This is a genomic window from Ruegeria sp. P10, from assembly GCF_056534925.1.
The window spans coordinates 224734-335972 of sequence record NZ_JBQERJ010000003.1 but is presented as its reverse complement, the minus strand read 5'-3'; the positions used below and the strand labels follow the sequence as shown (position 1 = coordinate 335972).

Here is a 111239-nt window from a genome sequence, read left to right as displayed (position 1 = left end):
GTATGGCGGCGGGTTTTATGACCGAACGCTGGAAGGTCTGCGCGCCAAACGCCCGACGCTTGCCATCGGTTTTGCTTTTGATGCGCAAGAGGCTGCGGACCTGCCGCTCGAGCCAACCGACCAACCGCTGGACATGGTTGTCACGGAAAGCCGCGTGCTGACCTTCTAGCTGCTACTGTTCGAAATGGCTGCGCAAGTAATCCCAGGCATCCACCTCGGTGCCGTCCTTCAGGATGCAGACGCCATAGACACTGCCGTCTTCGTTTTTACGAAGCTGGTAGGTCCCGTCGTTTTCAATGCAAAAGGTCGCAGCGGGGTTGGGCATGGATGTCTTGGTGCCTTCAGCAGCGGCAGCAGTTGCCGCCAAAAGGCAGCCGGTCAGAACAATTGACGACTTCACGAAGAATTCCTTCTGTATTCAAGAGACGTATCGAAACATTGCCACGGCAGAATTTGATTTCAACCCCCAAGTCTGCCGTTAATTTCACGCTTCCGCCTTGTTATTGCCCAGTACAGCCCCTACGACCCGGATCATGAGGATTCTGTTTCTTGGTGATGTCATGGGGCGCGCGGGACGCGCTGCCGTTCAGCAGCATTTGCCGCGCCTGCGCGACGAATGGCGGCTGGATTTTGTCGTGGTCAATGGCGAAAACGCGTCGAACGGCATGGGGCTGACCGGAGATCACGCCAGGCTGTTGCTCGACGCCGGAGCGGATTGCCTGACGCTGGGCGATCATGCGTTCGACCAGAAAGACATGCTGCAATTCATCGAGAAGGAACAGCGCATCATACGACCCATCAATTTCGCCAAAGGCGCGCCGGGGCGGGGTCATCGGCTGTTCACGGCCCCGGGGGGGCGCAAGGTTCTGGTGGTTCAGGTGCTGGGTCAGGTCTTTATGAAACGCCCGTTCGACGATCCGTTCTCGGCTATCGAACCGATCCTGAAATCTCATCCCAGAGGCGGGCAGGCGCAGGCGATCATCGTGGACATGCATTGCGAGGCCACGTCCGAGAAGATGGCGATGGGGCACTACTGCGACAAACGTGCAAGCCTTGTGGTAGGAACGCATACCCATGTCCCGACGGCGGATTCCCAGATTCTGCCGGGGGGCACTGCGTATTTGACCGATGCGGGCATGTGCGGAGATTACGATTCGGTCATCGGCATGGACAAGCAGGAGCCCATGCGCCGGTTCATCACCGGCATGCCCAAGGCGCGCTTTACCCCTGCAAACGGCGAAGCCACACTAAGCGGCGTGTTCGTGGAAACCGATGATCGTGACGGACAAGCCAAAACCGTGCGCATGGTGCGCGTCGGAGGGCGCCTGGAACAAGCCGGGCCCGAATAGTCATCGTCAGGCTTGCTCTGTCGGGCGCAATGCGTGAAACTGCATGTCATCAGGCGCTTGGGCCCGGGTTCGGACAGAATACCACGAATGAATTTCCTTTCACTGACAGACACAGGAAGCGCAGTTCTGGCGCTGGTCATCGTTGCGGGCATGTTCATCATGTTCCTGCGCGAGGTTTATCCGACCGAAGTCGTGGCCATTGGCGGTGTCTCACTGATGCTTGTAACCGGCATTCTGCCCTATCAGAGTGCGCTTGCAGTTCTGTCCAACCCGGCACCCTGGACGATTGCCGCGATGTTCATCATCATGGGGGCTTTGGTGCGGACCGGAGCCCTGGATTCGTTCACCTCGACCGCGCAAAAGCAAGCTCAGGTGAACCCGCGTGTCGCAATCGCTTTGCTCATGGGGTTTGTCGTGCTGGCCTCGGCGGTGGTTTCGAATACGCCAGTAGTCGTGGTGATGATACCGGTCTTTGTGCAAATCGCCCGCACCCTGAATGTTCCCGCGTCCAAATTGCTGATTCCGCTGAGTTATGCGGCCATTCTGGGCGGCACGCTGACATTGATTGGCACGTCCACTAACCTGCTGGTCGATGGTGTGGCCCGCGCGCAGGGGATGAAACCCTTTACGATTTTCGAAGTCACGCCGCTGGGGATCGCGCTGGTGATCTACGGCATGATCTATTTGCGGTTCATCGCGCCGAAACTGTTGCCCGAGCGGGACAGCATGGCGTCGCTGCTCAGCGACCGGTCCAAGATGAAGTTCTTTACCGAGGCCGTCATTCCGCCGGACAGCAACCTGATCGGGCGCGAAGTGACCGGCGTGCAGTTGTTCAAACGCCCCGGCGTGCGTCTGATCGATGTCATCCGGGGGGATGAGTCGTTGCGGCGCAACCTGAAAGGCGTCGAACTTAAGGTCGGCGACCGGGTGGTTCTACGCACCGAGATGACCGAGCTTCTGAGCCTTCAGCGCAACAGGGAACTCAAACGCGTGGATCAGGTATCGGCCGTTGAAACCAAGACGGTTGAGGTGTTGATCACGCCCGGATGCCGTCTGGTGGGTCGGACCCTTGGGATGATGCGGCTTCGGCGTCGTTATGGCGTTTACGTGCTGGCGGTGCACCGCCGCAACCAGAATATCGGTCGTCAACTGGATGACTTGGTGGTCAGGGTTGGGGATACGCTGCTTTTGGAAGGTGCCCCGGCGGATATCCAGCGGCTGGCGGCGGAAATGGACATGGTGGACGTCACCCAGCCATCGGCTCGTGCCTTCCGTCGCAGCCACGCACCGATTGCGATTGGGGCTCTTGTAGGGATTGTTGCCCTTGCCGCGCTGGGCATTGCGCCCATCCTGTTGTTGTCGATTGTGGCCTGCGCCGTGGTTCTGCTGACCCGTTGTATCGATGCGGATGAGGCGTTTTCTTTTGTGGAAGGTCGCCTGTTGGCGTTGATCTTTGCGATGCTGGGCATAGGGGCTGCGCTTGACAGCTCGGGCGCGGTTTCTCTGATCGTCGAGGCCGTTGCGCCGGGGCTCAGTGTCTTGCCGCCATTCCTCATTATCTGGGCGATTTACCTGCTGACCTCGGTGCTGACGGAACTGGTTTCCAACAACGCCGTGGCGGTTGTGGTCACCCCGATCGCCATCGGTTTGGCGCAGGCGGTCGGAATAGACCCGCGTCCGCTGGTCGTCGCGGTCATGGTGGCGGCCTCGGCATCTTTTGCAACTCCGATCGGATACCAGACGAACATGATGGTCTATGGCCCCGGAGGCTACAGGTTCACCGACTTCATGAAGGTGGGTGTGCCGCTGAACCTGACGGTCGGATTGTTGGCGTCTCTGCTGATCCCGTTGATCTGGCCGTTATGACATCGGCGCAGATTTGCCGCTTTATCCGCGGCGTACTTGTAAATGTCAGATGAACAGCAATCTTTTGTAGAAATATTACTTTAAGGGGTACTGCCATGCTGACATTCGGCCGCACCATGTTTCCTGCGGTTGCTTTCGCCACCGTTTTGAGCGGCGCATCGCTTGCCGGAACCGTCGAAGGAACTGCAACCTACCGAGAGCGTATTGCGCTTCCGCCTGACACGACCTTGTTCGTCGAGCTTCAGGATATCTCATTGGCGGATGCGCCGGCCGAAACGCTTGCCGCGCAGAGATATGCTCTGACCGGAGTTCCGGCGCAGTTCGAACTGACTTATGATGACGCATTGATTCAGGACGGGCGCAGATACGCCGTGCGTGCTTCGGTCATGCAGGGGCAAAAGCTGTTGTTCACCACGGATACCGTTTATCCGGTTCTGACACATGGGGCCGAGAATTCAGCTGACCTGCTGATGATACAGGTGCAACACCAAGATGCTGCGATGCTGGAAAACACCGAATGGGTCGCTTCGGGCCTCAATGGTGCGGCTGTCGAGACAGAGAAACGTCCTGAACTTGCTTTTGGGCAGGGAGGGGCATTTTCAGGCAGCGGAGGTTGCAACCGGTTCAGTGGCCAGGCCGAGATTTCTGACAATCGGATTGCGTTCCCGGACAATATGGCTGCAACGCTCATGGCTTGCCCGCCCCCGCTGGATGAGGTCGAGCGGCAGTTTCTCAAGGCGATGCAAAGTGTCACGACCTTCGCGATGCAAGGCAACGCGCTGGCCTTGCTGGATGCTCAGGGTGAGTCGGTGATCAAAATGATGCGCAAGTAATAGGGCAGGGCTGTCACGCGATGGCCCTCGATCGTCCGGCGTTGCGACCCGAAAAGATGCAGCCGCCCAGGAAAGTTCCCTCAAGCGCGTTGTAGCCGTGATAGCCACCGCCTCCGAACCCGGCGACTTCGCCGGCTGCGAACAGGCCCGGCACAACCTGACCGTCGGCGCCGATCATCTGACTGTCCAGATTGGTCTGCAAACCGCCCAGTGTCTTGCGGGTCAGCACGTGCAGCTTGACCGCGATCAGCGGGCCATTCCTGGGGTCCAGGAACTTGTGCGGTTTGGCGGTGCGGATCAGCTTGTCGCCGCGATAGTTGCGCGCCGCCAGGATCGCCATCATCTGCGCGTCTTTTGAGAACGGATTGTCCACCTGTGAATCCCGTGCTTCGATCTGGGCGCGCAGATGCGCCTCGTCGATCAGACCCCTGCCCAGGTGGTTCATGCCACTCACCAGTTCGGTCAACGTGTTGGCGACGACAAAATCCTCGCCCTTTTCCTTGAACGCCTCGACCGGGCCGGTGGCTTTCGACCCCGACAGGATGCGCTGCCGGATCACTTCCTTCCAGCTGCCTGATGTGAAATCGGGGTTCTGTTCAGACCCGGACAGGGCGAATTCTTTCTTGATCACCTTCTGTGTCAGGACGAACCAACTGTATTCATAGCCGGTGTTCAGGATTTCGCGCAGGGTGCCCAGCGTGTCGAACCCGGGCAGGCAGGGGGGCTGCAACCGGTTTCCGCGCGCGTCGAACCACATCGAGCTGGGACCGGGCAGAATGCGAATGCCATGGTCGGGCCAGATCGGATCCCAGTTGCGCACGCCTTCGGTGTAATGCCACATGCGGTCTCCGTTGATGACATGGCCACCGGCCTTTTCGCTGATGGCGATCATCCGACCATCCACATGGAAGGGCACACCCGCCACCATGTCCTTGGGCGGTTCGCCCAGGCGGTCGCGGGGCCAGTTCTGGCGCACCATCTCGAAATTGCCACCGATCCCGCCCGAGGTGACGATGACGGATGGTGCATAGACCTCGAACTCGCCCACCTCGTCACGGTTGGTCTTGCCGCCGCGTGGGGCCGCATCATCGGCCAGAACCTCGCCCGAGACGCCCTTGGCCTCGCCGTTCTGCATGATGATATGGCTGACCTGATGGCGGAACTTCAGCTGGATCAGGCCGGCGCTGACATGGTCGCGGACCCGGCGGATGAAGTGTTCCAGTACGCCGGGTCCGGTGCCCCAGGTGATGTGAAAGCGCGGGACGGAATTGCCATGCCCGTTTGCATAAGACCCGCCACGTTCAGCCCAACCCACGACCGGAAACCAGCGCAGGCCCATGTCATGCAGCCAGGGGCGCATTTCACCGGCGGCGAACTCGATATACGCCTCGGCCCATTTGCGGGGCCAGGTGTCTTCTTCGCGGTCAAACTGCGCGCTTCCGATCCAGTCGCGCAATGCCAGATCGTGGCTGTCGCGGATACCCATGCGGCGTTGTTCCGGCGTGTCGACCATGAACAAGCCGCCCAGGCTCCAGAAGGCCTGGCCGCCCAGAAAACCTTCTGGTTCCTGATCGAGTATGATTACCTTCTTACCTCGGTCGCCCAGTTCGGCGGCGGCGGCCAATCCGGCCAGACCAGCACCGATTACGATCGCATCAGCAGTGTTGTTTGTCATAACGGTCCTTTCAGCGCCTGCGGAACCAGACAAGAAACGGCAGAACCACGGCGTACATCGTAATGCCATAAACTGCCGAGGGCAGGGCCAGCGGGCTGAACCCGCTTTCGGTATTCGTGATCAGCGCCGCCAGTGTAATGCCCAGCGTGGAGTTTTGAATTCCGGTTTCGATCGAGATCGTCTTGCACTCATTCCAGGACAGGTTTGATATCCGCGCCAGCCCGAGCCCGATGAACAGCAGGGCGATATTCAAAGAAATCAAACCTGCGCCCATGATGCCAAGATTGTCGACGAACAATTGCCAGTTCCCGGCCAGTGCCGCGGCAACGATCAGCACGAACAAAACGGTCGCGAGCGTCGACAATCCCGGCTCTACGCGGTTTGCAAACCCTGTTGCAAAGTTGCGAATTCCGACCCCGATGGCCACGGGCAGCGTTGTTATCAGAAACAATGCAACAGCCAGACCGGTGATCGAAACCTCGGGGGCTTCGTCGCCCATGAAGTGCCTGATCGACCACGCGGCCAGTATTGGCACGGTCACCATCGACAAAAGGCTGATCACGGCGGTCAGGCTGACCGAAAGCGCGACATCGGCTTTGGCGAGCTTGGAGAGGATGTTGCTGGTTACGCCGCCCGGGCAAAAACTGAGCAGCATGAAACCAACCGCGATCTCGGGGGGCAATGCAAAGATTTTGACCGTCACAAAGGCCGCGACTGGCAAGAGAACAATCTGGCTTGCCGCCCCGATGGCAAAGGCGCGTCGTCGGCTCAGGACACGACGGAAGTCTGCCACCTCCAGCCCGATGCCCAGAGACAACATGATAATGGCAAGCGACACCGGCAAGCCGACATTCAAAAGCAAATCCAAGGACAACTCCTCCCAAAGTTGCGTCAGATCAGCCTATGCGAGGGGGCAAGGCGCAGGCAACCGCGCCGTTGGGTCATTCGTATCGCCGAACGAACCGGCGCAGGATCTCGCCCGGCTGCGTGACATCGGCCGAATGGCAGTGGTCGATTAGTTTTTGCGCGTCTTCAGGCGGGAAATAGCCGTGGTTCTTGTAGATATTGATGCGCTGTTCAAAATCCCTGGCGTCGGCTTCTGGGTGGAACTGCGTGGCGTATACGTTCTGCCCCCAACGGATCATCTGGAACGGGCAGGGGTCTGACGCGACAAGGTGCACGCATCCCTCTGGCAGAGCCTGAACCGCTTCCTTGTGGCCAACGAAAGCGTCGAAGGTGGGTTCCAACCCGGCGGTCAACGGATCCTGCCGCCCCTCCGGGGTCAGGTGGCACGTGGATGGTCCGACGGGTTCGCCATACCGGGCCTTGCTGACGTCGCCGTCCAGGTAAGCCGCCAGAATGCCAAGGCCATAGCAGCAGCCCATGAATGGGTGATCCTGTGCGATGATCTGCGGCATCAATCCCATGATCGCAGCCTCGATCCGGGCATCCAGCGGGGATTTGGTCGCCGGGTCGTCACTGACGCATCCCGGTCCGCCGCCTACGATGACACCGGCATACTCCGTGACATCCAGCCCTTCTGGCAGGTCGTCGCAATCCAAACGGATGCGATGCGCCCGTTCCTGAGGCATCCCGCTTCGGTTCAGGATCGAGGCATATTCGGCGTCGGACGCATCTGTTTCGGGGCGCAGTTGCAGGATCAAAAAGGGTTTCATGCGCAGCCTTTACCGGTCATAGCGGCCAGAATACAAGAATGGCGGGAACAGAAACGGCTATGATCAGCACTTCCAGCGGCAATCCCATGCGCCAGTAATCTCCGAACCGATAGCCGCCGGGACCCAGAACCAGCGTGTTGTTCTTGTGCCCGATGGGGGTCAGGAATGCAGCCGAGGCCGCAACGGCCACGGTCATCAGGAACGGGTCGGGTGACACCTCGAGCGTGCGTGCCATCTGTATCCCGACCGGCGCGGCGACAATGGCGGTGGCGGTGTTGTTCAACACGTCCGACAAAGTCATCGTGACAACCATCAATACGGTCAGAATGGCCCAGGCGGGCAGACCATCGGTCAGCTGGATCAGGGCGTTTGCGATCAGTTCGGTACCGCCCGAGGTCTCCAAAGCGCTGCCCAGAGGGATCATAGACCCCAGCAGTACGACCACCGGCCATTCGATGTGATTGTAAATGTCGGTGATCGGCATGATCTTGGTCAATACATAGGCAATCACGACCAGCCCCAAAGCAATGGGCAGATAGATCAACCCTACACTTGCGGCCAAAACAGCGGCGGCAAACAGACCGATGGCCAACCCTGCCTTGTCGTTTGCAGTAACGTTCAGCCCGCGTCCGGCAAGGGGCAGGCAACCCAGCCATTCCGTAACATCCGCAGCGCGGTCGCGGGGGCAGAGCAGCAGTAGGATATCGCCCGGTTCCACCTCGGTCTTGCGGACCTGTTGAGTGATCCTGCGCCCCTGGCGTGAGATGCCCATCAGAACGGTGCTTTGCCGCCAGGCCAGCCCAAGCCCTTGTGCCGTGCGACCTGTGATACGCGCGCTTTCCGGCACGACGACTTCGATCACTTCCAGCCCGTCACCCTCAGCTGTCAGCAATTCCTGCCGGCGCGTGTCCGAGAAGTTGAGATTGAGCGCCGCGCGAAACTCGTCCAGCGCTTCGGGTCCGGCTTCCAGAACCAGCGCGTCACCTTCTTGTAAAACAGCGTGTGCCGACCGGCCATAACGACGCTTGCCATCCCGGATTAATCCGATGATGGCCACGTCCGATTTCTCGGCCACCTCATAAAGCTCGCTGACCCGTTTGCCGATATGGGCGGATTCCGGGGGAACGGTCAGCTCGGCGATGTACTCGGCCAAGGTTTCCGATGTCTCGGCCTGCGGTCCGCGATTGGGGATCAGGCGCCAGCCTACCAGTGCGACAAAGGCAAGACCGGCGATCGCGGCCAGCCCACCGACCGGGGCAAAATCGAACATGTGAAACGGCTCGCCCAGTGTTTCGGCCCGGATCGACGCGATGATGATGTTCGGAGGTGTGCCGATCAGCGTCGCCATCCCCCCCAGAATAGTGGCAAAGCTCAGCGGCATCAGCGACAGGCCCACTGATCGTCCGGCCTTGCGTGCGGTCTGAATGTCCACGGGCATCAGCAGCGCCAGCGCCGCTACGTTGTTCATGAAGGCCGACAGAACCGCACCGATCCCACCCATCAGGGCGATATGCGCGCCCAGACCCCGCGAGGCATCCACCAGCGTGCGGGTGATCAGGAACACTGCTCCGGACCGGACCAAACCGGCAGAAACCACCAAAACCAGCGCCACGATGATGGTGGCCGGGTGTCCGAACCCGGCAAAGGCGTCATCCACCGGCACGACGCCCAGCACGACGCCGATCATCAGCGCGGCAAAGGCCACAAGGTCGTATCGAAACCGGCCCCACAGCAGCATTCCGAAGACGGTGATGAAAAGCGCAAAAAGAATGATCTGGTCTGTCGTCATGCCGTCACCATACTAGTCGGTGAAGCCGTCGCAAGCCGCTCTCTTGATCCTGCCCCCTGCAAACGTCTATATGAGCGCCGAACACGCAATCACGATGACGAGGACGCATTATGGCAGGCCACTCAAAATGGGCCAACATCCAGCACCGCAAGGGGCGTCAGGACGCCGCGCGGTCCAAACTGTTTTCCAAACTGTCGAAAGAGATCACCGTTGCCGCCAAGATGGGCGACCCCGATCCCGACAAGAACCCGCGCTTGCGTCTGGCCGTGAAAGAGGCCAAGTCGAACTCGGTTCCCAAGGATGTGATTGACCGCGCGATCAAAAAGTCCACCGCCGGTGAAGGCGACGATTACGAAGAAATCCGCTACGAGGGCTATGGCCCCAACGGCGTGGCCGTGATTGTTGAAACCATGACGGACAACCGCAACCGCACTGCGTCGACCGTGCGTTCGACCTTTTCCAAGAACGGCGGCAATCTGGGCGAGACGGGCTCGGTCGGGTTTATGTTTGAACGCAAGGGCGAAGTGATTTACCCGGCAACGGCGGGTGACGCAGACACCATTTTCGAAGCCGCTATCGAGGCCGGCGCGGAAGATGTCGAAAGTTCAGAGGATGGCCACATCATCTGGTGTGCGGATACGGATCTGAACGACGTTTCGAACGCGTTGGAAGCCGCGCTGGGTGAATCGGAATCCACCAAATTGGTCTGGAAGCCGACCACCACGACCGAGCTGGGTCTGGAAGACATGCAAAAGCTGATGAAGCTGGTGGACGCGCTGGAAGACGATGACGACGTGCAGCGTGTCACGACCAATTTCGAAGCCTCGGATGAGGTGATGGCACAGCTCTGAGTTGTTGCGGATGTTGACGGCGAAACCCGGCTCAACGGCCGGGTTTTTTCGTTTCCGGACAGTTTTGAAGAGTTGTTGGCTGAACCCTTCGAAACGCATAGGCTGGAAAAACCCGGAATTTCCGGGACAACACCACCGAAAGATCCGCGATGGATGCGACTGCTGAAAAGGCCAAGCGAAACGTGCCGGTTCTTGCTGGGCAGAGTATCGTGTCTCAGGTTGCGTGGACTCTGGGCAGCCCATCGGTGGTTTTGCCGTTTCTGGCCGTGTCATTCGAATTGCCGATGTTCGTGGCGGGCGCGCTGGTTTCGGTGCGAATGATTGGCAGCATGATTTCCGATTTCTTTCTGGCGCAATCCGTCGCGGCGAAATCGCAAAAGAAACGCGCCATTGCCCTGACCGAAGCGATCATCGGATCCTGTCTGGTTTTGGCGATGGTGGCCGCCGCGACCGGGATCGTTCCGTTGATCGCAGTGGTGTTCGTGGCGGTATTTTTCGTGATCGGTCTTGTGGACGAGGTTCAGAACCTGATGTTCACCGATCTGCTGGGCGATCATGTCCACTCGCGTTCGCGCATGGTCCTGCATTACCTGCAACTTGGGGGCGGAGGCCTGTGTGCCATCGGTCTTGCCATGCTTGTGCATCAGATCACCAGGGAAAACCCACCTTTTTCCCGCCACTCAACCATGATCGGTGTATCGGTTGCGTTCTTCATGCTGTCAGGGCTTTTGATGCTGGCCATGACAGAGAATGCCCGCTCGGCGGAGTCGGCAAACAAGACCGGACCCACGGCAAAGCTGTCGTTCAAGGCCAATGCCCGGGGTATTCTGGGCATGTTCGAATACTCGTGGTTTCGGCGTTACATGGTCATGCGAATGCTCTTGGTGGCTGTTTCGCTCTCTGTCCCGTTCTTCGCGCTGATCGCGGCCGAGGCGCATCACAGCTCGGCCAAGGGACTGACCGCGATGATTGTTTCATCTGCTTCGGGCTATCTTGTGTCCGGGCCTTTGTGGCAGGTCGTGAACATGAAATCTCATCGTGCCGTCATGGTGGTCGGGACACTGATGGTGGCCGCAACCGGTGGCGTTCTTCTGGCATTTCACGACTTGGGTATCGATCACGATGTGCATCTGCACGCGATCGCGCTGTTTGTCGTCACCGTTGCGGTGACCGGGATCAGCAGCGCGCGCAAGCTCTATTTCCTGGACGTCGCGCCCAAGGAACAGCGCGTTCAGGGATCAGCCGCGATCAAGTCTTTTACCCGTTTGTTGGCGGTGCTGCTTTCGGCGGCTCTGGCCGCGGTCGCCCATATGCACGAGGTTGCATTGGCCGTCGGGTTCATAGTCGCGGCCAGCCTGGTGGCCTGCGTGACATGCTATCTGACGATGTCGCCGGGCCGAAAGGACGCCTCTGGCACACAGGGCTGATGCGGCTCCGCCTAGAAAAAGGAAGAAATCTCGTCCAGGGGCTTTTTCAGCTTTGCAACGGAAGGCACGGTCGCGGTTTCCGAGGGATGTCCAACTGCGATGATCATTGTCGGTTTCTCTGAAGCGGGCCGACCCAGCGCATCGGTCAGAAATCGCATCGGGTTCGGGGTATGTGTCAATGTGCTGAGACCGGCGTGATGCAACGCCGCCAGCAGAAAGCCGGTGGCAATGTTCACACTTTCTGGCACATAGTAATTCTTGTACCGCGTCCCGTCTTCGAATTGCCCCCAGCGTTGGGCAAAGACCACGATCAGCCACGGGGCGATGGTCAGATGTTCCTTGACTGCGTTTGTCCCGATGGGTTCCAGAGCCTTGATCCACTCATCGCCCGCCGCTCCCGCGTAAAAGCTACGCTCTTCTTCCTCGGCTTCCTCGCGGATGCGCAGTTTCAGCTTGGGGTCCGAGATGGCAGTAAAATGCCAGGGCTGGTGGTTTGCACCTGACGGGGCCGTTCCCGCGGTGCGCAGGCAGGTTTCGATCACGTCACGAGCCACCGGGCGCGTGGAGAAGTCCCGAACGGTATGACGTCGCCGCATCTTTTCAAAAAAAGCCACTGCCGCGTCCTGCATGTCCGCATCACTGATCTCGCATCGGTCAGGCAGGGGAATGGGGTCATAACTGAGGGCGTCGCGCGAGAACATTGGTTCCTCCAATCGAATGAGTCTGACTATTTGCCTTGTGACGGTAGTAAAACCCGTTGCGCAGCATGCTGGACTGCCTGTGTAAGGGGTTTGAGCGCCGGGGCAAGAACCCGCCCGACCTGCCAGCTGAGCGCGATGTCCAGTGGCGCATCTGGAACGATCGGGCTCAGAAGTCCGCGTGCCATGGCGTCTTGCACAAGGGCTGCGGGGTTCATGCCCCAGCCAATTCCGGCGACTGCGGCATCAACGAACCCTTGCGAAGATGGCAGGAAGTGGAAAGGCGGTGACAGATGTTTGCCGGTGTGATGTGCGATCCACGCTTTTTGCAGACCGTCCTTCCTGTTGAAGACTAGGCAAGGCGCTTTGCTGAGGGTTTCCTCGGTCACGCCGTTCTTGAACCAGGTGTTGACAAATTCCGGGCTGGCGGTGGGCAGATACCTCAACACGCCCAGCTCAATCGCGTCGCAACCGCTCACGGTTTGTCCGCCGACAGTGACGGCGGCGCTGACCTCGCCGCGCCTCAGCCAGTCTGCAGAATGATCCTGATCGTCGATCACAAGGTCGAACAGCAGGTCGGGCACCCGCGCCATCGCGTCAATGAACCAGGTGGCCAGAATGTCGGCGGGTACCGCAACGCGAACCCTTGCGGACCCGGGTTCTTGTACCAGAGCCAATTCCCGTGCCAGCTGCGCCTCGAGCAGTCCGACATCTTCAGCGTAACGTGCGATGCGCTGCCCGGCTGGCGTTCCGGTGCAAGGGGTTCCCCGATGGATGAGCGAGGCGCCCACGCGATCCTCCAGCGCTTTTATCCGCTGGGATATCGCCGAAGGGGTTACAGCCAGTTCCGCCGCCGCCGCATCAAAGCTGCCATGGCGCAGAATGGCTGACAAGGCGGCCAATTGGTGAGGATCCAGCAGCATTAGCAAAACTTAACTGAGGGCAACATCTTTAATTTGATAGATCGCATCGCGGCCATTAGTCAACGCAAAGGCAACGCAGGAGGTACCATGCCTACATCCGTGATCGCCGGTTTCGCGCTGGGTTTCAGCCTGATCCTCGCCATCGGGGCGCAGAACGCCTTTGTTCTGAGGCAGGGCTTGCGACGCGAGCATGTGTTTTTTCTGTGCCTGACTTGCGCGGTGTCTGATGCCATCCTGATCGGAGCAGGCGTAGCAGGTTTTGGCACACTGGCACAGGCCGCACCCTGGTTCGAAACCGTGATGCGATACGGTGGGGCGGCATTCCTGACCTGGTATGGCTTGCGCAGTCTTCGGTCGTCCTGGCTGGGTGGTTCGGTGATGGAAATCGGCAATGGCAAGCGAACCAGCCTCAAGGCTGCGCTGCTGACGGTTTTCGCGTTCACCTGGCTGAATCCGCATGTATATCTGGATACGGTCGTGCTGATCGGCTCGATCTCGGCCCAATATGACGACCGGCTTGGTTTCGCCCTCGGCGCGATGACATCCAGCTTTGTATTCTTCTTTTCGCTTGGCTATGGGGCAAGCATCCTGTCGCCTGTTTTTGCGCGCCCCAGGGCGTGGCAGGTGCTGGACGCAGGGATTGGCGTGGTCATGTTGGGTATCGCGCTGAAACTTGTTACCATGTGAAGGGTTGTTCCCGGCCGGGTTTCGGTGTTCAACCTTGAACATGACTTCATCCACCGTATCGTCCCGCCCGCTTGCCGGCATGTTCTGGATGTTCGCCGCCGGCTTGTCCTTTGTTGTGATGACCGCGCTGGTGAAGTCGCTGGGCACATCGATGAATTCCATCCAGGCCGCCTTTCTGCGATATGTGCTGGGGTTGGTGTTTCTGTTGCCGGCCATGCGGTCAATCATGGCGACGCATCTGACCCCCCGCCTGCTGACGCTTTTCGGTCTGCGAGGCATCGTGCATGCGGTTGCGGTCATGCTCTGGTTCTTTGCGATGACACAGATCCCACTGGCCGAAGTTACAGCCATGAATTACATGACTCCGGTTTACGTCACACTGGGGGCGGCCCTGTTTTTGGGCGAAAAGCTGGCCTTTCGCCGGATTGCTGCGATTTTGGTCGCTCTGGTTGGCGTCCTGATCATCCTGCGGCCCGGGTTTCGCGAAGTGTCATCAGGCCATCTGGCCATGCTGGGAACGGCCCTGACCCTTGGGGGGTCGTATTTATTGGCCAAGATTCTGGTGCGTGACGTACCGCCCGCCGTCGTTGTGGCACATTTGTCGATCTGGGTGACCATTGCCTTGATACCCTTTGCGATCGCCGTTTGGACGCAGCCAAGCCTGCGGGATATCGGGGTTCTTTTTCTGGTGGCCAGCTTTGCGACCGCCGGGCACTATTTCATGACCCTGGCGCTTCAGGCGGCGCCAGTGGCCGTCACGCAGCCGGTGACGTTTCTTCAGCTGATATGGGCCACGATCCTGGGCGCCGCGGTTTTCCATGAAAGCGTTGACGTGTGGGTTGTCGCGGGCGGCACGCTGATCCTTGCCGCCGTGAGCTTTATATCGTGGCGCGAATTCATGTTGAACCGCAAGGACTTGACGCCTCCGAGTATTGCGCCGAAGCTGTAACGACATCGCTCTCTGATTTTTCATTAATTGACGAGTCAATAAAAACCCCCTAGCGTGGTCCCGTGACGCCTGCTCAAGGGGAGAACGATGCCAAAAGTCGGAATGGAGCCAATCCGCCGGGATGCGATTGTTCGCGCGACAATCGCTGAGCTGGGCGTGAAGAAATCCCTTGATGTAACCGTCAGTCAGATTGCCAAACGTGCGGGCATGTCCAGCGCGCTTGCGCATCACTATTTCGGCGGCAAGGATCAGATCTTTCTGGCCGCCATGCGCCGGATCCTGTCGGACTTCGGCGAAGAAGCAAGGGGCGAGCTGAAAGCGGCTACGCCGGACCAAAGGGCGCAGGCGATCGTCAGGGCGTGTTTTGCGCCTTCTTGTTTCACACCCGATGTGATCGCGGCATGGATGACCTTCTATGTGCTGGCTCAGACAAATGATGATGCCCTGCGCCTGTGGCAGATCTATCAGGCCCGCATCAAATCCAATCTGTCCCACGCCCTGCGGCACAAGTTGGCTGACCCGCAAGAGGCGGCCGAGAACATGGTTGCCCTGATTGACGGTCTGTACATCCGCGCCGCACTCAGCGCCCCTGAAGAACCGCAACTGGCCGTGAACCACGCGATGCGTGTGCTCAACACTCTGCTCGAGGCTGAAAAATGACAAAACCGAACATTCTGATCCTGATGGTGGATCAGCTCAACGGGACTCTCTTTCCAGACGGTCCCGCTGATTGGCTTCACGCTCCGAACCTGAAGAAACTGGCAGAACGGTCAACCCGGTTTGCCAACGCTTACACGGCGTCGCCCTTGTGCGCGCCCGGGCGGGCCAGCTTCATGTCCGGTCAATTGCCGTCGCGCACCGGCGTCTATGACAACGCGGCCGAGTTTCGCAGCGATATCCCCACATACGCACATCACCTGCGCCGCGCGGGCTATTACACCTGCCTGTCGGGCAAGATGCATTTCGTCGGTCCCGATCAGCTGCACGGGTTCGAAGACCGCCTGACCACTGACATCTACCCGGCCGATTTCGGCTGGACCCCGGATTACCGCAAGCCGGGTGAACGCATCGACTGGTGGTATCACAACATGGGGTCCGTCACCGGCGCGGGTATTGCCGAGATTTCCAACCAGATGGAATATGATGACGAGGTCGCCTACAACGCCAAGGCCAAGCTTTATGATCTGGCACGCGGCAAGGATGATCGCCCGTGGTGCGTAACCGTCAGCTTCACCCATCCGCATGATCCCTATGTCGCCCGGCGCAAATACTGGGACCTTTACGAGGATTGCGCGCATCTGCTGCCCGAAATCGCTGATATCGGCTATGACAACCAGGATCCTCACGCCAAGCGGATCTTCGATGCCAACGACTGGCGTAGCTTCGACATCACCGAGGAAGACATTCGCAAGTCGCGCCGCGCCTATTTCGCCAATATTTCCTATCTGGACGACAAGATAGGCGAAATCCTCGAAGTGCTGGAAACCACCCGGCAAGAGGCGATCATCCTTTTCGTTTCGGATCACGGGGACATGTTGGGTGAACGCGGGCTGTGGTTCAAGATGAACTTCTACGAAGGTTCGGCGCGAGTGCCGCTTATGATCGCGTCGCCTGATCTGCCCGCCGGCCGGATTGATGCTCCGGTGTCAACAATTGACGTAACGCCGACCCTAGGGGCGCTGGCCGGCGTAGACATGGCCGAGATTGCCCCCTGGACCGATGGCGAAAACCTCGTGCCGTTGGCACTGGGCGAAGAACGAACCACACCGGTAGCCATGGAATACGCGGCCGAGGCATCCTACGCGCCGCTGGTCTCGTTGCGATATGGCAAGTGGAAATACAACCGCTGTGCGCTGGACCCTGATCAGTTGTTTGATCTTGAGGCCGACCCGCACGAACTGAACAATCTGGCCGACAGCCCCGAACACGCAGGTACGCTGCAAACACTGCGTGCCAAATCCGAGGCCCGTTGGGATCTGGATCGCTTCGACGCCGAAGTCCGTGCCAGCCAGGCGCGGCGTTGGGTTGTGTACGAAGCGCTGCGGCAGGGCGGATACTACCCGTGGGACTATCAGCCGCTGCAAAAAGCGTCGGAACGCTACATGCGCAATCACATGGATCTGAACATCGTCGAGGAAAGCGCCCGGTTCCCACGCGGCGAATAACCTCTTCATCTTTTCGAAAATACTCCCGCCGGAGGCATCCAACCTTCTCGGCGGGGCAGGAGTTGTGGAAATGGAAGCAGATTTTGTCATCGTCGGCGCAGGGTCCGCAGGCTGCGCAATGGCATATCGTCTGAGCGAGGCCGGGGCCTCGGTTCTGGTGATCGAACACGGCGGCACCGATATGGGGCCGTTCATTCAGATGCCGGCGGCGCTGAGCTATCCGATGAACATGTCGCGCTATGACTGGGGCTATCAGTCCGAGCCCGAGCCGCACCTGAACAACCGCCGCCTGGCCTGTCCGCGCGGCAAGGTGATCGGCGGGTCGTCCTCGATCAATGGCATGGTCTATGTTCGCGGCCACGCGCGCGATTTCGATACCTGGGCCGAGATGGGGGCTGACGGTTGGTCTTACGCGGATGTTTTGCCTTATTACAAACGGATGGAAACCTGGCACGACGGCGGCCACGGGGGCGATCCGGCATGGCGCGGCACTGACGGTCCGCTGCACGTGTCGCGCGGCCCGCGCGAGAACCCGTTGTTTCAGGCCTTTGTGGATGCCGGTCAGCAGGCCGGTTACGAAGTCACGGGCGACTACAACGGTGAAAAGCAGGAAGGCTTTGGCCCGATGGAGCAGACCGTCTGGAAAGGGCGGCGCTGGTCTGCGGCGAATGCCTATCTGAAACCCGCGCTCAAGCGCGACAATTGCGATATCGTGCGCGGTCTTGCGTCTCGGGTTGTCATGGAAAACGGCCGCGCCACAGGGGTCGAACTGATCCGTGGCGGCAGGAAAGAGGTCATCAAGGCCCGGCGCGAAGTTGTTCTGGCGGCATCGTCGATCAATTCGCCCAAGCTGCTGATGTTATCCGGTATCGGCCCAGCGGCGCATCTGGCCGAGCATGGGATCGACGTCGTGGCGGATCGCCCGGGGGTTGGTGCTAACCTACAGGACCATCTTGAGCTGTATATCCAACAGGCGTCGCTGCAACCGATCACGCTCTACAAGCACTGGAACCTGTTCAGCAAGGGCCTGATCGGGGCGCAATGGCTGTTTACCAAAACGGGACTGGGCGCATCGAACCAGTTCGAAAGCGCTGCGTTCATCCGGTCGAAGCCGGGCGTGGAATACCCCGACATTCAATACCACTTCCTGCCGATAGCGGTGCGCTATGATGGGCAGGCCGCTGCCGAGGGGCACGGGTTCCAGGCGCATGTCGGCCCGATGCGGTCCCCGTCACGCGGGGCGGTCACATTGCGCTCTGCCCAAGCCGCAGATGCGCCGGTGATCAAGTTCAACTACATGAGCCATGAAAAGGATTGGGAGGATTTCCGCACCTGTATCCGGCTGACCCGCGAAATCTTTGGGCAAGCCGCCTTCAAGCCCTTTGCGGGCAAGGAAATTCAGCCCGGTTCCGCTGTCCAAACGGATGAAGAGCTGAACGCCTTTATCGCGGAGCATGCGGAAAGCGCCTATCACCCCTGCGGTACGTGTCGGATGGGGCGCGCGGATGACAAGAATGCGGTAGTCGACCCCCAAGGCCGTGTCATCGGCGTGGACGGGTTGCGCGTTGCGGACAGTTCAATCTTTCCGCAGATCACCAACGGCAACCTTAATGCGCCGTCTATCATGGTGGGTGAAAAAGTGTCGGATTCGCTATTGGGCAAAGATCCGTTGCCGAAGGCCAATGATCGTCCGTGGATTCACCCCAACTGGGCAACCGCTCAACGTTAACCTTTCCAAACGGCCCCCGGTTGAATGCGCGTGAAATACCGCGCATATCGGGGGCATGTTAAGGATTTGTTTAACCTTTGTTCTTCTGCTGCCAGGTCTAACCCATGCCGCAGAGCACCTTGCGGGTCGGGTTCACGTAATCGATGCGGACACCTGGAATGTCGGTGGTGTTCGGGTGCGGCTGCACGGTATCGATGCGCCCGAACTGGATCAGACCTGTCAGGATTCCGACGGATCAAGCTGGCCGTGCGGGGCGTGGGCCACTCATATGGTTCAGAAGCAGTTTCAGGGACGGATGACCACATGTGTCCCGGTGGATCGGGATCGCTACGGTCGCATCGTTGCTCGGTGCAGCGTGGAGCGCGAAGACGTCGCCACCCAGATTGTAGAGCAGGGCTTGGCCTTTGCGTACCGCAAATATTCGGACACGTATGCAGGCGCCGAGCGGGTTGCGAAGACTGGAAACAGGGGATTGCACAAAACTCAGATTCAGGTGCCTTGGGTGCACAGGGCGCGCAAGAAACCGAAATCCTCTGATGTATGCATTATTAAAGGAAATGTTTCGTCAAAGGGCGAAAGGATCTTTCACGAACCGGGCCAGAGGTACTATTCCAAGACCCGGATCAGCGCAGCCAAGGGCGAGCGATGGTTTTGCTCTGCTGCCGAAGCACGTGCAGCGGGTTGGCGTGCTGCGCGACGCTGAATTCTGAATTTTTACTGTGTGAAATTGATCCGCGTCAAAGTGGGCGGCGCGTCACGCTTCTACCACTGATATGCAACGACATATTAAGGAGCGAACAGACATGTCCCACACCCCGCATGAACTGGCCGAAGAGTTTCCGGACAAGGTTGAACTGATGAGCCAGCTCAAGCAAACGGACGCGCATTTTGCCCGTCTGGCTGATGAGTATCACGAGGTCAATCGCGTTGTGCATCGGGCTGAAACCAACGTCGAACCCATGGAAGACCTGGCCGAAGTTGATTTGCGCAAGAAGCGGGCAGCGCTGAAAGACGAAATCTGGGCGATTTTGTCCAAGGCCTGAACATTATGGCCGGGGGATACTGTCCCTATCCTTTCCCGGCCCCGGTCGGGGCTCCCCCGGTTAATTTCTGGCCATACGAACTCAGGTGACTTCGTATGGCAGGGTGCCGCGCGTATGGGTGTCGATGCTGAGCCGACGTTCCAGCGGCGGGACCGAGCGCTGATGGCAGTTTTGCCGCTCGCAGATGCGGCAGGAAATGCCGATGGGCTCGTAAGCGCTGGCGTTGTTTATGTCGAGGTTGTCGGCATACACGAGCGCCGGGGCGTGGCGTACCTCGCACCCCAGCGCAATTGCGTACCGCCTGACCGGTGCGCCGAATGAACCACCTGATTTCGACACATCCCGAGCCAGCGAGATATAACGCACACCATCCGGCGTTTCTGCCAGTTGCCGAAGGAAATGGCCCGGCGTTTCAAAGGCCCGATGCACGTTCCAAAGGGGGCATGCGCCACCAAACCGTGCAAATTGCAGACGCGTGGCCGAGTGTCGTTTCGTGATTGTTCCGGCCTGATCCACGCGGACAAAAAAGAACGGGATACCTTTTGCACCGGGGCGTTGCAGCGTCGACAGTCTATGCGCAACCTGCTCAATCGATGCGCCGAACCGGTTGCTGAGCAGCTCCAGATCGTGGCGCTCTTCCTGAGCGGCGGTCAGGAATGCGGAATAGGGCATCAAGGAAGCGCCGGCGAAATAATTGGCGAGGCCGATCTTGGCGATGGACCGCGCCTCTTCGCTTTGGAACTTGGCAAAATCCAGTGTCGCTTCCAGCAGCTTGTCCTGACTGATCAATGCGACCTGCAACAGCAGTTGAAAAACTTGCGTTTGCGGAGTCGAGCGGGAGGAAAGGCGCAGGATTTTGCTTTCAGCGTCATAGGTACGCAAAGGGGCGATGTCAGAGAACATCACTTGAATGCCGCGCTCAGTCAGGCTGTTCAAAGCAGCCTGCCGGATGCTGCCCGGGCTTTCCGCGCGATTGGCGAACAGCTCTGCCGCCCGGTCCACGGCGTCGATGTAGTTGTCGCAATAGTGGAAGAAGTCCCGCACCTCTTCCCAGGGGCTGGCCTGCATTCGGGCGTCTTCCCGCCCCAAAGCTTCGTCCAGTGACGCGAGGCGTTCATGCGTTTGCCGGTAGGTTTTGTGCAGCTCGATAAATGCGCGGGCCAATGCCGGGGCGTTTGATGCCGTCAGGCGTAAATCGGCAAGTGGCGGCAGAATATCCGCAAAAACCGGGTCGGCCAAAGCTTCGCGCATGTCCGACACCAGTCGCTCGCTGTCGCCGGTGCTGAGCTCGGTGACATCCATGCCGAATTCTTGTGCCAGAGCCAACACAACCGTGGTCGAGATCGGCCGGTTGTTGTTCTCCATCTGGTTCAGATATGGGAGTGAAACACCCAGTTTCGCCGCGAATTCGCGTTGTGTCAGGGCCAGTCGCGTGCGCATTTCACGCAGTTTCGCGCCGGCATAGAGCTTTTGGGTGGCCATGAGGTACCTTTGCAAGTTTTCTATTTTGGAAGACTAACTTTGCAAAGTTTTCGGGGCAAGTGGTCACAGCCCCAATTGACGCTCTCGCCGAATGACGGATCCAATTGCGAAAATCGCCAGAACTGCGGAGGTGAGCATCAGCCAGAGCAACGGCATGGCTCCGGTTTCCCGGGTCAGCAGGGTGCCTGCCAGCGCGCTCAGGCCCGCGCCGCCCCCCAGCATGATTGCGCCGCTCAGCCCCGAGGCGGTTGCGGCCAGATGCGGACGAACAGACAATGCGCCGGAAGTGGCATTGGGAATGGCCATGCCGTTTCCGACGCCCACAAAGGTCATCAAGCTGAAAAAGCTGAGTGCGGTGCCCAGACCTGTGAGGAACAAGGATGCTGAAAGCGCGACACCCAAAGCGTTCAGCAGGCTGCCCCACAGCACCATCCGGTTGATGCCAATCTGCATGGAAAAACGACCGCTCAGAAAGTTGCCAACAAAATAACCGACTGCCGGTGCACCGAAATATATGCCGACCTGTGCCGCGCTTAGTCCGAACAGCTCGGTTCCAATAAAGGGCGCGCCACCGAGATAGGCAAAGAAGGTCCCCGAAGACAACGCGCAGGACAGTGAATAGCCCCAGAACCGTGGCGAGGTCAGAAGTTCAGGGTATTCCTTGAACTGCTGAACAAGGGTCTTGCCGCTTTTCGCTGACGTTTCGCCAAAATCCGCAAAGGTCAAGGCAAGCGTCAATCCACCCAGGGCGAAAGGCAGCCAGAAATTCGCTTTCCAGCCAAAGCTTTCCTCCAGCAGCCCGCCGATCGCCGGGCCGATCATCGGGACCACGGCCATACCCATTGTCACATATCCGATCATCGATGCCGCCTGATCCTGATCGTACATATCCCTTACCGCGGCCCGGCTGAGAACCATGCCGACAACCACGACCGCCTGGCACATTCTGAACGCCAGAAAGATTTCAACGTTGGGGGCATAGATGCATCCAAGCGTGGCCAGCAGGAACAAGCCGATCCCCCACAGCAGAACTGGCCTGCGACCTGCCTTGTCGGCGAGCGGCCCAATCAGGATTTGCAGAACGGCATTGACCAGAAGATACAGCGCGATCGACAGCTGCATGACCTTGTAATCGGCGCCAAAATACGCGGCCATGTTCGGCAGGCTCGGCAGAAACAGGTTCATGCTCAGCGCAGACAAGCCCGCGAGCAATACCAGTGTCGCCAATGTGGGTGGTGTGCGGCGAACCGCGCGAGAGCTGAACTGCATGGTTCACATGTATAGTCATGGAATTTGGGATTGCCAGCAATCCAGCGATCTCAATAAGAGACTTTGCAAGTTTACAGTTATCCAGATTGTTGTTGCTGAATATTTGCAAATTTGCCGAAAAGGGCTTTGGATGAGAGGCGCAAAGGGGTAGGGTCCCGGCAAATTTTACAGGGGATAATCGTCATGAAAGACATCCTTTCCGAGTTGGAAAACCGCCGCAACGACGCACGACTGGGCGGCGGGCAGAGGCGGATTGATGCCCAGCATGCGCGCGGAAAACTGACGGCGCGAGAGCGGATCGAGTTGTTGCTGGATGAGGGCAGCTTTGAAGAATTCGACATGTTCGTCAGTCATCGATGCACCGAATTCGGAATGGAAAAACAAAAACCTGCAGGTGATGGCGTTGTCACCGGCTGGGGCACCATCAACGGCCGCATGGTCTATGTGTTCAGCCAGGACTTTACGGTCTTTGGTGGGTCGCTGTCCGAGACGCATGCCCAGAAGATCTGCAAGATCATGGATATGGCGGTGCAAAACGGAGCACCAATTGTCGGAATCAACGATTCGGGCGGTGCGCGAATCCAGGAAGGCGTGGCTTCGCTGGCCGGGTATGCCGAAGTGTTTCAGCGCAACATCACGGCCTCGGGGGTGGTTCCGCAGATCAGCGTGATCATGGGCCCATGCGCCGGCGGTGCGGTTTACAGCCCCGCGATGACTGACTTCATTTTTATGGTCAAAGACTCGTCTTACATGTTCGTGACGGGCCCCGACGTGGTCAAAACGGTTACCAACGAGGTTGTAACGGCTGAAGAACTGGGTGGCGCCTCGACCCACACCAAGAAGTCCTCGGTCGCCGACGCCGCGTTCGAAAACGATGTGGAAGCATTGGCAGAAGTGCGCCGTCTGGTGGATTTCCTGCCGCTCAACAACCGCGAAAAACCTCCGGTGCGCCCGTTCTTTGATGACCCTCACCGGATCGAGGATTCGCTGGACACTCTGGTTCCGGACAATCCGAACACGCCCTACGACATGAAGGAACTCATCACCAAAATAGCCGATGAAGGCGATTTCTACGAAATTCAGGAAGATTTCGCCAAGAACATCATCACCGGCTTTATCCGGCTGGAAGGTCAGACCGTAGGTGTGGTGGCGAACCAGCCGATGGTTTTGGCGGGATGTCTGGATATCGACAGTTCGCGCAAGGCGGCGCGGTTCGTGCGGTTCTGCGACTGTTTCGAAATTCCGATCCTGACGCTTGTCGATGTGCCGGGCTTTCTGCCGGGCACACAGCAGGAATATAGCGGCGTGATCAAGCACGGCGCAAAGCTGCTTTATGCATATGGCGAGGCGACCGTGCCCAAGGTCACGGTGATCACGCGCAAGGCGTATGGCGGTGCCTATGTGGTTATGGCGTCCAAACACCTGCGCGGCGATTTCAACTATGCCTGGCCGACTGCCGAAATCGCGGTGATGGGTGCCAAGGGTGCAACCGAGATCATTCACCGGGCAGATCTGCATGATGCGGAAAAGACCGCACAGCATGTCGCCGATTATGAAGATCGGTTTGCAAACCCCTTTGTCGCCGCCGAACGCGGGTTCGTCGACGAGGTCATCATGCCGCATTCGACCCGCCGGCGCGTGTCCAGAGCCTTTGCCAGTTTGCGCGGCAAACAGCTTAAGAACCCATGGAAAAAGCACGACAATATTCCGCTTTGACCCATTCGGGGCGGCGTTGTCCGCCCCGGTTGTTGGCACCGGTAGTCCGATTCTGAGCAGGAAATGCTCAAAATTGCGGCGGAATTGACAAAAAGCGACAAATAGTTGAATGATCCGACCCGTCAGACATAGAACCGCGCAGGCCAAAAGCACTGCGCGCGCGATCCCGGAAGGAGGAGCCTGCCTTCGGTGGGTCCGGGATCGTGCCATATGTCTGGTATTGTGCGCGCTCGGCGCTCCTGTTTTTGCCCAGACAGACAGTTCGTTGCCGGTACCGTCCGGTCAGCCCGTGCATCTGAGCGATGTCCTGCTGGACAACAACCCCGGTGAGCTTTGGGTGCGCTTTCGATTTGTCGCCCCGAAGATCGGAGCATCAGTGGGACGGATCGGCTATGATGTGGCGTCCAGGGATATGGAGCATCTGTGCCAGGTTCTTGCCGTTCCTTATGTGGCTCTGCACGAATTGCAGCCATCCAGAGTTGTCATTTCCCTGTCTGATCGCCCGGTGGAATTCGGCGACACCGCTCCGGACGCGACACAGTATTTTGAAGCCTACCGGCTGGAGCAGTCCCGGTGTATCTGGGAAGGGCTTTGACCATGAACTCACGCTGTCATGACGTCAAAGCTTCTCAGACCAACGGTGCGGCTTTGGAGGTGCGCAACATGATCCCATCCAAGTTCGGGTTCGAACTATTTTTGACTGCAAAACAAAGCTGTGGAGTGTCGCCATGCTGAAACATCGCGGGTTTCCAGGGCGTCTTTCAGGCACCGATTTTCAGTTCACTATTCGCCGCGCCAATCCCAAGGGTGTGACGCCGCTGACGCGGCGGGAACGGTTCCGGGATCGCAAACCGGCGGACAAACGTGCCGATGCCGCCTTCATGGAGGCCCTTTGGGCGCATTTCGGCGATCAGCCGTTCGAGAGGGGCAACCTGGATGCCGGACGTCTCAGCTGGCTTTTTGGGCGCGAAGTCATCCCGGCGGAAGATCCTTTTGATCCGGCCAGCTATGACGCGATGCTGGTGATCGATGTGGACGCCGCCCGTGCGTCCTTTCCCGACGTAATCGACGGGACAGGCTGATCGTGATCCAGGCCGCCGCATATCAGCCCTTCAAGACCGGTTTCGGGATGACCCTGCCCGAAACCGGGCAGGATCCGTGTGCGGCGTCAGAAGTTCAACTGAGCGGCCAGCTGAACGCGGCTTCCGTCAAAGGTTCTGCCGGTCGGCGCGTCGTTCCGTTCGCCATAGATGTACTCGGCGCTGAGTGTCAGATCCTCGGTTGCCTTGTAAAATGCGTTGACGTGGATCGTTTCCAGTTCGGTAAACGACAGGGTTCCGGTCGAGGTCGGCAGGTCATAGTCTTCTTTGCCGTATGCAATGCCAACATTCCATTTCGGGCTCAGATCCTGCCGGAATTCGATGGTGTATCCATCCACGTCATTGGCCTGGTCGTTCACGATGGGATCACCAAGGCCGATCAGGTACGGGCCGAGTGCCTCGCCGTTCACATAGTTGACCTGGAACAGACCGCCCTGCCATGGGCGAACCGAGCCGGATATCGTGAACCCGGTCTGATCAACTTCGACATTGCCGGATTCCGCCTTGCCATAAAGGCCGGACACACGTGCGACATAAGTCCCGTCATTGTATTCGGCGGATGCGGTCAAAACCGGATCGTCCGAGTTCGAACCGCCGACATTCTCTTCGATCGAAACGGCGAAGGACGTGTTCGTTCCGAAAGAGTTGGTATAGCGAACCTGCGGAACCCGTGCGAAAGGGATACCAACGGGGCCGTTGAATTCCACCGAGGTCGGGTAGGTGTCCAGCGGCATGAAGTTGGTCCAGGTCTGTCCGATCAGCCAGTTGTCACCGATGGTGATATTGGCGTGGCGTATACGCAATTCGGCCGTTCCGCCGGAACCGAACAGATCCAGTTCCAATTGTCCGCCGATATCGCCGATACCGCTTGGGGTGGTGGTGCGCAGACCGATCCGCGATTGGCGGACGGTGGCACCAAATGTACCATCGGTCGCGGCCGACGGTTCCCCAATGACATTCACGAACGCCGTGTCGCCCTGATCGAACTCGAAATCGTAGAAGAAGTCGGCCTTTACATAGCCATAAACGTCCAGAACGGTGTTACCGATGCGGAAGTCACCGTTGGCAGGGCTGGCACTGGCGGATTCCAGCGCCTCGACCCGGGCGCGCAAGGCGTCAAGTTCGGCTTGGGTTTGGGCATCCTGAGCAAAGGCAAGCGTGCTGGTCACACAAAGCGCAGAGGCAGCAAGCAGGAGTGCCTTTTTTCTAGTCTTCGTCATGTGGGTGTTCCTTTGAGTGCGAGTGTGCACAAGGACCGTTTCACGAGGTGCAAACCTTGGGAAATCACGAGAATGGGAAGTGAACGCTTTGATTTTTCAAGTAAATGTGTGTTTTTTACTGCGCTGAAACACGACGTCTTGAGCCGCTTGGATAACGCATTGGCGCAAGGCGGTTCTGTATGTCCAACGCTGACCGAGAGTCGTGATGCTGCAACCGCGAAACGCGCGGGAAGCGGCTTGATCTGTCACGAAACTGTGACGGTAAAGCGGCCTCAAACGCCCGAGCAGTATCGAACCGGTATAGGCGCGAAGTTGCGCGGCATTTCCGGGTGTGGGCAGATTCCAGCCGAAATCCCGATTGGAAACAATACTGTGTTTGCCGGCAATATTGTGCTGTGCAAACTGGATGAGCCGTGCGGCTCTACTTTGCCTGCGCCGCACATGCACCTACTATTCCGTACCCCTTCCTTGCGCGGGCAGGCTTGTGTTCCCCACATAGTCCTGTCCGCGTTTTTCTTTTTGCCTGTCACGGACAAAAAGAGGCAAAATCCCGCACAAAAATCGCCGGCGCGTCCGTTGATATTGAATAACAGGGTGTGTTTCGCGCATCTGACCCGAAAAGGACCAAGAAACCAAAAAGGGCAGATACTATGCGATTCTCACGCTTCATCCTTGTTGCGACGACCTGCGCGGGTCTGGCCGCCTGCGGAGACACCACGGGCGAACAGGCAATCCTCGGCGGCGGTGCCGGGGCAGTGGGGGCGGCCGTCCTCAACGCGGACCCGTTGTTTGGCGCAGCCGTCGGCGCGGCGGGCAACGTGCTGTACTGCAAGACACAGAACACCTGTAATTAACGCATATTTTGCGGGGCGCATGTCGTCCCGCCCGTCATCGCGCATCACGCCGTCGTGGGGATTGTTCCCTGCGGCGGCGTTTTGCGTTTCCAGAACACCAAGCCAAAGGACGTTCCATGTTCAATAAGATCCTGATCGCCAACCGGGGCGAGATCGCCTGCCGGGTTATCAAGACCGCCCGCAAGATGGGTATCGGCACCGTCGCCATTTTCTCGGACGCGGACAAGAACGCGCTGCATGTGTCGATGGCGGACGAAGCCATCCATATCGGCCCGCCACCTGCAAACCAGTCCTATATCGTTATCGACAAGGTGATGGACGCCATCCGCCAGAGCGGCGCGCAGGCGGTCCATCCCGGTTATGGTTTCCTGTCCGAAAACGCCAAGTTTGCCGAGGCGCTGGAAGCCGAAGGTGTGGTTTTCGTCGGTCCTCCGAAAGGCGCGATCGAGGCGATGGGCGACAAGATCACCTCGAAGAAAATCGCGCAGGACGCGAATGTGTCGACGGTACCCGGATACATGGGGCTGATCGAAGACGCGGAAGAGGCGGTCAAAATCTCGAACGAGATCGGCTACCCTGTCATGATCAAGGCCAGCGCCGGCGGCGGCGGCAAGGGCATGCGGATCGCGTGGAATGACGACGAGGCGCGCGAGGGCTTTCAGTCGTCAAAGAACGAAGCCGCAAGCTCGTTCGGGGATGATCGGATCTTCATCGAGAAATTCGTGACCCAACCGCGTCACATCGAAATTCAGGTTCTGTGCGACAGTCACGGAAACGGCATCTACCTGGGAGAGCGCGAATGCTCGATCCAGCGCCGGAACCAGAAAGTCGTGGAAGAGGCGCCGTCGCCGTTTCTGGACGAAGCGACACGCAAAGCCATGGGGGAACAGGCGGTGGCCCTGGCCAAGGCCGTGGGCTATTCCAGCGCGGGAACGGTAGAGTTCATCGTTGACGGTGAAAAGAACTTCTATTTCCTGGAAATGAACACGCGTTTGCAGGTTGAACACCCTGTCACCGAACTGATCACCGGCGTTGATCTGGTCGAACAGATGATCCGCGTAGCAGCGGGTGAAAAGCTGTCGATCACGCAGGACGACGTGACACTGACCGGATGGGCGATCGAAAACCGCCTGTACGCCGAGGATCCGTATCGCGGCTTCCTGCCCTCGATTGGCCGTCTGACCCGGTATCGCCCGCCGCAGGAGACGGCAGCCGGACCGATGCTGGCCAACGGCAAATGGCAGGGGGATGCGCCCGAAGGCGATGTTGCTGTTCGAAATGACACCGGCGTCTATGAGGGCGGTGAGATCAGCATGTATTACGACCCGATGATTGCCAAACTGTGTACCTGGGCTCCGACCCGTGATCAGGCGATCGAGGCGATGCGCGTGGCGCTGGACAGTTTCGAGGTTGAAGGCATTGGCCACAACCTGCCGTTCCTGTCCGCCGTGATGGATCATCCGAAATTCATCAGCGGTGATATGACCACGGCCTTCATCGCCGAGGAATACCCCGACGGGTTCGAGGGCGTCGAACTGGCCGAGGCAGACCTGCGCCGGATTGCAGCGTCCTGTGCAGCCATGCATCGCGTCGCAGAAATTCGCCGGACCCGCGTGTCGGGCCGGATGGACAATCATGAACGCAAGGTCGGCACCGATTGGGTTGTCTCCTTCGGGCGCGAGATCCAATGGCCCGTCAAGGTCAACGCGGATCAGGATGGGGCCACGATCAGGTTTGACGACGGTCAGGAAATGCGGGTGACGGGTGATTGGACACCGGGTGATCAACTTGCCGTCATGACGGTCGATGAAGCGCCGCTGGTCATGAAGGTGGGCAAGATCTCGGGCGGGTTCCGCATCCGTAACCGCGGCGCGGATCTCAAGGTGCAGATACGTACCCCGCGTCAGGCCGAACTGGCGCGGCTGATGCCTGAAAAACTGCCGCCGGACACTTCGAAAATGCTGCTGTGCCCGATGCCCGGCCTGGTCGTGAAGATCGACGTCGAAGTGGGGCAGGAGGTGCAGGAAGGTCAAGCGCTGTGCACCATCGAGGCGATGAAGATGGAAAACATCCTGCGCGCCGAGAAGAAGGGCATCGTTGCCAAGATCAATGCAGGCCCCGGCGACAGTCTCGCCGTGGACGAAGTGATCATCGAGTTCGAGTGATCATGACCGCGCTTTTGCCATACCCATCAAAGCCTCCGGCATTCTGTGCCGGGGCCTTTCGGGGTGGCGAAAGCGGTCAGCCGCCTTCGCGCCGATCGCGGATTTCGCGTTCGCGCAGGGGGGTCTTGTCGATGGACCGGCCAATCTCGCGCACGCTCCACGGAGAAGGTTTGCGCAGTTTGACCACGCCGTCCTTGTCGACGAATACCATCTGGAACCCGCGCGGGCGCAGCTGTGACCGGATCGGAGACCGCGCCGATGGGTCTGTGTCGGTCAGAACCACCACGTCACGCTCACGCATTGCGGCTTCGCCCTCGACCAGCATGTCGATCTGTTGCTGGAACCGCGGGTCCGCCGGCGTGTCGGCAAAGACTACGATAGGTCGGTTGACCCAAAGAAACTCGCTGAGTTCGCTGTCACCCACCGGGCGGACAAAACTGTCATCCGTCGTCGCCGTGCCATCCGCCGCCCAGACAGACATCGGGATTAGTGCCAAGAAAACAAAGGCAAGCGTGCGTGTCATGTGGCCTCCTGTTCCTTTGAATATAGCCTCTGTGACACCGATTGCGACCGACGATTTGTACCATACACTCAAAATGTCGCGCTTGCGGCTGAATGAAACGGCCAAGCGCAAGACCTCAATGCGGAAGCTTTCGACTGCCGCCATCCGAATTGACAAGAGGAAACCGAAATGACCGACACCAAGGATTGGAAAGCGCTGGCCGAGAAAGAGCTGCGCGGGCGTCCGCTGGACGACCTGACCAAAGAGACGCTGGAAGGCATTGCGGTCAAACCGCTCTATACGCAGGAAGACACCGCTGGTTTGCCGCATATGGGTTCGCTGCCGGGCTTTGGTCCGTTTACACGCGGTGTGAAAGCCACGATGTATGCCGGCCGTCCGTGGACGATCCGTCAATATGCGGGCTTTTCGACCGCCGAAGAATCCAACGCCTTCTATCGCCGCAACCTGGCGGCGGGCCAGCAGGGTGTGTCGGTTGCCTTCGATCTGGCCACCCACCGCGGCTATGACAGCGACCACCCGCGTGTCGTCGGTGACGTGGGCAAGGCCGGTGTGGCCATCGACAGTGTCGAGGACATGAAAATCCTGTTCGATGGCATTCCGTTGGATCAGGTCTCGGTCTCGATGACCATGAACGGCGCGGTGATCCCGATTCTGGCGAACTTCATCGTGGCAGGAGAGGAACAGGGGCACGACAAATCGGTTCTGTCCGGCACCATTCAGAACGACATTCTGAAGGAATTCATGGTGCGAAATACCTATATCTATCCGCCCGAGCCCTCGATGCGGATCATCTCGGACATCATCGAGTATACCTCGAACGAGATGCCCAAGTTCAACTCGATCTCGATCTCGGGCTATCACATGCAAGAGGCCGGCGCGAATCTGGTGCAGGAGCTGGCCTATACCCTGGCCGACGGGCGCGAATATGTCCGTGCAGCGACACAGGCCGGGATGGACGTGGACAAGTTCGCAGGCCGTTTGTCGTTCTTCTTTGCCATCGGCATGAACTTTTTCATGGAGATCGCCAAACTGCGCGCCGCGCGCACGCTGTGGCACCGGGTCATGACCGAGTTCGGCGCGAAATCTGAACGGTCAAAAATGCTGCGCACCCACTGCCAGACGTCAGGTGTTTCGTTGCAGGAACAGGATCCTTACAACAACGTGATCCGCACCGCCTATGAGGCGATGAGCGCGGTTCTGGGCGGGACTCAATCGTTGCACACCAACGCATTGGACGAGGCGATTGCGCTGCCCACCGACTTTTCGGCGCGTATCGCCCGGAACACGCAGCTGGTGTTGCAGGAAGAGACCGGCGTGACCGATGTGGTCGACCCGCTGGCGGGGTCTTATTACGTCGAAAGCCTGACCAATGAGCTGATCGAGAAAGCCTGGGCCCTGATGGAAGAGGTCGAGGAAATGGGCGGCATGACCAAGGCCGTGGCCAGTGGTATGCCCAAGCTGCGCATCGAGGAAAGCGCCGCGCGCCGCCAGGCCATGATCGACCGTGGCGAAGAGGTGATCGTCGGGGTCAACAAATATCGCAAGGAACAGGAAGATCCGATCGACATTCTGGACGTCGACAACGTGGCGGTTCGCGAAGCGCAGGTCGCGCGTTTGGAACGTATCCGTGCGACCCGTGACGAAGCCGCTTGCCAACAGGCGCTGGACGCTTTGACCAAGGCTGCCCAAGAGGGCGGAAACCTGCTGGCCGCCGCCGTCGAGGCCGCCCGTGCCCGCGCATCCGTAGGAGAGATCAGCATGGCAATGGAAAAGGAATTCGGCCGCCACCGCGCCGAAGTGAAAACCCTGGCCGGCGTTTATGGCGCGGCCTATGAGGGCGACGAAGGCTTTGCCGCGATCCAGAAATCCATCGAGGAGTTTGCCGAGGCCGAAGGCCGCCGCCCGCGTCTGCTGGTGGTCAAGATGGGGCAGGACGGCCATGACCGTGGGGCCAAGGTGATTGCCACCGCGTTCGCCGATATCGGGTTTGACGTGGACGTTGGCCCCTTGTTCCAGACCCCGGCCGAGGCCGCGCAGGATGCAGTGGACAATGACGTGCATGTGGTCGGCATTTCCTCGCAGGCGGCAGGGCACAAGACACTGGCTCCGCAACTGGTGGAAGAGCTGAAAAAGGCCGGGGCCGAGGACATCATCGTGATCTGCGGAGGGGTGATCCCACAACAGGATTACCAGTTCCTTTATGATCATGGGGTCAAGGCAATCTTTGGCCCGGGCACCAACATTCCCGAGGCCGCTCAGGACATCCTGCGCCTGATCAGCGAAGCGCGCGGCTGAAGAAGGTCGGGTTTTTCGTCAGATCATCTTGTGATCGTGCCTCTTTGGCGAAAACATACGGCCAGATCCGCAAGGGTCTGGCCATTAACTTGCAGGAGGTGGCACATGTTACTGGATCATCTGGCCGTCGCGGGCGAAACGCTTGAAGAAGCGTCTGCGCATATCGAACAGGCGCTTGGCGTTGCGCTGCAACCCGGTGGGAAACACGAAAAATTCGGGACACATAACAGGCTGCTGGGTCTTAGGGATGGGCTCTATCTGGAAGCGATTTCCATCGATCCGCAGGCGCACCCTCCGGGCAGGCCGCGATGGTTCGATCTGGACAGTTTTCAGGGCGGCCCGCGTTTGACGAACTGGATATGCCGGGTCGAGGATATCGAGGCCACACTGTCGATCTTCCCCGATGGCACCGGAGAGCCGATCGACCTGACCCGAGGCGCGCTGCGGTGGCGCATGGCGGTTCCACCAACCGGGCGCTTGCCGTTCGACAACCTGTTTCCCGCCCTTATCGAATGGCAGGGCGATCTTCACCCGGCCGACATGCTGCAAAACAGCGGCTGTCGGCTGCGGCGTTTGGTTGTGTACCACCCGGATGCGTTGACGCTGGCCAGACATCTTGGTGCATTGGATCAGGTGGTGTTCGACACCGGCCCGGCCGCGCTCAGGGCGGAGTTCGAGACGCCTCATGGGGTCCGGGTGCTGGAATGATCATTCGCCCGGCCATGGCGGCGGATGCGCCCGAAATCGCCAGGATCACCAATGCGATCATTCGTGAGTCGTTGATCACCTTCACGACCGATGAGCGCAGCACAACGCAAATCACCGAGGATATTACGGAGCGGGGCACTGGATTCCTAGTCGCCGAACATGATGGGCAAGTTGTTGGTTTTGCCACCTATGCCCCGTTTCGCGCGGGCCCCGGATACGCGCAAACGCGCGAACATTCGATCCAGTTGTCACCGGACGCGCGCGGAAAAGGCGTTGGGCGTGCTTTGATGCAGGCGCTTGAGGCGGCCGCAAGAACCGACGGGGTGCATGTGCTGGTCGCAGGCATTTCCTCGGCCAATCCGGGCGCCGTGGCGTTTCACGCGGCGCTGGGCTTTTCACAGGTTGGTCGCATGCCCGAAGTTGGGTTCAAATGGGGTCAATGGCTGGATCTTGTGCTGATGCAGAAAATTCTTTCACCTGAATGATCTGTCGCACCTGACAGTCCCGAATTGTGACGCTAGTGTACGCCCATGTCGATCTGGACCCGCATATCCGATGCGCTCAGCGCGCTGGCCCAAGGCGAAAGCCTAGCCGCAGTTTTTGAAAATCTGCGAACACCTCCGGAACGATCGGTGGCGTTCACGATTGCGGTGATTGCCCTGGGCGCAAAAATGGCCAAGGCAGACGGCCAGGTGACACGAGATGAAGTCACTGCCTTCCGCGATGTGTTCCAGATCGCGCGCGAAGACGAAGAAGATGCTGCGCGGGTCTTCAACATGGCGCGCACGGATGTGGCGGGGTATCAGGACTATGCCCGCAAGATCGCCCGGATGTTCGCCGAAGACAGCACCACGCTTTGCGACCTGATGGAGGGGCTGTTTCACATCGCCATGGCCGATGGGTTCTACCACCCCAATGAGAACGCGTTCTTGGAGGAAGTGAGCAAGATATTCGGGCAGTCCGACGCTCAATTCAAAGCATTGCGGGCACGGTTCGTGCCGGATGCGCCAAAGGATCCTTACACGGTTCTGGGTGTGCCGCAGGACATGCCTTTGCCCGATATCCGCAAAGTCTGGCGAAGGCTGGTCCGCGAAACGCACCCGGACGCCATGATGGCGCGCGGTGTCCCGGAAGAGGCGATCAGACTAGCCGAGAAAAAGATGATCGACATCAACCGCGCCTGGGATGAGATCAACGGCGCGCGGGCCTGACAGGATGCGGCTGGCGACCTACAATATCGAATGGTTTGCCAATCTTTTTGATCAAAACGACCATCTGATTGTCGATGACACCTGGTCCGGTCGGCATAATGTCACCAAGGCGCAACAGGTCGAGGCGATCGCAAAAGTGCTGACCGCGATTGACGCGGATGCGGTATTGATTGTCGAGGCTCCGAACACCGGCAAACGCCAGAATACGGTGCGGGCCCTGCAAACCTTTGCCGAGGCGTTCGATCTGCGCATCTCTGACGCTGTGATGGGGTTTGCCAACGACACCCATCAAGAGCTGGCGCTGCTCTACGACAGGACCATTCTTGCCGTGCGTCATGATCCCAAGGGTGACATCGACGACCCCTTGGCCCCCCGGTTCGATGGTGCGTTCAGAATCGATCTGGATATTGATGCGACCGAGGATGTGGTGCGGTTTTCCAAACCACCGATGGAACTGGCGGTGACGACGCAATCGGGCCACGACGTCCGGCTGATCGGAGCTCATTTGAAATCCAAGGCTCCGCATGGGGCCGGGTCGCGGGACGAGGCGATCCGGATCTCGATTGCCAACCGCCGCAAGCAACTGGCGCAGGCGGTCTGGCTTGCCAGGCGGGTCGAGATGCACGTTGCCAGCCAGGAACCCGTCATTCTGCTGGGAGACCTGAACGACGGTCCCGGGCTGGATGAGTTCGAGCATCTGTTCGGCCGCTCTTCGGTCGAGATTTTGCTGGAAGCTGGGTTGTTCGACCCGCACGCGGTGACGGCTCATGGTTTTCGGCCGGGATCGATACCCTCCACGGCGCGCTTTGCCCGCCCGGAAGAAGGCAGGTTTCTCGAGGCTCTTCTGGATTACATAATGATTACACAGGATCTGCGTGCATACCGCCCGGCCTGGCGCATTTGGCATCCGTTTCGCGACGCGGCCTGTTGGTCCGCACCGGACCTGCGACAGGCACTGCTGACGGCGTCGGATCATTTCCCGGTCACACTGGACATCGACCTGTGACCTTTCACGCCTTCGGCTGGGGCGCTATATACTAGTTATGAAACACGTTTTGCTGATCAGCATAATCACTGCCGGCATCGCCGCGCCCGCCCTTTCGCAGGAAGACAACAGCAAATCCCTGATGGAGCAGGGGGCCGAGCTGTTTTTCGAAGGTCTGCGCAAGGAGATGGAACCGGCGCTGGATGATCTGCTGGGCCTTGCGGATGAGTTTGGCCCGGCAATGCAGTCGTTCTTGCGGGAAATGGGCCCCGCACTGGCCGAGCTGGGGGCCGAGATCAAGGATTGGAGCGCTTATGAAGCGCCCGAGATCTTGCCCAATGGCGATATCATCATCCGAAGGAAACAGGCCGAGGATCCGCCAGAGCCTGAAAATGAAAGTGAAGAATTGCCCGAAGGGGCAACTGATATCTGATCGGATCGATGGTCAGCCCTTGATGATCACGCGCGTATCGGATTTCAGGGCGTTCGCCAGTGAATTCAGGCGCGCTTCGGCAACTTCGCTGAACAGGGGGGCTGCTGCTTCGGGCAGGTATAGCTCCAACTCCCGCTTTTTGGGATAGAATTTCAGGCGCCCCATATTGGCGTCCTTGTGCATCCACAGCATCGCGCCAAAGCGCATGGCCTTGCCCAGAATTTCGGCCTGTTTCTGGCTTTTCTCATCCAGCAATTCGTAAAGCCGAGAGAACCGGTTGCCTTCCCGTTTGTTGCGATAGCGGTGTTGCAGTGCCAATCCGATGAAAACACGCTCGGAGTGCTTCAGGCCCCCCAGATTGGCGCGCGTGACGTTGTCGAAACACACCTCGGCCCGATAATCGGGATGTGCGCGCCAGCTTACATCGTGCAGCAGGCAGGCCGCCTTGATCAGGCGCACCCTGCTGGGCGGTGCGGATCTGAACAGCGGGATGACAAAATCATAGAGATTGCTGCCAAATCCGGGCAGGCGCGCGTCCTTGGCTTCCGAGAACCGGCTGGCTTCGATCAGCGGGTCGCGGTCGCGCACTTCCTGCGGCATCTGCTCATACAGCAACCCCTCGCGGATACCATAGCTCGAGATGGCGATATCTTTGGGTTTGAACGTGCGGATCAGCCGCGCCAGAACATCCATCGCATAAGGGATAAGCGCCATGCGCGAACTGGACACGCCGGCCTGAGTACGCAGCTTTTCATGATCGTGTTTCTCGATGTATTTGATCGTCTCGCGCACCTGCTTGGTGGTCATGCGGTATTCATGCAGAACGTTCAGCGGATAGCCTCGCCGCAGCATGTCCAGCCGCGCAAAGGCACGCCAGCTGCCGCCGACCAAAAACAAACGATCCCGCTGCTGGCCCATCTGATTGCGCAGATCCTCCATCGTTTCCTTGATATGCGCTTTTCGCGCGCGCCGCCCGCCTTTGATGTCACGCAGTTTCAGCGGCCCAAGCGGCGAGGTCACGCGGCGGCCGACCTGACCACCGCCGATTTCGGCCAATTCCATCGACGATCCGCCAATATCGCAGATCAGCCCATAAGCTCCGGGCCATCCCAACAGGACACCCTGTGCCGACAGGCGGGCTTCTTCGTCACCGTCAATGATGGCCACTTGCAATCCTGTTTCAGCCTGCACCTGATCGCAGAACTCGGGCCCATCCGAGGCTTCGCGCACAGCAGCGGTGGCGACAACATGCAAACCGGGCAAATCCAGATCCATTGCCAGGTGCTGGAAGCGCCGCAATGCCGCCAGGGCACGTTTGCGGCCTCGCGGGTTCAGCCGTCCGGTTTCGGACAGGCCCGCCCCCAGTTCGCACATGACCTTTTCATTGTAGAAATAAGCCGGTGATCGGGCCGCCCCGTCGAAAATGACCATCCGGACCGAGTTCGACCCGACATCGACAACCCCGACGCGCGACAGCGCCCGTGCGTCCGGTTTGTCAAACAGAGGCTTTCCGATTGTTCCCCAATCCGGGATATCGGTTTCGACGGTCTGATCCATGTGCCTTCCAGATTGTTCTGTTTGAGGATGCGAAATTGACGTCAGCGGGTCAATCATTGGTCTCGATCTCGTCCGGGCTCATGTTCAGAACCCGCACGGCCAGGGAACGGGTGATGTCGCGCTTTTCCATAAGGGCCAATTGATCCAGCTGCGCCACTACGTCGGCCGCAGTTTCAAATCGACGATCCATGTGTTTGACCAGATAGGCGATCACCTCGGGGCCGGGGTTCAGCTGCCGATCTACGAACAGTTTGGCCAGAACCGCACCCAGCAACGCGTCGTCGGGCGGATCCAGCGCCACGTGATGGGCGCCTTCGACCCGGCTTTGCAGGTCGGCCAGTGGCAATTCCCAGAACTTCGGGGCCAGCCGACCCGTCATCAGCAGGGCGTTCCCCTCGGCCAGAACCAGATTGTGCAGGTGAAACAGCGTTTTCTGCTGGTCGGCATCGTCGGCGATCATGGGCACGTCTTCGACGGCAATCGGCCTGCGTGCCAGATCCGGCACGTCGTCATACCGCAAATCGGCGGCCTGAATGATGCGCCCGCCGGTTTCCGCGGCCCAGACATGTGCCAGATGGGTTTTACCCGCGCCAGCCGGACCGGTCAGAACAAGCTTGTTTCCCGGCCAGGATGTGGCCGAGATCATCGCCACGGCCAAGGCATTGGCAGGCGACACAAAAAAGTCCTCTCGCCCGAGCGCAGTTTTGGCGGGCAGATCAAAGCTGAGTTGTCGGGCCATTTACTCGGTTTCCTGATCCTGACGTTCAAGACCGGTATAAAGTCGGCTGTCCAGGTACAGCGATGTGGCAAATCGGGCCAGCACGCCCAATGCTGCGGCCACGGGCACGGCGATCAGCATGCCGACAAAGCCAAACAAAGCCCCAAAGACCGACAGCGCCAGCAGCAGCCAGACCGGGTGCAGCCCGACAGAGCTGCCTACCAGTTTGGGTGTCAGGAAATTCCCCTCGGTGACCTGTCCGATGGCAAAGATCCCCGCGATCAGTCCGACATGTGCCCAATCTCCCCAAAACTGAAACAGCGCCAGCCCGATGGCCAATGAGCCTCCGATCAGGGCGCCCAGATAGGGGATGAACGTGACCAGCCCCGCGATGAACCCCACGATCAGGCCGAATTGCAGACCGGCAAGCATCAGCGCGACGGCATAGTAGGTACCTAGGATCAGGCAGACCGTTCCCATCCCGCGCACGAAAGAGGCCAGCACGGCGTCAATCTCACCGGCCAGCCGCCTGATGGTGGGGGCATGATCACGCGGCAGGAGCTCTCCGATGCGAGCGACCATGCGATCCCAGTCCAGCAGCAGGTAAACGGCCACAACGGGCACGATCACCAGAAGGACAACAATGTTTATCGCAGACCCAAGTGAGGCAAGAACCGTTTGCAGAACATCACCAGTCTTGGATTTCAGCATATCGCCGAAGGACACCAGCATCTGATGAGTGTTTGATTCCCGATCCAGCAGCGACGGGAATTGTTTTTCAATGAACCCGCGCAATTGCTTGAACAGGTCTGGCAGAACGTCGATCAGATCCAGCAACTGGGTAATCAGGGCGGGCACGACCATCAGGATCGCCAATATAAACCCCAAAATCCCGATGACGGTGATGACGGATGTGGCTGCGATGCGCGACAGGCCCAACCTCTCCAGCCGATCCGCAACGGGATCAAGGAAATACGCAATTGCTCCGCCTATGACGAAGGGCAGCAGGACATCCCCCAAAGCCCAGAGGATCAAAACAAAAACCGCCGCGGCGACGCCCCAGTATCTCAGCTGATCCTTTACCGGCAAAGCCATCGTGATCCCCTTGTTCAGGCACTTGCAGGCGTTCTTGGCGCATCAAAGCCCATGATGCAAGCGCTTCATGGGCAGGGGCTTTGCCCGCTTCAATCGTGCAACGTCCCCAGTTCAGGGGTGTCTTCTTCTGCGGCTTCATCGGGCCAGTTGGTGCGCCAGATTTCTGCCGACCAGTGGCCGCAATGAACCGCCGGACGGTCGAAACCGGGCAGGGCGGGCAACAATGGTTCAACAATGACGTCATGGCGGGGTACGGCGAAATAAGGGAAAGAATACCGTTCCTTGCCCGACCGGTTGACCACCCGATGTGGCGTGGATTTCAATCGCCCGCCTGACCAAAGTTCCAGCATGTCGCCGATATTCACCACGAAACCACCGAGTGGGCAGTCTGGTGAAATCCACTTGCCGCTGCGGGTCTGCACCTCGAGCCCGCCCACCGGATCGGGCGCGATGATGGTCAGTGCGTCCGTATCCTTGTGCGGATGGATGCCATAGCCCGCTTCTTCCGCGGCCTGCGGGGGATAGTGCAGCAATGTCATATTGGTCATCGGATTGCGGAACGCGTCGCGCAAAATGCCAGAGGTCAAGTTCAGGCCGGATTCCAACGCGCCCAACAACACATCAGTGACCTGATCCAATTGACGCCAATAATCCAGGATGACCTCTTTGGCGCTGGGAACTTCGGCGGGCCACAGGTTTGGGCCGTACAGGGCACATTCAGAGCGCACAGGGTCGGCGGCGGCAACCTCGTGGTGCAGCTTGTAACCCTCGTATTTGTCGGCCTTGCCGGATCCGTCATTCGGTGTGAATAAACCCATCGGGATATAACCGCGATAATTCTTGCGCGTGATGGCCTGATCCCATTTGCGGGATTCATTGATGGCAAAGATCTCTCTTGTGGTTTGACGGACGTGATTCACTGTCCGCTGGGACACACCTGTCCCGGTGATGGACAGAAACCCGATTCCTGTGCAGGCCTCAATTATGCCTTGTACCGTTGCGGCAAAGGCTGCGCTGCCGGGATCGGACAGCGGCGAGATGTCTATGGTCGGAATTCTGTCCATCAGTGAATCCTGACCCCCTGACGTTGCAGTTCCGCGTGAACAGGTGCCAGATTCAGCTGGTCCAGCTCCTGATTGCTTTTCAATGATACCGCTGCGGCGATTCCCGCGCCCTGGCCCATGACGGCGCAGCAGGCCATGTTGCGCGTGGCGGCATGGGCCACCCGGTCCGCGCCATGCGACCGCCCGGCGACCAGCAGGCCCTTGACGCCCCTGGGCAGCATCGAGCGGTAGGGGACCTGCATGTACCGCCCCGTGGTCGGCAGGATCAGAATGCCATAGCCGTCGATGAATTCGGGATAGATGCCGATCGTGTCCTCGAACCGGCCCTGATGGCGGGCGTCGTTTTCGGTCATGTTGTAGACCGCATCGATCTTGCGGGTGTCGCGGATACCGATGGTCATCCCGAAATTCCGAAGCCGCGCGTTTTCGCATCCCGGCATGAACCGGCGCAGCGCCTCGATGGCCAGCATGGTCTGACGGCGGCCTTCGATCTCGCCACGTGTCAGGCTGTCGGGGTCGGTCCCATCAATCTCGGCCAGATGGATGAGGTTCATGTAGGTCAGTTCGCCCGTGTCATGCATCGCGCCCCAGGTGCCGGCAATGGTATTCAGATGCGGCGGGATCAGCCCCTGATCGATGGCCTGCTGGAAGGGCTTGTGCACGAAGGGCGAGAACATGTCGTCCTCTTTGCCGCTGGTTTCGATGTTCCACTCACCACCGCCGCCCCAGTCCTTATAGGTCTGCGGGTCGGCCTTGACGCCCTCGATAAAGGCGCGCTTGTCCACCCCGGCCAGATGAAACATGACCGACGCCGCCATCATGTCCTCCCGAGCGGTTTTGTGCGTCGGGGCCCCCGCGCGATGGGCCACATCGGCGTCGCCGGTGGCATCGATTACCACCTTGGCCAGTATCGCCTCGCGCCCGGCCTTGGACTCGGTAATGATACCAGTGATCCGGTCCCCTTCCATGATGGGGGCGACGAATTGCCGGTGCAGCATCGGGTGAACACCCGCCTCTTCGACCAACTTGTCCGCCACCAGCTTGAACCCTTCGCTGTCCAGTTCATAACTGAGCGACTGGCTTTCGGGCACCGCCGCGCCCGTTTCTTTGGCGCGGGTTTCGAACTCCATCCCGATGCCGCCGGCCTCGACGGTTTGCTCGTGCCGGTACCAGGCGAATCCTTCGACGCCGACGGCAGTGATGTTGCCGCCCATACAGCCGAACCGGTCAACCAGCGACACGTCTGCGCCTGCACGGGCCGCTGCCAGCGCTGCTGCCAACCCGGCCGGGCCAGAGCCCACGACCAGAATATCGGTCTGGTGGATGACAGGTATCTGCCGGGCGGGTTCCTGAATTGTCTGCAACAGTGCCTCCTGGGGTTGGTGTTCCCGTCACAATTGAAATTCCCAATTGGCGGGTCAATCAAAAACCCGACTGACCTCGGGTCGCAAACGCGCCATTGCCGGGCGTCGCATTCACAGCCCGCCAGCGCAGAGAGCCGACGTACCGGGCCGAAACGTGCTATACTGACGCCCTGCCTTGGGGGACGAAGCAATGCCCGACATCTATCAGAGCCTGGATCAACAGGGGGAAGACACGGTTCGCGTCGTTGCGGACCGTCTGGAATTTCGCGGCGAAATGCCGGATTTCATAAAAATGCGCGAACGCTATTTCGACCGGCTCGACTGGGCCTCGTGCCGCCGCATCGTCGATCTGGGCTGTGGCACGGGCGTCGTGACGCGGGCGCTGGCCGACCGGGTCGGCCCGGAGTGCGAGATTGTCGGGTCGGATCTGGCGGCGGAACTGATCAAGGTCGCAATGGAAAAGACGGACGCTGCGGGGTTGGCGGGGCGCATACGGTACGAGGTTGCGGATTCCCGGAACACCTGTGACGGCGAAGGTAGCTTTGATATCGTCATCGCGCATACGGTGATCAGCCATGTGGTGGACCCGGCGGCGATGCTGGAGGAAGCCGCGCGACTGACGCGGCCCGGCGGCACGATCGCCATTTTCGATGGCGACTATGCGTCGTTGACGATCGGCGCTGGCGACCCTGACGCCAACGCGATGGCGGTGAACGCGATCTTGCAGACGGTGGTCGGCAATCCGTTCGTTCTGCGGCATCTTCCGTTCCTGGCCCGGCAGACGGGGCTGGAAGTTTCCGGTTTCATCCCGGAATTGCTGGCCGAGGCTGGCCAGACCTCGTTTTTTGGAAACATGATCGACGCCTATGTCGGCCCCTGCATTCAGGCCGGCGCAATCGACGCCGAGACCGCCTTGAAATGGGCCGAAGGTCAGAAAACAGCCGCGCGGGAAGGCACGTTCTTTGGTTCGTGCAACTATTACACTTATTTGCTGCGCAAGCCTGAATGATGCGGCGCCTTGCCTAGCCTTTGTGGATCGCGTAGAGCATTCGGGCTTTCGCTAGACAAATAGGATCGTTCATGCGCCTCAGCCGTTACTTTCTGCCCGTTCTCAAGGAAAACCCGTCCGAGGCCCAGATCGTTAGCCACCGGCTGATGCTGCGTGCCGGGATGATCAAGCAGGCTTCTGCGGGGATTTATTCCTGGCTGCCGCTGGGCTTCAAAGTGCTGCGCAAGCTGGAAAACATCGTCCACGAGGAACAGGCCCGGGCTGGTCACATCGCGATCCAGATGCCCATCATCCAATCGGCGGATCTGTGGCGCGAATCCGGCCGCTATGACGATTACGGGCAGGAAATGCTGCGCATGAAGGACCGGCATGACCGGGACATGCTTTTCACGCCCACGGCCGAAGAACTGGTGACCGATATTTTCCGCGGTCACGTGAACAGCTACAAAGACCTTCCGCTGACCCTCTATCAGATCCAGTGGAAGTTCCGCGACGAAATCCGCCCGCGTTTCGGTGTGATGCGAGGGCGCGAGTTCTATATGAAGGACGGCTACAACTTCGACCTCACCAAGGAAGATGCGCTGCACGCCTATAACCGCCATCTTGTCAGCTATCTGCGCACCTACGAGCGTATGGGCCTTCAGGCGATCCCGATGCGCGCGGATTCGGGGCCCATCGGCGGCGATGACACCCATGAGTTCCTGGTGTTGGCTGACACTGGTGAATCCGAGGTCTTCTATGACAGCGCCGTCACCGATCTGACCTTTGGTGATCGTGAGATTGACTATGACAGCCGCGAACAGTGTCAGGCGATCCTGGAAGAGTTCACCTCGAAATACGCGCGCACGGATGAAACGCATGACGAGGCGCTGTTCAATCAGATCCCCGAAGAACGCCGCCGCGTGGCGCGTGGTATCGAAGTTGGGCAGATCTTCTATTTCGGCACGAAGTATTCCGAGCCGCTGGGCGCCACCGTGCAGGGCCCGGATGGAAAACCGGTTCCGGTGCATATGGGCAGCCACGGGATCGGCGTCAGCCGTCTGGTCGGCGCAATCATCGAGGCCAGCCATGACGACAAAGGCATTATCTGGCCCGAGGGCGTGACCCCGTTCCATTGCGGCATCGTGAACCTGAAGCAGGGCGATGAAGAAGCGGATGCGGCCTGTGACAAAATCTACAATGCTCTGACTGCCTTGGGGCTGGAGCCGCTTTATGATGACCGCAATGAACGGGCAGGGGGCAAGTTTGCGACCATGGATCTGATTGGTCTGCCCTGGCGGATCACGGTCGGGCCGCGTGGCCTGAAGAATGGTGTCGTTGAACTGACTTGCCGCCGGACCGGTGAAAGCGAGGAACTGAGCCCCGAGGCGGCCGTTACCAAAGTTGCTGAAATCTACCAGCAGATTGCCTGAGCACCGTCACCGGTGACGGGTCTTGCTGTCACGCAACACAGATCCATTTCGCGAAGGTGGCCATGCGATTGGCTTGGCCACCAAATGTGAACTGACCAATTTGATTGGTTCAGACGTCAGTCTTGGTCTACCGTCGGGCGCGTTGCAAGGATGTCGCCGTTGGCGCCATCGCCGCGTGCGACCACGATCGGACGGCCCAGCCGGTTGACCAAGTCGCGAAACTCAAGACCCAGAAATCGCAACCCGCAAACCCGCGCGTCCGTAGTGCGATCCGTGATACACAGACGTCCTTGCCGGAAAACCAGACGGTACCCTTTGTCTTTCAGGATATCAGTCAAGTTGCCCCAGCTTGCCGCGCTGGCAAAGATCGGCCGAATGGCCGCACGCAGCAGCGCCGCTGTTTCACAATCCAGTTCTTTTGATGCTTGGCGAGACGGAATAACCCCCGCACCGTTGGTTGAAATTTGAAAATTCATTGAGCGACCCCCGCTCCTTAAATGTGTTCCCCCACATACAGGGTGACAAAGTTTCTGAAAATAATCAAAAAGAGTAATAAAATTTCGCGCCCATTGTTGCCTTTTCGATTCAGGAGCTCACAAAGCGCGACGATTAACTTCATACATGAAACAATACCAGTTTGTCTGTGATGCGCTTCACAACTCATGGTGTAGCGCCAGAATTCCAAGTCATCCGTTTGGCCCAGCCACAGTGCTGGGCAACCGGATTGATTCGGCTCGTTCAGGCTGAGGAACGGGTTCGGAATGACAACCGGCTTGACCATCGGGTGAAATGTCGAAACTGTCCCCGCGAACATGAACACCCCGGAGCAGGCATGGCCAAGACACCCCCGCCCTTTGCCCCTTTTGAATGGAAAATCGCATGGCGTTATCTGCGGGCCCGCAGGGCCGAGGGCGGCGTCAGTGTGATGACCTGGATTTCTCTGATCGGGATCACATTGGCAGTGTTTGCCCTGATCGCGACATTGGCGGTCCGGTCCGGCTTCCGTTCGGAATTTGTTGGCACCATTCTGGGCGCCAACGCGCATGTGACGGTCTATTCGTCAGGCGAGATTGATGCGCAGGGGCGGGTGGATCGCACAATCGCCGACTTTGAGGAACGCGCGGCCCGGGTCGCGCAAGTGCCCGGTGTTCAACGCGCGGCTCCCTTGGTGAAGGGGCAGGTACTGATCACCAACCGCGACCGCAGCAGCGGGGTCGAGGTGTTTGGAATCCGACCCGACGATCTGCGTGATCTGCCTGGAATTGCCCAGGCAGAGCAGGCTGTGGGGGACTTGTCTGAATTCCAGGCGGGTGAGGATGTCATCGCAATTGGTTCAGGCGTGGCGAGCAGCATCGGGGCAACGGTCGGGGATGTCGTCAAGTTGACGTCGCCCAACGGCGTCAAAACCGCCTTTGGTACGTCGCCCCGCGTGAATGCCTATCGCGTTGTCTATGTGTTCTCGGCCGGGCGCTATGACATCGACCGCACCCGCGTCTACATGCCGTTTTCGCAGGCGCAGGGCTTTTTCAATCGCGAAGGTGTGGCCGATGAAATCGAAGTGATGGTGGACAACCCCGAAGACCTGGGCCCGATCCTGATTTCGATTCTCGAAGCATCGGGCGAGCGCAGCCAGATCTGGACCTGGCAGGATGCATCCGGAGGCTTTCTGCGGGCATTGGAAGTTGAAGACAACGTGATGTTCATCATCCTTTCAATCCTCGTTCTGATCGCCGCGATGAATATCGTTTCGGGCCTGATCATGCTGGTCAAGAACAAGGGGCGCGACATCGGCATCCTGCGCACCATTGGCCTGAGCGAAGGATCGGTTCTGCGTGTCTTTTTCATCTGCGGCGCTTTTACCGGCCTGATCGGAACGGCAATGGGGGTCATCCTGGGATGCCTTTTTGCGATCTATATCGATCCGATCTTTTCCTTCGTGAATTACGTGATGGGCGGCGGCGTCTGGGATCCGTCGATCCGGGGCATCTATGCCTTGCCCGCCGAGCTGCATCTGAGCGACGTGCTCAAGGCGATCGGCCTGTCGCTTGGCCTGTCCTTTGTCGTCACCTATTTCCCTGCCCGTCGAGCGGCGCGGCTGAACCCGGTCGAGGCGTTGCGCTATGAATGATGTCACATTGCGTCTGAAAGGTCTGACCAAGACCTATCTGAAAGGCAAACCGGGCGAGGTGCAGGTTCTGCGCGGAGTTGATCTGGATCTGCGCGCGGGTGAGGCCGTAGCGATGGTTGCGCCCTCTGGGGCAGGTAAATCAACGCTTCTGCATATTGCTGGTCTGCTGGACATGCCCGACGAAGGAACCGTTGAAATCGGCGGGCAGAACGTATCGGGCAAGGGCGACCGGACCAGAACCGCACTGCGTCGGCAGGATATCGGGTTCGTGTATCAATTCCACCACTTGCTGCCGGAATTCACGGCCTTGGAAAACATCACCCTGCCGCAACTGGCCAATGGTGTACCGGACAAGGCCGCACAGGCCCGAGCGCTGGATCTGCTGGACCGTGTCGGCGTGGCCGCACGCGCCAGCCATCGCCCCGCCGCACTCTCTGGTGGGGAACAGCAGCGGGTGGCGTTTTGCCGGGCCTTGGCGAATGCGCCCCGTGTTTTGTTGGCGGATGAACCGACGGGCAATCTGGACCCCGAAACCTCGGATCAGGTCTTTGATACACTGATGAAGCTGGTGCGGGACGAAGGGTTGTCGGCGTTGATAGCAACGCACAATCTTGACCTGGCGGCGCGCATGGACCGGATGGTCCGGCTTGAGGGCGGAGTGCTCAGGCCAGTTGAGTGATCGCAACGCCAATGGCCATGACGGCGATCCCGCCCATCCGCATAAGCGTAAGCGGTTCGACCTGTGCGCCGAACAGGCCGAAATGGTCGATGGCCGCAGCGCTGATCAATTGCCCGAGCAGCACAAAGAACACTGCATTGCCCACCCCGAAATGTGGTGCGACATGGGTGATCGACAGGACATAGAAAGCAATCAGGACACCTGCAAGCAACAGGTGTTTCGGCGCATTGGCAATCTTGGACAAGGCCGCAAATCCGGGAAACAGCGCCATGACCAAGGCGGAGGCGGCGAAGGCAATGGCAAACAGCACAACAGCTGCCGCAGTTGGCGACCCGATGACTTTTCCCAGCGCCGCGTTGAGCGCGGCCAGGATCGGAATTCCAAATCCGGCGGCCAGCATGATGGCGGCGTATTGTGTCATTGCCCGAAACCTCTGTACCTTATTCGTTGATCTGGATCATTGCGCCAAGACGGTCATCGGGCAACCCTGCAAATGCCAATCCAGGCAGGAGGATACGATGTTCAAGGCAACAATCAGTGTAATGGTTCTTGGGGTTTCGGCTGCTGCCTCGCAGGCCGCCTGGGCTCAGGACGCGAAGACCGGAGAGGAACTCTATGTGCACCATTGCGCGACCTGCCACGGAATCGATGCGATGGGTCAGGGTCCGATGGCAGCCGTGCTGGTGGTTCAACCAAGTGATCTGACCGCTTTGTCCAACGAAGAGGGCGTGTTCCCGACTGCGGGCGTTGTCGCCCGCATTGATGGTCGGGATCCGCTGGTCAGCCATGGTAGCCCTATGCCGGTTTATGGTCCTTATTTTGACGGGCAGGACACATCCATGAAAACGCCGCAGGGTCAGCCAATTCTGACGAGCCAGCCCATCGTGGATCTGGTGGCCTATCTGGAAACACTTCAGAAGAATTAGGTTCCGCTGCAAATCCCGTCGATCTCGGCCTCGCTCCAGGGAAGCAAGATCGCGCGCTCACGCCCTTTTTGCGGAAGCGGGGACAGATCAAAATGCGCACTCAGCATCCTGTGCAGCCGTTTGGTTCGGGTGGCCTGAGGGTCCAGCGCACGGCAGCAAACGTATTCCTCAACGATGGCGCCCTGCTGTTCAAACCCGTAGGACAGGAAGTCCGGCGAGGTTTCGAGGTCAAAAAGATACGGGTCGCTGCGCCCACCATGTTCCGCCGCTGCTCGCAACGGGTGGTAACCGGTGGTCCGGCGATTCTGCCACTGCCAGACATGCGTCAGTTCATGGGCCAGCAGCATCGCGGCCACCAGGTTCATCTGATCCGGAAAATCGGACATGTAGTCTTCCAGATACCAGTCGCGCGCAAAATAGACCTTGTTGAACAGGGCCACGGCTGCGGGCCTGCCGGTCACCGGCCCGGGTTCTACCGGAGGAAGGATGCGCTCGCGGCAGGCCAGACGTGGCCGCTCTTCGCGGAAATACGTCACATTGGTAACCGGCGCGCCTTGGACCAATCGCACGCTGTCCAGATTCAGGGTCTCGCCCTGAATGGCATCCGCAAAGTCGCGCTCTTGCTTTGTCAACGGACGGCCGCAAGAGGACAGCAATAAAAGAGCACACAGGAATACGCGCAGAACCATGAGGTGAATCCTAGTCCTCTGCTTGCGATCCGCAAACGGTTTTCACAGGCTCATGGCCAGAACCCGGCTGATTTCCGTCAAAGACCGCCCGGATTGATCCATCCAGGAATTGAAGGCCCGTTGTACCGCCGCCATGGCTTTTTTCGACGTAGCGGGCTTGTCGATCACGCCCTCGGCGATCAGACGGGCGGTGACGTCTCGCGACAGGATGAAACTGTCGCGGCCCGCAAAACGCATCGCATATTGCGCCGAAGCCCCGCCAAGACGAGACCCGCGTTTGGACAGCATGGCAAGAAGGTTGACATAGTCATCAGAGGGCCAGCCCCCCAGAACCTGGCCCGCGCCGCCTTCGTTGCGCAGTTCCAAAAGGAACGCCGCGTTGTCCCGCACTGCTGCGATCTTGGTTCCATTGCGGACAATGCGTGTGTCTTGCAGCAGGGAATCGAACTTTTCATCATCCATGAACGCACACCGGCCCACATCGAAGCTGTCAAAGGCGGCCTCGAATCCATCCCATTTGTTTTCGATGACCTTCCAGTTGAAACCGGCCTGAAAGACGCATTTCGTGATGATCGATAGCCACCGGTCGTCGGGCATCGCCGCCAGTTCTTCGTGGCTTTTGGGCTTGTTCAGCTGTGCTTCAAAGGCTTCGATCCCACCGTGGCGAGAGGCGGCAATATCAAAGATCTCGTCAAATGAACGCATGAACCCAACCTCAAAGCTGTCTTAGGAAGAGTGTTTTGTTTTGCCTTCCTTTTGCAATGGGAATTTTCGGTGTTCGAAAGCCACCCGACCGGAAATGAAACTCGGCCCGAACAAGAAAAACACTGAACTGTCAAAGAAATGCTCGACAAACGGGTTTAAAACGGTTTGTGATTGACTCGTCAGTCAACATTCCGTGCCCCGGGGCGGGGGATAATGGCGGGTTGGGCTGGGGTCCTTGCGGCGCCTGCGGGAAAAAATCAACGCTTCAGCGGCAAGAAAGCCGCGCTGTTACAAACTGATCACTTTCCTTTTCCGACCAAATTTGTGCATGTTGCGGCATGGTATTGTCATCAGACAAAGACACCGGCGGGAAACCCCTGCCGGGGTGGGCAAAACAAATAAGACAGGGAGAAAATCCATGAAAAAACTGAGTGTAAGCCTTATGGCCCTGACCGTTGCCGGTGCGGCGCATGCGGCGGATATGGGGGCCGTGGACGAGCCGATCAAACTGGCGATCAACGAATGGACCGGTCAGCACGTGACCACGCATGTGGCGGGTGAAATGCTCAAGGCCGCCGGTTATAACGTGGAATATGTGACCGCCGGCATGATGAACCAGTTTCAGGCGCTGGCCGATGGAGACATCGACGCGACGCTTGAAATCTGGTCGTCCAATGTTTCGGATGAATATGCAAAGAAGATCGAGGAAGGCACGGTTGTCGAAATCGGCGATCTTGGCCTGGATGCCAAGGAAGGTATCGCATACCCGGCGCATGTCGCTGATCTGTGCCCCGGCTTGCCTGCGTGGGAAGCGCTGAAAGACTGCGCGCAGGTGTTCGCCACGGCGGAAACTCTGCCCGGTGGCCGTCTGGTCGACTATCCGGCCGACTGGGGCACGCCTGGTGCGGATCGCATGACTGGCCTTGAGCTGCCGTTCAAGGCTGTCCCCGCCGGTTCCGAAGGTGCCCTGATCGCTGAACTTCGCGCATCGACCGAGCGTAAATCGCCGCTGCTGATCACATTCTGGCAGCCGCACTGGGCGATGTCTGCCTATGACGTGCAGTTCGTTGAATTGCCCGCAGGTGAAGAGGCATGTTTTAACGATCCGGCGTGGGGTCCGAACCCGAACGCGGTAAACGATTGCGACTTTTCGCCATCGCGCATCTTCAAAGCCGGCTGGAGCGGCCTGGAAGAAAAGTGGCCGGCCGCCTATGAGATCCTGTCCAACTATCAACTGGCGGTCGAAGACCAGCAGCCGATGATGGGCGCGATCGATGTCGACGGCGGTCAGGTCGAAGAAGTTGTCGCCGCATGGATGGCCGAGAACGAAGACAAATGGCGTCCTGTTGTCGACGCGGCGACCAAGTGAGCCACTTAGGTGACTGACACGACTGTGCCAGCCATCGCCTGCCGGAATCTCTGGCAGGTGTTTGGCCCGGGCGCTGACAAAGCCCTGACCGACGCGCTGTCTCGGTCAGGGAATGACGCCGACAAGGCTGCCGTCGCCCTTCGCGAACAGGGGCTGATCCCCGCCGTTCAGGATGCCAATTTCGAAGTTCAGGAAGGTGAACTTTTCGTCATCATGGGCCTGTCGGGCTCGGGCAAATCCACGCTGATCCGCTGCATTTCGCAGCTGCTGCCCGGCACAGGCGGTGAGATTCGGGTGGACGGCGAAAATGTCATCGGCGCCTCAAAAAAGGCCCTGACCGAGCTGCGCCGGAAAAAACTGGGCATGGTGTTCCAGCATTTCGGCCTGTTCCCCCACATGACCGTTGCTGAAAACGTCGCATATCCTCTGCGCGTTCAGGGCGTGGGCAAAAAGGAACGGCTGGACCGCGCGCAGGAAGTGATTTCGCTGGTCGGTCTGGAAGGGCGCGAAGACAGCTTCCCGCGACAACTTTCCGGCGGGCAGCGGCAGCGGGTGGGTATCGCCCGCAGTCTTGCCGTAAACCCTGACATCTGGTTTCTGGACGAACCGTTCTCGGCGCTTGATCCACTGATCCGTCGCCAGTTGCAGGATGAATTCCTGCGCATTCAAGCGACGTTGAAGAAGTCGATCGTCTTCATCACCCACGATATTCAGGAAGCGCTTAAGCTGGCTGACCGTATTGCCATCATGCGGGGCGGCAAGATCGTGCAGATCGGCACGCCCACGGATATCGTCCTGCGACCCGTCGATGACTATGTGCGCGAATTCTCGAAGGACGTCGCCAAGGGGCAGCATGCCAAGGTCGCCTCGGTCATGCGAAACGAGGCAGAGTGCGGCCCGGACGATCCCGGCCTGACCACATCGATGACACTGGACGCGGCCCTGGCCCATTGCATGGAACTTTATGAACCCGTGCCGGTGCGGGATGCCGATGGCAATGTCGTTGGCACGGTGCACCCTTCCGATCTGGCTGCCGCGCTTCAGGTGGACGAAACATGACCGCCGTAGCTGAGTTTCCGACGCAGCACGGCGCGCGGCTGACGGCAGGCGCCAAGGCCGCCCTGATCACGGTTGTCGTCGGTGCGGTTTGCCTTGCACTCGAGGGCATCGCCCCATGGCTGGTCAAATGGCCCGCCGCGTGGGAACTGCCTGCAACCCAATGGGTGGGCACGTTTCTGGACTGGTTTCTGAACCTGATCAAACCGGCGATGCGGTTGTTCTCGGATTTGATGACCTATCCGATGAACTGGGCGAATTTCGTTCTTGGCAACACACCATGGCCCATTCTGATCGGGATCGTGACCGCGCTGGGCTGGTATCTGGGCGGTTTGCCCATGGCCGCGCTGGGCTTTCTGGGCCTCAGCTTTGTTCTGGCGTCGGGTTACTGGGCTGAGAGCATGAACACTCTGGCCTTGGTCGCAGTATCCGTTCCGGTGGCGTTGATACTGGGTGGTGGCATCGGCATCCTCGCCAACGAGGTACCGCGGGTGAAATCTTTCGTTCAGGCGGTTCTGGATGTCATGCAGACGGTGCCGACCTTCGCATATCTGACACCACTGTTGCTGCTCTTTGGCTTTGGCCCGGTTGTCGGTCTGATCGCCTCGGCCATCTATGCTGCGCCGCCCATGGCGCGCAACGTGATGCTGGGGCTGGAACGGGTGGAGCCCGAGATCAAAGAGGCCGCCATCATGTCCGGTGGCACGCGTTTTCAGCAACTGTTTCAGGTCGAAATTCCCGCCGCCACGACGCAGATCATGGTCGGTGTGAACCAGTGTCTGATGGCGGCCTTGTCCATGGTCATCATTGCCGCCGTCATCGGTGGGTTCAACGATATCGGCTGGGAGGTTCTGCTGACCATGCGCAAGGCGCAGTTCGGGGAGTCTCTGATGGCGGGTCTGGTCATCGTGGTCTTTGCCGTCGTCATAGATCGCATGAGCGGCACCTTGGCGACCGAGCGCAAACGTTATGACAGCCGGGTTGTCTGGGCGATGTTGGGTTTCGCCGTGGTCTTCACGGCCGCCTTCTGGGCGTGGTTGCCGAACCCATCCGAACTGACCTTGCTGGATCCGATGGCCGAGGCCGTGGACAGCGGCTTGACCGCGTTCACTCAGGCCAATGGCCCATGGTTGGATGCGCTCAAGAACAACTCACTTTTCTATGTGCTGCTGCCTTTGCGGATCGGTCTGGATCAGGCGGTGCTGCCCTTCACCTGGGGCTTTCAGTGGACGCCGGGCATGAGCTTTGGCCTGTTTGCCGCAGGTGCCGGGATCGCGCTGTTGATGGCATGGCGTGGGCGGCTGACGGGTGGTCTGATCGTCATGATTCTGATTGGAATGCTGGAAACCGGCATTGCCAACCTGCCGTGGCCCTTTGTCCTGACCGGCGCCGCTGCTCTGGGCTGGGTCGCGGGGGGCTGGCGTCTGGCGGCGCTGTGCGTGGGGCTGCTTTGCACCATCCTCGTTTCGGGCCTGTGGGAGAGAGCGCTCTTGTCGCTTTACCTCAGCGGTGCGGCGGTGTTTTCCTGTGCCGTGGTCGGCGGCCTGATCGGCCTTGCCAGCGCGGTCTGGGAACCGGTGTGGAAAGTGGTCCGTCCGATCTGCGACATGTTGCAGACAATCCCTCTGTTCGTGTTCCTGATCCCGGTTCTCATGGTGTTCCAGATCGGCGAGTTCTCGGCCTTTCTGGCAATCTGCGCCTATGCGATCGTGCCCATGATCCGCTACACGCGGCACGGGTTGGTCAACACGCCGGACGAGATGATGGAGGCCGCGATCTCAAGCGGTGCGACCGAGTGGCAGATCATGCGCGACGTGCGCGCGCCCTATGCCGCGCCCACGATCCTGCTGGGGTTGAACCAGACCATCCTCTACGCCTTTGCGATGCTGGTGATCGCCGCCCTTATTGGCACCACGGGTCTGGGGCAGTCGATCTATCTGGCGCTGGGTCAGGCAGATGTGGGGCTTGGCATTTCGGCCGGGGCCGCGATGGCGATTCTGGCGCTGATTGCCGACCGCATCGTGCAGGGGTTTGCTGAAGAACGCCGCGCGGCGCTTGGATTGTAAACAGGGCAGGGGCGATGCACCGCCCCTGCGCCGAACTTGATTTTGGACAAGGATACCAGTGTCGTCCTGATCTAGACCGATCCCAATAACGCGGAGATCACCATGACCGGTTGGGTCCTATTCCTTGCAGCACTCGTCACATTCCTTCTCAGCCACGCGATTCCGGTGCGACCCGCCATACGCGGACGGCTGATCGATACACTCGGACGCCGGGGGTATTTCACGGCCTATTCGGTTCTGTCGCTGGCCGTCCTGGCGTGGTTGATCATCGCCGCTGCCAACGCTCCTTATGTCGAGGTCATTCCGCCATTTGCGGTTTTGCGCTGGGCGCCGGTTCTGATCATGCCGGTGGTCTGCTGGCTGGCTGTTGCGGGGCTGATCATTCAGAACCCGTTCTCATTCGGAGGGCTGGGCAATCGGCCCTTTGACCCAGAACAGCCCGGTATCCTGCGCACCACCCGACACCCGATCCTTGCCGCGCTGATGCTGTGGGCGGTGGCACATCTTCTTGCCAATGGCAGCCTGTCACATGTGATTCTGTTCGGCCTGTTTGCCGGTTTTGCAGCTATGGGCATGGCCCTTGTCGACCGGCGCAAGTCGCGGGAAATGGGCTTTGAATGGGTCCGCTTGTCCCGCAACACGGCGCGGTTCTCACTGCGCGCACCGCGTCCCTGGCCGCGTCCCGGGGTGTGGCTGGCCGCGCTGGCCGCCTATGCGGTTCTGCTTCACCTGCACGCTCCCGTGATTGGCCTGTCCCCGCTTCCGTGAACGAGGGAGTGGCCGGGCGGTGTCATGCGTGCTATTTGAAACGTCACAAACGAATTACAAGAGGTCCAAGATGCATCTGGCCTATGTCACCACCACCGATCGCGGCGCGACGGACCGCCTGCTGAGCGCCGTTGCGGACCGCCTGCTGGCCTCCGGAGCAAAACTGGCCGGTGTCGTGCAAACAAACACGGAATGCGCCGACAGCAGCAAATGCGATATGGACTTGCGCGTGCTTCCCGATGGTGAAACCATCCGCATTTCGCAGTCGCTGGGCACCCAGTCGCGCGGCTGCCGTCTGGACCCGGCAGCGCTGGAACAGGCGGTGGGATATGTGACTGCCTCGCTGGAGGGCGCGCCCCAATTGCTGATCATCAACAAATTCGGCAAGCATGAATCCGATGGGCGTGGATTCCGCCCCGTGATCGGCGAAGCCCTGGCGATGGATATCCCGGTTCTGGTCGGCGTGAACGGTTTGAACGAAGAGAAATTCCAGACTTTCGCGGATGGCGCAGCGCAAGCCCTGCCGGCGGATCTGGATGCAATCGAGGCGTGGTTCAACAAGGTCTCGGAACTGCGCCCGGCGGCAGAATAGAACCTTCCAAACCCTTGGTTAAGAAACAAAAAACGGCGCTGACCAACAATCAGCGCCGTTTTTTTGATGTTGGGTGCAACTAGGTTGTCTTAAGCCTGCGGTACCCGAACAGGCCCAGAACGGCCCCGATCAAAAGCAGCCCGCTTGCGGGCAGGGGGACCGGTGCAACCTGCAGGTTATCCACGTTGAATTCGCCACACCATTGGTCGCACCAAACGGTGTTTGACCCAAGGCCAAAGGGGAATTTGACTGCGTTGGGGACGTTCAGCGTGATCAAAAGTTGATCAATGGCCGTGAACCCACTTGAAAAACTAAAAGTGTTCAAAGCCGAAGGTCCGAACGTCTGCGTCGCAACTGTGGCACCGTTCAGAAGCCCCGAAAATGTCAGGGTTGGAACTGTTGCAGTACCCGCCTTGAGCCACCGGTTGTAGGCCTGCGTTCCAAGTGCGGGTGCAGGGCCGGATCCAGTCTTGAACACACGTGACAACCCCCAAAGATCGACGGACTGCACAGTGAATTTCGTCCCGTTTACGGCCTGCACGACGGTTGACAGCACACCGTTGTCATCATGGAAATTAATCTGATTTCCAAAATTGTAGACCGCACCATAGTCAAAGGTGAAACCTTGGCTGGTTCCCTGATATGTTGTCAGGCCGCTTTGGGGATCATTTGGAAAATTATTATCAAACGTAATCGTCAGCGCATTCGCCGCGCCTGCGACACACACGGCAATAGCCGCCAGTATCAATCTCATAACAAATCCCTCGCAAATACGTGAACAGACTAGCGGGCGGTGCCCTATTTCGCAACTTTTACGAGTCTTTGCAGCCATCATTGCGCATAAGCATGCACATAAGCTCGCGCGGGCAATGCGTTCTAGCCATCTTTGAATTCTACGGGAAAGATGGTGGGCGACCCTGGAATCGAACCAGGCGTGCGTCTCCGCGAGGGAGTTACAGTCCCCTGCCACACCTTGCGGCCTGTCGCCCACTGTCAGGCGTTGCACCTGACGTGGAGGCGTGATTACTAGCGCACCAAAGGAGCGTCAACAGGAAAATTTCGCTTTGGCGCAGGAAACCGAATTCCCGGCCCGGAGGCCTGAAAAATGAAGAAACCCAAATGGGTCGTTGAAAAGGAGCAGGCGCGCAAGGCCGCGGCTGCTGAAACCGTTTGGCTGTTCGGTCTGCATGCAGTTCGCGACGCTTTGATGAACCCCAATCGGCAGAAATTGCGCCTTATCGTAACGCGCAATGCGCGGGACAAACTGGCGGAAGCGATTGAATTCGCTGGTATCGAGCCCGAGATGGCCGATCCGCGCAAGTTTACGGCGCCCATCGATGCAGGCTCGGTACACCAGGGTGCCGCGCTGGAGGTGAAGCCGTTGGATTGGGGCGGACTGGCCGAAAATTGCATCGGTCGGGAAAATCCACGCGTTATCCTTCTGGACCGCGTTACGGACCCGCACAATGTCGGGGCGATTCTGCGCTCGGCCGAAGTTCTGGGTGCCAGTGCCGTCATAGGCACCCGCCACCATTCCGCGCCCGAGACCGGGGCCCTGGCAAAAACCGCCAGCGGCGCGCTGGAGCGTCAACCCTATCTGCGGATGCGCAACTTGGCCGACACAATTGTTGAACTACAGAATATGGGATTTCTGGTCCTTGGGTTGGATGGTGAAGCAGAGGTAACGATCGAAGGCGCGCTGAGCGACGGTCGGGACCGCCCCGTCGCACTTGTTCTGGGGGCGGAAGGCCCGGGATTGCGCCAAAAGACGAAGGAAACCGTGGATCAATTGGTGAAAATTGACGCAGCCGGGGGATTCGGATCGCTGAATGTCTCAAATGCGGCGGCAATCGCCTTATATGCATCCCGGCCCTGACAAAAAAAGGAGAGCGCTATTTCCGGTCCATCCAAAATTGCGACCTGCTGCTATTGCGGGACCCGGGCTGCGCTGGTCCTGAGGGGCAAAGAACGGCACGAGCTGAGCTGTTCCAGTTGTGGCGCACCTTTGCACGATCTGAAGATGCTGCCCAAGCGGAAGGCCGCGCCTGCCAAAACAGTGCGATCTGCGGTTTCTCATGCCCCTCCGCGGAAGGCCAAGCGAAAAAAGAAGAAAAAGAGCATGTTCTCGCGCGTGTTCGATGAAGCCTGGGATGTGATCGAAGACATTTTCGATTGAACGTTTTTGGGTGAAGATCGTTCACATCCACGTCAACAGGGGTTCCGCATGCAGCAAAAAATTGCATCTTGATACCCCAGTGATTTTAGATTCTGACATGGCAATGCTGACCCGACGTTCCACACTTGGCGCGCTGTGCGCTTTTTTTCTGGCGCCTGCCACGTATGCGCAGGAAAGGCCCGTTTACTACGCCACCGAAGGGGTGGCGTTGGCCGGGTATGACGCCGTGTCCTATTTCGACGGTTCTACGCCGATCATGGGCATGCCCGAGAATTCCGTGATGTGGAAAGGGGCGCGGTGGCATTTCACCTCGCAGGAGAACCGCGAGCTGTTCGAAAGCAATCCCCGTGCTTTCGCGCCGCAGTTCGGCGGGTATTGTTCATATGCAATGGCGATGGGCGTTCTGAAGAGCTCGGACCCCAAGGCCTGGAAAGTCGTGGATGGTCGTCTGTACCTGACACACTCGATCGAGATCGAAGAAATCTGGAAGCAGGATCAGGCAGAATACATTGAGTTGGCTGAAGAAAACTGGCCGGCGATCCTCTATCACGAATGAGCGGGAATCAGCTAATCGTGAAGAGTCATCACAAAAATGCGCCGCCCCTCTTTTTTTTAACAAATATATGCCTAAATGTCACAGTGACCGCGGAATGGAACTGCCGCGGGTCATTTCACTGTCCCTCGTTCCAACAACTGGCGCCCAAGGTTTCTTGGGCGCTTTTTTCTTTTTGGAACCCTGCTAAGGATAGGGCATGCCAGACTATTCCGATCAGCACCTGAGAACCATTCTGCAACGCACCAAGTCCGTTGCCGTTGTCGGGGTGTCCATGAACCCGGTGCGGCCCAGCTACTACGTCGCCCGCTACCTGTCGTTGAAAGGGTTCAACGTGATCCCGGTCAATCCGGGCCATGCCGGGAACGACCTGTTTGGCCAGACGGTACGCGGCAGCCTTTCGGAGATATCCGAACCCGTGGACATGGTAGACATCTTCCGACGGTCCGAATCCGTGCCGCCCATTGTGGACGAAGCGTTGGAGGGGTTCCCGTCCCTCGGAACGATCTGGATGCAGATCGGGGTTGAACACCCTGAAGCGGCAGCCAAGGCCGAGGCCCGCGGTGTGGACGTCGTGATGAACCGCTGTCCGAAGATCGAGTATCAGCGCCTGTTTGGCGAGCTGCGCATGGGTGGGTTTTCCACCGGGATCATCTCGTCCAAGCTTTAGGGCGTTGCTGGCTGATAGGGTTTCAGGCGGGCAACCTGTTCCTGTCGTCGTTTTTCCAGCACCACGTCCCGAGGGACCCAATCATATCGGGTATCCTCGACCAGAGGTGACCAGAACAAAACCCCGCCATAGCGCCACGGATCCAGCACGACGCCCTCATACAGCGATTCACCCTTGCGACTGATAATCGCGGTGCTGTGGTCGATCCTCAACGGATTGTCGGCGTTGGCGATGGCGCGGTGCAATTCCAGCGTCTGGAAGTTTTCCTGTTTCAGACGACGCTCGATATCCTCGGCCCAATGCCAGCACAGACCACGCGGGCGCAATCCCTTGTTGACCTTCGCATTGTGGATCAGCGGCGGGTCGGTGATCTGGTATTCGTCCACCAGCTGCGCGGTATAGGAATAGGCGACTTGCGCCGCCCGGCGGGCTTCTTCCGGATCGATATCCGGGCCAAGACGCTGAATCTCGGCTGTCAGGCGTTGCACCTCATCCCCGGTCGAAGGGGGAGGCGCCGCACATGCCGCAACGATGGCAAGCGTTGCCAAAAGCATCAAAATTCGGATCATGTCGCGCCCTCGGCCTGTCATTCTGACGCCCGAGTATAGCGGGCGTTGCGGCGGCGCGGAACCCGGCCGTTACCCTTTGGGGCGGGCGGCTTTTTCGGCAATGCCGCTGATGCCCTGACGGCGCGCAAGTTCGGCCAGAACATCCTCCAGCGCCACGTCCCGGGCGGCCAGCATGACCAGCAGGTGATACAGCACGTCTGCGGCTTCGGCGGTCAGCTTGGCCTGATCGCCCTTTGTGGCTTCGATGATGGCTTCGATGGCTTCTTCACCAAATTTCTCGGCGCATTTCTCGGGACCCTTTGCAAGCAGCTTGGCTGTCCAGCTTGAATCGGGATCAGCCCCTTTACGCGCCTTAATCGTGGCAGCAAGGTCGTGCAGAATGCTCATGTCAGCCTCATCGGAATGCCTGCGGCGGCCATATGCTCTTTGGCTTCGCGGATCGTGTATTCTCCGAAATGGAAGATCGAGGCTGCAAGCACCGCACTTGCGCCACCTTGGGTGACGCCTTCGACCAGATGGTCCAGTTTACCGACACCGCCGCTTGCGATCACGGGCACATCCACGGAATCGGAAATCGCGCGGGTCAGGGGCAGGTTGAAGCCAGCCTTGGTGCCGTCGCGGTCCATCGAGGTCAGCAGAATTTCCCCGGCGCCTTTGGCGACAACAGTTTTTGCGAACTCGACCGCATCAATGCCCGTTGGCTTGCGGCCGCCATGCGTGAAAATCTCCCACTTTCCGGGGCTGACCGTCTTGGCGTCGATGGCGCAGACGATGCACTGGCTGCCGAATTGATCTGCTGATTCCGCGATCACGTCGGGATTGGCGACGGCTGCCGAGTTGAAGCTGACCTTGTCTGCCCCCGCCAGCAACAGGGCGCGGACATCATCTTTGGTGCGAACTCCGCCGCCGACTGTCAGAGGTACAAAGCACTGCTCGGCGGTGCGCTGTACCACATCGAACATGGTGCCGCGGTTTTCGTGGGTTGCGTGGATATCAAGAAAACAGATTTCGTCCGCGCCTGCGGCGTCATACGCCTTGGCCGATTCCACGGGATCGCCCGCATCGCGCAGACCGACGAAATTCACGCCTTTGACCACGCGGCCATCGGCAACATCAAGGCAGGGAATGATCCGGGTCTTCAGCATCTGATCGTCCTTCGTTGCCGGACCTTTACCGACAAAGCGCCGCCGATGCCACAGACGTTTTGCCGCCCATGGCCCTGGTAGCACGGGCCATGGGCGGAGCGGGGGGCTTAGTGATCCCGGTTCTTCAGCAGTTTCAGTGCCGAAAGCAGGTTTGCCTTACCATCGGTCCATGGCAGCGCTCCGTCGGTTTCGACGATTTGCCAGTTTCCATCCTGCGCAAAACTCTCAATTCGGGATTTGTCGGGGCTCAGGATCACAACGCTGCTGGTGGCGGCTCCGGTTTCAACCTGCTCTTTACCCACGGCCAGCTGCTGATGCGCAGCGGTCAGGTTCAGGCTGTCGGCAATTCGGGCCAAAGGCTGGACCAGATCGTAGAACCGGTTTGTGATGTGGAACACCAAAACCCCATCATCGGCCAGGCGGCTGGTGTACATCTCTACCGCCTCGCGTGTGATCAGGTGAAGCGGAATCGCGTCCGAGCTGTACGCATCCAAAACCAGGATATCGAAGGCAAAAGGCTTTTGCTTCAGAACGATCCGGGCGTCACTCAGATGGGTCTCGGAATCGGGCGTGCATTCCGACAGATAGGTGAACAGCGAAGGGTCGCGTGCGATCTGGTCAACGGTCGCGTCGATCTCGAAGAAGTCCCAGTTTTGAGCAGGCTGCCGATAGCAGGCCAGTGCACCTGTTCCAAGACCGACAATTCCGATGCTGTTGGATTGCTTGCCGAAGTCCGACGTGATGACCTGCGCCATCGGTCCTTCGGGGTGATAATAGGACAGCGGTGTGGGTCGAGTGCCATATTCGGATTCGCGTTGCCAGCCATGCACCGTGGTGCCGTTCTTGTAAAGACGGTAGCCCTTGCTTGAATACACGGAATGCACGCCGAAAAAGCTGCGATCTTCGAACACCGGATTGTTCTTTACCGCAAATGCGGGAAGCAGAACGACGGTAAGAACCACAGGGATACGCATGGCCTGCGCCCGGAACAGGTACAGCACTGCGAATATCAGCACGAACAGCGCGCCTGCTCGCGGGATAACCGCGCTCAGCGCCGCGACGCCGCGTGTCGCACCTGCGATGACGAGGATGAAAACACTTGCCGCGATGCCCATGATGACATGGCGAAGGGCAAATCCCGGGGCGCGGACAAGAAACAAGCCTCCGGCCAGAATCATGGTGATTGGCGCCTCCAACTCACGTGTGAAGGCAATTGGCGCAACGATCGAGTTGAACAGCCCGCCAATTGCTCCGCCCATGGAAAGGGCGATGTAGAACACGGTCAATTGCTCGGCGGATGGGCGCATGTCGTACAGCAGGCGGTGCGCAAAAAGGGCGATGATGAACAACACCGGGACATAGAGCAGAATAACCACCGGCGCGTCATGCTCGCTGACCACCTTGGACACCAGTAAGACACCCGCCGCCAGCGCCGCCAGCATGGGCAGGTTCAAGGCGTCAAGCGTCAGGTGTTTCCATTTGGCAAACGCGATGATGAAGGACAGGATATAGACCGCCAGCGGAACAACCCAGATCAACGGGAGAGCACCCAGATCCGTGCTAACCCGCGTTGTGAAGGACAGCATCAAGGAAGAGGGGATGAAGGCGACGAACACCCAGACAGCGATCTGCCGCAGGGTCGGGAAACTGGCCTTGAGCGCCGTTTGAACCGACGGCTTCGTGTGCCGTGATCCCCGCAAGGCGATCATGCCACTGCCAAGCAAAAGCGCGCCGAGCAGCACGAAGCCGACCAGCCAGGCACGGCTGATCTCGGCTGCGCCAAAAAAAGGATCCGCAACCAGGGGGAAGGCCAACAACGCCAGCAAGGATCCGACATTGCTGGCGCTGTAGAGGAAATACGGATCATCCGCCGAAGGCCCGCCCGACCTGGCGTACCAGGCCTGCAACAGGGGCGCATTTGCCGACAATACCGCAAAAGGTACACCCACACCTACGGCGAACAGGCCAAGCGTTTGCAGCGCGGTCGAGGTCGAGGCGTCATAGCTCCAGCTTTCGCTGGTGGACAGCAGTAGGAAAGTCAGCGCCGCCACCCAAAAGGCAAAATGGGCGATGATCTGCCAGCGCAAGGGCAGAAACTTGGTCAACAGGTGCGCGTAAACATACCCGAATATCAGCACCACTTGGAAAACAGCATAGCCGTCGTCCAGACCGCCGGGGCGCCGCCGATTTTTGGAAGAACCAGTTTGGCAAAAAGCGGCTGGACAAAGAACAGAAGACTGGCGCTCGTGAAAATCGCCGCACAGAAGATCGCAATGGTTGCCGATCCGAATCTGGACGTTTTGGGAACGTCTAGGTTGGAAACACTCACGTTTGCCACCCGGGTTGTTGTGTTTGACGAAGGAGTGAAGCGGGGATTCCGCCCGAATTATGGCTCAACCCAGTGAAATGTTTGGCTTCTGGTCGGATTGTTCTTCAAAGCCAGGATAAAATGGGCGTCATCAATTCTGGCAAAGCTTTGCTGATGCCAGACTTGTGATTGTCAGATTTCCAAAACCTGTGAGAATTGGAGTGAATATTACAGAAGGAATACCGACATGCGTAGCTTGATACTTGCTTCAATTTTTTCGCTCGGAGGGGCTTTGGCCGCCATGGCTGACGACATCATCAAAGTTCAAACGAACAAATCCGTAGCCGAGGCGCTGGATGCGCTGGAAGCAGCGGTTGGCAACGCAGGGGCCACTGTCTTCGCCCGTATCGACCACGCGGCCGGGGCGGAAAAGGTCGGTACGCCCATTCCGGCCAATCAAGTGCTGATTTTCGGCAATCCTGCGCTGGGCACGCCGGCCATGCAGATCGATCCGCGTGCAGGATTGTTCCTGCCGCTCAAGGTGCAGGCGTATGAGGATGGGAACGGTCAGGTCTGGTTGGCCTATGAAGACCCCAAGGAAACGATGGACGAGCTGGATGACGTCGAAAAGTCACCTGTAGTCGAGAAGATGCGCGGTGCGCTCGCCAAGTTGACCGCTGCGGCCGCGGGTTAGACCTTTTGGGTCATGTGCTTGCGCTTTTCACACGCGCAAGCGCGTTTCGCGCGATCAGGATGTGAAATGGCAGGATCGCAGCCAAGTACAGGCGCCCGCCAAGGTTATGGCGTCGGACCCATGTGGCCAGCGAGAAGCGGCCGTTTTCCGACAGGACGGACACCCGGAAATCCAGGTGGCGATCGTTGAAACCTGCGATCACCTCGGTCCTGCCATCATGTTCGACCGGGAAGATCCCCAGCTTGTCGTCAGCATCCGGGCCGGTCGTGCTGAGGCCAAAGGGTGTCACCAACAGGCCGCGCAGCCGAACCAATGCCAGCACCCATCCGGGGAACGCGGTGATGATTTCCGCGGCCCGGCGCGGCGGAAGATTGGATTCAACACTGAAGCAGTCCAGAAAGTCGCCGGTTTTGAACCGTTCGTTCAGCAGGCTGTGCGCGGACAGTTCGGAACGCTTTACCGGCGAATGAAACATAAAGCTATCCTCTGAGCGTGGTCAGAGCCTCTTTCAGATCAATCGCTCCATCATAAAGCGCGCGGCCGGAAATGGCACCGTTCAAAGCTGCGCCACAATCGCGCAGGGCGATCAGATCGGCGATCGAGGACACGCCGCCAGATGCGATGACCGGAATATCGACCGATTTGGCAAGCTCTGCGGTGGCCTCGACATTGGGGCCCTGCATCGCGCCGTCCCGGTTGATGTCGGTGTATATGATCGCAGCGACGCCCGCGTCTTCGAAGCTGCGGGCCAGATCGGTTACCTGAACGTCGGTTTCTTCGGCCCAACCCTTGGTGGCAACCAGACCGTTGCGCGCGTCGATGCCCACGGCGACCTTGCCGGGAAAGGCTTTGGCCGCTTCGCGCACCAGATCGGGGTTCTCGACCGCGACCGTGCCCAGAATCACGCGGGCCAGGCCTTTGTCGATCCAGGTCTCGATGGTGGCCATGTCGCGGATGCCGCCTCCCAATTGCGCGGGCACGTCGCAGGCTTTCAGAATCGCTTCGACCGGGGCGGCGTTGACTGGCTCACCAGCAAAAGCGCCGTTCAGATCGACCAGGTGCAGCCACTCGCACCCGGCCTCGACAAAGGCGCGGGCCTGCGCGGCGGGGTCTTCGTTGAACACGGTGGCCTTGTCCATTTCACCACGCAGCAGGCGCACGGCATTGCCGTCTTTGAGGTCGATGGCGGGGTAGAGGATCATGTCGGGCGGCCCTATATCTGTGTTGCACGCGCGGGATATCGCACAGGCGGGGCAGGGGATGCAACGCGACGCTGGGTCATTCTTGCCCGCAGCTGGTTGCCGGGTCAGACTGCCATCAAAACAGGGAGACAATCATGAAGAAATTTACGTTTGCAGCGGGTTTGATGTTTCTTGCGACCAGCGCGATGGCTGCGGATCCCGTCGACGGTCTGTGGAAGACTGCACCCGGTGATACCGGCGGCTATCTGCATGTGACGATTTCCGGATGCGGCAGTGCGATCTGCGGAACCATCGACAGCGCCTTTGATGCGGATGGCAACGAGCAGCTGGAATATGAAAACCTGGGCAAACAGATCATTTGGGACATGGTGCCCGATGGCGGCGGAAGCTATGATAGCGGCAAGATCTGGGCACCGGACCGGAACAAAACCTACAATTCAAAAATGTCACTGGACGGCCAGAACAAACTGACCGTCAAGGGATGTGTGGCGGGCGGTCTGATCTGCCGCGGTCAAATCTGGACGCGTGTTCAGTAAGCCTCAGGGTTTCCAGGTCAGGAAGTTGCCCAGCATGCGCAGGCCAACGTCCTGGCTTTTCTCGGGGTGAAACTGCATTCCAACCATCGTGTCGCGGCCAATGACGGCCGTGACCTCCTGCCCGTAGTCCACATAAGCCAATCTCTGTGCCGGGTCGGACACCCGGAAGTGGTACGAGTGGACGAAATAGGTGTGATCGCCGGATTTCACCCCGTTGAACACCGGGTGATCGCTGTCCAGAACAAGATCGTTCCAGCCCATATGCGGAACTTTCAGCGATGTGTCTGACGGCTCGATCCTGACGACATCGCCGGCAATCCAGTCCAGACCATCCGTTTCGCTGTATTCATGGCCTTTGGTTGCCATCAACTGCATCCCCACACAGATGCCCAGAAACGGGCGGCCTTTCTGTTCGACCGCCTCGACCATCGCGTCATAGATGCCCTTGTGCCCACGCAATTCGGCAGCGCATGCCGGAAACGCCCCGTCGCCCGGCAGAACCAAGCGATCCGCGCGTGCCACAACATCCGCGTCCGAGGTGACGACAACCTCACCGGCGCCGACCTCTTGCGCCATGCGCTGAAACGCTTTTTCCGCCGAGTGCAGGTTGCCGCTTTCGTAGTCGATAATGGCGGTCAGCATTTACAACGCGCCTTTGGTCGACGGAATCGCATCTGCCTTGCGCGGATCGGTTTCAACGGCGTCGCGCAGCGCGCGTGCGACGGCCTTGAATGCGGCCTCGGCGATGTGGTGGCTGTTGAAGCCGTGCAACTGGTCGATATGCAGCGTGATGCCGCCATGGGTGCTGAGCGCCTGAAAGAACTCGCGCACAAGTTCTGTGTCGAATGCACCGATTTTCTGCGTCGGCAGGTCCACATTCCAGATCAAATAGGGGCGGCCGGACAGGTCCAGCGCACAGCGCACCTGAGCATCATCCATCGGTAGGTGGCATTCTCCGTACCGCCGGATACCCTTTTTGTCGCCCAGGGCCTGCGTCAAAGCCTGCCCCAGCGCGATGCCGGTATCTTCGACCGTGTGGTGATCATCAATGTGGTAATCGCCCTTGGCGCGGATCGTCATGTCGATCAGCGAATGGCGCGCCAGTTGATCCAGCATGTGATCAAGAAATCCAACTCCGGTCTGGTTGTCATACATGCCGGTGCCATCCAGATTGATCTCGACCGAAATTTCGGTTTCGGCAGTCTGGCGGCTGATCTTTGCGCTGCGCATGGGCGAATTCCTTTTGCTACAGGCGCGCTTATAGACGGGGAAGGTCGGGGGTTTCCAGACCGCGCGTTGCGATCGCTGCAAACTGTTGCAGGGGATTGCACCCGGCTTAGCCCCGTGTCAGCTTGCGAACAACACGAACCGATAGGGTCAAACCATGTCCACCTGCGTTTTCATCCAGATCCGCTGCAAGCCCGGCACCACCTACAAGGTCGCCGAGGAAATCGCCCTGCGCGAAATCCACTCCGAACTGTATTCCACCAGCGGTGAATATGATCTGCTGCTCAAGCTCTATATCCCCGAAACCGAGGATGTGGGTCATTTTATCAATGAACACCTGCTGGTGATTCCCAATATCGAACGCTCGCTGACCACAATGACGTTCAAGGCGTTTTAACCCAGTTCGAATGAGGTGACGCCAAAGACACGGCTCAGATCGATATCCGGCGCGTGGCCGGAATACATCCGGGCCGTTTCAAAGACCTTTTCAAGACCCAGCGCATCCGCCAGCGCAAAGGCGGCGGCGTTGGGCCGCGGCATGTCGATGAACACGTCATGCGTGGCGTGATCGTCGGGGATGGCTTCCAATACCGAGGCCAACAGGGCTTGGGCAATCTCGGCGTCGTCCGCGAACAACGGCCCGATCTTGTATCCGCTTTGACAGGGCCGCAGGGTCGCATAGCCCCGGATCACCCCGTTCTCGGCAATCACGCGCGAGGCGTGGCTGGGCGCGCTCAGCCAATCGCGAAGGAAGATGTCGCGCGGGGCAGGGAACATCTGCCGGTCATAGGCGGCTAGATCGTCCGAGAGGCTGTTCAGCTCCTCAGCCCGCGCAGCTGGTTGCGCCCCGAGCGCGGCCAGAATCCCGCGTTTTGTCCCGCCAAAGCGGTAGTTGTTATAGGCAAAGGAAAAACCGGACTTGCGGTAGTTATCCTGCTGCTCGACGACCCCATCCAGGCCGATGTTGTCCGCATTGCAGTTTTCCAAGGCGTGCCGCCAGATTTTCAACCCGTGGCCCGATCCGCGAAACTCGGGCCGGACGATGTAGAACCCAAGGAACGCAAAGGCGTCATCATACTGAACGACCGAGATGGAAGCGATCATCTCGCCATCCAGGAACCCGCCGAGAAACCCGCGGGTATCCGTGCCGTGGAAGCAACGAGCATCGTGATACCCCGGGTTCCACCCTTCGCGCCCGGCCCAATCGACGGCCTTTTGCACCTCGTCAACGGTAAGAGGGCGAATGACGTAATCAGACATGGGTGAATCCTGCGTTGGGCAATGCAACCAGAATGACGCAATGTCATGTGAAGAACCAGCATGTCTGGAGAATTTCGTATCTGGAGCGGGCGAGGCGATTCGAACGCCCGACCCTAACCTTGGCAAGGTTATGCTCTACCCCTGAGCTACGCCCGCATCAGATACATATGTGGTCCGAAGACCTCTCAATGGAGCGGGCGAGGCGATTCGAACGCCCGACCCTAACCTTGGCAAGGTTATGCTCTACCCCTGAGCTACGCCCGCGCCGTTGAGTGAGGAGGGATTTATAAATTCCCACGCGGGGCTGCAAGCGGAAAAACACAAAAAAGAGGAAAAATATTTCGACGGAACCTGGCATCCGGCCCGTTCAATCTCGAACACGGATCAAAAAAGGACACAGGCAGAGGGGCTTTCATGATTTCTGTTGCAGACATGAAGATAATGGCGCTGGCCGCAATGATCTTGCTGGTCACCGCGATGCCGAAATCGGACGATCACGAACACAACCGGATCACGCCCGTTTTGTTGAAAGCGCCCCTTGTGATGACGACGGATCTGACCGGATAACACCCGCCAGCCGACCTACAGCGCCAGAATCAGGTTGGCGATGGCCGCAACCAGAATGGCCAGGAACGTCAGGCTCATGCCAGCCTGCCGCAGGATGACGATCTGGGGCGTGCGCCCGAATCCGTACGCGTGCAGCAGACGCCCGGCCAGCAACATCAAGCCCAGTATATGCAAAAGCAATCCGCCCGCTCCCTGCAATTCCACCATGGCGATCAGCAAAAGGGCGATAGGGGCGTATTCGGCGCAATTGGAATGTGTCCGTATCGCCTTGATCATCAATTTGCTGCCCCCATCCCCGACTGAGATTTTGTCGCTGCGGCGCTGAAGGATCACTTTGACGCTGAGTGCCACGTAAAGAATAGCGATCAGGGCCGCATAGATCGGGGTGATGGCAAGCATGGTGGGTCTCCGTTCCAGCATAGAAAAAGGGCCGCGCGGTTTCCCGAGCGGCCCTTTGAACTGTAACCGGTTCGGCAGGTTATTCCAGCTCGACCAGAAGGTCCTTTGCGTCAATCTGGCCACCGGGCTGCACATGAACGGCCTTGACGGTCGCATCGCGCTCGGCGTGGATGCCGGTTTCCATCTTCATCGCCTCGATGGTCAGCAACATGTCGCCTTCCTTGACCTGCTGGCCCGCTGTTACGGCGACGGTGGCAACAACACCGGGCATCGGCGCACCGACATGATCCGGGTTGCCGACCTCGGCCTTGGGCCGCGCCTGCGTGGTCGAGGTGACCAACCGGTTCGGAACCCGGATCACGCGCGGTTGGCCGTTGAGTTCAAAAAACACTTTGACCTCTCCGTTTTCATCCGTTTCGCCAATGGCCTGACACCGGATTTCCAGCGTCTTACCGGGGTCGATTTCCGCGGTGATCTCCTCGCCCGGCTCCATGCCGTAGAAGAAGGTGCGCGTTGGCAGGGTACGAACCGGGCCGTAGATCCGGTGGCGACCCATGTAGTCCAGGAACACCTTGGGATACATCAGGTATCCGTTCAGATCCTCGTCATCGACCTCTTTGCCTTCCAGCTGCTTGGACAGCTCGGCGCGGGTGGCTTCAAGATCGACCGGGGGCACGTCCTTGCCGGGTCGCTGCGTGTTGGGAACCTCGTCTTTCAGCACCTTCTTGATGATGGTCTCGGGGAACCCGCCCGGAGGCTGACCCAGATTGCCGCGCATCATGTCCACGACCGAGTCGGGGAAGGCCACGTCGGTATTCGGGTCCTCGACCTGTTCACGTGTCATGTTCTGGCTGACCATCATCAGCGCCATGTCACCAACGACCTTGGAAGACGGCGTGACCTTCACGATGTCACCGAACATCTGGTTCACGTCAGCATACATCTGCGCCACTTCGTGCCAGCGTTCTTCCAGACCCAGGCTGCGTGCCTGCGCCTTGAGGTTGGTGAACTGACCGCCCGGCATTTCGTGCAGATAGACCTCGGACGCGGGGGCCTGAAGACTGGATTCGAAGGCCGCATACTGGCCACGCACAGCCTCGAAGTAATCGCTGATTTCACGGATGGCCTTGATGTCCAGCCCGGTGTCGCGGTCGGTATGGCGCAGCGCTTCGACCACGGTGCCCAGCGTCGCTTGGCTGGTGTTGCCCGAGAAGCTGTCCATCGCGCAGTCAACTGCATCGACGCCCGCCTCGGACGCGGCCAGAATGGTCGCGCTGGCAATACCGGCGGTGTCATGTGTGTGGAAATGGATCGGCAGCCCGACCTCTTCCTTCAGCGCCCGGATCAGGATTTTGGCCGAGGCCGGTTTCAGCAGGCCCGCCATGTCCTTGAGGCCCAGAATATGCGCGCCGGCGTCGCGCAGTTCTTTCGCCATGCCGACATAATATTTCAGGTCATACTTGGCGCGATCCGGGTCAAGAATATCGCCAGTGTAACAGACGGTACCTTCGCAAATCTTGCCGCTATCGACGACCGCATCCATCGCCACGCGCATGTTTTCGACCCAGTTCAGCGAGTCGAAGACACGGAACACGTCAATTCCTGTCGCCGCCTGACGCACGAACTCCTGCACTACGTTGTCAGGATAGTTCGTATAGCCCACGCCGTTTGCGCCGCGCAGCAGCATCTGGGTCATCAGGTTCGGCATCGCCTCACGCAGGTCCCGCAGGCGCTGCCACGGGCATTCCTGCAAGAACCGATACGCCACATCGAAAGTCGCGCCGCCCCAGCATTCGACCGAGAACAGCTGCGGCAGGTTCGCCGCATAGGAGGGAGCCACCTTGATCATGTCGATCGAGCGCATCCGGGTCGCCAGCAGAGACTGGTGCCCGTCGCGCATGGTGGTGTCGGTGATCAGCAGTTGGCGCTGCGCCTTCATCCAGTCGGCCACCGCCTGCGGGCCCTTCTGCTCCAGCAGGTTGCGCGTACCCATCTGCGGTTCGGCCTTCAGCGCCGGAGGCCTGGCCTCCTTCAGGTCGGCGCGCGGGCGCGGGCGGTCCTTGGTTTCGGGATGCCCGTTCACGGTGATGTCCGCGATATAGGTCAGAACCTTGGTGCCGCGGTCGCGCCGCTTCTTGAAGGTGAACAGTTCGGGCGTCGTGTCGATGAACTTGGTGGTGTATTCGTTCGACAAGAAGGTCGGATGCTTGAGCAGGTTGATGACGAAGTCGATATTCGTCGAAACCCCGCGGATGCGGAACTCGCGCAGGGCGCGGTCCATCCGAGAGATCGCCTTTTCGGGCGTGGGGGCCCAGGCCGTAACCTTGGTCAGCAGCGAGTCGTAATAGCGCGTAATCACCCCGCCCGCATAGGCCGTGCCGCCATCCAGACGGATGCCCATACCGGTGGCCGAGCGATAGGCGGTGATCCGGCCATAGTCGGGGATGAAGTTGTTCTGTGGGTCCTCGGTGGTGATCCGTGTCTGCAACGCGTGCCCGTTGAGCTGGATATCCTTTTGGCTGGCCATGCCGGTCGCCTCGGCCAGCGTCTTGCCCTCGGCGATCAGGATCTGCGCCTGCACGATGTCGATACCGGTGACTTCTTCGGTCACGGTGTGTTCGACCTGAACGCGCGGATTGACTTCGATGAAATAGAACTTGCCGGTGTCCATATCCATCAGGAACTCGACCGTGCCGGCACATTCGTAATTCACATGCGCACAGATCCTGCGGCCAAGCTCGCAGATCTCGGCGCGCTGTTCGTCGCTCAGATACGGGGCAGGGGCGCGTTCCACGACCTTCTGGTTCCGGCGCTGGACCGAGCAGTCGCGTTCATACAGGTGATAGATTTCACCGTGCTTGTCGCCCAGGATCTGCACCTCGACGTGGCGGGCACGAATGATCATCTTTTCCAGATAACCCTCGCCATTGCCAAATGCGGCTTCGGCCTCGCGACGGCCTTCCAGCACTTTCTCTTCCAACTCTTCTTCCGACTGGATCGGGCGCATGCCGCGCCCGCCGCCGCCCCAGGACGCCTTGAGCATCAGCGGATAGCCGATTTCGGCGGCCTCCTTGCGGATCGCGTCCATGTCATCGCCCAGAACTTCGGTGGCAGGAATGACCGGAACGCCTGCTTCGATTGCTACGCGTCGCGCGCTTGCCTTGTCGCCAAGCGCGCGCATGGTTTCCGCCTTGGGGCCGATGAAGGTGATGCCGTTCTTGACGCAGGCATCGACGAAATCCGGGTTCTCGGACAGCAGACCATAGCCCGGATGAATCGCGTCGGCGCCACATTGCTTGGCAACACGGATGATCTCGTCGATCGAAAGATAGGCGGCAACCGGCCCCATGCCTTCACCGATCTGATACGCCTCGTCAGCCTTGAACCGGTGCAGGCCCAGTTTGTCTTCTTCGGCGTAGACGGCGACGGTTCGTTTTCCCATCTCGTTTGCTGCGCGCATGACGCGGATGGCAATCTCGCCGCGGTTGGCGATCAGGATCTTGTTGAAGTCTGTCATGATAGGTCCCGGTCTTTTGTGTATGGGCGTCTTATTGGGCGGAGAATACGCGCAGGTATATCCGTTCTTCTGGGTAGAACCGGCATGTTATCGCTCGCAAACGCCCTATGATCGCAGCGCCCTTATACTTTTGCTGCGCCGCAGCATCAAATGTTTAACGTTAACTCTCAATCTGACACAGGCTTGCCAGGCCCATCTGGCCCATATTTGCATGCAGGTCCTGCCTGAGAATCTCGATGACATGTGCAGGCCCTCGCGCGCCAAGTGCCGCAAGACCATATAAAAAAGCCCGCCCGAGCATCACGAAGTCTGCGCCCAGCGACATGGCACGCAATATATCCAGACCGCCTTCGACACCACTGTCGAAGATCAGGGGCAGGCGGGTTGCATCCCGGACAGAGGGGAGAACCTCGATGCTGGCCGGGGCCGCGTCAAATTGCCGACCGCCATGATTCGACACCCACAAAGCATCGACACCGACCTGTTCCAGCCTGCTCGTATCCTCTGGTCGCAGGACACCCTTCAGGACAAGCGGACCGTCCCAATGGTCGCGCAGCCATTTGACATAGTCCAGATCCGGCGAGGTTCGAAGCAGGTAACCGATATGAGCCGTGGGCGGCAGATTCCCGGGGTTTTCGATATATTTGTCCAGCGTTCGCATATGCGGCACACCGTTGCGCAGCATGCCCATCGCCCAGGCGGGTCTTTGGGCGATCTGCGCCAGAATGCGCGGGGTCAGCTTTGGCGGTTGCCGCAGGCCCGATCGTGTCTGCCTTTCCCTGCGCGATGCGACGGGAACATCCGCGGTGAGGACCAGGGTTTTGAACCCGGCCTTGAGGACCCGGTTCAGCAGGTCTTTTCGAATATCCGGATCCCGGGGCGGGTAAAGCTGGAACCAGGCATTGTCCCCAAGATGCGGTGCCATGTCTTCAGGGCTTTGGCTGGCTACGGTCGACAGGGTATAAGGAATACCCGCCTCTGCGGCCGCGCTGGCAAGCAGTTGCTCGGCGCGGGGCCAGACCAGCCCGGACATTCCGATCGGCGCGATTCCGAACGGCAGCGGATATGAAGCGTCGAGAAACGACTTTGACGTATCAAAGTCCAGCTCGCCATGCAGGATCGAGGGGTAGAGGCGCACGTCATCCAGCGCCTTGCGGTTCCGGTGCAGCGTCGTTTCAATCCCGGTTCCACTGTCGATATACTCCCACACGAAATGCGGCAGACGACGGCGCGCACGGTGTTTCAGATCCGGTATGCCGGGATAGGTGCTGTGCAAGTCCATGCAGATTGATCCGACCTGCCATGCGATTCGGCAAGTTTTTTAAGCTGCATCCTTGGGTGGTTGCCGGTTTTCAGGCGACGCATTTTCGGTCTTGTTCCTGGTGCCGCTTGCAACATGCACCTGGTTGCGCCCCTTGTCCTTGGCGACATAAAGCGCATCGTCTGCCGCGCGCATCAGGTCCTGCGGCATGGTGCCGTGGGCCGGGTAATGTGCAACCCCGACCGATATCGTAATGCGCGGCAATACCTTCTCGCCATATCGGACGGTTACGGCTTCAACCGCCTGGCGCAGTTGTTCGGCGCGGGTCATGGCATCTTCGGGGCTGTTGTCAGGCAGGATCAGCATGAACTCTTCCCCCCCGATGCGGCAGGCGACTTCGTCCCGGTCGCACCCTTGTTCCAGGGCGGCGCCGACGGCGCGCAATACCATGTCGCCCGCATCATGCCCATGAGTATCGTTGAACTTCTTGAAGTGATCCACGTCCACGGCGATCAGGCTTAGCGCGGCGCCCGTCTGCTGGCTGCGGCTGATGGACTTGCGCAGCGTCTCGGTCATATGGCGGCGATTGAACAACCCGGTCAGGGGGTCTCGTACCGATTGGTCGTGAAGCTGATCCCGCATGCGGACGTTGGCGATCGCCATACTGATCTGTTCGGCGCATAATTGGGCCAGCTTGCGGCTCTTGTTGAAGCAGTCTTCGCGCCCCTCAAGTGCCCGCAAATGCAAAAGACCAACGGTTTCGCCATGGGCCAGAATGGGAAAGCAGAAATAGGGCCGCCCGTCATGCGGTTCGGCGTGCTCGCAGACAAAGTCAATCTCGGATGCGCCGAACTCGTAAGTCCGGCCGCGCCGCAAACCCCAGCAACCTTCGGGGTGAATGTGGGATTTATGAGTTCCACCGTTCCAACTGGCGCAGCCATCCAGCACATCGCGTGAGTTTGAGTAGACATACACGCTGCCTTCGGCCTCTGGCAGGATGTGGGTCATGAAGCGAGACACCATGTCGAACAGTTCATCCAGCGACCGGCTTGATTGCAGCCATTCGTTCAACTCACCCAATAGACGGACCTCTCGGGCCAGGCGCAGCTGCTCGTCCATCAGCTCCCTCTCTTTCTGGGCTCGTTTGCGCAGGTCGCGAACCTGACGACGGTTGGTGCGATGGACAATCAGGATGACAGTCGTCAGCGCCAGCAGGGCGACGCCGCTCAGCAGCGCCAGAGACAGGCGAACGCGCGTGATGAACAGGTTCCGCAGGTCGGTTATGTCGGAATAGAACTCGATCGCGCCCATGAACGTCGCATCCTTGATGATCGGCGTATAGACCTCGGCCACATGGCGGCTGCTCAGTTCCGTATCCCGGGAATTGTCGAAAACAAAGGAATCAACTTCGGTAACCGGCTTCTCTTCGTGTTTGTAAAAAAGGCCCCCAGCGGCGACGATCGACTGGAAATAGGGTTTCGTATTCACGAACCCGACGTCGCTGGCTCGGGTCGACCAGAACACCTGCCCCGAAGCATCAAACAGCTTGAAGCGGTAAATGTCCGTGGTTTCGGGCAGTAGCTCCAGAAACTCCTGGTCATGATCGGTCAATGCGTGAAAACGGAATGTCTGCTCAAGATCGTTTAGATGGCTTTCGACCTGGCGGCTCATCCGCATCGCGTTCTTTCGCAGGTCTGCTTCCAGCATGCGATCAACCACTGGCGCAGGGGCGGCATAGATCCCCCAGCCCGCCGCTGCCGTCAGCGCGAGCAGCATCAGGGCCACGCCTATCATTTTAAGCCTCGAGGACTGACCCGTCAGTTCCGCCTGTTTCATATGTCCGCTCCCACTACACTCTGCCAAACATCCCAGTCAGGATTTGACAGAGAGTTAACGGGGTGCAGGACGGTGGTGTGTTTGTTTAGAATTGAATGTAAAAAGAAGTGCGAAAAGTCTGTGAACAAGCCGTGAACAAACCCTTTCCCTTCGCGCTTATCCGGCGTAGTTTGGGGCCATGAGCAGTTTTGACGAAATGGACGCCTTCGAGGGCGCATCGCTGTCGGCGCGGGCCATGGCCGTGCGCCCTTCGCCCTATCTGGATGAGCTTAACCCGGCACAACGGGACGCGGTCGAGCGTCTGGATGGCCCGGTTCTGATGCTGGCAGGTGCCGGAACGGGCAAGACCAAGGCTCTGACCGCCCGGATCGCACATCTTCTCAACACCGCGCGCGCACGTCCGAATGAGATTCTGTCGGTAACCTTCACCAACAAGGCCGCGCGCGAGATGAAGGAACGGGTGGGCCGCCTGCTGGGGCTGCCTGCTGAAGGGATGCCATGGCTGGGCACCTTTCATTCGATCTGCGTCAAACTGCTGCGCCGCCATGCGGAACTGGTCGATTTGAAATCGAACTTCACCATTCTGGATACCGACGACCAGTTGCGCCTGCTCAAGCAGTTGGTGCAGGCCGCAAATATCGACGACAAACGCTGGCCTGCGCGGATGTTGCTGGGAATCATCGACGATTGGAAGAACCGAGCGCTGACACCCGACAAGGTGCCAGCCGCCGATGCCGGGGCTTATGACAACAAGGGCATTGAGCTATATGCCCAATATCAGACCCGCCTGCGCGAATTGAATGCGGTGGATTTCGGCGATCTGCTTCTGCACATGGTTACGATCTTCCAGACCCATCAGGATGTTCTGGAGCAATACCAGCGCTGGTTCCGCTATATCCTGGTGGACGAGTATCAGGATACCAACATCGCCCAATATCTGTGGCTGCGGCTGCTTGCGGGCGGGCACAAGAACATCTGCTGCGTCGGCGATGACGATCAGTCGATCTATGGCTGGCGCGGGGCCGAGGTGGGCAACATCCTACGGTTCGAAAAGGATTTTCCCGGCGCGTATGTGGTGCGGCTGGAACAGAACTACCGCTCGACCCCGCATATTCTGGCGGCTGCGTCGAACGTCATTCGCGGCAATGAAAACCGTCTGGGCAAAGAGCTGTGGACCGAAGCCGAGGAAGGCCACAAGGTCAATCTGATCGGCCATTGGGACGGCGAGGAAGAGGCCCGCAGGATAGGTGAAGAAATCGAAGCACTAGTTGATGGAACCTCTCCTTTTGCAAAGCGAAGAGAAAATCCAAGATCGCAGGACATCCTCCAAGAGTTTGAAAGACTGTCGAAGCGAGGTGCATTAAGTGGTGTAACAAATCTCAAGCAGTTAGAAAGCCAACTGGTTGCGCAGAACTTCCCATTTCAAGACTTTAAGACACTAAACCTAGTTTGGAGATTGAAAGGTTTTTCTGATGAGGAAAAGGACTTAGAACCAGCATTCTTTCGCTATAGTTACAGTGAAATCGCCATCCTCGTCCGCGCCAGCCACCAGATGCGCGCCTTCGAAGACAGGTTTCTGACCATCGGTTTGCCCTACAAAGTGATCGGCGGCCCGCGATTCTATGAACGGATGGAGATTCGCGATGCCATGGCCTATTTCCGGCTGGTGGTCAGCCCAGAGGATGATCTTGCTTTCGAGAGAATCGTAAACACGCCGAAACGCGGCTTGGGTGACAGGGCGCAGCAAACCATCCAGATGACTGCGCGCGAAAATGGGGTGTCATTGGTCGAGGGGGCTCGGATTGCGGTCGATAACGGGTTGATCAAGGGCAAGGGAGGCAAGGCGCTGCGCGAACTGATCGACGGTCTGGCGCGTTGGAATGCGATGACACGTGGGCCGCGGATCGAGGTGGACGACGATTCGGTGATCGATGACGGTTCGCCCATGCGGTTCGGCGCACCCGAGCATACGCATATCGAACTTGCGCAGATCATTCTCGACGAATCCGGCTATACCGCCCACTGGCAGAACGACAAGACGCCCGAAGCGCCGGGGCGCCTTGAAAACCTCAAGGAACTGGTGAACCAGCTGGACAATTTCGAGAACCTGCAAGGGTTTCTGGAACATGTCAGTCTGGTCATGGACAACGAACAGGACAGCGACGGGGCCAAGGTTTCGATCATGACCCTTCACGCGGCCAAGGGGCTGGAGTTTCCCGCCGTCTTCCTGCCGGGCTGGGAAGACGGGCTGTTCCCCTCGCAGCGGTCAATGGACGAATCCGGGCTCAAGGGGCTCGAAGAGGAACGGCGGCTGGCCTATGTCGGCATCACCCGCGCCGAAGAAGTGTGCACCATTTCTTTTGCCGCAAACCGGCGGGTGTTCGGGCAGTGGCAGAACTCCATGCCATCCCGCTTCATCGACGAATTGCCGGACGATCACGTTGAGGTTTTGCCAGGGGCCGGGTTGCACGGCAACAGTCAGATGTCGGCCGGTATCGAGACCCGCGCGGCCGAAGCGAATGTCTACAACTCGCCGGGCTGGAGACGGATGCAGGCGCGGCAGGGGCAATACGGCATGTCGCAGCCGCGCGAATCCCGCAACACGGTGATCGACGCGACCGCCGTGGCCAGTTTCACGCTGGGGGAACGGGTGTTCCACCAGAAATTCGGCTATGGCGCGGTTGTCGGGATCGAGGGCGACAAGGTCGAAGTCGAATTCGACAAGGCAGGCACAAAGAAAGTGGTCTCGCGTTTTCTGACCAACAAGGATGACGTCTCGTTCTGAGGCGTCATATCCCTTCGACCAGAACCAGATTGGTTGAGGCGGTGGCTTGCCGGACCTTCGCCAGCTCGATGTAATCAGGGTCGTCTTTCCAGGCTTTCGCCGCGGCAAGGTCCGGAAACTCCATCAGCACAATGCCACCTTTGGGCCAATCGCCTTCGACCCGTTCGACCGGTTTCGATGAAACCGTGAGCAGGCGTCCTTTGTGGCGGTCGAAGATCGGCATGAAACCCGCCAGATAATCCTGATACCCATCCGGGTGGTGGATGTCGATCTGCGCGATGAAATAGGCGGCCATTGTTTCCTGCGGATCAGAAATCAGAGGGCCATCTTACACCTATGTCAGAAAAACAAAAAAACGGCGGTTCCCAGGGAGGAGGAAGGGGAACCGCCGTCTTGTCAACATCAGAGCAGGGAGGAGGAGAGCCCCGATGTATTCGAACCCGGGTTTGAGCCCGGTATGGAGAAGACGCGGCGACGTCAGGGAGGAGGAAGGCGTCGCCGCGCGCTTTCAACATCAAGGCAGGGAGGAGGAGAGCCTCGATGTATCAGGATCCGGCGAGTTGAGGCCGGTATATGGTGCGGCAACGTCAGGGAGGAGGAGAGACGTTGCCGCTGATAACAGACCCTAAGGGAGGAGGAAGGGCCTGATCTCGATATTCGTGGCGCGCTTATTGCGCGATGTGATCGTTGGCGGCCTGCATGGCCACCCGACGGATCATGGAACGATGCAGGCCCAGATCGGCCAGTTCACGGTCCGACAGTCCTGCCAGCTCATTGACGGTCTGGCGATACATACGATAGCGGGCAAAACGCGCCTTTGCGTTTTCGATCAAAGTTGCGATTCCGAACGCCGGTGTGCTCTTCGATGCTGTATGTGTGCTTGCGACTGCCATGCTCATCATCCGTATTTATTTGCTTTGCCGATTACGCTCGGCCCTTGCTTGAGGTTGAAAATAGGCAAATGCTGCGATTGCACAATAGGTCGCGTCGTCAATGCTGCTATGCAGCAAGCGCATAGATTGGTTCAGTTTTTTCCTTCAACTCGAAATGCACCTTGAAACATTGGGCCTTCCCTTGGGTCACGGGTGACAGCGGAAACATGGCCTTCTTATGGCTTGCCTTTTAATTGAGCGGTGTTGGCTGGAATATGTGCGCAATAAAACCATTCAAGACGTGCGTGTGACCGAAGCGCCAGGCAAGGCGTGGCGGTTCAGCTATTCCCTGATGCACGATTTGCCAGTTTCGCACGTCGCAGAGCAAACTGCCCGAACGCCACGGGATTTCATGGGCCAATGTGGTTGTCGAGGGGAAGTCCCGCCGAAATTGCGCTCAAAGTGCAAATGATTCTGCGAGATCGCTGCCCAAAGATGCCGGGTTTTTCCACCCTGAATGGCAATTCTTTAGATATTCCGGGAAATCGTGGGAAAAAAATTCCAACTTCGAATTGTCTATATCTGGGGTGTTGCGCGGAAAGACCTCCTACAATTGGTGTCATTGTGATCAAATTTTATGGTGGTATTGTTGTTGGAGCGTGATTCATGGAACACGGTTCGCAAAATTCCTGTTGATTTCCATGAATTCCCATGGCATCCCTAATACATCCGATGAGGACGAGGCAGCAGGGGCACAAAACGACCCCGACCAAAAATAATCAGGTTTCATACAGGCATCTCGCTTTCATCAATCAAGAGATCCGGCGCGCGGGCGAGCAGACATCCCCCCAGGTGGCGCGTGCAGCTGGACATCCCGCACAGCGGGTCAATGCGGCGGGTTGATCAGTGGCAGCAGATCAACCCGCCGTTTTTCATCCGGGGGGAACGCGAATTTCAAGTGGGGCGCAAGCGAAAGGGACAGTCGTCTTGGCGCGCAGGTTCAGAGGTGAAAGCCACCATAAGGTGGATGCGAAAGGCAGGGTGTCGATCCCGGCCTCGTTTCGCCGCGTGCTTGAAGCCTCCGATCCCAACTGGCAGCCCGGCGACAATCCAGAGCTTGTGATTGTCTACGGGGATCATCGCCGCAAATACCTGGAATGCTACACGATGGAGGCGATCGACGAGGTCGATGCCAAGATCGATGCGCTGCCACGTGGCGCGATGAAGCGCAAGATGTTGCAGCGCCTGTTCCATGGGCAGTCCTTCCCGACCAATGTCGATGAAACCGGGCGGCTGGTTCTGCCGGCAAAGCTGCGCAAGAAGATCGGTCTTGAGGGCGAGGCGTTTTTTATCGCCGCCGGGGATACTTTTCAGATCTGGAAGCCCGAGACCTACGAATCCGAGGAACTGGCGGCGACCGAGGAATGGCTGGACGGCCTTGGCGACGATGTTGATCCGCTGGAATTCCTCGATGAAGTCGAGGGCGGGTGACGGCATGGCGGCCGCGGATCATCCACAACCGGACGCGCCTCACATCCCTGTCTTGCTGCGCCCGCTCTTGGCGGCGGTGGCGCCGGTCACGGGCGTCTGGCTGGACGGAACCTTCGGCGCAGGCGGGTACACCCGCGGATTGCTGGAGGCCGGGGCCGACAAGGTGATCGGCGTGGATCGCGATCCCTTGGCTTTTGAGATGGCGTCAGACTGGGCGGGCGCCTATGGTGATCGGCTGGTGATGCAGCCCGGCGTGTTCTCTCGTATGGATGAATATGCACAGAACCTGGACGGCGTTGTTCTGGACCTTGGCGTTTCCTCGATGCAACTGGACCAGGCCGACCGCGGGTTTTCCTTCATGAAGGATGGTCCTTTGGACATGCGCATGAGCCAGGATGGCGAAAGCGCCGCCGATCTGGTCAATACCGCGACCGAGGCGCAACTGGCCGACATCCTGTTCCACTATGGTGAAGAACGCGCCAGCCGCCGGATTGCCAAGGCGATCGTCAAAGCGCGCACGGAAGAGCCGATCACCACAACCCTGCGTCTGGCCGCGATCATCGAATCCTGCCTGCCACGTCCGAAACCGGGGCAATCCCACCCGGCCACGCGCAGCTTTCAAGGGCTGCGGATCGCCGTGAATGCAGAATATGAAGAGTTGTTTCAAGGGTTGATGGCCGCTGAACGTGCTTTGAAGCCCGGCGGGCAACTGGCCGTTGTCACTTTCCATTCCATTGAAGACCGAATGGTGAAACGGTTTTTCCAGTCCCGCGCGGGCAAGACGGGGCGCGCGAACCGCTATGCGCCCGAGATTGAACAGGAACAGCCGCAATTCACACTGAAGACCCGCAAGGCGGTGGGGCCTGACGAACAGGAATTGCAGGAAAACCCGCGCGCGCGCTCGGCCAAACTGCGTGTGGCGATCCGAACCGAAGCTCCGGCGGGGGAAATTGAAGCGCGGGCCATCGGAATGCCGCAACTGGGGGGAAGGGCAAGATGAAGAGTGTTTTGTATGTGTTGACTGCTCTGTCCGTGTTCGGGTTGGCGTTGTGGGCCTATCAGGAAAACTACCGAACCCAGCAAGTGGTAAAGGAAACCCAGTCTTTGCAGCGCGAGATCGGAATGGCACAGGTGCGACTGGCTGTTCTGAACGCGGAATGGGCCTATCTGAACCGCCCGGACAGGCTGCGCGAACTGGCCGACCTGAACTTTGAACGCCTTGGTCTGCTGCCGTTGCGGGCCGAGCAGTTCGGGCGCGCGGATCAGATCGCCTATGCCGAAGACCCGGACCTGCCCGTCGTTGATCCGATTGAATTGCAGGCCATCACTGACATTCAGGCTTTGGGCGAGGTGCAGATTCCATGACACGCACCCCTCTGCGCCCCCTGGCCCGAATCCTGGATGCCCGCGCGCGGGGCGAAAACCCCAAGGCAATCGAGCGTGAGAACATCCGCAAGCGCCACGAAGAGATGAAGGATCGCGCCCGCGCCCGTGCCGAAGGGCGTCTGCTGGTGCTGGGCCTGTTCTTCTTCTGCGCTTTTTCCGTTGTCGGCTTCCGCATGGGCATGCTGGCGACATCGGAAGCACAAGAGCCTCTGGCCAGCGCACCAGGCGCGGCGATTGCCATGCAGCGCGCCAACATCGTCGATCGCGAAGGGCGCATACTGGCCACCAATCTGGACACCTATTCCGTTTACGCGCAGCCCCCGTTGATGATCGATCCCGTCGCCGCTGCAGAGCAGTTGGTTGCGATCTTTCCTGATCTGGACAAAGAGCGGCTGATCAAGGACTTCACCGGCAACCGCAAATTCCTGTGGATCAAGAAACGCATTTCGCCCGAGCAGAAGCAGGCCGTGCACGACATCGGTGATCCCGGCATCCTGTTCGGTCCGCGTGAAATGCGGCTTTACCCCAACGGGCGGCTGGCCGCTCATATCCTGGGCGGGTCCGGTTTTGGTCGTGAAGGCGTCAGCGCCGCCGAAGTGATCGGCGTGGCCGGTGTGGAAAAGCAGTTCGACGATTATCTGCGCGATCCGGCCAACGGCAACAAGCCACTGCAACTGTCGCTGGACCTGACGATTCAAGCCGCAGTAGAACAGGTTCTTTACGGCGGTATGAAGATCATGAATGCCAAGGGGGCCTCGGCCGTTCTGATGAACGCGCATACGGGCGAGGTTATTTCCGCTGCTTCGCTGCCTTCTTTTGATCCGAATGACCGCCCGCGCCCACCGACCTCGGGCTTTGACCCCTCGGACAGCCCGCTTTTCAACCGTTATGTACAAGGCGTGTATGAACTGGGATCTGTTTTCAAGATTTTCACCGCGGCCCAGGCCGTTGAACTTGGATTGGTGAATTCGAACACCATCATCGATACGTCCGGGCCGATGAAGATCGGCCGCTTTCCCATCGGCGAATTCAACGGCAAAAATTACGGCAAGATCAGCGTGGCGGATGTGATCGTCCACAGCTCGAACCGAGGCACGGGGCGTCTAGCCTTGCAAATCGGTGCCAAACGGCAGCAGGAGTTTCTGGACGCGCTTGGCATGTTCGATCCGACCCCATTCGAGATTGTCGAGGCCAAGGGCGGTGTGCCGCTGAAGCCGAAGAAATGGGGCGAGCTCAGTACCGTGACAATTTCTTATGGCCACGGCCTGTCGACCAGCCCGATGCATCTGGCCGCGGGATACGCGGCGATTGCCAATGGCGGGCATTACGTCAGCCCGACCATTCTGCGCCGGAACGGCCCGCAATACGGGCCTCGTGTCATGTCGCAGAACACTGCACGGCAGGCGCAAAAGATGCTGCGCAAAGTGGTAACGGACGGCACCGCCAGTTTCGCCGAGGTCAAGGGCTATGACGTGGCCGGCAAGACCGGTACGGCCGACAAGCCCAAACCGCGCGGCGGGTACTATGATGACAAGGTCATTGCCACCTTCGCGACGATCTTCCCGGCCTACGATCCGCAATACGTTTTGATCGTGACGTTGGACGAACCTTCGATCGTGGCCTACGGTGAAAAACGCCGCACGGCCGGGTGGACCGCCGTGCCAGTTGCCGCCGAACTGATCGGACGCGTCGCACCTTTGTTGGGGTTGCGTCCCCGGCTTGAGCCTGAGGCGGGCGCTGCTATAACGCTGACCTCAAACTAGGCTGTCCGGCAAGAGGTGGGTCATGGGCATAAGGACGAAGAAACTCAGCCAGCTGGCCCTGACCGCAAGAGAGGGCGCAAACCCGGATATCACCGGTCTGGCCGTTGACAGCCGCGAGGTGAAAGAGGGCTTCCTGTTTGCCGCGCTGCCCGGGTCCCGCGTTCATGGCGCAGAGTTCATCCAGTTTGCCCTGCGCATGGGGGCCGCTGCAATCCTGACCGATGCCGAAGGGGCAGAGATCGCCGAGGCCGAACTGGCAGCCTCGGACGCAGCGCTGGCCGTGGTTGAAGACCCGCGACAGGCGCTGGCCGGTGCCGCGGCGTTGTGGTTCGGCGCGCAGCCGCAAACCATCGTGGCCGTCACGGGAACGAATGGCAAAACATCTGTTTCCACCTTCGTTCGGCAGATCTGGTCCGCGCTTGGCCACGCCGCCGTCAACCTCGGCACCACCGGGGTTGAAGGTGCGTGGACAGCGCCGCTGGCCCACACCACGCCCGAGCCGATCACCTTGCACCGCTGTCTGGCCGAGGCGGCCGAGAACGGCGTGACCCATGCCGCAATGGAGGCTTCGTCCCACGGCCTTGAACAGCGCCGCCTTGACGGCGTTCACCTGACCGCCGCCGGTTTCTCGAACTTCACGCAGGACCACCTGGATTACCACGAAACCTTCGAGGCCTATTTCAACGCAAAGGCCGGTCTGTTCGACCGGGTTTTGCCGCAGGATGGAACGGCCGTTGTCAACCTGAGCGACCCGAAAGGGGCCCAGGTCCGGCGGATCGCCGAGATGCGCGGCCAGTCGGTGCTGACGGTGGGGCTGGGCGATGCCGACCTGTGTCTGATCAACCAGCGGTTCGACGCCACGGGGCAGGACCTGCGCTTTGCGTGGCAGGGCCGAACGTTCCAGACCCGCCTGAACCTGATCGGCGGGTTTCAGGCCGAAAATATCCTGCTGGCCTGTGGCCTGGTGATCGCTGCCGGGGACAGCCCCGAACGGGTGTTCGAAACTCTGCCCCATCTGACGACGGTTCGCGGGCGGATGCAACTGGCCGCCACGCGTGACAATGGCGCGGCGGTGTTTGTGGATTATGCCCACACGCCTGATGCTGTTGCCACAGCACTCAGGGCGCTGCGCCCGCATGTGATGGGCCGTCTGATTGCCGTTATCGGTGCGGGCGGGGATCGCGACGCCAGCAAACGACCCTTGATGGGCAGGGCGGCAGCCAACCATGCAGACGTGGTCTTTGTCACCGATGACAACCCGCGCAGCGAAGATCCGGCAGTCATCCGCGCGGCCGTGATGGCAGGCGCGTCAGAGGCAGCAGGCGACGCCAGCGTGACCGAAGTCGGCGACCGCGCCGAGGCCATCCTGCGCGGCATCGATGCGCTGCAACCCGGTGATGCGCTGCTGATCGCCGGAAAGGGGCATGAAACCGGTCAGATCGTGGGAGATCAGGTTCTGCCCTTCGACGATGTCGAACAGGCCAGCATTTCCGTTGCAGCGCTGGACGGGAGGGTCGCATGACGCTCTGGACTGCATCCGAGGCTGCTCAGGCAACGGGTGGACGGGTCACGACCGACTGGGCCGCTGATGGTGTCTCCATCGACACCCGCACCCTTCAACCCGGTGATCTGTTCGTGGCGCTGAAAGCGGCACGGGACGGGCATGAGTTCGTAGCCCAAGCGCTTGAGAAAGGCGCGGGCGCGGCTTTGGTCTCGCATATTCCCGACAACGTATCGCCAGACGCACCACTGCTGATCGTCGAAGATGTGCAGGCGGCGCTCGAGGCTTTGGGGCAGGCGGCTCGCGCCAGAACGGATGCGCGTGTGGTGGGGGTGACCGGCAGTGTCGGCAAGACGTCGACCAAGGAAATGCTGGCCGTGATCCTCGAAACACAGGGCAGAACCCATGCCAGCGTGGCCAGCTACAACAACCACTGGGGCGTTCCGCTGACCCTTGCCCGGATGCCGCGCGACACTGATTTCGCAGTGATCGAGATTGGCATGAACCATCCGGGCGAGATTGCCCCGCTGGCCCGGCAAGCCCGCCCGCATGTGGCGCTGGTCACGACCGTGGCGGCGGTGCATCTGGAAGCCTTCGAGAATGTGGCTGGCATCGCCCATGAAAAAGCTGCGATCTTTGAAGGGCTCGAATCCGGTGGCGCGGCAATCGTCAATGCGGATATCGAGCACGCGGACATCCTGCGCCAAACGGCACTTGGGCAGGGGGCCGGGATCGTGGATTTCGGCCAAGGCGCAACGGATTACCGGCTGACCGACGTTCAGCAGGGGACGAGCGCCGTGAATGCCGAAGCTGCCGTTGGTGATCAGGTATTCCGCTTTGCGGTGAACTCTGCCGGTACGCATTTCGCCATGAACGCACTGGGGGCTTTGGCAGCCTGCGTTGAACTGGGTGTCGATCTGGATGACGCTATCGCGGGTCTGCGCGCATGGTCTCCGGTCAAGGGGCGCGGCGTACGGGAAAGCCTGCCTTTGCCCGGCGGCGGGCAGATCGAACTGCTGGATGACAGCTATAACGCCAACCCGACCTCGATGGAGGCCGCGCTGGATGTCTTGGCCGCCTCCAAAGGCACCCGCCGCGTTGCGTTTCTGGGTGACATGAAGGAACTGGGCGCCCAGGAAGAGGCCATGCATGCCGCCATGGCGGATATCGAGGCGATGGCGCGCGTGGATCAGGTTCATTGCATCGGGCCATTGATGCAGGCAATGCACCGCGCGCTGCCCGAGAAGAAACGTGGGCTCTGGTTCGCAACCAGTGCGGAAATGGCGGAACATCTGCCTGCTTTGATCCGGGATGGAGACACGGTGCTCGCCAAGGGTTCACTCAGCATGGCGTTGGCCGCGATTGTTGACGGTCTGCGCAAAATGGGGCAAGGGGGCGCGCTTGATGGGTGAACTTGCCCGCGCGCCTCGTGTGAGAAAGGTATTGTCATGCTGTACTGGTTGACCGCTCTGTCGGACGGAGGGGATTTCTGGAACCTCTTCCGGTATATCACCTTCCGCGCAGGCGGTGCCTTCATGACCGCGCTGATCTTTGGGTTCATCTTCGGAAAACCCCTGATCAACGTGCTGCGCAAGAAACAGGGCAAAGGCCAGCCGATCCGTGACGACGGCCCCGAAGGGCATTTTTCCAAGGCAGGCACGCCGACGATGGGTGGATTGCTGATTGTCGGAGCTCTGGTCACGTCAACCCTTGTCTGGGCGCGGTTGGACAACCCTTATGTCTGGATGGTTCTTTTTGTGACCTTGTCTTATGCGGCCATCGGATTCGCGGATGACTACGCGAAGGTCTCAAAACAGAATACGCAGGGGGTTTCAGGCAGGATGCGCCTGGCTTTGGGCGTGATTATCGCCGTGCTGGCTTCGCTTTGGGCGACATTGCACCATCCCGAAGCGTTGCAGAACCAGCTGGCTGTACCCGTCTTCAAGGACACGCTGGTCAATCTGGGCATCTTCTATATTCCGTTCTCGATTGTCGTGATCGTCGGGGCCGCCAATGCGGTGAACCTGACCGACGGTCTGGACGGGCTGGCCATCATGCCGGCGATGATCGCAGCCTCGACCCTGGGCGTGATCGCCTATGCGGTGGGTCGGGTCGACTTTACCGAATATCTCGATGTGCATTACGTCCCGGGCACCGGTGAGATCTTCATCTTCACCTCCGCGTTGTTCGGGGCCGGCCTCGGGTTTCTCTGGTACAATGCCCCCCCGGCGGCGGTGTTCATGGGCGATACCGGATCGCTGGCCCTGGGCGGGGCGCTGGGCGCAATCGCCGTGGCCACCAAGCACGAGCTGGTTCTGGCCGTGGTCGGCGGCCTGTTCGTGGTCGAAGCGCTGAGCGTGATCATTCAGGTCCTCTATTTCAAGCGCACCGGCAAACGGGTCTTCCTGATGGCCCCGATCCATCATCATTATGAGAAAAAAGGCTGGGCCGAGCCGACCATCGTGATCCGCTTCTGGATCATCTCGCTGATCCTGGCGATGATCGGTCTGGCGACGTTGAAGGTCAGATAGCCGTTATTGAAGTAAATATGCACTCCAAGAATGAAAAACTGTCCTCGAGAGACAGAATCTACGCGATCACCTCAGGTTTGCAGTCCGCCGGGTTGGCGTTTGCCTTTGTTAAGTTCGGCGTTGACCCTCTAACCGGCGGTCAACCGATCTGGTTTTTGGACCAAATTCTTGCGCTCCAGAAGCCGAATTTATCCTACTGGACGGTAGTAATCGTGGCGGCACTCTTTAGTATCATTAGCATTTTGTTGTCGGTTGGTTTGGTGCGTATCGCGGGAAGTATGCAATCCAATTCTAAAAAGAGTTGGAGGATGTTTCGCAGGTGCAGGGTATGTAGAAAGGTCTTTTCTCGGGACATGCAGCCGCTGCTTTGGACTGCCATGCTGAGTTTTTTGGGCCTGATTGTTTTGGGGCTGTTTGAATATCAAGTCCGGATTCTCATTATTGCAGTGGCAGTTGTTTTGCTCGCTGCGCTGCATGTTGCGCAAAGTTCGATGCAAATCTTGGGTTACAAATTAAAAGATTTGGACGGGAGAATTGATCCCATGGCAGTAAAAAGCCAGATTCTTGGTTTGTTTTTTGCGACACTCCTGTTTCTTGGCGGATTAGTAACTGTAGACTTTCAAAAACCTGATCCTGTGATCAAGGTGCTTGTGGAAATTGAAGCGGTAGTGAACAAATGATCCCGGTCAAAGGCTTTGTAGGACAGAAAGTCGCCGTTCTGGGGCTGGGCCGATCGGGTCTGGCTACTGCACGCGCGCTGCGTGCGGGCGGGGCGGAACCGGTGTGCTGGGATGACAACCCGGCAGCCCGCGAAACCGCCGAAGGCGAGGGTTTCTCCTGCGCCGACCTGCGCAAGCATGGGGCGTTTGACGACATCGCCTCGCTGATCGTTTCGCCGGGCATTCCGCATCTCTATCCTGAACCGAACCCCGTGGTGGTGGCAGCCCTGGATGCAGGCGTGCCGGTGGACAACGACATCGGCCTGTTCTTCCGCTCCTTTGCCGGACCGGAATGGAACAACTACGACACCCCGCCGCGCGTGATCGCGGTGACGGGATCGAACGGGAAATCCACCACGGCGGCGCTGATCCACCACATTTTGACCGAGGCCGGTCGCGAGGCGCAGTTGGCGGGCAATATAGGGCGCGGTGTTCTGGATATCGATCCGGGCGGAGATGGCTCGGTCGTGGTGCTGGAGCTTTCCAGTTATCAGACCGAGCTGGCCCGCGCTCTGACCCCCGATGTGGCGGTGTTCACCAATCTGTCGCCCGATCATCTGGACCGCCACGGCGGCATGGGGGGATATTTCGCGGCCAAGCGGCGCCTCTTTTCCGAAGGCGGCCCGGATCGCGCGATCATTGGCGTCGACGAAACCGAAGGTGCGTTTTTGGCAGGGCAACTGGCTGAAGGACCATCGGATGACCGGGTGATCCGTATCTCGGTGGCGCGGAAGCTGACTGGGCCGGGCTGGCAGGTCTTTGCGCGCAAAGGGTTCCTGTCGGAATACCGCAAGGGGCGGCAGACGGGGTCTATCGACCTGCGCGCCATCAAGGGCCTGCCCGGTGCACATAACCACCAGAATGCCTGCGCGGCCTACGCGGCCTGCCGGTCGCTGGGCCTTGCCCCGCGCGTGATCGAGGATGCGCTGCATTCCTATCCGGGTCTGCCGCATCGCAGCCAGATCATCGCCGAGGCCGATGGGGTTACCTACGTCAACGACTCCAAGGCGACCAATGTCGACAGCGCCCTGAAAGCGCTTATGGCATTCAAAAAGATCCGATGGATTTGCGGCGGTCTTGAGAAAGAGGGTGGCATATCAGCCCTGAACATGGCGGCGGGTGAAGTCATCAAGGCCTATGTGATCGGTCGCGAAGCGGCCGGTTTTGCGATGCAGCTCGAGGCTGATGCGCAGGTCTGTACGACGATGTCAGAGGCCGTGGCGCAGGCCATGGCGGATGCCCGACCCGGCGAGACGGTCCTACTGGCGCCCGCGGCGGCAAGTTTCGACCAATATGACAACTTTGAACAGCGCGGCGAGGATTTTGCAACGCAGGTCAAGCGCCGGCTGACAGAATAGCCATTTGCAATAGACCGCCGGCTGGGCCAAACTTGGATGCTATCAGCTTGACGCGGCACCATTATTGGTTTTGCCTGCCAGCAGATTCAACACGAGGTTATGACTATGCCATTTCGTAGACTTTCTCTGATCCTACCTGCCATTCTTGTTGCGGGGGCCTGTACGAACACGGGTGCCAACTATCAGCCCATCGTCGACGGTCCGGTCGGCCCGAATTACAACGTGGACCTGCAGCAATGCCAACAACTGGCGGCATCGCAGAGCAGCGTTGATGGCTCTACCGCGGGGAATGCAGCAATTGGCGCAGCGGGTGCTGCGGCCGTTACCGGGATCGTTCAGGACAGCAGCGACAATCTTGGTCGCGCGGCTGTGGCAGGTGCCCTGGTAGGCGCTGGCGCAGACGTCATCAATAAAAACCAGAACAAGGAAGTGATCGTGCGCAACTGCATGCGCGGGCGTGGCTACAACGTCGTAGGCTAGCGTCCGGCGGCAATTGCAACACCTGCAGCATGGCCTGACGACCATGCCCACTGGAAGTTGTAGCCGCCCAACCAACCGGTGACATCAACTGCTTCGCCAATTGCATAGAGGCCGGGGACATCCCTGGCCTCCATCGTTTTCGAAGACAAGTCATCCGTGTTGATCCCGCCCAAGGTGACTTCGGCGGTGCGATACCCCTCGGTCCCCGACGGCACCAGTTGCCACGCAGACAAGGCCGAGGTCAGTTCGGCCAGTTTCGCGTCCGACTGATCCGCCAGCTTCCCGGACATCGGAATGATCCGACACAGGTAATCGACCAGCCGGGCCGGCAGATGCCGCGCCAGTTCAGTGGTCAGCGCCTTGCGGCCAGCGCTTTGCCGCTGTGCGCGCAACAGATCCAACAGGGGCAGGTCGGGGATCAGGTTCACCTGGATTGCCTCACCTTCGCGCCAGTATGACGACAGTTGCAACACCGACGGCCCGCTGAGACCGCGATGGGTGAACAGCAGCGCCTCGTCGAAGCTGGCGCGATCATTCGACAGTCGCACGGGAAGTGAAACGCCGGACAGGTCCTTGAACCGCCCGTCCGAGAAGGTGAAAGGCACCAGCGCCGCCCGAGTCTCGGTCATCCGCAACCCGAACTGGCGCGCGATGTCATAGGCCAGCCCGGTAGCGCCCATCTTGGGAATCGATTTCCCGCCCGTCGCCAGCACCAGATTGGCGCAGGTCAGGTGCTGCCGTTGCCCGTCACGCTCCACCTCCAGTGCAAAGCCGCCTTCGGTCTTGCGCAGATCGCGCAGCAAGGTTTGAACCCACAGCTCTGCTCCTGCACCGCTCATTTCATCCAGCAACATCCGGATGATCTGTTTCGAAGAGCCATCGCAGAACAACTGGCCCAAGGTTTTCTCATGCCAGGCGATGTTGTGACGCTCGACCAGATCGATGAAATCCCATTGCGTGTACCGTGAAAGGGCGGATTTGCAGAAATGCGGGTTTCGCGACAGGAAGTTGCCCGGCCCGGCATACATGTTGGTGAAATTGCAGCGCCCCCCGCCCGAGATGCGGATTTTCTCGCCGGGTGCCTTGGCATGGTCAATCACCAGCACGCGCCCACCGCAATGGGCCGCACACATCATGCCGGCAGCCCCGGCCCCAAGGATGATCGTGTCGTAGGTCATGCGCGGGGGATGGCGTGGATTAAACAAGATGGCAAGAGCCCATGCCGAAGTCGCGCGGCGCGCGCTCGCCGCGTTCTCTCAAATTCGAAGTCGGCTGACAGGGCGATTGCCAGAGTTCCAGCGCACTGACATGCTGCGGCCATACCGCAAAGAGGTTTTGACAAGACAAACTGGCAAAAGGAACTCTGAATGCAATTCCCCGAATTTATTTCGTCATTTCCAAAACTGGATGTGCCTTTTCCTGAAGACGTGGTGCAGACGGCCGTCATTCGATCAGATGCAGGGCTGGTCGCTTTCTTCACTTTTCTTAAGGACATGGAGCTTCCCCTGCATTCGCATGGTGCCCAATGGGGGACGGTGGTTGAGGGTGAAATTGAACTCACGATCGGTGGCCAGACCCGCATCTACGGCCCCGGCGACAGCTACTCGATCCCAAGCGGAGTCGCGCACGGAGGGACCATCAAGGCGGGGTCTCGCGTCATTGACGTGTTTGAGGAACCCGACCGATATCCGATCAAGGAATAATGCATAGCAACCCGCCTTGTGGATCAACGCGCGCCGCTCCGCCAAGCGGCGTGTCCAAAGCTGCAATAACCACGGGCCGCCACGTGCAGCCGGGGGTGCTTTGGGCCTGGAAGGTCGATTTATGCCTTGTGGCTTCATCCTACTAGCCCAAACACAAAAATCCCTGTAGAGTCTCAATCAGACCCCGAAAACGGGGCGTTGATGAGGCAGAGAGTGGCGGTATCTCATGACTGAGATGGTGTATGGCGCGGTCCAGGACCAGCGCGGAGAACCGATTCTACCGAAATGGTGGCGCACAATCGATCGCTGGACGATGTCCTGCGTTCTGATCCTGTTTGCCATCGGTCTGTTGCTGGGGCTGGCGTCTTCGCCACCGCTGGCCGGGCGAAACGGGTTCGATCCGTTCCATTATGTCGAACGTCAGGCCATCTTCGGCGGATTGGCGCTGATTGCGATGCTTCTGACCTCGATGATGTCGCCGACGCTGGTGCGTCGTTTGGCGGTGCTGGGTTTCCTGGGGGCCTTCGTGGCACTGGTTTTCCTGCCCGTGTTCGGGACCGACTTTGGCAAGGGCGCGGTGCGCTGGTATTCGCTGGGGTTCGCCTCGCTTCAGCCGTCCGAGTTTCTGAAGCCCGGCTTCATCGTCGTTGCTGCATGGCTGCTGGCTGCCTCACAAGAGATCAACGGCCCGCCGGGGCGGATCTGGTCGTTTGCCCTGTGCATGGCGATTGTCGGTATGCTGGTGATGCAACCTGATTTCGGTCAGGCCTGCCTGATCCTGTTCGGCTGGGGGGTGATGTATTTTGTCGCCGGGGCGCCGATGCTGCTGCTGGTTGGAATGGCCGGGTTTGTTGTTCTGGGCGGTATGTTCGCCTATTCCAATTCTGAACACTTTGCCCGCCGTATCGATGGCTTTCTGAATCAAGAGGTCGATCCGACCACCCAGTTAGGCTATGCCACCAACGCCATCCGCGAAGGGGGGCTGTTCGGTGTCGGCGTGGGTGAGGGGCAGGTCAAGTGGTCGCTGCCGGACGCGCATACCGATTTCATCATCGCGGTCGCGGCCGAGGAATACGGCCTGATCCTGGTGCTGATCATCATCGCGCTTTATTCGTTGGTCGTGGTACGTTCGTTGCTGCGCCTGATGCGGGAACGCGACATGTTCATCCGCCTGGCGGGCACCGGTCTGGCATGCATGTTCGGCGTGCAGGCGATGATCAACATGGGTGTTGCGGTACGTCTGCTGCCCGCGAAGGGAATGACGCTGCCTTTTGTCAGCTATGGCGGCTCATCCCTGATTGCAGGCGGTATTGCGGTCGGAATGCTGCTGGCCTTCACCCGAACCCGCCCACAGGGCGAGCTTGGCGAAATTCTGCGCGGACGAGGATAATGGGGAACCCTTACCTGTTGATTGCGGCTGGCGGGACCGGGGGGCACATGTTCCCGGCTCAGGCGCTGGCCGAGGCGATGCTGAACAAGGGCTGGCGCGTGCGCCTGTCCACCGACCCGCGCGGCGCCCGCTATACCGGTGGTTTCCCGCATTCGACCGAGATCGTCGAGGCATCATCGGCCACTTTCGCGCGTGGCGGTCTGGCGGCCAAAGCCATGGCCGGCCCCAAGATCGCCAGTGGCGTGGCTGGCATGGTGTTCCAGATGGTGCGGGACAAGCCCGACGTCGTTGTGGGTTTCGGCGGGTATCCCTCGATCCCGGCGCTGAGCGCTGCGACCATGCTCAAAATCCCCCGCATGATCCACGAACAGAACGGGGTGCTGGGGCGTGTGAACCAGTTGTTCGCCGCCCGTGTCGCGCAGGTGGCCTGTGGTGTGTGGCCCACGGACCTGCCCGAGGGCGCGCATGGCATCCACACCGGAAACCCGGTCCGGTCCGCCGTTCTGGACCGCGCCGCGGCCGGTTACATTCCGCCCGGTGATTATCCGATGTCGGTCCTTGTCATGGGCGGTTCGCAAGGCGCACGCATCCTCAGCGATGTGGTGCCTGGTGCCATCGCCGCACTGCCCGAAGAAATCCGCACTCACATCCGCGTGGCGCATCAGGCCCGGGACGAGGATGGCGAGCGCGTCACAGCCTTCTACAACGAACACGGCATCCGCGCCGACGTGCAGCCCTTCTTTGATGATGTCCCCCGTCGCATGTCGGATGCCCAACTGGTGATCTCGCGGTCTGGCGCGTCCAGCGTTGCCGATATCTCGGTCATCGGGCGCCCGTCGATCCTGATCCCCTTTGCCGCCGCCGCCGGAGATCACCAGACAGCCAACGCACGGGGCTTGGTGCAGGCGGGCGGGGCCATCATGATCCCGGAAAAGGCTCTTGACGTTCCAGCGCTGACACAGCAAATCACCACGGTTCTCACGAACCCCGAAGCCGCACAGAAAATGGCCCATGCCGCCTTGTCCGTCGGGGCACCTGACGCCACCGAGCGTCTGACAGCCCTTGTTGAACAATTGGCGCAGAAGGAGACCACATGAACCCAGCAACCAAACTGCCGCAGGACGTAGGGCCGATTCACTTTGTGGGGATCGGCGGGATCGGAATGTCGGGTATCGCCGAGGTGCTGCTCAATCTGGGGTACCGGGTTCAGGGCTCGGACCTGAAGGCATCGAAGATCACCGACCGGCTGGCAAGTCTGGGGGCCGAGATCTTTGTCGGTCAGCGCGCGGAAAACCTTGAAAACGCGGCCGTTGTGGTGGTCTCGACCGCGATCAAACCGGGCAACCCCGAGCTTGACGGCGCCCGTGCCCGCGGCCTTCCGGTGGTGCGCCGGGCTGACATGCTGGCCGAACTGATGCGGCTGAAATCCAACATCGCCATCGCCGGGACTCACGGCAAGACCACCACGACCACGATGATGGCCGAACTGATGGTGGCAGGGGATTTTGACCCGACCGTGATCAATGGCGGCATCATCCATGCCTACGGCTCGAACGCCCGGATGGGACAGGGCGAATGGATGGTGGTCGAAGCGGACGAGAGCGACGGCTCGTTCAACCGCCTGCCCGCGACCATCGCCATCGTCACCAATATCGACCCCGAGCATATGGAGCATTGGGGCGATTTCGACAAGTTGCGCGCGGGTTTCCATGAATTCGTATCGAATATCCCCTTTTACGGGCTGGCTGTGTGTTGCACCGACCATGCCGAGGTGCAGGCGCTTGTCGGCCGCATCACCGACCGCCGCGTGCGCACCTATGGCTTCAACGCGCAGTCCGATGTGCGGGCCGAGAACCTGACCTACAAGGGCGGCGTCGCGCATTTCGACATTCACCTGCAATACGAAGACAAGGTGATTGAAGGCTGCACTCTGCCGATGCCCGGCGACCACAACGTCTCGAACGCTTTGTCCGCCGTGGCTGTCGCCCGCCATCTGGGCATGAAAGCCTCGGAAATTCGCGAGGCACTGGCCAATTTCGGCGGCGTCAATCGCCGCTTTACCAAGGTCGGAGAGGTCGACGGTGTCACCATCATCGACGACTATGGCCACCACCCCGTTGAAATCACCGCAGTCCTGAAGGCCGCGCGACAGGCGACCGAAGGCCGCGTAATCGCCGTGCACCAGCCGCACCGTTATTCGCGCCTGTCCAATCTGTTCGATGATTTCTGCACCTGCTTCAATGACGCCGATGTCGTGGCTATCGCCGATATCTTCGCGGCTGGTGAAGACCCGATCGAAGGCGCATCGCGCGACGATCTGGTGCAGGGTCTGATCCGTCACGGCCACCGCCACGCCCGCGCGCTGTTTGACGAAAACGATCTTGAGCGGCTTGTGCGAGAGCAGGCCCGCCCGGGCGATATCGTAGTCTGCCTCGGGGCCGGTACGATCAGCGCCTGGGCCAATGGTCTGCCTGAGAGATTGCAACGAAAACAAGCTGTTTGACTTCCCTTCTGTTTGGTGCACAACCTGAAAGTGTAAAAAGTTGCCCGCAGCCGCCGCATGTCCTCGGAGGGGACAGATGGACTATTCGATGATCATTGCCGCCCTTTGGGTGATCTGCGCCACGATCGTGGCGTTCTTGCCGATGCGAATGCAGTTTCCGCCGGGCGTGACCCTGCTGATCTGCGCTCCGGTACTGATCGTCTGGCTGGGTTATGATCACGGTTGGTTCTGGTCGGTTTTCGCCTTCGGCGGATTCGTTTCGATGTTCCGCAACCCCATCCGGTATTACTGGCGAAAATGGGTGCGCGGGGAGGTCATGGAATGAACTGGTCCATCGCCCTTGCCGGTCTGTGGGGCGTTTCCGCGAATCTGCTGGCAATGATCCCAAGCAAAGACAACCACTGGACACGCGCCTATATCCTGATCGCCGTGGGCATTCCGATTCTGGGGTATGTCACCTATCAGAACGGCCCGTGGATCGGCTTGCTGGTGCTGGCCATGGGTATGTCCGTGCTGCGCTGGCCCGTGATTTATCTGACCCGTTGGACAAAGATGAAAATGCAGGGCATGAAGGCGGCTGACGAATAACCGGCCAGTTTCAGGAGGTCCGCCATGGCGTCCGTCGCCACATTTGCCTATCTGCCAATTCTTTCTTTCCTGCTAGGTGCCGCCGCCGGTTTTACGGCGGGCCGTTGGCTGGGCCTGCGCGGCTTGTTGTGGCTGATCGGTCTGGCCTCGGCCGTCGGGCTGGCGTTGATCGTGGTACTGGCCGGTATTGGCACCGGCGAAGAGGAACAGGCGTTCGGCCCGCTGGTCTGGCTGACCGCTGGCGTTCTTCCCTTTCTGTTCGCCGCGATCATGGGCGGTGTGGGCGGACGCAGCCTGGCGGTGCGTGCAGACGCATGACAACGTTTCCCGTTCCAAAAGGTCGCCTGTCTCGGGCGCGACCTCTCTCTGAGCTCACATGGCTTCGCGTCGGCGGCCCGGCCGATTACCTGTTCCAACCTGCCGATACCGAAGACCTGCAAGCCTTCCTGCGGGAACTGCCCGCACAAACCCCGATCTTTCCGATGGGTGTCGGTTCGAACCTGATCGTTCGGGATGGGGGGCTGCGGGCCGTGGTGATCCGGCTGGGGCGCGGGTTCAACGCGATCTCGGTTGACGGCAACACGGTTACAGCAGGGGCTGCGGCGCTGGACGCGCATGTTGCGCGAAAGGCGGCGGATGCCGGTGTTGACCTGACCTTTCTGCGCACCATTCCGGGCTCGATCGGCGGCGCGGTGCGGATGAACGCGGGCTGTTACGGCAGCTACACGGCGGATGTTCTGCGCAAGGCCACGATTGTCACCCGGCAAGGCGAACTTGTGGACCTGACGCCCGAAGACTTGAACTTTCGCTATCGCCAGACGGACCTGCCGGAAGGCGCCGTGCTGATTTCGGCTGTGTTCGAGGGCCCTTCAGGCAGTCCCCAAGAACTCCATGCCCGTATGGAGGCACAGTTGAAAAAACGCGACGAAACCCAGCCCACCAAAGATCGCAGCGCGGGGTCGACCTTTCGTAACCCGGCGGGGTTTTCTTCGACCGGGCAGGCGGATGACGTGCATGACCTCAAGGCGTGGAAAGTGATCGACGACGCCGGAATGCGCGGCGCGACGCTTGGCGGTGCGCAGATGAGCCCGAAGCACTCGAATTTCCTGATCAATACCGGCGCGGCCACCGCTGCAGACCTCGAAGGTCTTGGCGAAGAGGTGCGAAAAAAGGTTTACGAAACAAGCGGCATCACGCTAGAGTGGGAAATCATGCGGGTCGGTGATCCGCTGACAGAATAAAGCCCCGACCGTCAGACCATAACAGGCAAATTCAGGCGACGGATCAAAGGCATAAACGCAGTACGGACCACCACATAAGGTCCGGGGACATTGAGGCGCACATTGGGTATGTCGAGCAGGACAAACCCCAAAGTGGCGGTATTGATGGGTGGACCCTCGGCGGAACGCGAGGTGTCTCTCAGCTCTGGGCGCGAATGCGCGGCCGCCCTTGTGGGAGAAGGCTTTGAAGTGGTCGAACTGGACGCGGGTCCCGACCTCTGCGCGCGCCTTGTGGACATCAAACCGGATGTGGTTTTCAACGCCCTGCACGGCCGCTGGGGCGAAGATGGGTGTGTGCAGGGCCTGCTGGAATGGATGCGTATCCCTTACACCCATTCCGGTGTGCTGGCCTCGGCGCTGGCAATGGACAAGCAGCGCAGCAAAGAGATTTACCAGACCGAAGGGCTGCCCGTCGTACCAAGCGTGATCGTGCCCAAGGTCGAGGTGGTCGAAGCTCACGTGATGGAGCCACCCTATGTGGCCAAGCCAAACAACGAAGGCTCCAGCGTCGGGATTTACATCGTCCATGAAAACGCCAACGGCCCGCCGCAGCTGTCCGAAGACATGCCCGATCAGATCATGGTCGAGAAATATGTTGCGGGGCGTGAACTGACCGTAACGGTGATGGGCGACCGCGCCCTGACCGTGACCGAGATCATGACCGATGGTGGTTGGTATGATTACGATGCCAAGTACAAACCGGGCGGATCATGGCATGTTCTGCCTGCCGATGTGCCACCGAACATCTTTGACCGTTGCATGGATTACGCCGTGCGTGCGCATGTTGCCTTGGGATGCAGGGGCGTCAGCCGCACCGATTTTCGCTGGGATGACAGCAAGGGTGCCGATGGGTTGTTCCTGCTGGAAACCAATACCCAGCCCGGCATGACGCCAACCTCTCTGGTCCCGGAACAGGCCGCTCATCTTGGAATGACATTCGGACAGCTCTGCGCCTGGATGGTGGAGGACGCCTCATGCGACCGCTGATCGCCAGTCGTTCATTGGAAATCCACCGCAGCAAACCACTTGCGGGGCCGGATGCCGATTTCGCCTCGGCCGACACGGACTCGCACGAGGCCGAACCGCTTTTGCGCCTGCGCGGTGCGCGTGTGTTTTCCCGCTCTGCGAGGCGCAGTGACCCTGCGCCGTCTCGTCTCAGCTATCGGCTGCAACGTTGGATGCTGACGCCGGGCATTCGCCTTGGTGTCAAGGTCGGCCTGCCGATCTGCGCCATCGCTGCCGCGGTTGGCATCTTCTTTGCCTCGCAGGACCGTCGCGACGCACTTGCCGCTTATATCGCCGATGTGCGCACTTCGATTCAGGAGCGCCCTGAATTCATGGTCAACCTGATGGCCATCGATGGGGCGGGAACCGACCTGTCCGAAGATATCCGTGAAATCGTTCCGCTGGATTTCCCGATCAGTTCCTGGGATCTGGATGTGGAACAGATCCGCGACACGATCACCGGGCTGGACCCGGTGAAATCCGCAACCGTCAGAATCCGCCCCGGAGGCATCCTGCAAGTCGATGTCGTCGAGCGTCAGCCCGTAATCGTCTGGCGAACGCGTGAGGGGCTTGAGCTGCTGGATGAGACAGGCGCGCATGTCAAGGAAGCCACCTCTCGCAAGGATAACGCCGATCTGCCGCTGATCGCAGGGATGGGCGCCGACGATCACGTCGGAGAAGCGCTGGAGCTTCTGCGGACTTCGCGCAGCCTGGGCAATCGCGTGCGCGGCTTGGTGCGCGTGGGAGAGCGGCGCTGGGATCTGGTGCTGGACCGTGGTCAGCGCATCATGCTGCCGACCGAACGCCCGGTGCGTGCGCTGGAACGCGTGCTTGCCGTGAACGAGGTACAGGACCTTCTGGAACGTGACGTGGCCGTGGTCGACATGCGCCTCGGGCAGCGTCCGACCATCCGAATGACCAAAGCCGCCAGCGAAGACTGGTGGAACACAAAAGTGACAGTGAGTAACGGGCAGTAACGACCATGATGACCGATCTTTATCAGTCCCAACGTGCCATGCGTCAGATGCGGCGGCAGGCATTGCAACGCGGTGTGATTGCGATTCTGGATGTGGGCAGTTCGAAAATCGCCTGTCTTGTGCTGCGCTTTGACGGAACCGGTCGGCTGAGCGAGGACAACACCATCGGTTCCATGGCAGGGCAGACAGGTTTTCGCGTCATCGGTGCCGCGACCACCCGGTCGCGGGGCGTGCAGTTCGGCGAAGTCACCGCCATGCAGGAAACCGAACGTGCCATCCGCACCGCGCTTCAGGCCGCACAGAAGATGGCCGACATCCGCGTCGACCATGTGATCGCCTGTTTCTCGGGCGCGAACCCGCGGTCTTACGGGCTGGATGCACAAGTCGATCTGGACGGTCAGATCGTGACCGAGGCCGAAGTAGGCCGGGTTCTGAACGCCTGCGACGTGCCGGATTATGGTGACGGGCGCGAAGTACTGCATGCTCAACCGGTGAATTTCGCGCTCGACAACCGATCGGGCCTGATCGACCCGCGCGGGCAGATGGGCCAGAGCCTTGCGGTCGACATGCATATGCTGACCGTGGATTCGTCAGCGATCCAGAACATCGTGCGCTGTATCAAGCGCTGCGATCTGGAACTGGCCGGGATTGCGAATTCGGCCTATGTCTCGGGCATCTCGGCGCTGGTCGAGGATGAGCAGGAACTGGGTGCGGCCTGTATCGACATGGGCGGCGGCACCACGAGCGTTTCGATCTTCATGAAAAAGCACATGATCTATGCCGATTGCGTGCGCATGGGCGGCGATCACGTGACTGCCGATATCTCGATGGGCTTGGGTGTACCTGCCGCCGTGGCGGAACGGATCAAGACATTCAATGGTGGCGTTCATGCCACCGGGGCCGACGACAGGGATATGATTGATATCGGTGGTGATACCGGCGATTGGGAACACGACCGCCGCACCGTCAGCCGTGCCGAGTTGATCGGCATCATGCGCCCGCGTGTCGAGGAAATTCTTGAAGAGGTCCGCGTCCGGCTGGACGCCGCCGGATTTGAACACATGCCAAGCCAGCAGATCGTGCTGACCGGCGGCGGCAGCCAGATCATGGGGCTGGACGGGCTGGCCACGCGCATCCTCGGTCAGCGCGTTCGCCTGGGCCGCCCCTTGCGCGTGCATGGCCTGCCCCAATCAGCCACCGGGCCCGGGTTCTCGTCCGCTGTCGGCCTCAGCCTGTTTGCAGCCCATCCTCAGGATGAATGGTGGGACTTTGAAATCCCGGTCGATACCTATGCCGCGCGCCCGTTCAAGCGCGCCGTGCGGTGGTTCCGTGACAACTGGTAGAGTCCTGCGCGGGTGTGCACTGGGCACGGCGCTGCTGCCTTGCTTGGCCTCGGCCCAGACCATGATCACGCCCGAGGCGTTTCTGGACGCGGCGGTCGGCAAAACTCTGACATTCTACGAAATCCGCAGCGGTGGCCTGGTGGGAACCGAACAATTTCTGAACCGCCGCATGTCGGTCTGGCGCGAAGAGGGGCAGGGCTGTGTCTACGGGCAGATCACGACGCCAAACGGTCAGTTGTGTTTTCTGTACGACAATGACCCGGACGGCATTCCGGTCTGTTGGTGGCCGTTTTTGCATGAAGATCGTTTGATGGTGCGGCTTGCCTCATTCGTCGATGGCGAAATACAGGAAGTGCGATCCATGACGGATCGCGGCCTGGACTGTCCAAATGCACCGCTCAGCTGAAGAAACCGGTTGCAGCGTTTCGATTTATCCCTCAAGATATCCACAAGGCCCGAAAGAGGCCTCGCGGCAGGACCTGAGCAGTTTTCCGCAATGTAGTCGACAGTCGATCAGAGCGCGATGAACGAATGTGTTCTCGCGTTCATGCCGGTTGTCTAGTAATGGTCGCCGTTGTTTCCGCTATATCTGGCGTGACCTGCGAAATGCCGCCGGTTTCTGCCTTATTTCCTCCATATTTTGTGGGAAAACGCGATTTTTGACGTGACCTTTTGGCATCAGGCCGCTAGAATCGAACAAGGATAGGTAAGAAAAACACCGCTTTGGCGGGACATAAATACAGGCGGACAGAGCATGACATTGAATCTTTCGATGCCCGGGCACGACGAACTGAAGCCTCGGATTACAGTATTTGGCGTTGGCGGTGCAGGCGGGAACGCCGTCAATAACATGATTGAAAAACAGTTGGACGGCGTTGATTTCGTGGTCGCCAACACCGACGCACAGGCGTTGCAACAAAGCCAGTCTTCGGCGCGGGTGCAGCTGGGCGTGAAAGTCACCGAAGGTCTGGGGGCAGGGGCCCGCCCGACCGTAGGCGCGGCCGCCGCCGAGGAAAGCATCGAACAGATCGTGGACCACCTTGCCGGCGCGCATATGTGCTTCATCACCGCCGGTATGGGCGGCGGTACCGGCACGGGGGCTGCTCCGATCATTGCGCAGGCCGCCCGCGAATTGGGTGTTCTGACCGTCGGTGTCGTCACCAAGCCCTTCCAGTTCGAAGGTGCCAAGCGGATGCGCCAGGCTGAAGACGGCGTCGAGGCGCTGCAACAGGTTGTCGATACGCTGATCATCATCCCGAACCAGAACCTGTTCCGTCTGGCCAATGAAAAGACCACCTTTACCGAGGCGTTCTCGATGGCTGACGACGTTCTGTATCAGGGCGTCAAAGGCGTGACCGACCTGATGGTGCGCCCCGGCCTGATCAACCTCGACTTTGCCGACGTTCGCGCCGTAATGGACGAGATGGGCAAGGCAATGATGGGCACCGGCGAGGCAACAGGCGAAGATCGCGCCATTCAGGCGGCGGAAAAGGCCATTGCAAACCCGCTGCTGGACGAAATCAGCCTCAAGGGTGCCAAGGGCGTGCTGATCAACATCACCGGGTCGCACGACTTGACCCTGTTCGAGCTGGACGAAGCCGCCAACCGCATCCGCGAGGAAGTGGATCCCGAGGCCAATATCATCGTCGGCTCGACGCTGGATACCGCCATGGAAGGCGGAATGCGCGTGTCGGTTGTTGCGACCGGCATCGACGCCAGCGAAAAATCGACCGAAGTCCCGGTGGCCCGCCGCTCGATGTCCGAACCGCTGACCCGCACGGTTTCGGCTGAAGAGCATATTCAGGAAGAAGCGCACGTAGCTGCCGACACAGCAGAGCCTGCCCCGCAGCTGGAAGAAAACCGCGAACCTTCGCTGTTCGAAGCCGCGGAAGAGCCGGCGCAGCCACAATTCCAGCCGCGCGTCGAGCGTGACGATGACGGCTTGCCGCCACCCGCTTATCAGCCGCGTGTGGCCGAATTCGAACCGCAGCCCGAGCATGTTGAACCCGCGCCCGAGGCATTCGTGGCACCGCGCGGGCATGCTGCCGGCACCCCGTCGCCCGAAGCGTTGCAGCGTTTGCAGGCCGCTGTGCAGAAGGTTCCGTCGGCGCCACAGCGTCCGGCGGCGCCCCGTCAACCCGAAGCAGTTTCGCAGCCGGAACACGAAGAACGCTCGCGGTTTGGCTTCAATCGCCTGATCGACCGGATGACCGGGCACGCCTCTGACACACCGGCTCAACCGCCGCGTCAGCAGCCCGTTTTGCGACAGTCCGAGGCAACCGCGCCGCTTCAGGAAGAGGCCGATCCGGATCAGGACCGTATCGAAATTCCGGCCTTCCTGCGCCGTCAAGCCAACTGATCGCAGTAACAAAATCCACTCAAAGGGCTGCCATTTGGCGGCCCTTAATTGTTTATTAATAGTCACTTGCAACTATGTGAGCAGGGTTTTGCCGATCTGTTACATACATGTTTCAATCGGTTGCAAAGAGTGAGTTGAGCCTTGACGCGGGCTTCCTTAACTCAGTGTCCAACACGGCCCAAGCAGGCTGGACACTACTCACCGAGGCCTATTTTGCAACATACGCTCAAATCTCCGGTCACGTTTACAGGCGTCGGGCTGCACAGCGGCAAGCCGGCGACCATGGTCCTGAAACCGGCGGCAGCCGGTCATGGCATCTGGTTCAAGCGGACGGATATTCAACTGGGCGACGCGATGATCCCGGCGATCTACTATGCGGTTGAACGGACACCGCTTTGCACGCGTCTGGTGAATGATGCCGGCGTTTCGGTTTCCACCGTCGAACATATCATGGCTGCATTGGCCGGGTGTGGCGTGCATAACGCGCTTGTCGAGATCGACGGTCCCGAAGTTCCGATCATGGACGGCTCCTCGATTGATTTCGTGCGTGGCATCATGGCCCGGGGTGTGCGCCGTCAGGCCAGCCCGGTATTGGCCTATGAGGTCCTGAAAACCGTCACCGCATCCCGCGAAGGCGCGAGCGCCAGTATTGCGCCCGCTGACGGGCTGATCATCGACTTCCATATCGATTTCGAAGACGGTGCCATCGGCAGCCAGAGCAAAACGCTTGATATGCGCAACGGTTCCTTCGCGCGCGAACTCAGCGATTGTCGCACGTTCTGCCGACGCACGGATGTCGAGGCGATGCGCGAAAACGGGTTGGCTTTGGGCGGCACGCTTGAAAACGCCGTGGTCGTTCAGGGCGTCGAAGTTCTGACACCGGGCGGTTTCCGCCGGGTCGACGAGGCCGTGCGCCACAAAATGCTGGATGCTCTGGGTGATCTCTATCTGGCTGGTGGGCCGATTTTGGGTCACTTCACCGGAAACAAGTCGGGTCATTCGCTGACCAACACATTGCTGCGCAACCTGTTCGAAACGCCGGGCGCCGTGCGTCCGGTACTGTGCACATCGGAACAGGCCGCGCGCCTGCCGGGGCAGGGGCTTGTGGTCAAGGAAATTCCCGAAGTGGCCTGATCAGATCAACTCTGACGACATTTGCGCCGGAAGTCGCATAAGGCGTTTTGCACCGGAATTTTCTGTGCTAGACCATGGCTCAAATCGGGGCAAACCCCATTAAGCAAGACGACAAGGATGGGCGGTATGGTTGGCAGCAAAGCGGCAGTCAGACTCGCGGGTGCGATTCTTCTGGCAGCAGTTTTGACGGCATGCGGCAACGCCGGCGGCCTTTTTGGTCGCAAGGGCGCGGACCGTGAACAGAATCTGGAAGGGTTCACGCCGGAACAGATCTATACCCGAGGTGAATACGAACTGTCGCAGAATCGCTCGGACGACGCGGCGTGGTATTTCTCGGAAGTCGAACGTTTGTATCCGTATTCGGACTGGGCCAAGCGCGCACTGATCATGCAGGCGTTTTCGTTCCATTCGGACCAGAATTACGAAGAAAGCCGCGCGGCGGCGCAGCGGTATATCGACTTCTATCCGACGGATGAAGATGCTGCCTATGCGCAGTATCTGCTGGCGCTCAGCTATTATGACCAGATCGACGAAGTCGGGCGTGACCAGGGCCTGACCTTCCAGGCGCTGCAATCTCTGCGGACCGTGATCGAGGTCTATCCCGACAGCGAATACGCCACATCGGCGGTACTGAAGTTCGATCTGGCCTTCGACCATCTGGCGGGCAAGGAAATGGAGATCGGGCGCTACTACCTGCGTCAGGATCACTATGTCGCGGCGATCAACCGATTCCGAGTTGTGGTCGAAGACTTTCAGACCACATCCCACACCGCCGAAGCACTGTATCGTCTGGTCGAGGCCTATCTGTCGCTTGGCCTGCTGGACGAGGCGCAGACCGCAGGTGCCATTCTTGGCTACAACTACCAGTCCTCGGAATGGTATGACGATGCGTACAAACTGTTGACCTCTCGCGGGCTTGATCTCAAGAGCCGCGGTAACAACTGGCTCAGCACGATTTATCGTCAGACCATCAAAGGTGAATGGTTGTAGTCGCGATGGCCTTTGGTCCGGGACGCTGAAGACCACATGCTGCGCGCCCTTGATATCCGCGATATGCTGATCATTGACCGGCTGGAACTCAGCTTTCAGCCGGGCTTGAACGCCCTGACCGGCGAGACCGGTGCAGGCAAATCGATTCTGCTGGATTCACTTGGCTTCGTGTTAGGCTGGCGCGGGCGCGCGGAACTCGTGCGGCAGGGTGCCGCGCAGGGTGAGGTCGTCGCCGAATTCGAACTCTCTGCCGATCATCCCGCACATGCGATTCTGGCCGAAGCCGGTCTGCCGGGTGGCCAGGAACTGATCCTGCGCCGCGTCAACACGGCCGAGGGGCGCAAGACCGCCTGGGTCAATGACCGCCGCTGCTCGGGCGAAGTTCTGCGGGCGCTGTCCGAGACCCTGATCGAACTGCACGGACAGCACGATGACCGCGGTTTGCTGAACCCACGTGGTCATCGGGCGATGCTGGACGAATTCGCACAGGTCACGGAGCAGCTGTCAAACGTGCGAACCGCCTGGGCCGCGATGTCCCGAACCCGCAAGGCGCTGGCCGAGACCGAGGCCGCTCTGGCTGCGGTCCGCAGCGAGGAAGAATTCCTGCGTCACGCGGTCGCCGAGCTAGACCAGCTTGACCCGCAACCCGGTGAGGATGCCGAACTGGATGCCCGCCGCCGCATGATGCAAGGGGCCGAGCGGATTCGCGACGATGTTGCGCGTGCCTTTGCCCTGTTGGCCGGGGACGGGGCGGAAGGGGCCATGTCCGACGCCATGCGCTGGTTGGAAGGCGTCTCGGACAACGCGGGCGGCCAGCTGGAAGAACCGATAGCAGCGCTCGGGCGCGCGATGATCGAGTTGGGCGAGGCGCAGGATGGCGTGAATGCCTGCCTTCAGGCGCTGGACGTCAACCCGGCAGAATTGGAACAGGCCGAGGAACGCCTGTTTGCCATCCGTGCGCAGGCCCGCAAACATGACGTGGCCCCGGATGATCTGGGTTCGTTTGCCGACACTCTGCGTGACCGGTTGAACCAGTTGGAGGCAGGGGATGCCGACCTGGCAGACAGGCGAGCTGCCGTAGACGCGGCGCAACAGGCCTATGACGCCGCCGCAGCCGACCTCAGCGCCGCGCGCAAGGCCGCCGCTGGGCGGCTTGACGCGGCCGTCATGGCGGAACTGGCCCCGCTCAAGATGGAACGTGCCGTGTTCCAGACCGAGATCACCCCGGTTGAACCCGGCCCCGAAGGTGCCGACGCTGTGGCCTTCACCGTGGCCACCAACCCCGGTGCGCCGGCGGGGCCGCTGAACAAGATCGCCTCGGGGGGTGAGCTCAGCCGCTTTCTGCTGGCCCTCAAGGTCTGCCTGTCTGGCGACGACAGTGCCCGGACGATGATCTTTGACGAAATCGATCGCGGTGTCGGTGGGGCAACCGCCTATGCGGTCGGACGCAGGCTGGCGTCGCTCGCGCAGGGCGGGCAGGTTCTGGTTGTCACCCATTCCCCGCAAGTTGCTGCGCGGGCAGCTCATCACTGGCGGGTGCAGAAACAGGTTACTGACGGACAAACCCTGTCCACCGTCATTCCTCTGGCCGAACCGGATCGGGTGGATGAGATCGCGCGCATGGTGGCCGGCGACACCATCACCGAAGAAGCCCGCGCCGCCGCCCGGGCTCTGTTGCAGGCCTGACGCGGCGATGGCGCGAATTGGTGCTCACACTGTCGCTATCTCACTTTTATATGGGCGCTCCGTGGCTTACTAAGGGTTAAGTGATGATCCTCGAGGGCCAATGACCCAATCGACCCGCACCGTTCTGCGCAACCAGTTCAATCAGGCTGTGGCCGCGATCAAGGATGCGTGGCGGGTCATGCTGCGCCGGGGGCCAAGCCAGATCCAGTTCTGGTTCATTGCGCTGGCCATCGGGATAGGGGCGGGTTTCATGGCGCTTGGCTTCCGCAAGGCCATCAGCGCATTGCAGGCCTATCTGTACGACACCAATGATATCCTGCTGCTGCACAGCCACGCCGAGAAACTGCCATGGTTCATGGTTCTGATCATTCCCATCTTCGGTGGCCTGGTCGTCGGCATCATCCTGAACCGGTTCACCAATGACGGGCGCGTCCGGTCGGTTGCCGACGTGATCGAAGGTTCGGCCATCACCGACGGGCGGGTCGAGGTCAAGGCGGGCATCGCGTCGTTCTTCGCCTCGCTGATCACGCTCAGTTCGGGCGGGTCAACAGGCCGCGAGGGGCCGGTGGTGCATATGGCCGGAGTGATTTCCACATGGGTCAGCAACCGCATACATGCGGACGGGATCACGGGGCGTGACCTGTTGGGATGTGCCGTCGCTGCGGCCGTCTCGGCCAGCTTCAACGCCCCCATTGCGGGGGCCTTGTTCGCGCTTGAGGTCGTACTGCGCCATTTCGCCGTTCACGCCTTTGCCCCGATCGTCATCGCCTCGGTCGCGGGAACGGTGATCAACCGGCTGGAATATGGCGACGTTACCGAGTTCACGCTGGAGACGCCGGGATCGCTGCAATTCTATGTCGAGCTTCCGGCCTTCCTGATCCTGGGCCTGATCTGCGGACTTGTCGCGCTGCTGCTGATGCGGTCGATTTTCTTTGCCGAGGATATCGGCAGCCATATCCAGAACCGCCTGTCGATTCCGGCCTGGTTGCGCCCTGCGGTGTCCGGGGCGATGCTGGGGCTGATGGCGATCTGGTTCCCGCATATCATCGGCGTGGGGTACGAGACGACAATTCGCGCCCTGACCGGTGATCTGGTGCTGACCACGGCCATCCTGTTTGCGGTGACCAAAACGGTTGCGGTGGCGATTACCATGGGTGGGCGCATGGGCGGTGGGGTATTCTCACCGTCTCTGATGGTCGGGGCGTTGACCGGGCTGGCCTTCGGTCTGATCGCCACCGGGTTGCTGCCGGATGTGTCGGGCACGCATACGCTCTATGCCTTTGCCGGAATGGGCGCCGTGGCTGCGGCGGTGCTGGGCGCGCCCATCTCGACCACTTTGATCGTTTTTGAACTGACCGGCGATTGGCAGATCGGTCTTGCCGTGATGGTAAGCGTGTCCATGTCCACGGCACTGGCCTCGAGACTTGTGGACCGGTCTTTCTTCCTGACCCAGCTGGAACGGCGTGATGTCCACCTGGCCGCGGGGCCGCAGGCTTATCTGCTGGCAATGCTTCGCGCCGGTGCCGTGATGCGCCCGCTTGGGGATCCGCGGTCGATCACGAAAGAAGAGGCGCAGGGGCTGATCGACCAGGGCCTGTGCATTCAGGCCAGCGCCACGCTGGAAGCCGCCATGCCCTATTTTGATCGTGACGACATCCCCTGCATTCCGGTTGTTATTCTGGAAAACGACGGCTCTGAAACACCGGTTGGGGCGCTCTATCACGTCGATGCGCTCAAGGCATATAACAGGGCGCTTGCGGCCACGGCTGCCGAAGAGCATTCCTGAGTTTCACTCACCATACACGCTGGCTGCGTCGCCCAGATAATTGTCCCACGCAAACCAATAGGAAACATGACCGGCGACTCGTGGCAAACGCGTTCCATCCGGCCCGATCAAAGCCTCTTCCGTGACGGTCCAACCGTTCCCCGCGCTATCCTGCAACCCGCCTTGCGTCGCCCGGAACGCATGCGTTTTTCGCTCATAGGCCCGCACGCTGCGCTCTTTGGGATCGCCAATCAGAACCAGAGGTGTCCGACCGATTGCATCGTTGATCACCGGTTTGCCCTTGAACGCAACCAGAGGCCAGGCGCGGGCTGCACCAAACTGGCGCACGGCAAAGATGTAATCCTTCTGCCTAAGCCGGGACTGATCCACAACCGCCGGGAACATCAGCTCGCTCGAGGCGAAATAGTCGCGATAAACCACCCCTGATCCGTAATTGCGCCGATGCCCGGTGTTCAGCGACAGAACACGGGTTTTGGGATGCGAGGTCCTCCAGCTGTCCCATGTCGTGATCACCACAGGGCGTTGTTTCAACGTGATGCCGCTGTTCGCCAAGGGCCCCACAACAGGTTTGCCGGTATACTGGTTCCACAGCGAATGCGTCTCACGGTCAAACATCAGCTTGTTCGAACGATAGAGGAAACCTGACGACCCGAAAATGAACGGCTTTCGCCGCCCCGCCACCTGGGTTTCAAACAGGATGCCAGACCCGCAAAGCGTGCAATAGGCCAGCGCCACGGGCACGCCACCGATCACCTCGTTGAACATCTCGTGCCAGCCCATGATCCGCAGGGGATAGGCGCGCTCATCCCCGTTGATGGCGACGCCGAACACCAGATCATCGCCCTTCAGATACCCCGCATTCGAAGCAGAGATCAGGGTGGGATCGTCCAAGGACGGAATGCCATCCTTGTACACACCGCCCCAGGCGATCTCTTCCAGGCGGATCTTCATCTTGTCGCGTTGCAGATATTCGGGCCGCAGGAACAGATCGAAATTCGGGTCGATCCCCAGAAGAACCTCGCGCTTGAACGGGATCAGCGACGGATGAGGGACAATCTGCGGGTTACGTTCCTGCCACAGCATCCAATCGAACCAGTCATTGCCATGGCGTTGCCCGGTCAGGGCCTCCATCACCTCGAGAACCTCATCCCGTCGCCTGTCGGCATAACGCATCGCAGTCAGCAACCCGGCCACAACATCCGGCTGGCCACGGCCCTTCAGATACGCCATCTGCGCCTCAAACGCGGTCCGACGCCCGCTCAGCGTGCTGCGCAACGCGTTCAGAACCGGATCCTGCTGCGCCCACAGCACGCCGGGCGCCATTGCACCAGCCCCAATCATCCCAGCAAAATCGCGACGTGACATCGACATGGAAGCCTCCGGTGTTACCCCGGAGAAAGTGTGCCGCAAATGCCGTTCACGTGCATGCCACAGCTGCGTGAGGAGGGCGCGGGGGCTGGCGTTAAATCTGCTCCACTTTCACCGATTCGACCGGGTAGAATGCCAGATGGTCCTTGATCTCGGCCACCGCCTGAATCGGATCCTCATAGCTCCAGACCGCGTTGTCGGTCACGGATGACTTGTTGACGATGGAAAAGTGCGTCGCCTCGCCCTTGCCGGGGCAGTGGGTCACCTTGTCGGTCCGATCCAGAAACGCCATCGCAATATCGTTGCGCGGGAAATAGATCACCGGATCCTTTTCGCCTTCAAGCAGTTCCAGCGCGTTGTTCGTTTCGCCCAGAATCGCACCGCCCGAGCGGACAGTCCATTTGCCCGGCGCTTTCCGGATCGTGATCTCAGCCATTCCTCTTCCTTCCGTCGTCGTATCAGGGCCACCCCTCTGCCTGTTTTATGTAACAGGCCAGTGTCAGATTGGGGCAGTTGCGGCATCCAACCACAGTTGTGCGTCATGTCCCAGCCTTGGGCGGATTTTTTCCGCAACGTCGCGGTGATAGGCATTCAGCCAGTCGCGTTCGTCAGGCGTCAACATATCGACCAAGATCAGTCTGCGGTCAATCGGCACAAAGGTCAGCGTGCGCCAGTACAGCATCGCGCGTTCGGCATCGCCACCGGGCAGCAGAGGAGCGTCTTCCACCACCACAAGGTTTTCGATGCGGATGCCAAAGGCACCTTCCCGGTAATACCCGGGTTCGTTTGACAGGATCATGCCGGGTTGCAGCGGTACATGGCTGACTTTGGACAGCCGTTGCGGCCCTTCATGCACGCTCAGATAGGCGCCGACCCCATGTCCGACCCCATGGTTGAAATCCTGTCCCGCAGACCACAGCGGCACGCGGGCCACACATTCGATATCCCGCCCGGAAAGGCCCGCAGGCCAGCGCAGCATCGACATGGCAATCATGCCCTTCAGCACCCGGGTGAAGCAGGTTTTTTCCTCGGTTCCGACGTCACCGATGGCGATGGTTCGGGTGATGTCGGTGGTGCCGTCCAGATACTGCCCGCCACTGTCCAGCACCAGAATATGGCCATTTTCCAGGCGGCTGTCGGTCTCTTCGGTCACGCGGTAATGCATGATCGCGCCGTTCGGACCCGTGCCTGCAATGGTATCGAACGAGATGTCCTGAAGCGCATTGTCCTTACGCCGGTTTTCTTCCAGCCGGGTGACAACCTGTGTTTCGGTCACGCTGCCCGGGGCCTGTTCGTCCAGCCAGCACAACGTCTCGATGACCGCCACCGCATCGCGCAAATGCGCCTCGGCGCTGCCCGCGATTTCAGCCGCATTCTTGCAGGCTTTGGGCAGGGCGCAGGGATCGCCGCCATCCGTCATCGCGTCACCCAGCGCATCGGCCACGATCTGAGGCACCGAAGCGGCATCCACCTGCACCGGACCGGCCAGAGCCGCAACCGAAT

112 protein-coding genes and 3 tRNA genes (2 of these 115 only partly in view) are annotated in these 111239 nt (G+C 59.6%); 71 read left to right on the top strand and 44 right to left on the bottom strand.

Annotation, left to right across the window (positions count from 1 at the left end):
- Positions 1-169, top strand: partial view of a 5-formyltetrahydrofolate cyclo-ligase gene (locus ACR0FB_RS07540; RefSeq protein WP_480490691.1) — the end only. It extends 389 nt beyond the left edge of the window; only the last 169 of its 558 coding nucleotides appear in the window; its start codon lies beyond the left edge, outside the window; its stop codon occupies positions 167-169.
- A gap of 3 nt (positions 170-172) precedes the next feature.
- Here the strand turns inward: ACR0FB_RS07540 and ACR0FB_RS07535 are convergent, their stop codons facing one another.
- Positions 173-400, bottom strand: coding sequence for a putative hemolysin (locus tag ACR0FB_RS07535; protein WP_224853568.1), 228 nt, complete (start codon positions 398-400; stop codon positions 173-175).
- Between the two features lie 133 nt (positions 401-533).
- Here ACR0FB_RS07535 and ACR0FB_RS07530 point away from each other — a divergent pair, with 133 nt between their 5' ends.
- From ACR0FB_RS07530 to ACR0FB_RS07520, 3 genes are all read left to right on the top strand, one after another.
- The gene (locus ACR0FB_RS07530) at positions 534-1349 is read left to right on the top strand and encodes a TIGR00282 family metallophosphoesterase (RefSeq protein ID WP_480490689.1); all 816 of its coding nucleotides are present in this window, start codon (positions 534-536) and stop codon (positions 1347-1349) included.
- Positions 1350-1436: 87 nt separating this feature from the next.
- Positions 1437-3215, top strand: a complete 1779-nt coding sequence (locus ACR0FB_RS07525) for an SLC13 family permease (protein WP_171630849.1) — start codon at positions 1437-1439, stop codon at positions 3213-3215.
- Positions 3216-3310: 95 nt separating this feature from the next.
- Complete coding sequence (locus ACR0FB_RS07520) at positions 3311-4048, top strand: YbaY family lipoprotein (RefSeq protein WP_480619939.1); 738 nt, start codon at positions 3311-3313, stop codon at positions 4046-4048.
- A gap of 13 nt (positions 4049-4061) precedes the next feature.
- On the opposite strand, the gene ACR0FB_RS07515 is transcribed toward ACR0FB_RS07520, so the two are convergent.
- The 4 genes from ACR0FB_RS07515 to ACR0FB_RS07500 all read right to left on the bottom strand — a co-directional run bounded on the left by ACR0FB_RS07515 (position 4062) and on the right by ACR0FB_RS07500 (position 9188).
- On the bottom strand, positions 4062-5723 hold the full coding sequence (locus ACR0FB_RS07515) for an FAD-binding dehydrogenase (RefSeq protein ID WP_480619937.1): 1662 nt from the start codon (positions 5721-5723) through the stop codon (positions 4062-4064).
- A gap of 10 nt (positions 5724-5733) precedes the next feature.
- Positions 5734-6591, bottom strand: coding sequence for a bile acid:sodium symporter family protein (locus ACR0FB_RS07510; RefSeq protein ID WP_171722870.1), 858 nt, complete (start codon positions 6589-6591; stop codon positions 5734-5736).
- Between the two features lie 73 nt (positions 6592-6664).
- A complete protein-coding gene (locus ACR0FB_RS07505) occupies positions 6665-7399 on the bottom strand; it encodes a glutamine amidotransferase (protein WP_480619935.1) in 735 nt (244 codons plus the stop codon).
- A 16-nt stretch (positions 7400-7415) separates the two neighbouring features.
- Positions 7416-9188 (bottom strand): SLC13 family permease, encoded by a 1773-nt coding sequence (locus tag ACR0FB_RS07500; RefSeq protein ID WP_480619933.1) that lies wholly within the window; start codon positions 9186-9188, stop codon positions 7416-7418.
- Positions 9189-9298: 110 nt separating this feature from the next.
- Between ACR0FB_RS07500 and ACR0FB_RS07495 the strand changes: the two genes are divergently transcribed.
- Both ACR0FB_RS07495 and ACR0FB_RS07490 read left to right on the top strand, forming a co-directional pair.
- On the top strand, positions 9299-10039 hold the full coding sequence (locus ACR0FB_RS07495; protein WP_152458737.1) for a YebC/PmpR family DNA-binding transcriptional regulator: 741 nt from the start codon (positions 9299-9301) through the stop codon (positions 10037-10039).
- A 149-nt stretch (positions 10040-10188) separates the two neighbouring features.
- A complete protein-coding gene (locus ACR0FB_RS07490; RefSeq protein ID WP_480490678.1) occupies positions 10189-11466 on the top strand; it encodes a permease in 1278 nt (425 codons plus the stop codon).
- A gap of 11 nt (positions 11467-11477) precedes the next feature.
- Here the strand turns inward: ACR0FB_RS07490 and ACR0FB_RS07485 are convergent, their stop codons facing one another.
- Positions 11478-12167, bottom strand: a complete 690-nt coding sequence (locus tag ACR0FB_RS07485; RefSeq protein ID WP_480619931.1) for a nitroreductase family protein — start codon at positions 12165-12167, stop codon at positions 11478-11480.
- Between the two features lie 26 nt (positions 12168-12193).
- Positions 12194-13087: a LysR family transcriptional regulator ArgP gene (locus ACR0FB_RS07480; RefSeq protein WP_209832458.1), complete on the bottom strand. Its 894-nt coding sequence runs from the start codon at positions 13085-13087 to the stop codon at positions 12194-12196.
- 87 nt (positions 13088-13174) lie between these two features.
- Here ACR0FB_RS07480 and ACR0FB_RS07475 point away from each other — a divergent pair, with 87 nt between their 5' ends.
- From ACR0FB_RS07475 to ACR0FB_RS07445, 7 genes are all read left to right on the top strand, one after another.
- Positions 13175-13774, top strand: coding sequence for a LysE/ArgO family amino acid transporter (locus tag ACR0FB_RS07475; RefSeq protein WP_171630864.1), 600 nt, complete (start codon positions 13175-13177; stop codon positions 13772-13774).
- Between the two features lie 40 nt (positions 13775-13814).
- Positions 13815-14723 (top strand): DMT family transporter, encoded by a 909-nt coding sequence (locus tag ACR0FB_RS07470; protein ID WP_480620013.1) that lies wholly within the window; start codon positions 13815-13817, stop codon positions 14721-14723.
- 87 nt (positions 14724-14810) lie between these two features.
- Positions 14811-15383 carry a choline-binding transcriptional repressor BetI gene (gene betI / locus ACR0FB_RS07465; protein ID WP_480619929.1) on the top strand — a complete coding sequence of 191 codons (573 nt, stop codon included), beginning with the start codon at positions 14811-14813 and terminating at the stop codon, positions 15381-15383.
- Entirely contained in the window at positions 15380-16888 is a 1509-nt protein-coding gene (gene betC, locus ACR0FB_RS07460; protein ID WP_480619927.1) for a choline-sulfatase, read from the top strand. Before betI ends, betC begins: the two co-directional genes overlap by 4 nt.
- A gap of 70 nt (positions 16889-16958) precedes the next feature.
- Positions 16959-18617 carry a choline dehydrogenase gene (betA, locus tag ACR0FB_RS07455; protein WP_171227852.1) on the top strand — a complete coding sequence of 553 codons (1659 nt, stop codon included), beginning with the start codon at positions 16959-16961 and terminating at the stop codon, positions 18615-18617.
- A gap of 55 nt (positions 18618-18672) precedes the next feature.
- Complete coding sequence (locus tag ACR0FB_RS07450; protein WP_171630873.1) at positions 18673-19320, top strand: thermonuclease family protein; 648 nt, start codon at positions 18673-18675, stop codon at positions 19318-19320.
- A gap of 100 nt (positions 19321-19420) precedes the next feature.
- Positions 19421-19660 carry an HP1242/YdcH family protein gene (locus ACR0FB_RS07445; protein WP_152458727.1) on the top strand — a complete coding sequence of 80 codons (240 nt, stop codon included), beginning with the start codon at positions 19421-19423 and terminating at the stop codon, positions 19658-19660.
- A gap of 81 nt (positions 19661-19741) precedes the next feature.
- On the opposite strand, the gene ACR0FB_RS07440 is transcribed toward ACR0FB_RS07445, so the two are convergent.
- Together ACR0FB_RS07440 and ACR0FB_RS07435 are read right to left on the bottom strand one after the other, a co-directional pair.
- Entirely contained in the window at positions 19742-21142 is a 1401-nt protein-coding gene (locus tag ACR0FB_RS07440; RefSeq protein WP_480619925.1) for a helix-turn-helix domain-containing protein, read from the bottom strand.
- A 63-nt stretch (positions 21143-21205) separates the two neighbouring features.
- A complete protein-coding gene (locus ACR0FB_RS07435; RefSeq protein WP_171722879.1) occupies positions 21206-22411 on the bottom strand; it encodes a multidrug effflux MFS transporter in 1206 nt (401 codons plus the stop codon).
- A gap of 183 nt (positions 22412-22594) precedes the next feature.
- Between ACR0FB_RS07435 and ACR0FB_RS07430 the strand changes: the two genes are divergently transcribed.
- The 3 genes from ACR0FB_RS07430 (at position 22595) to ACR0FB_RS07420 (ending at position 25209) form a co-directional block, all read left to right on the top strand.
- Positions 22595-24127 carry an acyl-CoA carboxylase subunit beta gene (locus ACR0FB_RS07430; RefSeq protein ID WP_171630880.1) on the top strand — a complete coding sequence of 511 codons (1533 nt, stop codon included), beginning with the start codon at positions 22595-22597 and terminating at the stop codon, positions 24125-24127.
- A 109-nt stretch (positions 24128-24236) separates the two neighbouring features.
- Positions 24237-24722, top strand: coding sequence for a DUF6497 family protein (locus ACR0FB_RS07425; protein WP_209832465.1), 486 nt, complete (start codon positions 24237-24239; stop codon positions 24720-24722).
- A gap of 133 nt (positions 24723-24855) precedes the next feature.
- Positions 24856-25209, top strand: a complete 354-nt coding sequence (locus ACR0FB_RS07420) for a hypothetical protein (RefSeq protein ID WP_152458722.1) — start codon at positions 24856-24858, stop codon at positions 25207-25209.
- 86 nt (positions 25210-25295) lie between these two features.
- Here ACR0FB_RS07420 and ACR0FB_RS07415 read toward each other — a convergent pair whose 3' ends face one another.
- Complete coding sequence (locus tag ACR0FB_RS07415; protein WP_480619923.1) at positions 25296-26447, bottom strand: DcaP family trimeric outer membrane transporter; 1152 nt, start codon at positions 26445-26447, stop codon at positions 25296-25298.
- A 650-nt stretch (positions 26448-27097) separates the two neighbouring features.
- Between ACR0FB_RS07415 and ACR0FB_RS07410 the strand changes: the two genes are divergently transcribed.
- Both ACR0FB_RS07410 and ACR0FB_RS07405 read left to right on the top strand, forming a co-directional pair.
- Entirely contained in the window at positions 27098-27301 is a 204-nt protein-coding gene (locus tag ACR0FB_RS07410) for a hypothetical protein (RefSeq protein WP_152458720.1), read from the top strand.
- Positions 27302-27417: 116 nt separating this feature from the next.
- Positions 27418-29466, top strand: coding sequence for an acetyl-CoA carboxylase biotin carboxylase subunit (locus tag ACR0FB_RS07405; protein ID WP_171630888.1), 2049 nt, complete (start codon positions 27418-27420; stop codon positions 29464-29466).
- A gap of 76 nt (positions 29467-29542) precedes the next feature.
- Here the strand turns inward: ACR0FB_RS07405 and ACR0FB_RS07400 are convergent, their stop codons facing one another.
- On the bottom strand, positions 29543-29989 hold the full coding sequence (locus ACR0FB_RS07400) for a DUF4174 domain-containing protein (RefSeq protein WP_171362466.1): 447 nt from the start codon (positions 29987-29989) through the stop codon (positions 29543-29545).
- Positions 29990-30157: 168 nt separating this feature from the next.
- On the opposite strand from ACR0FB_RS07400, the gene scpA reads away from it, so the two are divergent.
- The 6 genes from scpA to ACR0FB_RS07370 all read left to right on the top strand — a co-directional run bounded on the left by scpA (position 30158) and on the right by ACR0FB_RS07370 (position 35621).
- A complete protein-coding gene (gene scpA, locus ACR0FB_RS07395; RefSeq protein ID WP_171630890.1) occupies positions 30158-32284 on the top strand; it encodes a methylmalonyl-CoA mutase in 2127 nt (708 codons plus the stop codon).
- 105 nt (positions 32285-32389) lie between these two features.
- Positions 32390-32992 carry a VOC family protein gene (locus tag ACR0FB_RS07390; RefSeq protein WP_480619921.1) on the top strand — a complete coding sequence of 201 codons (603 nt, stop codon included), beginning with the start codon at positions 32390-32392 and terminating at the stop codon, positions 32990-32992.
- Positions 32989-33477 (top strand): N-acetyltransferase family protein, encoded by a 489-nt coding sequence (locus ACR0FB_RS07385; RefSeq protein ID WP_480619919.1) that lies wholly within the window; start codon positions 32989-32991, stop codon positions 33475-33477. The genes ACR0FB_RS07390 and ACR0FB_RS07385 overlap by 4 nt, the downstream gene beginning before the upstream one ends.
- 45 nt (positions 33478-33522) lie before the next feature.
- The gene (locus ACR0FB_RS07380) at positions 33523-34203 is read left to right on the top strand and encodes a TerB family tellurite resistance protein (protein ID WP_480619917.1); all 681 of its coding nucleotides are present in this window, start codon (positions 33523-33525) and stop codon (positions 34201-34203) included.
- 4 nt (positions 34204-34207) lie between these two features.
- On the top strand, positions 34208-35209 hold the full coding sequence (locus ACR0FB_RS07375; protein ID WP_480490667.1) for an endonuclease/exonuclease/phosphatase family protein: 1002 nt from the start codon (positions 34208-34210) through the stop codon (positions 35207-35209).
- Between the two features lie 49 nt (positions 35210-35258).
- Complete coding sequence (locus tag ACR0FB_RS07370; RefSeq protein ID WP_371732205.1) at positions 35259-35621, top strand: hypothetical protein; 363 nt, start codon at positions 35259-35261, stop codon at positions 35619-35621.
- A gap of 12 nt (positions 35622-35633) precedes the next feature.
- Here the strand turns inward: ACR0FB_RS07370 and ACR0FB_RS07365 are convergent, their stop codons facing one another.
- The 5 genes from ACR0FB_RS07365 to ACR0FB_RS07345 form a co-directional block, all read right to left on the bottom strand.
- Positions 35634-37178 (bottom strand): Ppx/GppA family phosphatase, encoded by a 1545-nt coding sequence (locus ACR0FB_RS07365; RefSeq protein ID WP_171630901.1) that lies wholly within the window; start codon positions 37176-37178, stop codon positions 35634-35636.
- Between the two features lie 49 nt (positions 37179-37227).
- A complete protein-coding gene (locus ACR0FB_RS07360; protein ID WP_171722886.1) occupies positions 37228-37917 on the bottom strand; it encodes a P-loop NTPase family protein in 690 nt (229 codons plus the stop codon).
- Entirely contained in the window at positions 37918-38991 is a 1074-nt protein-coding gene (locus ACR0FB_RS07355) for an AI-2E family transporter (protein ID WP_480619915.1), read from the bottom strand.
- A gap of 89 nt (positions 38992-39080) precedes the next feature.
- Positions 39081-40055 (bottom strand): isopenicillin N synthase family dioxygenase, encoded by a 975-nt coding sequence (locus ACR0FB_RS07350; protein ID WP_480619913.1) that lies wholly within the window; start codon positions 40053-40055, stop codon positions 39081-39083.
- Positions 40055-41419 (bottom strand): FAD-dependent oxidoreductase, encoded by a 1365-nt coding sequence (locus ACR0FB_RS07345; protein ID WP_480619911.1) that lies wholly within the window; start codon positions 41417-41419, stop codon positions 40055-40057. Before ACR0FB_RS07345 ends, ACR0FB_RS07350 begins: the two co-directional genes overlap by 1 nt.
- 190 nt (positions 41420-41609) lie before the next feature.
- On the opposite strand from ACR0FB_RS07345, the gene ACR0FB_RS07340 reads away from it, so the two are divergent.
- Both ACR0FB_RS07340 and proS read left to right on the top strand, forming a co-directional pair.
- Complete coding sequence (locus ACR0FB_RS07340; RefSeq protein WP_480619909.1) at positions 41610-42428, top strand: methyltransferase domain-containing protein; 819 nt, start codon at positions 41610-41612, stop codon at positions 42426-42428.
- Positions 42429-42499: 71 nt separating this feature from the next.
- Positions 42500-43840, top strand: a complete 1341-nt coding sequence (proS, locus tag ACR0FB_RS07335; RefSeq protein ID WP_152458706.1) for a proline--tRNA ligase — start codon at positions 42500-42502, stop codon at positions 43838-43840.
- Positions 43841-43956: 116 nt separating this feature from the next.
- Here proS and ACR0FB_RS07330 read toward each other — a convergent pair whose 3' ends face one another.
- Both ACR0FB_RS07330 and ACR0FB_RS07325 read right to left on the bottom strand, forming a co-directional pair.
- Positions 43957-44316 (bottom strand): hypothetical protein, encoded by a 360-nt coding sequence (locus ACR0FB_RS07330; RefSeq protein ID WP_480619907.1) that lies wholly within the window; start codon positions 44314-44316, stop codon positions 43957-43959.
- Positions 44317-44333: 17 nt separating this feature from the next.
- On the bottom strand, positions 44334-44654 hold the full coding sequence (locus tag ACR0FB_RS07325; RefSeq protein WP_209832480.1) for a hypothetical protein: 321 nt from the start codon (positions 44652-44654) through the stop codon (positions 44334-44336).
- 18 nt (positions 44655-44672) lie between these two features.
- On the opposite strand from ACR0FB_RS07325, the gene ACR0FB_RS07320 reads away from it, so the two are divergent.
- Positions 44673-45968, top strand: coding sequence for a lipoprotein-releasing ABC transporter permease subunit (locus tag ACR0FB_RS07320; RefSeq protein WP_480619905.1), 1296 nt, complete (start codon positions 44673-44675; stop codon positions 45966-45968).
- Positions 45961-46647 carry an ABC transporter ATP-binding protein gene (locus ACR0FB_RS07315; RefSeq protein ID WP_171630915.1) on the top strand — a complete coding sequence of 229 codons (687 nt, stop codon included), beginning with the start codon at positions 45961-45963 and terminating at the stop codon, positions 46645-46647. Before ACR0FB_RS07320 ends, ACR0FB_RS07315 begins: the two co-directional genes overlap by 8 nt.
- Here the strand turns inward: ACR0FB_RS07315 and ACR0FB_RS07310 are convergent.
- Positions 46631-47068, bottom strand: coding sequence for a DMT family transporter (locus ACR0FB_RS07310; RefSeq protein ID WP_171114855.1), 438 nt, complete (start codon positions 47066-47068; stop codon positions 46631-46633). The two genes, ACR0FB_RS07315 and ACR0FB_RS07310, sit on opposite strands and share 17 nt — an antisense overlap.
- Positions 47069-47165: 97 nt before the next feature.
- Here ACR0FB_RS07310 and ACR0FB_RS07305 point away from each other — a divergent pair, with 97 nt between their 5' ends.
- The gene (locus tag ACR0FB_RS07305) at positions 47166-47573 is read left to right on the top strand and encodes a c-type cytochrome (RefSeq protein WP_209832486.1); all 408 of its coding nucleotides are present in this window, start codon (positions 47166-47168) and stop codon (positions 47571-47573) included.
- Here the strand turns inward: ACR0FB_RS07305 and ACR0FB_RS07300 are convergent.
- Both ACR0FB_RS07300 and ACR0FB_RS07295 read right to left on the bottom strand, forming a co-directional pair.
- Positions 47570-48262 (bottom strand): hypothetical protein, encoded by a 693-nt coding sequence (locus ACR0FB_RS07300; protein ID WP_480485311.1) that lies wholly within the window; start codon positions 48260-48262, stop codon positions 47570-47572. The genes ACR0FB_RS07305 and ACR0FB_RS07300 overlap by 4 nt on opposite strands.
- Positions 48263-48304: 42 nt before the next feature.
- Entirely contained in the window at positions 48305-48967 is a 663-nt protein-coding gene (locus ACR0FB_RS07295; protein ID WP_480490660.1) for a DNA-3-methyladenine glycosylase I, read from the bottom strand.
- Positions 48968-49385: 418 nt separating this feature from the next.
- Between ACR0FB_RS07295 and ACR0FB_RS07290 the strand changes: the two genes are divergently transcribed.
- The 5 genes from ACR0FB_RS07290 to ACR0FB_RS07270 all read left to right on the top strand — a co-directional run bounded on the left by ACR0FB_RS07290 (position 49386) and on the right by ACR0FB_RS07270 (position 54818).
- Positions 49386-50336, top strand: coding sequence for an ABC transporter substrate-binding protein (locus ACR0FB_RS07290; protein WP_171630927.1), 951 nt, complete (start codon positions 49386-49388; stop codon positions 50334-50336).
- 9 nt (positions 50337-50345) lie between these two features.
- The gene (locus tag ACR0FB_RS07285) at positions 50346-51395 is read left to right on the top strand and encodes a quaternary amine ABC transporter ATP-binding protein (RefSeq protein ID WP_480619903.1); all 1050 of its coding nucleotides are present in this window, start codon (positions 50346-50348) and stop codon (positions 51393-51395) included.
- Positions 51392-53458 carry an ABC transporter permease gene (locus ACR0FB_RS07280; protein WP_480485308.1) on the top strand — a complete coding sequence of 689 codons (2067 nt, stop codon included), beginning with the start codon at positions 51392-51394 and terminating at the stop codon, positions 53456-53458. The genes ACR0FB_RS07285 and ACR0FB_RS07280 overlap by 4 nt, the downstream gene beginning before the upstream one ends.
- A gap of 102 nt (positions 53459-53560) precedes the next feature.
- Positions 53561-54226, top strand: coding sequence for an NnrU family protein (locus tag ACR0FB_RS07275; protein ID WP_171722897.1), 666 nt, complete (start codon positions 53561-53563; stop codon positions 54224-54226).
- A 70-nt stretch (positions 54227-54296) separates the two neighbouring features.
- Complete coding sequence (locus ACR0FB_RS07270) at positions 54297-54818, top strand: DUF2478 domain-containing protein (protein ID WP_171630940.1); 522 nt, start codon at positions 54297-54299, stop codon at positions 54816-54818.
- A gap of 79 nt (positions 54819-54897) precedes the next feature.
- On the opposite strand, the gene ACR0FB_RS07265 is transcribed toward ACR0FB_RS07270, so the two are convergent.
- Both ACR0FB_RS07265 and ACR0FB_RS07260 read right to left on the bottom strand, forming a co-directional pair.
- Positions 54898-55572: a hypothetical protein gene (locus ACR0FB_RS07265; protein WP_480619901.1), complete on the bottom strand. Its 675-nt coding sequence runs from the start codon at positions 55570-55572 to the stop codon at positions 54898-54900.
- A 151-nt stretch (positions 55573-55723) separates the two neighbouring features.
- Positions 55724-55807, bottom strand: a tRNA-Tyr gene (locus ACR0FB_RS07260).
- A gap of 116 nt (positions 55808-55923) precedes the next feature.
- Here ACR0FB_RS07260 and rlmB point away from each other — a divergent pair.
- The 4 genes from rlmB to ACR0FB_RS07240 all read left to right on the top strand — a co-directional run bounded on the left by rlmB (position 55924) and on the right by ACR0FB_RS07240 (position 58217).
- On the top strand, positions 55924-56694 hold the full coding sequence (gene rlmB / locus ACR0FB_RS07255) for a 23S rRNA (guanosine(2251)-2'-O)-methyltransferase RlmB (protein WP_171722899.1): 771 nt from the start codon (positions 55924-55926) through the stop codon (positions 56692-56694).
- 18 nt (positions 56695-56712) lie between these two features.
- A complete protein-coding gene (locus ACR0FB_RS07250) occupies positions 56713-56994 on the top strand; it encodes a hypothetical protein (RefSeq protein ID WP_371732231.1) in 282 nt (93 codons plus the stop codon).
- 97 nt (positions 56995-57091) lie between these two features.
- On the top strand, positions 57092-57550 hold the full coding sequence (locus tag ACR0FB_RS07245) for a YHS domain-containing (seleno)protein (protein WP_171630946.1): 459 nt from the start codon (positions 57092-57094) through the stop codon (positions 57548-57550).
- A 196-nt stretch (positions 57551-57746) separates the two neighbouring features.
- Positions 57747-58217 carry a CoA-binding protein gene (locus ACR0FB_RS07240; RefSeq protein ID WP_171630948.1) on the top strand — a complete coding sequence of 157 codons (471 nt, stop codon included), beginning with the start codon at positions 57747-57749 and terminating at the stop codon, positions 58215-58217.
- On the opposite strand, the gene ACR0FB_RS07235 is transcribed toward ACR0FB_RS07240, so the two are convergent.
- The 4 genes from ACR0FB_RS07235 to ACR0FB_RS07220 all read right to left on the bottom strand — a co-directional run bounded on the left by ACR0FB_RS07235 (position 58214) and on the right by ACR0FB_RS07220 (position 62036).
- Positions 58214-58786 carry a hypothetical protein gene (locus tag ACR0FB_RS07235; protein WP_480619899.1) on the bottom strand — a complete coding sequence of 191 codons (573 nt, stop codon included), beginning with the start codon at positions 58784-58786 and terminating at the stop codon, positions 58214-58216. The two genes, ACR0FB_RS07240 and ACR0FB_RS07235, sit on opposite strands and share 4 nt — an antisense overlap.
- Positions 58787-58855: 69 nt before the next feature.
- Positions 58856-59173 carry a phosphoribosyl-ATP diphosphatase gene (locus ACR0FB_RS07230; RefSeq protein WP_171630951.1) on the bottom strand — a complete coding sequence of 106 codons (318 nt, stop codon included), beginning with the start codon at positions 59171-59173 and terminating at the stop codon, positions 58856-58858.
- Complete coding sequence (hisF, locus tag ACR0FB_RS07225; RefSeq protein ID WP_171630953.1) at positions 59170-59931, bottom strand: imidazole glycerol phosphate synthase subunit HisF; 762 nt, start codon at positions 59929-59931, stop codon at positions 59170-59172. Before hisF ends, ACR0FB_RS07230 begins: the two co-directional genes overlap by 4 nt.
- Positions 59932-60038: 107 nt before the next feature.
- On the bottom strand, positions 60039-62036 hold the full coding sequence (locus ACR0FB_RS07220) for a fused MFS/spermidine synthase (RefSeq protein WP_480619897.1): 1998 nt from the start codon (positions 62034-62036) through the stop codon (positions 60039-60041).
- Here ACR0FB_RS07220 and ACR0FB_RS07215 point away from each other — a divergent pair.
- Positions 61995-62336, top strand: coding sequence for a hypothetical protein (locus tag ACR0FB_RS07215; protein WP_480619895.1), 342 nt, complete (start codon positions 61995-61997; stop codon positions 62334-62336). The genes ACR0FB_RS07220 and ACR0FB_RS07215 overlap by 42 nt on opposite strands.
- A 204-nt stretch (positions 62337-62540) precedes the next feature.
- Positions 62541-62933, top strand: a complete 393-nt coding sequence (locus ACR0FB_RS07210) for a DUF302 domain-containing protein (RefSeq protein WP_171633762.1) — start codon at positions 62541-62543, stop codon at positions 62931-62933.
- Positions 62934-62943: 10 nt separating this feature from the next.
- Here ACR0FB_RS07210 and ACR0FB_RS07205 read toward each other — a convergent pair whose 3' ends face one another.
- Positions 62944-63408: a DUF2867 domain-containing protein gene (locus ACR0FB_RS07205; protein WP_480619893.1), complete on the bottom strand. Its 465-nt coding sequence runs from the start codon at positions 63406-63408 to the stop codon at positions 62944-62946.
- A 4-nt stretch (positions 63409-63412) separates the two neighbouring features.
- Positions 63413-64135, bottom strand: a complete 723-nt coding sequence (gene hisA, locus ACR0FB_RS07200) for a 1-(5-phosphoribosyl)-5-[(5-phosphoribosylamino)methylideneamino]imidazole-4-carboxamide isomerase (RefSeq protein ID WP_152458684.1) — start codon at positions 64133-64135, stop codon at positions 63413-63415.
- Between the two features lie 134 nt (positions 64136-64269).
- Between hisA and ACR0FB_RS07195 the strand changes: the two genes are divergently transcribed.
- Positions 64270-64671 carry a DUF2147 domain-containing protein gene (locus ACR0FB_RS07195; protein WP_480619891.1) on the top strand — a complete coding sequence of 134 codons (402 nt, stop codon included), beginning with the start codon at positions 64270-64272 and terminating at the stop codon, positions 64669-64671.
- A 3-nt stretch (positions 64672-64674) separates the two neighbouring features.
- On the opposite strand, the gene hisH is transcribed toward ACR0FB_RS07195, so the two are convergent.
- Positions 64675-65313, bottom strand: coding sequence for an imidazole glycerol phosphate synthase subunit HisH (gene hisH / locus ACR0FB_RS07190; RefSeq protein ID WP_170343693.1), 639 nt, complete (start codon positions 65311-65313; stop codon positions 64675-64677).
- On the bottom strand, positions 65314-65901 hold the full coding sequence (gene hisB, locus ACR0FB_RS07185; protein ID WP_480619890.1) for an imidazoleglycerol-phosphate dehydratase HisB: 588 nt from the start codon (positions 65899-65901) through the stop codon (positions 65314-65316).
- 154 nt (positions 65902-66055) lie between these two features.
- On the opposite strand from hisB, the gene ACR0FB_RS07180 reads away from it, so the two are divergent.
- The gene (locus tag ACR0FB_RS07180) at positions 66056-66295 is read left to right on the top strand and encodes an Lrp/AsnC family transcriptional regulator (RefSeq protein ID WP_050602861.1); all 240 of its coding nucleotides are present in this window, start codon (positions 66056-66058) and stop codon (positions 66293-66295) included.
- On the opposite strand, the gene ACR0FB_RS07175 is transcribed toward ACR0FB_RS07180, so the two are convergent.
- From ACR0FB_RS07175 to ACR0FB_RS07165, 3 genes are all read right to left on the bottom strand, one after another.
- A complete protein-coding gene (locus tag ACR0FB_RS07175) occupies positions 66292-67158 on the bottom strand; it encodes a GNAT family N-acetyltransferase (RefSeq protein ID WP_480490652.1) in 867 nt (288 codons plus the stop codon). The genes ACR0FB_RS07180 and ACR0FB_RS07175 overlap by 4 nt on opposite strands.
- 81 nt (positions 67159-67239) lie before the next feature.
- A tRNA-Gly gene (locus ACR0FB_RS07170) sits at positions 67240-67314 on the bottom strand.
- Between the two features lie 33 nt (positions 67315-67347).
- Positions 67348-67422 (bottom strand) — tRNA-Gly (locus ACR0FB_RS07165).
- Positions 67423-67572: 150 nt separating this feature from the next.
- Between ACR0FB_RS07165 and ACR0FB_RS07160 the strand changes: the two genes are divergently transcribed.
- A complete protein-coding gene (locus ACR0FB_RS07160; protein WP_171167198.1) occupies positions 67573-67725 on the top strand; it encodes a hypothetical protein in 153 nt (50 codons plus the stop codon).
- A 15-nt stretch (positions 67726-67740) separates the two neighbouring features.
- On the opposite strand, the gene ACR0FB_RS07155 is transcribed toward ACR0FB_RS07160, so the two are convergent.
- From ACR0FB_RS07155 to ACR0FB_RS07140, 4 genes are all read right to left on the bottom strand, one after another.
- Positions 67741-68124 carry an MAPEG family protein gene (locus tag ACR0FB_RS07155; protein WP_171630974.1) on the bottom strand — a complete coding sequence of 128 codons (384 nt, stop codon included), beginning with the start codon at positions 68122-68124 and terminating at the stop codon, positions 67741-67743.
- Between the two features lie 79 nt (positions 68125-68203).
- A complete protein-coding gene (locus ACR0FB_RS07150) occupies positions 68204-71641 on the bottom strand; it encodes a pyruvate carboxylase (RefSeq protein ID WP_171630977.1) in 3438 nt (1145 codons plus the stop codon).
- A 160-nt stretch (positions 71642-71801) separates the two neighbouring features.
- A complete protein-coding gene (locus ACR0FB_RS07145; RefSeq protein WP_480619888.1) occupies positions 71802-72923 on the bottom strand; it encodes an alpha-hydroxy acid oxidase in 1122 nt (373 codons plus the stop codon).
- A 39-nt stretch (positions 72924-72962) separates the two neighbouring features.
- The gene (locus ACR0FB_RS07140) at positions 72963-74738 is read right to left on the bottom strand and encodes a sensor domain-containing diguanylate cyclase (protein ID WP_171722910.1); all 1776 of its coding nucleotides are present in this window, start codon (positions 74736-74738) and stop codon (positions 72963-72965) included.
- A gap of 178 nt (positions 74739-74916) precedes the next feature.
- On the opposite strand from ACR0FB_RS07140, the gene ACR0FB_RS07135 reads away from it, so the two are divergent.
- On the top strand, positions 74917-77523 hold the full coding sequence (locus ACR0FB_RS07135) for an ATP-dependent helicase (protein WP_480619886.1): 2607 nt from the start codon (positions 74917-74919) through the stop codon (positions 77521-77523).
- 4 nt (positions 77524-77527) lie between these two features.
- Here ACR0FB_RS07135 and ACR0FB_RS07130 read toward each other — a convergent pair whose 3' ends face one another.
- Together ACR0FB_RS07130 and ACR0FB_RS07125 are read right to left on the bottom strand one after the other, a co-directional pair.
- Entirely contained in the window at positions 77528-77818 is a 291-nt protein-coding gene (locus ACR0FB_RS07130; protein ID WP_480619884.1) for a DUF1330 domain-containing protein, read from the bottom strand.
- Between the two features lie 373 nt (positions 77819-78191).
- Positions 78192-78416: a DUF1127 domain-containing protein gene (locus ACR0FB_RS07125; RefSeq protein ID WP_171630987.1), complete on the bottom strand. Its 225-nt coding sequence runs from the start codon at positions 78414-78416 to the stop codon at positions 78192-78194.
- Positions 78417-79382: 966 nt separating this feature from the next.
- On the opposite strand from ACR0FB_RS07125, the gene mraZ reads away from it, so the two are divergent.
- The 10 genes from mraZ to ACR0FB_RS07075 all read left to right on the top strand — a co-directional run bounded on the left by mraZ (position 79383) and on the right by ACR0FB_RS07075 (position 89624).
- Positions 79383-79886 (top strand): division/cell wall cluster transcriptional repressor MraZ, encoded by a 504-nt coding sequence (mraZ, locus tag ACR0FB_RS07120; protein WP_171630988.1) that lies wholly within the window; start codon positions 79383-79385, stop codon positions 79884-79886.
- A 4-nt stretch (positions 79887-79890) separates the two neighbouring features.
- Positions 79891-80886 carry a 16S rRNA (cytosine(1402)-N(4))-methyltransferase RsmH gene (gene rsmH / locus ACR0FB_RS07115; RefSeq protein WP_171633764.1) on the top strand — a complete coding sequence of 332 codons (996 nt, stop codon included), beginning with the start codon at positions 79891-79893 and terminating at the stop codon, positions 80884-80886.
- On the top strand, positions 80883-81251 hold the full coding sequence (gene ftsL, locus ACR0FB_RS07110) for a cell division protein FtsL (protein WP_152458671.1): 369 nt from the start codon (positions 80883-80885) through the stop codon (positions 81249-81251). The genes rsmH and ftsL overlap by 4 nt, the downstream gene beginning before the upstream one ends.
- A complete protein-coding gene (locus ACR0FB_RS07105) occupies positions 81248-83035 on the top strand; it encodes a peptidoglycan D,D-transpeptidase FtsI family protein (RefSeq protein ID WP_171630989.1) in 1788 nt (595 codons plus the stop codon). The genes ftsL and ACR0FB_RS07105 overlap by 4 nt, the downstream gene beginning before the upstream one ends.
- Positions 83036-83057: 22 nt before the next feature.
- Positions 83058-84557, top strand: coding sequence for a UDP-N-acetylmuramoyl-L-alanyl-D-glutamate--2,6-diaminopimelate ligase (locus ACR0FB_RS07100; RefSeq protein ID WP_480619882.1), 1500 nt, complete (start codon positions 83058-83060; stop codon positions 84555-84557).
- Entirely contained in the window at positions 84554-85948 is a 1395-nt protein-coding gene (locus tag ACR0FB_RS07095; protein ID WP_480619880.1) for a UDP-N-acetylmuramoyl-tripeptide--D-alanyl-D-alanine ligase, read from the top strand. The genes ACR0FB_RS07100 and ACR0FB_RS07095 overlap by 4 nt, the downstream gene beginning before the upstream one ends.
- A gap of 36 nt (positions 85949-85984) precedes the next feature.
- Positions 85985-87067, top strand: coding sequence for a phospho-N-acetylmuramoyl-pentapeptide-transferase (mraY, locus tag ACR0FB_RS07090; protein ID WP_171630992.1), 1083 nt, complete (start codon positions 85985-85987; stop codon positions 87065-87067).
- Between the two features lie 17 nt (positions 87068-87084).
- Positions 87085-87747: a hypothetical protein gene (locus ACR0FB_RS07085; protein WP_209832516.1), complete on the top strand. Its 663-nt coding sequence runs from the start codon at positions 87085-87087 to the stop codon at positions 87745-87747.
- On the top strand, positions 87744-89144 hold the full coding sequence (gene murD / locus ACR0FB_RS07080; protein ID WP_480619878.1) for a UDP-N-acetylmuramoyl-L-alanine--D-glutamate ligase: 1401 nt from the start codon (positions 87744-87746) through the stop codon (positions 89142-89144). Before ACR0FB_RS07085 ends, murD begins: the two co-directional genes overlap by 4 nt.
- Positions 89145-89249: 105 nt before the next feature.
- Complete coding sequence (locus tag ACR0FB_RS07075) at positions 89250-89624, top strand: glycine zipper family protein (protein WP_245217959.1); 375 nt, start codon at positions 89250-89252, stop codon at positions 89622-89624.
- Here ACR0FB_RS07075 and ACR0FB_RS07070 read toward each other — a convergent pair.
- Entirely contained in the window at positions 89621-90802 is a 1182-nt protein-coding gene (locus ACR0FB_RS07070) for a BaiN/RdsA family NAD(P)/FAD-dependent oxidoreductase (protein WP_171630994.1), read from the bottom strand. The two genes, ACR0FB_RS07075 and ACR0FB_RS07070, sit on opposite strands and share 4 nt — an antisense overlap.
- A 189-nt stretch (positions 90803-90991) precedes the next feature.
- On the opposite strand from ACR0FB_RS07070, the gene ACR0FB_RS07065 reads away from it, so the two are divergent.
- From ACR0FB_RS07065 to ACR0FB_RS06985, 17 genes are all read left to right on the top strand, one after another.
- A complete protein-coding gene (locus tag ACR0FB_RS07065) occupies positions 90992-91327 on the top strand; it encodes a cupin domain-containing protein (protein ID WP_209832518.1) in 336 nt (111 codons plus the stop codon).
- Positions 91328-91553: 226 nt separating this feature from the next.
- A complete protein-coding gene (gene ftsW / locus ACR0FB_RS07060) occupies positions 91554-92717 on the top strand; it encodes a putative lipid II flippase FtsW (protein ID WP_171362489.1) in 1164 nt (387 codons plus the stop codon).
- On the top strand, positions 92717-93814 hold the full coding sequence (locus ACR0FB_RS07055; RefSeq protein WP_480619876.1) for a UDP-N-acetylglucosamine--N-acetylmuramyl-(pentapeptide) pyrophosphoryl-undecaprenol N-acetylglucosamine transferase: 1098 nt from the start codon (positions 92717-92719) through the stop codon (positions 93812-93814). The genes ftsW and ACR0FB_RS07055 overlap by 1 nt, the downstream gene beginning before the upstream one ends.
- Positions 93811-95220: a UDP-N-acetylmuramate--L-alanine ligase gene (murC, locus tag ACR0FB_RS07050; RefSeq protein WP_171630998.1), complete on the top strand. Its 1410-nt coding sequence runs from the start codon at positions 93811-93813 to the stop codon at positions 95218-95220. Before ACR0FB_RS07055 ends, murC begins: the two co-directional genes overlap by 4 nt.
- Before the next feature lie 76 nt (positions 95221-95296).
- Entirely contained in the window at positions 95297-95545 is a 249-nt protein-coding gene (locus tag ACR0FB_RS07045; RefSeq protein ID WP_171631000.1) for a DUF2484 family protein, read from the top strand.
- A complete protein-coding gene (locus ACR0FB_RS07040) occupies positions 95542-95808 on the top strand; it encodes a DUF2484 family protein (RefSeq protein WP_171114920.1) in 267 nt (88 codons plus the stop codon). The genes ACR0FB_RS07045 and ACR0FB_RS07040 overlap by 4 nt, the downstream gene beginning before the upstream one ends.
- A gap of 24 nt (positions 95809-95832) precedes the next feature.
- On the top strand, positions 95833-96126 hold the full coding sequence (locus ACR0FB_RS07035; RefSeq protein WP_152458656.1) for a hypothetical protein: 294 nt from the start codon (positions 95833-95835) through the stop codon (positions 96124-96126).
- On the top strand, positions 96123-97049 hold the full coding sequence (gene murB / locus ACR0FB_RS07030; protein WP_480619874.1) for a UDP-N-acetylmuramate dehydrogenase: 927 nt from the start codon (positions 96123-96125) through the stop codon (positions 97047-97049). Before ACR0FB_RS07035 ends, murB begins: the two co-directional genes overlap by 4 nt.
- Positions 97050-97151: 102 nt before the next feature.
- Entirely contained in the window at positions 97152-98075 is a 924-nt protein-coding gene (locus tag ACR0FB_RS07025) for a D-alanine--D-alanine ligase (RefSeq protein ID WP_480619872.1), read from the top strand.
- On the top strand, positions 98063-99070 hold the full coding sequence (locus ACR0FB_RS07020; RefSeq protein WP_480485259.1) for a cell division protein FtsQ/DivIB: 1008 nt from the start codon (positions 98063-98065) through the stop codon (positions 99068-99070). Before ACR0FB_RS07025 ends, ACR0FB_RS07020 begins: the two co-directional genes overlap by 13 nt.
- A gap of 8 nt (positions 99071-99078) precedes the next feature.
- On the top strand, positions 99079-100413 hold the full coding sequence (gene ftsA, locus ACR0FB_RS07015) for a cell division protein FtsA (protein ID WP_170344711.1): 1335 nt from the start codon (positions 99079-99081) through the stop codon (positions 100411-100413).
- A complete protein-coding gene (locus tag ACR0FB_RS07010; protein WP_210092620.1) occupies positions 100400-100819 on the top strand; it encodes a hypothetical protein in 420 nt (139 codons plus the stop codon). The genes ftsA and ACR0FB_RS07010 overlap by 14 nt, the downstream gene beginning before the upstream one ends.
- A 348-nt stretch (positions 100820-101167) precedes the next feature.
- A complete protein-coding gene (gene ftsZ / locus ACR0FB_RS07005; RefSeq protein WP_480619870.1) occupies positions 101168-102772 on the top strand; it encodes a cell division protein FtsZ in 1605 nt (534 codons plus the stop codon).
- A 213-nt stretch (positions 102773-102985) separates the two neighbouring features.
- Entirely contained in the window at positions 102986-103906 is a 921-nt protein-coding gene (gene lpxC, locus ACR0FB_RS07000; protein WP_480619868.1) for a UDP-3-O-acyl-N-acetylglucosamine deacetylase, read from the top strand.
- Between the two features lie 126 nt (positions 103907-104032).
- A complete protein-coding gene (locus ACR0FB_RS06995) occupies positions 104033-104896 on the top strand; it encodes an outer membrane protein assembly factor BamD (RefSeq protein WP_171631018.1) in 864 nt (287 codons plus the stop codon).
- A 36-nt stretch (positions 104897-104932) separates the two neighbouring features.
- On the top strand, positions 104933-106582 hold the full coding sequence (gene recN, locus ACR0FB_RS06990; RefSeq protein ID WP_480619866.1) for a DNA repair protein RecN: 1650 nt from the start codon (positions 104933-104935) through the stop codon (positions 106580-106582).
- A 100-nt stretch (positions 106583-106682) separates the two neighbouring features.
- Complete coding sequence (locus tag ACR0FB_RS06985) at positions 106683-108368, top strand: chloride channel protein (RefSeq protein WP_171631023.1); 1686 nt, start codon at positions 106683-106685, stop codon at positions 108366-108368.
- Positions 108369-108371: 3 nt separating this feature from the next.
- On the opposite strand, the gene ACR0FB_RS06980 is transcribed toward ACR0FB_RS06985, so the two are convergent.
- The 3 genes from ACR0FB_RS06980 to ACR0FB_RS06970 form a co-directional block, all read right to left on the bottom strand.
- Entirely contained in the window at positions 108372-109739 is a 1368-nt protein-coding gene (locus ACR0FB_RS06980; RefSeq protein WP_480619864.1) for a DUF3179 domain-containing protein, read from the bottom strand.
- 91 nt (positions 109740-109830) lie between these two features.
- Entirely contained in the window at positions 109831-110172 is a 342-nt protein-coding gene (locus tag ACR0FB_RS06975) for a DUF427 domain-containing protein (protein WP_209832537.1), read from the bottom strand.
- Positions 110173-110235: 63 nt separating this feature from the next.
- On the bottom strand, positions 110236-111239 hold the 3' portion of the coding sequence (locus ACR0FB_RS06970) for an aminopeptidase P family protein (protein ID WP_480619862.1). The gene runs 787 nt beyond the window's last position; only the last 1004 of its 1791 coding nucleotides appear in the window; its start codon lies beyond the right edge, outside the window; the stop codon is at positions 110236-110238.

What these genes read in the sequence shown, in the direction of transcription:
- ACR0FB_RS07530 (WP_480490689.1), top strand. Translation starts at nt 534, where the DNA reads ATGAGGATTCTGTTTCTTGGTGATGTCATGGGGCGCGCGGGACGCGCT.
- ACR0FB_RS07525 (WP_171630849.1), top strand. Translation starts at nt 1,437, where the DNA reads ATGAATTTCCTTTCACTGACAGACACAGGAAGCGCAGTTCTGGCGCTG.
- ACR0FB_RS07520 (WP_480619939.1), top strand. Translation starts at nt 3,311, where the DNA reads ATGCTGACATTCGGCCGCACCATGTTTCCTGCGGTTGCTTTCGCCACC.
- ACR0FB_RS07515 (WP_480619937.1), bottom strand. Translation starts at nt 5,723, where the DNA reads ATGACAAACAACACTGCTGATGCGATCGTAATCGGTGCTGGTCTGGCC.
- ACR0FB_RS07505 (WP_480619935.1), bottom strand. Translation starts at nt 7,399, where the DNA reads ATGAAACCCTTTTTGATCCTGCAACTGCGCCCCGAAACAGATGCGTCC.
- ACR0FB_RS07500 (WP_480619933.1), bottom strand. Translation starts at nt 9,188, where the DNA reads ATGACGACAGACCAGATCATTCTTTTTGCGCTTTTCATCACCGTCTTC.
- ACR0FB_RS07495 (WP_152458737.1), top strand. Translation starts at nt 9,299, where the DNA reads ATGGCAGGCCACTCAAAATGGGCCAACATCCAGCACCGCAAGGGGCGT.
- ACR0FB_RS07490 (WP_480490678.1), top strand. Translation starts at nt 10,189, where the DNA reads ATGGATGCGACTGCTGAAAAGGCCAAGCGAAACGTGCCGGTTCTTGCT.
- ACR0FB_RS07485 (WP_480619931.1), bottom strand. Translation starts at nt 12,167, where the DNA reads ATGTTCTCGCGCGACGCCCTCAGTTATGACCCCATTCCCCTGCCTGAC.
- ACR0FB_RS07480 (WP_209832458.1), bottom strand. Translation starts at nt 13,087, where the DNA reads ATGCTGCTGGATCCTCACCAATTGGCCGCCTTGTCAGCCATTCTGCGC.
- ACR0FB_RS07475 (WP_171630864.1), top strand. Translation starts at nt 13,175, where the DNA reads ATGCCTACATCCGTGATCGCCGGTTTCGCGCTGGGTTTCAGCCTGATC.
- ACR0FB_RS07470 (WP_480620013.1), top strand. Translation starts at nt 13,815, where the DNA reads ATGACTTCATCCACCGTATCGTCCCGCCCGCTTGCCGGCATGTTCTGG.
- betI (WP_480619929.1), top strand. Translation starts at nt 14,811, where the DNA reads ATGCCAAAAGTCGGAATGGAGCCAATCCGCCGGGATGCGATTGTTCGC.
- betC (WP_480619927.1), top strand. Translation starts at nt 15,380, where the DNA reads ATGACAAAACCGAACATTCTGATCCTGATGGTGGATCAGCTCAACGGG.
- betA (WP_171227852.1), top strand. Translation starts at nt 16,959, where the DNA reads ATGGAAGCAGATTTTGTCATCGTCGGCGCAGGGTCCGCAGGCTGCGCA.
- ACR0FB_RS07450 (WP_171630873.1), top strand. Translation starts at nt 18,673, where the DNA reads ATGTTAAGGATTTGTTTAACCTTTGTTCTTCTGCTGCCAGGTCTAACC.
- ACR0FB_RS07445 (WP_152458727.1), top strand. Translation starts at nt 19,421, where the DNA reads ATGTCCCACACCCCGCATGAACTGGCCGAAGAGTTTCCGGACAAGGTT.
- ACR0FB_RS07440 (WP_480619925.1), bottom strand. Translation starts at nt 21,142, where the DNA reads ATGGCCACCCAAAAGCTCTATGCCGGCGCGAAACTGCGTGAAATGCGC.
- ACR0FB_RS07435 (WP_171722879.1), bottom strand. Translation starts at nt 22,411, where the DNA reads ATGCAGTTCAGCTCTCGCGCGGTTCGCCGCACACCACCCACATTGGCG.
- ACR0FB_RS07430 (WP_171630880.1), top strand. Translation starts at nt 22,595, where the DNA reads ATGAAAGACATCCTTTCCGAGTTGGAAAACCGCCGCAACGACGCACGA.
- ACR0FB_RS07425 (WP_209832465.1), top strand. Translation starts at nt 24,237, where the DNA reads ATGATCCGACCCGTCAGACATAGAACCGCGCAGGCCAAAAGCACTGCG.
- ACR0FB_RS07420 (WP_152458722.1), top strand. Translation starts at nt 24,856, where the DNA reads ATGCTGAAACATCGCGGGTTTCCAGGGCGTCTTTCAGGCACCGATTTT.
- ACR0FB_RS07415 (WP_480619923.1), bottom strand. Translation starts at nt 26,447, where the DNA reads ATGACGAAGACTAGAAAAAAGGCACTCCTGCTTGCTGCCTCTGCGCTT.
- ACR0FB_RS07410 (WP_152458720.1), top strand. Translation starts at nt 27,098, where the DNA reads ATGCGATTCTCACGCTTCATCCTTGTTGCGACGACCTGCGCGGGTCTG.
- ACR0FB_RS07405 (WP_171630888.1), top strand. Translation starts at nt 27,418, where the DNA reads ATGTTCAATAAGATCCTGATCGCCAACCGGGGCGAGATCGCCTGCCGG.
- ACR0FB_RS07400 (WP_171362466.1), bottom strand. Translation starts at nt 29,989, where the DNA reads ATGACACGCACGCTTGCCTTTGTTTTCTTGGCACTAATCCCGATGTCT.
- scpA (WP_171630890.1), top strand. Translation starts at nt 30,158, where the DNA reads ATGACCGACACCAAGGATTGGAAAGCGCTGGCCGAGAAAGAGCTGCGC.
- ACR0FB_RS07390 (WP_480619921.1), top strand. Translation starts at nt 32,390, where the DNA reads ATGTTACTGGATCATCTGGCCGTCGCGGGCGAAACGCTTGAAGAAGCG.
- ACR0FB_RS07385 (WP_480619919.1), top strand. Translation starts at nt 32,989, where the DNA reads ATGATCATTCGCCCGGCCATGGCGGCGGATGCGCCCGAAATCGCCAGG.
- ACR0FB_RS07380 (WP_480619917.1), top strand. Translation starts at nt 33,523, where the DNA reads ATGTCGATCTGGACCCGCATATCCGATGCGCTCAGCGCGCTGGCCCAA.
- ACR0FB_RS07375 (WP_480490667.1), top strand. Translation starts at nt 34,208, where the DNA reads ATGCGGCTGGCGACCTACAATATCGAATGGTTTGCCAATCTTTTTGAT.
- ACR0FB_RS07365 (WP_171630901.1), bottom strand. Translation starts at nt 37,178, where the DNA reads ATGGATCAGACCGTCGAAACCGATATCCCGGATTGGGGAACAATCGGA.
- ACR0FB_RS07360 (WP_171722886.1), bottom strand. Translation starts at nt 37,917, where the DNA reads ATGGCCCGACAACTCAGCTTTGATCTGCCCGCCAAAACTGCGCTCGGG.
- ACR0FB_RS07355 (WP_480619915.1), bottom strand. Translation starts at nt 38,991, where the DNA reads ATGGCTTTGCCGGTAAAGGATCAGCTGAGATACTGGGGCGTCGCCGCG.
- ACR0FB_RS07350 (WP_480619913.1), bottom strand. Translation starts at nt 40,055, where the DNA reads ATGGACAGAATTCCGACCATAGACATCTCGCCGCTGTCCGATCCCGGC.
- ACR0FB_RS07340 (WP_480619909.1), top strand. Translation starts at nt 41,610, where the DNA reads ATGCCCGACATCTATCAGAGCCTGGATCAACAGGGGGAAGACACGGTT.
- proS (WP_152458706.1), top strand. Translation starts at nt 42,500, where the DNA reads ATGCGCCTCAGCCGTTACTTTCTGCCCGTTCTCAAGGAAAACCCGTCC.
- ACR0FB_RS07330 (WP_480619907.1), bottom strand. Translation starts at nt 44,316, where the DNA reads ATGAATTTTCAAATTTCAACCAACGGTGCGGGGGTTATTCCGTCTCGC.
- ACR0FB_RS07325 (WP_209832480.1), bottom strand. Translation starts at nt 44,654, where the DNA reads ATGTTCGCGGGGACAGTTTCGACATTTCACCCGATGGTCAAGCCGGTT.
- ACR0FB_RS07320 (WP_480619905.1), top strand. Translation starts at nt 44,673, where the DNA reads ATGGCCAAGACACCCCCGCCCTTTGCCCCTTTTGAATGGAAAATCGCA.
- ACR0FB_RS07315 (WP_171630915.1), top strand. Translation starts at nt 45,961, where the DNA reads ATGAATGATGTCACATTGCGTCTGAAAGGTCTGACCAAGACCTATCTG.
- ACR0FB_RS07310 (WP_171114855.1), bottom strand. Translation starts at nt 47,068, where the DNA reads ATGACACAATACGCCGCCATCATGCTGGCCGCCGGATTTGGAATTCCG.
- ACR0FB_RS07305 (WP_209832486.1), top strand. Translation starts at nt 47,166, where the DNA reads ATGTTCAAGGCAACAATCAGTGTAATGGTTCTTGGGGTTTCGGCTGCT.
- ACR0FB_RS07300 (WP_480485311.1), bottom strand. Translation starts at nt 48,262, where the DNA reads ATGGTTCTGCGCGTATTCCTGTGTGCTCTTTTATTGCTGTCCTCTTGC.
- ACR0FB_RS07295 (WP_480490660.1), bottom strand. Translation starts at nt 48,967, where the DNA reads ATGCGTTCATTTGACGAGATCTTTGATATTGCCGCCTCTCGCCACGGT.
- ACR0FB_RS07290 (WP_171630927.1), top strand. Translation starts at nt 49,386, where the DNA reads ATGAAAAAACTGAGTGTAAGCCTTATGGCCCTGACCGTTGCCGGTGCG.
- ACR0FB_RS07280 (WP_480485308.1), top strand. Translation starts at nt 51,392, where the DNA reads ATGACCGCCGTAGCTGAGTTTCCGACGCAGCACGGCGCGCGGCTGACG.
- ACR0FB_RS07275 (WP_171722897.1), top strand. Translation starts at nt 53,561, where the DNA reads ATGACCGGTTGGGTCCTATTCCTTGCAGCACTCGTCACATTCCTTCTC.
- ACR0FB_RS07270 (WP_171630940.1), top strand. Translation starts at nt 54,297, where the DNA reads ATGCATCTGGCCTATGTCACCACCACCGATCGCGGCGCGACGGACCGC.
- ACR0FB_RS07265 (WP_480619901.1), bottom strand. Translation starts at nt 55,572, where the DNA reads ATGAGATTGATACTGGCGGCTATTGCCGTGTGTGTCGCAGGCGCGGCG.
- rlmB (WP_171722899.1), top strand. Translation starts at nt 55,924, where the DNA reads ATGAAGAAACCCAAATGGGTCGTTGAAAAGGAGCAGGCGCGCAAGGCC.
- ACR0FB_RS07245 (WP_171630946.1), top strand. Translation starts at nt 57,092, where the DNA reads ATGGCAATGCTGACCCGACGTTCCACACTTGGCGCGCTGTGCGCTTTT.
- ACR0FB_RS07240 (WP_171630948.1), top strand. Translation starts at nt 57,747, where the DNA reads ATGCCAGACTATTCCGATCAGCACCTGAGAACCATTCTGCAACGCACC.
- ACR0FB_RS07235 (WP_480619899.1), bottom strand. Translation starts at nt 58,786, where the DNA reads ATGATCCGAATTTTGATGCTTTTGGCAACGCTTGCCATCGTTGCGGCA.
- ACR0FB_RS07230 (WP_171630951.1), bottom strand. Translation starts at nt 59,173, where the DNA reads ATGAGCATTCTGCACGACCTTGCTGCCACGATTAAGGCGCGTAAAGGG.
- hisF (WP_171630953.1), bottom strand. Translation starts at nt 59,931, where the DNA reads ATGCTGAAGACCCGGATCATTCCCTGCCTTGATGTTGCCGATGGCCGC.
- ACR0FB_RS07215 (WP_480619895.1), top strand. Translation starts at nt 61,995, where the DNA reads ATGGGCGATGATCTGCCAGCGCAAGGGCAGAAACTTGGTCAACAGGTG.
- ACR0FB_RS07210 (WP_171633762.1), top strand. Translation starts at nt 62,541, where the DNA reads ATGGCTGACGACATCATCAAAGTTCAAACGAACAAATCCGTAGCCGAG.
- ACR0FB_RS07205 (WP_480619893.1), bottom strand. Translation starts at nt 63,408, where the DNA reads ATGTTTCATTCGCCGGTAAAGCGTTCCGAACTGTCCGCGCACAGCCTG.
- hisA (WP_152458684.1), bottom strand. Translation starts at nt 64,135, where the DNA reads ATGATCCTCTACCCCGCCATCGACCTCAAAGACGGCAATGCCGTGCGC.
- ACR0FB_RS07195 (WP_480619891.1), top strand. Translation starts at nt 64,270, where the DNA reads ATGAAGAAATTTACGTTTGCAGCGGGTTTGATGTTTCTTGCGACCAGC.
- hisH (WP_170343693.1), bottom strand. Translation starts at nt 65,313, where the DNA reads ATGCTGACCGCCATTATCGACTACGAAAGCGGCAACCTGCACTCGGCG.
- hisB (WP_480619890.1), bottom strand. Translation starts at nt 65,901, where the DNA reads ATGCGCAGCGCAAAGATCAGCCGCCAGACTGCCGAAACCGAAATTTCG.
- ACR0FB_RS07180 (WP_050602861.1), top strand. Translation starts at nt 66,056, where the DNA reads ATGTCCACCTGCGTTTTCATCCAGATCCGCTGCAAGCCCGGCACCACC.
- ACR0FB_RS07175 (WP_480490652.1), bottom strand. Translation starts at nt 67,158, where the DNA reads ATGTCTGATTACGTCATTCGCCCTCTTACCGTTGACGAGGTGCAAAAG.
- ACR0FB_RS07160 (WP_171167198.1), top strand. Translation starts at nt 67,573, where the DNA reads ATGATTTCTGTTGCAGACATGAAGATAATGGCGCTGGCCGCAATGATC.
- ACR0FB_RS07155 (WP_171630974.1), bottom strand. Translation starts at nt 68,124, where the DNA reads ATGCTTGCCATCACCCCGATCTATGCGGCCCTGATCGCTATTCTTTAC.
- ACR0FB_RS07150 (WP_171630977.1), bottom strand. Translation starts at nt 71,641, where the DNA reads ATGACAGACTTCAACAAGATCCTGATCGCCAACCGCGGCGAGATTGCC.
- ACR0FB_RS07145 (WP_480619888.1), bottom strand. Translation starts at nt 72,923, where the DNA reads ATGGACTTGCACAGCACCTATCCCGGCATACCGGATCTGAAACACCGT.
- ACR0FB_RS07140 (WP_171722910.1), bottom strand. Translation starts at nt 74,738, where the DNA reads ATGAAACAGGCGGAACTGACGGGTCAGTCCTCGAGGCTTAAAATGATA.
- ACR0FB_RS07135 (WP_480619886.1), top strand. Translation starts at nt 74,917, where the DNA reads ATGAGCAGTTTTGACGAAATGGACGCCTTCGAGGGCGCATCGCTGTCG.
- ACR0FB_RS07130 (WP_480619884.1), bottom strand. Translation starts at nt 77,818, where the DNA reads ATGGCCGCCTATTTCATCGCGCAGATCGACATCCACCACCCGGATGGG.
- ACR0FB_RS07125 (WP_171630987.1), bottom strand. Translation starts at nt 78,416, where the DNA reads ATGGCAGTCGCAAGCACACATACAGCATCGAAGAGCACACCGGCGTTC.
- rsmH (WP_171633764.1), top strand. Translation starts at nt 79,891, where the DNA reads ATGGCGGCCGCGGATCATCCACAACCGGACGCGCCTCACATCCCTGTC.
- ftsL (WP_152458671.1), top strand. Translation starts at nt 80,883, where the DNA reads ATGAAGAGTGTTTTGTATGTGTTGACTGCTCTGTCCGTGTTCGGGTTG.
- ACR0FB_RS07105 (WP_171630989.1), top strand. Translation starts at nt 81,248, where the DNA reads ATGACACGCACCCCTCTGCGCCCCCTGGCCCGAATCCTGGATGCCCGC.
- ACR0FB_RS07100 (WP_480619882.1), top strand. Translation starts at nt 83,058, where the DNA reads ATGGGCATAAGGACGAAGAAACTCAGCCAGCTGGCCCTGACCGCAAGA.
- ACR0FB_RS07095 (WP_480619880.1), top strand. Translation starts at nt 84,554, where the DNA reads ATGACGCTCTGGACTGCATCCGAGGCTGCTCAGGCAACGGGTGGACGG.
- mraY (WP_171630992.1), top strand. Translation starts at nt 85,985, where the DNA reads ATGCTGTACTGGTTGACCGCTCTGTCGGACGGAGGGGATTTCTGGAAC.
- ACR0FB_RS07085 (WP_209832516.1), top strand. Translation starts at nt 87,085, where the DNA reads ATGCACTCCAAGAATGAAAAACTGTCCTCGAGAGACAGAATCTACGCG.
- murD (WP_480619878.1), top strand. Translation starts at nt 87,744, where the DNA reads ATGATCCCGGTCAAAGGCTTTGTAGGACAGAAAGTCGCCGTTCTGGGG.
- ACR0FB_RS07075 (WP_245217959.1), top strand. Translation starts at nt 89,250, where the DNA reads ATGCCATTTCGTAGACTTTCTCTGATCCTACCTGCCATTCTTGTTGCG.
- ACR0FB_RS07070 (WP_171630994.1), bottom strand. Translation starts at nt 90,802, where the DNA reads ATGACCTACGACACGATCATCCTTGGGGCCGGGGCTGCCGGCATGATG.
- ACR0FB_RS07065 (WP_209832518.1), top strand. Translation starts at nt 90,992, where the DNA reads ATGCAATTCCCCGAATTTATTTCGTCATTTCCAAAACTGGATGTGCCT.
- ftsW (WP_171362489.1), top strand. Translation starts at nt 91,554, where the DNA reads ATGACTGAGATGGTGTATGGCGCGGTCCAGGACCAGCGCGGAGAACCG.
- ACR0FB_RS07055 (WP_480619876.1), top strand. Translation starts at nt 92,717, where the DNA reads ATGGGGAACCCTTACCTGTTGATTGCGGCTGGCGGGACCGGGGGGCAC.
- murC (WP_171630998.1), top strand. Translation starts at nt 93,811, where the DNA reads ATGAACCCAGCAACCAAACTGCCGCAGGACGTAGGGCCGATTCACTTT.
- ACR0FB_RS07045 (WP_171631000.1), top strand. Translation starts at nt 95,297, where the DNA reads ATGGACTATTCGATGATCATTGCCGCCCTTTGGGTGATCTGCGCCACG.
- ACR0FB_RS07040 (WP_171114920.1), top strand. Translation starts at nt 95,542, where the DNA reads ATGAACTGGTCCATCGCCCTTGCCGGTCTGTGGGGCGTTTCCGCGAAT.
- ACR0FB_RS07035 (WP_152458656.1), top strand. Translation starts at nt 95,833, where the DNA reads ATGGCGTCCGTCGCCACATTTGCCTATCTGCCAATTCTTTCTTTCCTG.
- murB (WP_480619874.1), top strand. Translation starts at nt 96,123, where the DNA reads ATGACAACGTTTCCCGTTCCAAAAGGTCGCCTGTCTCGGGCGCGACCT.
- ACR0FB_RS07020 (WP_480485259.1), top strand. Translation starts at nt 98,063, where the DNA reads ATGCGACCGCTGATCGCCAGTCGTTCATTGGAAATCCACCGCAGCAAA.
- ftsA (WP_170344711.1), top strand. Translation starts at nt 99,079, where the DNA reads ATGACCGATCTTTATCAGTCCCAACGTGCCATGCGTCAGATGCGGCGG.
- ftsZ (WP_480619870.1), top strand. Translation starts at nt 101,168, where the DNA reads ATGACATTGAATCTTTCGATGCCCGGGCACGACGAACTGAAGCCTCGG.
- ACR0FB_RS06995 (WP_171631018.1), top strand. Translation starts at nt 104,033, where the DNA reads ATGGTTGGCAGCAAAGCGGCAGTCAGACTCGCGGGTGCGATTCTTCTG.
- recN (WP_480619866.1), top strand. Translation starts at nt 104,933, where the DNA reads ATGCTGCGCGCCCTTGATATCCGCGATATGCTGATCATTGACCGGCTG.
- ACR0FB_RS06985 (WP_171631023.1), top strand. Translation starts at nt 106,683, where the DNA reads ATGACCCAATCGACCCGCACCGTTCTGCGCAACCAGTTCAATCAGGCT.
- ACR0FB_RS06980 (WP_480619864.1), bottom strand. Translation starts at nt 109,739, where the DNA reads ATGTCGATGTCACGTCGCGATTTTGCTGGGATGATTGGGGCTGGTGCA.
- ACR0FB_RS06975 (WP_209832537.1), bottom strand. Translation starts at nt 110,172, where the DNA reads ATGGCTGAGATCACGATCCGGAAAGCGCCGGGCAAATGGACTGTCCGC.